At 57.4% G+C, this 115343-nt stretch carries 84 protein-coding genes, 3 tRNA genes, 2 rRNA genes, 1 other RNA gene and 10 pseudogenes (2 of these 100 running past the window's edge); 35 read left to right on the top strand and 65 right to left on the bottom strand.

Translation table 11 applies throughout. The features are described from left to right. On the bottom strand, positions 1 to 242 hold the 5' end (the start) of the coding sequence (gene ptsP, locus QMK58_RS04380; RefSeq protein WP_320395920.1) for a phosphoenolpyruvate--protein phosphotransferase. Its footprint begins 2620 nt before the window's first position; the window shows 242 of its 2862 coding nt (coding positions 1-242); the start codon lies at positions 240 to 242; its stop codon lies off the left edge, out of view. 289 nt (positions 243 to 531) lie between these two features. Here ptsP and cra point away from each other — a divergent pair, with 289 nt between their 5' ends. Both cra and QMK58_RS04370 read left to right on the top strand, forming a co-directional pair. Further along, positions 532 to 1527 carry a catabolite repressor/activator gene (cra, locus tag QMK58_RS04375; protein ID WP_053154424.1) on the top strand — a complete coding sequence of 332 codons (996 nt, stop codon included), beginning with the start codon at positions 532 to 534 and terminating at the stop codon, positions 1525 to 1527. A 3-nt stretch (positions 1528 to 1530) separates the two neighbouring features. Continuing rightward, entirely contained in the window at positions 1531 to 2307 is a 777-nt protein-coding gene (locus QMK58_RS04370) for a TatD family hydrolase (protein WP_320395919.1), read from the top strand. Here the strand turns inward: QMK58_RS04370 and QMK58_RS04365 are convergent, their stop codons facing one another. The 4 genes from QMK58_RS04365 to ampD all read right to left on the bottom strand — a co-directional run bounded on the left by QMK58_RS04365 (position 2308) and on the right by ampD (position 6540). Then, positions 2308 to 2697 carry a hypothetical protein gene (locus QMK58_RS04365; protein WP_320395918.1) on the bottom strand — a complete coding sequence of 130 codons (390 nt, stop codon included), beginning with the start codon at positions 2695 to 2697 and terminating at the stop codon, positions 2308 to 2310. It abuts the gene before it with no gap. 229 nt (positions 2698 to 2926) lie between these two features. Continuing rightward, entirely contained in the window at positions 2927 to 3631 is a 705-nt protein-coding gene (locus QMK58_RS28890; protein WP_371259752.1) for a methyl-accepting chemotaxis protein, read from the bottom strand. Positions 3632 to 5143: 1512 nt separating this feature from the next. Then, a complete protein-coding gene (gene ampE, locus QMK58_RS04355) occupies positions 5144 to 5983 on the bottom strand; it encodes a regulatory signaling modulator protein AmpE (protein WP_053154411.1) in 840 nt (279 codons plus the stop codon). After that, positions 5980 to 6540 carry a 1,6-anhydro-N-acetylmuramyl-L-alanine amidase AmpD gene (ampD, locus tag QMK58_RS04350; RefSeq protein ID WP_053154408.1) on the bottom strand — a complete coding sequence of 187 codons (561 nt, stop codon included), beginning with the start codon at positions 6538 to 6540 and terminating at the stop codon, positions 5980 to 5982. The genes ampE and ampD overlap by 4 nt, the downstream gene beginning before the upstream one ends. Positions 6541 to 6753: 213 nt before the next feature. Here ampD and nadC point away from each other — a divergent pair, with 213 nt between their 5' ends. Then, entirely contained in the window at positions 6754 to 7602 is an 849-nt protein-coding gene (gene nadC / locus QMK58_RS04345) for a carboxylating nicotinate-nucleotide diphosphorylase (RefSeq protein WP_053154405.1), read from the top strand. Between the two features lie 82 nt (positions 7603 to 7684). Here nadC and QMK58_RS04340 read toward each other — a convergent pair whose 3' ends face one another. The 17 genes from QMK58_RS04340 to rlmE form a co-directional block, all read right to left on the bottom strand. After that, a complete protein-coding gene (locus QMK58_RS04340) occupies positions 7685 to 7990 on the bottom strand; it encodes a DUF6388 family protein (protein ID WP_053154402.1) in 306 nt (101 codons plus the stop codon). Between the two features lie 132 nt (positions 7991 to 8122). After that, positions 8123 to 8198, bottom strand: a tRNA-Thr gene (locus QMK58_RS04335). Positions 8199 to 8347: 149 nt separating this feature from the next. Then, positions 8348 to 10453, bottom strand: a complete 2106-nt coding sequence (gene pnp / locus QMK58_RS04330; RefSeq protein ID WP_007915263.1) for a polyribonucleotide nucleotidyltransferase — start codon at positions 10451 to 10453, stop codon at positions 8348 to 8350. A 206-nt stretch (positions 10454 to 10659) separates the two neighbouring features. Then, complete coding sequence (rpsO, locus tag QMK58_RS04325; protein WP_011332409.1) at positions 10660 to 10929, bottom strand: 30S ribosomal protein S15; 270 nt, start codon at positions 10927 to 10929, stop codon at positions 10660 to 10662. A 142-nt stretch (positions 10930 to 11071) separates the two neighbouring features. Beyond that, positions 11072 to 11989, bottom strand: a complete 918-nt coding sequence (truB, locus tag QMK58_RS04320) for a tRNA pseudouridine(55) synthase TruB (protein WP_053154398.1) — start codon at positions 11987 to 11989, stop codon at positions 11072 to 11074. Positions 11990 to 11992: 3 nt separating this feature from the next. Beyond that, positions 11993 to 12394, bottom strand: coding sequence for a 30S ribosome-binding factor RbfA (rbfA, locus tag QMK58_RS04315; RefSeq protein ID WP_053154395.1), 402 nt, complete (start codon positions 12392 to 12394; stop codon positions 11993 to 11995). Positions 12395 to 12553: 159 nt separating this feature from the next. Continuing rightward, entirely contained in the window at positions 12554 to 15079 is a 2526-nt protein-coding gene (infB, locus tag QMK58_RS04310) for a translation initiation factor IF-2 (protein WP_053154392.1), read from the bottom strand. Positions 15080 to 15106: 27 nt separating this feature from the next. After that, entirely contained in the window at positions 15107 to 16588 is a 1482-nt protein-coding gene (gene nusA, locus QMK58_RS04305) for a transcription termination factor NusA (RefSeq protein WP_020796534.1), read from the bottom strand. A gap of 59 nt (positions 16589 to 16647) precedes the next feature. Next, positions 16648 to 17106 (bottom strand): ribosome maturation factor RimP, encoded by a 459-nt coding sequence (gene rimP, locus QMK58_RS04300; RefSeq protein WP_038843818.1) that lies wholly within the window; start codon positions 17104 to 17106, stop codon positions 16648 to 16650. Between the two features lie 138 nt (positions 17107 to 17244). Then, a tRNA-Met gene (locus tag QMK58_RS04295) sits at positions 17245 to 17321 on the bottom strand. 97 nt (positions 17322 to 17418) lie between these two features. After that, a tRNA-Leu gene (locus QMK58_RS04290) sits at positions 17419 to 17504 on the bottom strand. Positions 17505 to 17526: 22 nt separating this feature from the next. Further along, positions 17527 to 17910, bottom strand: a complete 384-nt coding sequence (secG, locus tag QMK58_RS04285; protein ID WP_017336473.1) for a preprotein translocase subunit SecG — start codon at positions 17908 to 17910, stop codon at positions 17527 to 17529. A 4-nt stretch (positions 17911 to 17914) separates the two neighbouring features. Further along, the gene (gene tpiA / locus QMK58_RS04280) at positions 17915 to 18670 is read right to left on the bottom strand and encodes a triose-phosphate isomerase (protein ID WP_320395917.1); all 756 of its coding nucleotides are present in this window, start codon (positions 18668 to 18670) and stop codon (positions 17915 to 17917) included. A gap of 66 nt (positions 18671 to 18736) precedes the next feature. Next, positions 18737 to 20074 carry a phosphoglucosamine mutase gene (glmM, locus tag QMK58_RS04275; protein ID WP_320395916.1) on the bottom strand — a complete coding sequence of 446 codons (1338 nt, stop codon included), beginning with the start codon at positions 20072 to 20074 and terminating at the stop codon, positions 18737 to 18739. 16 nt (positions 20075 to 20090) lie between these two features. Next, positions 20091 to 20942 (bottom strand): dihydropteroate synthase, encoded by an 852-nt coding sequence (gene folP / locus QMK58_RS04270; RefSeq protein WP_320395915.1) that lies wholly within the window; start codon positions 20940 to 20942, stop codon positions 20091 to 20093. Between the two features lie 8 nt (positions 20943 to 20950). After that, positions 20951 to 22861, bottom strand: coding sequence for an ATP-dependent zinc metalloprotease FtsH (gene ftsH, locus QMK58_RS04265; RefSeq protein ID WP_053154380.1), 1911 nt, complete (start codon positions 22859 to 22861; stop codon positions 20951 to 20953). 202 nt (positions 22862 to 23063) lie between these two features. Next, the gene (gene rlmE, locus QMK58_RS04260) at positions 23064 to 23693 is read right to left on the bottom strand and encodes a 23S rRNA (uridine(2552)-2'-O)-methyltransferase RlmE (protein WP_320395914.1); all 630 of its coding nucleotides are present in this window, start codon (positions 23691 to 23693) and stop codon (positions 23064 to 23066) included. Positions 23694 to 23794: 101 nt separating this feature from the next. On the opposite strand from rlmE, the gene QMK58_RS04255 reads away from it, so the two are divergent. Beyond that, positions 23795 to 24103, top strand: a complete 309-nt coding sequence (locus QMK58_RS04255; RefSeq protein ID WP_007942889.1) for a YhbY family RNA-binding protein — start codon at positions 23795 to 23797, stop codon at positions 24101 to 24103. A 42-nt stretch (positions 24104 to 24145) separates the two neighbouring features. On the opposite strand, the pseudogene QMK58_RS04250 reads toward QMK58_RS04255, so the two are convergent. The 8 genes and pseudogenes from QMK58_RS04250 to grpE all read right to left on the bottom strand — a co-directional run. After that, positions 24146 to 24351 (bottom strand): annotated as a pseudogene (locus QMK58_RS04250) (MFS transporter); the annotation flags it as partial. A 48-nt stretch (positions 24352 to 24399) separates the two neighbouring features. Then, positions 24400 to 24876, bottom strand: coding sequence for a transcription elongation factor GreA (gene greA, locus QMK58_RS04245; protein WP_053154907.1), 477 nt, complete (start codon positions 24874 to 24876; stop codon positions 24400 to 24402). Between the two features lie 2 nt (positions 24877 to 24878). Continuing rightward, a complete protein-coding gene (gene carB, locus QMK58_RS04240) occupies positions 24879 to 28100 on the bottom strand; it encodes a carbamoyl-phosphate synthase large subunit (RefSeq protein ID WP_053154374.1) in 3222 nt (1073 codons plus the stop codon). Positions 28101 to 28217: 117 nt separating this feature from the next. Then, positions 28218 to 29354, bottom strand: a complete 1137-nt coding sequence (gene carA / locus QMK58_RS04235; RefSeq protein ID WP_007988689.1) for a glutamine-hydrolyzing carbamoyl-phosphate synthase small subunit — start codon at positions 29352 to 29354, stop codon at positions 28218 to 28220. A 259-nt stretch (positions 29355 to 29613) separates the two neighbouring features. Next, positions 29614 to 30417 (bottom strand): 4-hydroxy-tetrahydrodipicolinate reductase, encoded by an 804-nt coding sequence (dapB, locus tag QMK58_RS04230; protein WP_053154370.1) that lies wholly within the window; start codon positions 30415 to 30417, stop codon positions 29614 to 29616. Positions 30418 to 30427: 10 nt separating this feature from the next. Further along, positions 30428 to 31552, bottom strand: coding sequence for a molecular chaperone DnaJ (gene dnaJ, locus QMK58_RS04225; protein ID WP_053154367.1), 1125 nt, complete (start codon positions 31550 to 31552; stop codon positions 30428 to 30430). Positions 31553 to 31847: 295 nt separating this feature from the next. Beyond that, positions 31848 to 33764 carry a molecular chaperone DnaK gene (gene dnaK, locus QMK58_RS04220; protein ID WP_053154364.1) on the bottom strand — a complete coding sequence of 639 codons (1917 nt, stop codon included), beginning with the start codon at positions 33762 to 33764 and terminating at the stop codon, positions 31848 to 31850. A gap of 102 nt (positions 33765 to 33866) precedes the next feature. After that, entirely contained in the window at positions 33867 to 34433 is a 567-nt protein-coding gene (gene grpE / locus QMK58_RS04215) for a nucleotide exchange factor GrpE (RefSeq protein ID WP_053154361.1), read from the bottom strand. Between the two features lie 240 nt (positions 34434 to 34673). Between grpE and recN the strand changes: the two genes are divergently transcribed. Continuing rightward, positions 34674 to 36347 (top strand): DNA repair protein RecN, encoded by a 1674-nt coding sequence (gene recN, locus QMK58_RS04210; RefSeq protein ID WP_053154357.1) that lies wholly within the window; start codon positions 34674 to 34676, stop codon positions 36345 to 36347. Positions 36348 to 36446: 99 nt separating this feature from the next. Here the strand turns inward: recN and fur are convergent, their stop codons facing one another. Then, positions 36447 to 36851 carry a ferric iron uptake transcriptional regulator gene (fur, locus tag QMK58_RS04205; protein WP_003197684.1) on the bottom strand — a complete coding sequence of 135 codons (405 nt, stop codon included), beginning with the start codon at positions 36849 to 36851 and terminating at the stop codon, positions 36447 to 36449. Positions 36852 to 36948: 97 nt separating this feature from the next. Here fur and QMK58_RS04200 point away from each other — a divergent pair, with 97 nt between their 5' ends. Then, entirely contained in the window at positions 36949 to 37476 is a 528-nt protein-coding gene (locus QMK58_RS04200) for an outer membrane protein assembly factor BamE (protein ID WP_053154352.1), read from the top strand. 60 nt (positions 37477 to 37536) lie between these two features. Here the strand turns inward: QMK58_RS04200 and QMK58_RS04195 are convergent, their stop codons facing one another. Genes QMK58_RS04195 through QMK58_RS04185 form a run of 3 tightly spaced genes read right to left on the bottom strand, consistent with a single transcriptional unit; the run spans position 37537 to position 39689 of the window. Next, positions 37537 to 37851: an RnfH family protein gene (locus QMK58_RS04195; RefSeq protein WP_320395913.1), complete on the bottom strand. Its 315-nt coding sequence runs from the start codon at positions 37849 to 37851 to the stop codon at positions 37537 to 37539. Next, positions 37844 to 38278, bottom strand: coding sequence for a type II toxin-antitoxin system RatA family toxin (locus QMK58_RS04190; protein ID WP_053154345.1), 435 nt, complete (start codon positions 38276 to 38278; stop codon positions 37844 to 37846). Before QMK58_RS04190 ends, QMK58_RS04195 begins: the two co-directional genes overlap by 8 nt. A 7-nt stretch (positions 38279 to 38285) precedes the next feature. Next, positions 38286 to 39689, bottom strand: a complete 1404-nt coding sequence (locus QMK58_RS04185) for a sodium-dependent transporter (protein ID WP_053154342.1) — start codon at positions 39687 to 39689, stop codon at positions 38286 to 38288. Between the two features lie 118 nt (positions 39690 to 39807). Between QMK58_RS04185 and smpB the strand changes: the two genes are divergently transcribed. Further along, positions 39808 to 40290 (top strand): SsrA-binding protein SmpB, encoded by a 483-nt coding sequence (gene smpB / locus QMK58_RS04180; RefSeq protein WP_007973144.1) that lies wholly within the window; start codon positions 39808 to 39810, stop codon positions 40288 to 40290. 116 nt (positions 40291 to 40406) lie between these two features. Here the strand turns inward: smpB and QMK58_RS04175 are convergent, their stop codons facing one another. Continuing rightward, entirely contained in the window at positions 40407 to 41174 is a 768-nt protein-coding gene (locus QMK58_RS04175; RefSeq protein ID WP_320395912.1) for a GntR family transcriptional regulator, read from the bottom strand. Between the two features lie 263 nt (positions 41175 to 41437). Between QMK58_RS04175 and QMK58_RS04170 the strand changes: the two genes are divergently transcribed. The 8 genes from QMK58_RS04170 to QMK58_RS04135 all read left to right on the top strand — a co-directional run bounded on the left by QMK58_RS04170 (position 41438) and on the right by QMK58_RS04135 (position 51445). Further along, positions 41438 to 43132, top strand: coding sequence for a lactate permease LctP family transporter (locus tag QMK58_RS04170; RefSeq protein WP_053154335.1), 1695 nt, complete (start codon positions 41438 to 41440; stop codon positions 43130 to 43132). A gap of 150 nt (positions 43133 to 43282) precedes the next feature. After that, positions 43283 to 44107, top strand: coding sequence for a (Fe-S)-binding protein (locus QMK58_RS04165; RefSeq protein WP_320395911.1), 825 nt, complete (start codon positions 43283 to 43285; stop codon positions 44105 to 44107). Further along, positions 44104 to 45558, top strand: a complete 1455-nt coding sequence (locus QMK58_RS04160; protein ID WP_053154329.1) for a LutB/LldF family L-lactate oxidation iron-sulfur protein — start codon at positions 44104 to 44106, stop codon at positions 45556 to 45558. Before QMK58_RS04165 ends, QMK58_RS04160 begins: the two co-directional genes overlap by 4 nt. Then, on the top strand, positions 45558 to 46229 hold the full coding sequence (locus QMK58_RS04155) for a LutC/YkgG family protein (protein ID WP_053154326.1): 672 nt from the start codon (positions 45558 to 45560) through the stop codon (positions 46227 to 46229). Before QMK58_RS04160 ends, QMK58_RS04155 begins: the two co-directional genes overlap by 1 nt. Then, the gene (locus QMK58_RS04150) at positions 46226 to 49036 is read left to right on the top strand and encodes an FAD-binding and (Fe-S)-binding domain-containing protein (protein WP_320395910.1); all 2811 of its coding nucleotides are present in this window, start codon (positions 46226 to 46228) and stop codon (positions 49034 to 49036) included. Before QMK58_RS04155 ends, QMK58_RS04150 begins: the two co-directional genes overlap by 4 nt. 200 nt (positions 49037 to 49236) lie before the next feature. After that, entirely contained in the window at positions 49237 to 49509 is a 273-nt protein-coding gene (locus tag QMK58_RS04145; RefSeq protein ID WP_053154905.1) for a hypothetical protein, read from the top strand. 97 nt (positions 49510 to 49606) lie between these two features. After that, positions 49607 to 50000, top strand: a transfer-messenger RNA (tmRNA) gene (gene ssrA, locus QMK58_RS04140). A 188-nt stretch (positions 50001 to 50188) separates the two neighbouring features. After that, entirely contained in the window at positions 50189 to 51445 is a 1257-nt protein-coding gene (locus tag QMK58_RS04135; protein WP_320395909.1) for an integrase domain-containing protein, read from the top strand. Positions 51446 to 51601: 156 nt separating this feature from the next. Here QMK58_RS04135 and QMK58_RS04130 read toward each other — a convergent pair whose 3' ends face one another. From QMK58_RS04130 to QMK58_RS04115, 4 genes are read right to left on the bottom strand one after another with little or no spacing between them, the layout of a single operon-like run. Beyond that, positions 51602 to 55078, bottom strand: a complete 3477-nt coding sequence (locus QMK58_RS04130; protein WP_320395908.1) for a DEAD/DEAH box helicase family protein — start codon at positions 55076 to 55078, stop codon at positions 51602 to 51604. 1 nt (position 55079) lies between these two features. Next, positions 55080 to 55514 carry a nuclease-related domain-containing protein gene (locus QMK58_RS04125; RefSeq protein WP_320395907.1) on the bottom strand — a complete coding sequence of 145 codons (435 nt, stop codon included), beginning with the start codon at positions 55512 to 55514 and terminating at the stop codon, positions 55080 to 55082. Positions 55515 to 55565: 51 nt separating this feature from the next. Continuing rightward, the gene (locus QMK58_RS04120) at positions 55566 to 56720 is read right to left on the bottom strand and encodes a restriction endonuclease subunit S (RefSeq protein WP_320395906.1); all 1155 of its coding nucleotides are present in this window, start codon (positions 56718 to 56720) and stop codon (positions 55566 to 55568) included. Next, the gene (locus tag QMK58_RS04115) at positions 56717 to 58201 is read right to left on the bottom strand and encodes a type I restriction-modification system subunit M (RefSeq protein ID WP_217663981.1); all 1485 of its coding nucleotides are present in this window, start codon (positions 58199 to 58201) and stop codon (positions 56717 to 56719) included. Before QMK58_RS04115 ends, QMK58_RS04120 begins: the two co-directional genes overlap by 4 nt. Positions 58202 to 58335: 134 nt before the next feature. Between QMK58_RS04115 and QMK58_RS04110 the strand changes: the two are divergent. From QMK58_RS04110 to QMK58_RS04070, 9 genes and pseudogenes are all read left to right on the top strand, one after another. Beyond that, positions 58336 to 58476, top strand: a pseudogene (locus QMK58_RS04110) (integrase); the annotation flags it as partial. A 1024-nt stretch (positions 58477 to 59500) separates the two neighbouring features. Next, positions 59501 to 60901, top strand: coding sequence for a YfjI family protein (locus QMK58_RS04105; RefSeq protein WP_320395905.1), 1401 nt, complete (start codon positions 59501 to 59503; stop codon positions 60899 to 60901). Then, positions 60885 to 61244 (top strand): hypothetical protein, encoded by a 360-nt coding sequence (locus QMK58_RS04100; protein ID WP_320395904.1) that lies wholly within the window; start codon positions 60885 to 60887, stop codon positions 61242 to 61244. The genes QMK58_RS04105 and QMK58_RS04100 overlap by 17 nt, the downstream gene beginning before the upstream one ends. Next, positions 61222 to 62202 (top strand): integrase domain-containing protein, encoded by a 981-nt coding sequence (locus tag QMK58_RS04095; RefSeq protein ID WP_320396518.1) that lies wholly within the window; start codon positions 61222 to 61224, stop codon positions 62200 to 62202. Before QMK58_RS04100 ends, QMK58_RS04095 begins: the two co-directional genes overlap by 23 nt. Continuing rightward, positions 62199 to 62474: a hypothetical protein gene (locus QMK58_RS04090; RefSeq protein WP_320395903.1), complete on the top strand. Its 276-nt coding sequence runs from the start codon at positions 62199 to 62201 to the stop codon at positions 62472 to 62474. Before QMK58_RS04095 ends, QMK58_RS04090 begins: the two co-directional genes overlap by 4 nt. A 547-nt stretch (positions 62475 to 63021) precedes the next feature. Continuing rightward, positions 63022 to 63261 (top strand): hypothetical protein, encoded by a 240-nt coding sequence (locus QMK58_RS04085; RefSeq protein ID WP_320395902.1) that lies wholly within the window; start codon positions 63022 to 63024, stop codon positions 63259 to 63261. A gap of 11 nt (positions 63262 to 63272) precedes the next feature. Further along, positions 63273 to 64688, top strand: coding sequence for a radical SAM/SPASM domain-containing protein (locus QMK58_RS04080; protein ID WP_320395901.1), 1416 nt, complete (start codon positions 63273 to 63275; stop codon positions 64686 to 64688). A gap of 14 nt (positions 64689 to 64702) precedes the next feature. Continuing rightward, positions 64703 to 65674: a radical SAM protein gene (locus QMK58_RS04075; RefSeq protein WP_320395900.1), complete on the top strand. Its 972-nt coding sequence runs from the start codon at positions 64703 to 64705 to the stop codon at positions 65672 to 65674. Further along, positions 65671 to 66843 (top strand): hypothetical protein, encoded by a 1173-nt coding sequence (locus QMK58_RS04070; protein ID WP_320395899.1) that lies wholly within the window; start codon positions 65671 to 65673, stop codon positions 66841 to 66843. The genes QMK58_RS04075 and QMK58_RS04070 overlap by 4 nt, the downstream gene beginning before the upstream one ends. A 354-nt stretch (positions 66844 to 67197) precedes the next feature. Here the strand turns inward: QMK58_RS04070 and QMK58_RS04065 are convergent, their stop codons facing one another. Further along, positions 67198 to 68376 (bottom strand): AAA family ATPase, encoded by a 1179-nt coding sequence (locus tag QMK58_RS04065; protein ID WP_320395898.1) that lies wholly within the window; start codon positions 68374 to 68376, stop codon positions 67198 to 67200. A gap of 864 nt (positions 68377 to 69240) precedes the next feature. On the opposite strand from QMK58_RS04065, the pseudogene QMK58_RS04060 reads away from it, so the two are divergent. Further along, positions 69241 to 69501, top strand: a pseudogene (locus tag QMK58_RS04060) (transposase); the annotation flags it as partial. A gap of 872 nt (positions 69502 to 70373) precedes the next feature. Here the strand turns inward: QMK58_RS04060 and QMK58_RS04055 are convergent. The 4 genes and pseudogenes from QMK58_RS04055 to QMK58_RS28880 all read right to left on the bottom strand — a co-directional run. Next, positions 70374 to 76568: a hemagglutinin repeat-containing protein gene (locus QMK58_RS04055; RefSeq protein WP_413817397.1), complete on the bottom strand. Its 6195-nt coding sequence runs from the start codon at positions 76566 to 76568 to the stop codon at positions 70374 to 70376. Positions 76569 to 76909: 341 nt separating this feature from the next. Beyond that, positions 76910 to 79246 (bottom strand): annotated as a pseudogene (locus tag QMK58_RS28885) (filamentous hemagglutinin N-terminal domain-containing protein); the annotation flags it as partial. Between the two features lie 154 nt (positions 79247 to 79400). Then, a complete protein-coding gene (locus tag QMK58_RS04050) occupies positions 79401 to 81119 on the bottom strand; it encodes a ShlB/FhaC/HecB family hemolysin secretion/activation protein (RefSeq protein ID WP_320395897.1) in 1719 nt (572 codons plus the stop codon). A gap of 172 nt (positions 81120 to 81291) precedes the next feature. Continuing rightward, a pseudogene (locus tag QMK58_RS28880) lies at positions 81292 to 81447 on the bottom strand (hypothetical protein); the annotation flags it as partial. A 75-nt stretch (positions 81448 to 81522) separates the two neighbouring features. On the opposite strand from QMK58_RS28880, the pseudogene QMK58_RS04045 reads away from it, so the two are divergent. Next, positions 81523 to 81726: pseudogene (locus QMK58_RS04045) on the top strand (WYL domain-containing protein); the annotation flags it as partial. Positions 81727 to 81847: 121 nt separating this feature from the next. On the opposite strand, the gene QMK58_RS04040 reads toward QMK58_RS04045, so the two are convergent. Further along, positions 81848 to 82063, bottom strand: a complete 216-nt coding sequence (locus tag QMK58_RS04040) for an inovirus-type Gp2 protein (RefSeq protein ID WP_320395896.1) — start codon at positions 82061 to 82063, stop codon at positions 81848 to 81850. 213 nt (positions 82064 to 82276) lie between these two features. Between QMK58_RS04040 and QMK58_RS04035 the strand changes: the two are divergent. After that, positions 82277 to 82464: pseudogene (locus tag QMK58_RS04035) on the top strand (hydrolase or metal-binding protein); the annotation flags it as partial. On the opposite strand, the pseudogene QMK58_RS28875 reads toward QMK58_RS04035, so the two are convergent. The 4 genes and pseudogenes from QMK58_RS28875 to QMK58_RS04020 all read right to left on the bottom strand — a co-directional run. Then, a pseudogene (locus QMK58_RS28875) lies at positions 82464 to 82553 on the bottom strand (hypothetical protein); the annotation flags it as partial. The pseudogenes QMK58_RS04035 and QMK58_RS28875 overlap by 1 nt on opposite strands. A gap of 107 nt (positions 82554 to 82660) precedes the next feature. Beyond that, complete coding sequence (locus QMK58_RS04030; protein WP_053154275.1) at positions 82661 to 83302, bottom strand: glycine zipper domain-containing protein; 642 nt, start codon at positions 83300 to 83302, stop codon at positions 82661 to 82663. 32 nt (positions 83303 to 83334) lie between these two features. Next, positions 83335 to 84984 (bottom strand): hypothetical protein, encoded by a 1650-nt coding sequence (locus QMK58_RS04025; protein ID WP_053154272.1) that lies wholly within the window; start codon positions 84982 to 84984, stop codon positions 83335 to 83337. After that, complete coding sequence (locus QMK58_RS04020) at positions 84981 to 85781, bottom strand: hypothetical protein (RefSeq protein WP_320395895.1); 801 nt, start codon at positions 85779 to 85781, stop codon at positions 84981 to 84983. The genes QMK58_RS04025 and QMK58_RS04020 overlap by 4 nt, the downstream gene beginning before the upstream one ends. Before the next feature lie 238 nt (positions 85782 to 86019). Here QMK58_RS04020 and QMK58_RS04015 point away from each other — a divergent pair, with 238 nt between their 5' ends. Further along, positions 86020 to 87426: a DUF2252 domain-containing protein gene (locus QMK58_RS04015; protein ID WP_053154267.1), complete on the top strand. Its 1407-nt coding sequence runs from the start codon at positions 86020 to 86022 to the stop codon at positions 87424 to 87426. Positions 87427 to 87599: 173 nt separating this feature from the next. Here QMK58_RS04015 and QMK58_RS04010 read toward each other — a convergent pair whose 3' ends face one another. Both QMK58_RS04010 and QMK58_RS04005 read right to left on the bottom strand, forming a co-directional pair. Beyond that, a complete protein-coding gene (locus QMK58_RS04010) occupies positions 87600 to 88442 on the bottom strand; it encodes a phosphatase PAP2 family protein (protein ID WP_320396517.1) in 843 nt (280 codons plus the stop codon). Positions 88443 to 88468: 26 nt separating this feature from the next. Next, complete coding sequence (locus QMK58_RS04005; protein WP_053154897.1) at positions 88469 to 89140, bottom strand: histidine phosphatase family protein; 672 nt, start codon at positions 89138 to 89140, stop codon at positions 88469 to 88471. A gap of 63 nt (positions 89141 to 89203) precedes the next feature. On the opposite strand from QMK58_RS04005, the gene QMK58_RS04000 reads away from it, so the two are divergent. The 3 genes and pseudogenes from QMK58_RS04000 to QMK58_RS28865 all read left to right on the top strand — a co-directional run bounded on the left by QMK58_RS04000 (position 89204) and on the right by QMK58_RS28865 (position 91320). Continuing rightward, the gene (locus QMK58_RS04000; protein WP_156322300.1) at positions 89204 to 89401 is read left to right on the top strand and encodes a hypothetical protein; all 198 of its coding nucleotides are present in this window, start codon (positions 89204 to 89206) and stop codon (positions 89399 to 89401) included. Beyond that, a pseudogene (locus tag QMK58_RS28870) lies at positions 89401 to 90462 on the top strand (methyl-accepting chemotaxis protein); the annotation flags it as partial. The gene QMK58_RS04000 and the pseudogene QMK58_RS28870, both read left to right, overlap by 1 nt. Then, positions 90457 to 91320, top strand: coding sequence for a methyl-accepting chemotaxis protein (locus tag QMK58_RS28865; protein WP_413817422.1), 864 nt, complete (start codon positions 90457 to 90459; stop codon positions 91318 to 91320). The pseudogene QMK58_RS28870 and the gene QMK58_RS28865, both read left to right, overlap by 6 nt. 137 nt (positions 91321 to 91457) lie before the next feature. On the opposite strand, the gene QMK58_RS03990 is transcribed toward QMK58_RS28865, so the two are convergent. From QMK58_RS03990 to QMK58_RS03965, 6 genes and pseudogenes are all read right to left on the bottom strand, one after another. After that, positions 91458 to 91826 (bottom strand): glyoxalase superfamily protein, encoded by a 369-nt coding sequence (locus QMK58_RS03990; protein WP_053154258.1) that lies wholly within the window; start codon positions 91824 to 91826, stop codon positions 91458 to 91460. A 164-nt stretch (positions 91827 to 91990) separates the two neighbouring features. Then, on the bottom strand, positions 91991 to 93448 hold the full coding sequence (locus tag QMK58_RS03985; protein ID WP_320395894.1) for a D-aminoacylase: 1458 nt from the start codon (positions 93446 to 93448) through the stop codon (positions 91991 to 91993). A 1-nt stretch (position 93449) separates the two neighbouring features. Continuing rightward, positions 93450 to 93692, bottom strand: a pseudogene (locus tag QMK58_RS03980) (MurR/RpiR family transcriptional regulator); the annotation flags it as partial. Between the two features lie 289 nt (positions 93693 to 93981). Next, on the bottom strand, positions 93982 to 95427 hold the full coding sequence (locus QMK58_RS03975) for a SulP family inorganic anion transporter (protein WP_320395893.1): 1446 nt from the start codon (positions 95425 to 95427) through the stop codon (positions 93982 to 93984). Between the two features lie 187 nt (positions 95428 to 95614). Continuing rightward, positions 95615 to 96526 carry a LysR family transcriptional regulator gene (locus tag QMK58_RS03970; protein WP_320395892.1) on the bottom strand — a complete coding sequence of 304 codons (912 nt, stop codon included), beginning with the start codon at positions 96524 to 96526 and terminating at the stop codon, positions 95615 to 95617. A gap of 121 nt (positions 96527 to 96647) precedes the next feature. Next, on the bottom strand, positions 96648 to 97238 hold the full coding sequence (locus tag QMK58_RS03965) for an NAD(P)H-dependent oxidoreductase (RefSeq protein WP_053154246.1): 591 nt from the start codon (positions 97236 to 97238) through the stop codon (positions 96648 to 96650). 162 nt (positions 97239 to 97400) lie between these two features. On the opposite strand from QMK58_RS03965, the gene QMK58_RS03960 reads away from it, so the two are divergent. Next, positions 97401 to 97715, top strand: a complete 315-nt coding sequence (locus tag QMK58_RS03960) for a putative quinol monooxygenase (RefSeq protein WP_053154243.1) — start codon at positions 97401 to 97403, stop codon at positions 97713 to 97715. On the opposite strand, the gene QMK58_RS03955 is transcribed toward QMK58_RS03960, so the two are convergent. Continuing rightward, positions 97705 to 98469: a sulfite exporter TauE/SafE family protein gene (locus QMK58_RS03955; RefSeq protein WP_053154240.1), complete on the bottom strand. Its 765-nt coding sequence runs from the start codon at positions 98467 to 98469 to the stop codon at positions 97705 to 97707. The genes QMK58_RS03960 and QMK58_RS03955 overlap by 11 nt on opposite strands. 197 nt (positions 98470 to 98666) lie before the next feature. Here QMK58_RS03955 and QMK58_RS03950 point away from each other — a divergent pair, with 197 nt between their 5' ends. After that, complete coding sequence (locus tag QMK58_RS03950) at positions 98667 to 99578, top strand: LysR family transcriptional regulator (RefSeq protein ID WP_053154237.1); 912 nt, start codon at positions 98667 to 98669, stop codon at positions 99576 to 99578. Between the two features lie 85 nt (positions 99579 to 99663). Further along, a complete protein-coding gene (locus tag QMK58_RS03945) occupies positions 99664 to 100008 on the top strand; it encodes a cupin domain-containing protein (protein WP_007900627.1) in 345 nt (114 codons plus the stop codon). A gap of 140 nt (positions 100009 to 100148) precedes the next feature. Here QMK58_RS03945 and mmsB read toward each other — a convergent pair whose 3' ends face one another. Both mmsB and QMK58_RS03935 read right to left on the bottom strand, forming a co-directional pair. Beyond that, entirely contained in the window at positions 100149 to 101036 is an 888-nt protein-coding gene (gene mmsB, locus QMK58_RS03940) for a 3-hydroxyisobutyrate dehydrogenase (RefSeq protein ID WP_053154234.1), read from the bottom strand. Positions 101037 to 101046: 10 nt separating this feature from the next. Then, entirely contained in the window at positions 101047 to 102573 is a 1527-nt protein-coding gene (locus tag QMK58_RS03935) for a CoA-acylating methylmalonate-semialdehyde dehydrogenase (RefSeq protein WP_053154231.1), read from the bottom strand. A 150-nt stretch (positions 102574 to 102723) separates the two neighbouring features. Here QMK58_RS03935 and QMK58_RS03930 point away from each other — a divergent pair, with 150 nt between their 5' ends. Further along, the gene (locus tag QMK58_RS03930; protein WP_053154228.1) at positions 102724 to 103671 is read left to right on the top strand and encodes a LysR family transcriptional regulator; all 948 of its coding nucleotides are present in this window, start codon (positions 102724 to 102726) and stop codon (positions 103669 to 103671) included. A 20-nt stretch (positions 103672 to 103691) separates the two neighbouring features. Here QMK58_RS03930 and recD read toward each other — a convergent pair whose 3' ends face one another. From recD to QMK58_RS03905, 5 genes are all read right to left on the bottom strand, one after another. Continuing rightward, entirely contained in the window at positions 103692 to 105782 is a 2091-nt protein-coding gene (gene recD / locus QMK58_RS03925) for an exodeoxyribonuclease V subunit alpha (protein WP_320395891.1), read from the bottom strand. Then, positions 105779 to 109468, bottom strand: coding sequence for an exodeoxyribonuclease V subunit beta (gene recB / locus QMK58_RS03920; protein WP_320395890.1), 3690 nt, complete (start codon positions 109466 to 109468; stop codon positions 105779 to 105781). The genes recD and recB overlap by 4 nt, the downstream gene beginning before the upstream one ends. Beyond that, a complete protein-coding gene (gene recC, locus QMK58_RS03915; protein ID WP_053154218.1) occupies positions 109465 to 112917 on the bottom strand; it encodes an exodeoxyribonuclease V subunit gamma in 3453 nt (1150 codons plus the stop codon). Before recC ends, recB begins: the two co-directional genes overlap by 4 nt. Positions 112918 to 113134: 217 nt before the next feature. Then, positions 113135 to 113250, bottom strand: a 5S ribosomal RNA gene (gene rrf, locus QMK58_RS03910). 156 nt (positions 113251 to 113406) lie between these two features. Beyond that, positions 113407 to 115343: ribosomal RNA gene (locus tag QMK58_RS03905) — 23S ribosomal RNA — on the bottom strand; it runs 955 nt beyond the window's last position.

The raw sequence follows: 115343 nt of genomic DNA, 5'->3' as shown, positions 1-115343 counted from the left end.
AACTGCATCAACCGTACACCGGTGGTGAACACCTGATCGCGGGTTTGTGGCGTCCCGTGGGGGATGGCAATGCCTTGACCGAGAAAGGTCGAGCCCTGGGCTTCCCGTGCCTGCAATCCGGCGAGATACCCCTCTGCAACCAGCCCGTCGTTGACCAGATGCCCGGCCAACAACTGCAACGCTGCGGATTTATCCACAGCCGACTGGCCCATGGATATCTGCTCAATGGTCAGCTCGAGCATGCTTTCTCCTTTTTGGCGCCTCGGGGAGCCAGGTATTGTTTTGAATGGTTCAGTTTAGGCGCTGGGTCGTTACATTTGGCGGTTTACGGCAGAACCTGCAAAAGCCGCCTACAACGCAGAAAATACGCCTGCTGAAACGTTTAATCTAGAATGAATGGCACGTTACTCGATAATGACCCATCCTTGAAGCTCAACTTGTCGGATGCGTTGCGACCATGGTCGCCTGCCTGAATCGGTTAGGATTGACGAAAATCTCGGGGCTAACTCGAAAAAACAAGGAAACAGCGGGTTGAAACTCAGTGATATTGCCCAGCTGGCCGGTGTGTCCGTTACCACTGCCAGCTACGTCATCAATGGCAAGGCCGAACAGCAGCGCATCAGCCGCGCCACCGTCGAACGCGTGCGGGCGGTCGTCGAACAACATGGCTTCACGCCTAATCCACAGGCCGCCGGTTTGCGCAGCCGGCACACCCGAACGCTTGGGTTCATTCTGCCGGATCTGGAAAACCCCAGTTACGCCCGTATCGCCAAATTGCTGGAACAAGGTGCGCGAGCTCGTGGCTATCAGTTGCTGATCGCCAGTTCCGACGATGCACCGGACAGCGAGCGGCAGTTGTTGCAACTATTCCGCGCCCGACGCTGCGACGCTTTGATCGTTGCCAGTTGCCTGCCGGCCGGTGACGACAGCTATCGCCAGTTGCAGGCCAAAGGCATTCCGATCATCGCCATCGACCGAGTCATGGACCCTGAGCACTTTTGCTCGGTGATCAGCGACGACCGCGAGGCTAGCCTGCATCTGACCCGCAGCCTGCTCGATCCTTTGCCCAAACAGATCGCGCTGATCGGCGCCCGTCCGGAGCTGAGTATCAGCCAAGAGCGCGCCGGCGGATTCAAAGAGGCCCTGGCCGGATTCAACGGTGAAATTCTCATCGAAGAAGGCGAGTCCTTCAGCCGCGAGTGCGGCAAGCAACTGATGGAAGATCTGCTGCAGCGCCTGGGGCACTTGCCCGATGCGTTGGTGACGACTTCCTACGTGCTGCTCCAGGGTGTGTTCGACGCCTTGCACGACTTCCCGCTGAAAAACCGTCCGCTACGCCTCGGCACGTTCGGTGACACGCAACTGCTGGACTTCCTGCCGCTGCCGGTCAACGCCATGTCCCAACAACATCAGCTGATTGCCGACAAGGCCCTCGCGCTGGCCCTGGCCGCCATCGAACAGTCCGATTACCAGCCTGGCGTGCAGGCCATCGGGCGGACGTTCAAGCAGCGGATTCGTCAGGACTGAGCCGTGGAACTGATCGACACCCACACCCATCTGGATTTTCCGGATTTTGACGCTGATCGTCAGGCGTTGATGGACGAAAGCCGCGCACTCGGCGTGCGGCGCATGGTGGTGCTGGGGGTTTATCAAGGCAATTGGCAGCGGGTCTGGGAGCTGGTGCAAAGCGATCCCGACCTGTATGCGGCGTTCGGTTTGCATCCGGTGTATCTGGACGATCATCGCCCTGAACATTTGAGCGAACTTGGCGACTGGCTGACGCGCCTGGCTGGCCATCGGCAACTGTGCGCCGTCGGTGAAATCGGTCTGGATTACTTTATCGAATCCCTTGACCGCGCACGCCAGCAGACATTATTCGACGCACAGCTGCAGCTGGCGGCGGACTTCAATCTTCCAGCGCTGATCCATGTACGGCGCAGCCATGCCGCAGTGATCGCCACGCTCAAGCGCTTCAAACTCAAGCGCGCCGGCATCATCCACGCTTTCGCTGGCAGCAGCGAAGAAGCCCGGGAATACATCAGGCTGGGTTTCAAACTCGGCCTGGGCGGCGCCGCGACCTGGCCTCAAGCGCTACGCATGCACCGCGTGCTCGCCGAGCTGCCGCTGGATGCTGTGGTACTGGAAACCGACTCCCCGGACATGGCGCCCGCCATGTTCCCCGGTCAACGCAACAGCCCGGCGCATCTGCTGGCGATCTGCGCGGCACTGGCAGGGATTATGGCGATCAGTCCCGAGCAATTGGCCGCGGCCAGTACCGCTAACGCCTGTGAACTGTTCGACTGGTGATCAGTCGATGTGAGCCCTTGCGGCCTCAAGCAACAACGTCATGTGCTGGCGCTGGCGGGCAAACCGCAGGGCGATGAAGTACACGAAAATCGCCAACAGAGAAAAATTCAGTTGTTCCACCACGCTGAGTATTCCGACCCACTCCAGCACTAACGCCACCAATAATGCTGTACAAATCGTGACCAACAGGCTTGCCTTCAACATGGCCACCGAGTCCAGTGAATTGAAGCGTTTGATCTGTTTCGGATCGCTCAGCTGCAAAAATTTCTGGCAGTGGGAACAGGTGAATGCTTCGTTGATTGCAATGGCATTGAGTTGCCAGGCCTTGAGTAACAGGGTGCGCTGGCAATGGGCGCAGCGGCCCTGGATTCCTGTTTTTGCAAAAGACATAACCCTGCCTCCTCCATGTGGTTGGCCGTGTAATCTCCCTTGATTGAAGCTCAATTTCCAGCTCAGGGAGATAATCAGGAAGACTCCTACCCTAAAAGGGAAAAAGCACTACGAAACCACCCAGTAACACACCCAACCTGCTCGCGAGACGGCGGCACAGCCAATATTGATGTCACTGACAAACCGCGTTCGAGCAGGGCTCGCTCCCAGATGGATTATCAGGCGACCGCTATACCCGAAACGCACTGATCAACTGCTTCAACTCCACCACCTGCATCGACAACGCACGGCTGGCATCTTCGGTCTGGTGGGCCCCCTCGGCGGTACGCTCGCCGGCGCGGTTGATCTCGACGATGTTCTGGTCGATGTCGTGAGCCACAGCGGTTTGCTGCTCCACCGCCGCCGCGATTTGCTGGTTCTGGTCGACGATCATGCCGACCGCACCGAGAATGTTCTCAAGCGCCTGCTGGACCTTCTCCGATTGGCTCACCGTGCCATTGGCCATCTGATGGCTGATGCCCATGGCCTTGACCGCTGCGCCGACGCCACCGTGGAGCTTGGTGATCATCTGCTCGATTTCTTCGGTCGACTGCTGAGTGCGTTTGGCCAGGGTCCGGACTTCGTCCGCCACCACCGCAAAACCACGACCCTGCTCACCGGCCCGTGCGGCTTCAATCGCCGCGTTGAGCGCCAACAGGTTGGTCTGCTCGGCGATGCTCTTGATCACTTCCAGCACGCGGCTGATCGACTGGCTGTCACTGGCCAGTTGATTGATCACCACCACGGATTGATCGATTTCATTGGCGAGCGCCGTAATGCTGCCCTGCTGGGATTCGACCAGACCGCGCCCGCTGATGGTCTCGTCGTTGACACTGTGCGCACTGCTCACCGCCGCCGCCGCGCTGCGTGCAACTTCCTGAGAAGTCGCCGACATCTGATTCATCGCCGTAGCCACTTGCTCGATCTGCGTGCGCTGGCCGGCGACAGCCTGGTTGCTCTGCGCCGAAACGTTTTCCACCTGCCCGGCTTGACGCTCGACTTCGCTAACGGTGTGCCCGACCCGTTCGATCAGGTCATGGATTTTTTTCACTGTGCCGTTAAACACTTCGCCCAACTCGCCCAGTTCATCGCGGCTATTGGCGCTGAAAGTCACGGTCATGTCACCCGATGCCACTTTGTCCATCATCGCACCCAAGCGCTTGAGCGTGGTGCGGGTCGAGGCGTAGAAAGCGCCGTAGAGATAAAAAATCAGCACGAACACCACCGACAGCGCCACGGCCTGCAAGATCATGTGAGTGCGGTTCTGCTCCAGTCGTTGTTGCAACTGAGGGCCGAGAAACTTCAGGGTCGCTTCGTTGAGCTGGTAGGTCTGATCCATCAGGGCAGTCGCCTGATCGTAAAAGCCCTGCCACGGCGCATCGAGGGTATCGGCCATGACCACCTGCTCCTCGAACAGCTCGCTGGCCTTCTTCAAAGACACCCGGCTGCTATCGGCTTGCGCGGCCAAGGAATCGCGTGCGGCCTTGCTGGAGCTCAAGGCGTCCTGCAATTTCAAGGCATATTCGGCCTGGAGCTTTTCAATTTGCGCCAGCAATTCATCGAAACGGGTACTGGAAGCCGAGTTGATAAAACCCTGCCCCAACGAATAGGAACCCATCGCCCGACCTTCGCCAAGGATCTGGGTTACGCGGGGAGTTACTAGGGTGACGAGTTCGCTGAGTTGACGAATGTCGCTCTGGTTGTCGCGACTCAGTCCGGCCTGAGTGGTGATGACCTGGCTGAAGACCTGTGCATTGCCCACCAGCTTGCCGATCAGCGCACTTTTGCTTTGCAGGGAGTTTTCCGCCTGCTGGGCCTTGAATGCGGCAATCATTTCATCGCGTTTACCGTCGAACACCGCGACCTGCTCGGGTTCGGTGGTCATCGCCGTCAGCCCTTGAAGGCGATTCAGGATAGTTTGTTCGAGCGCGTTGATTTTTGATTCGACATTGCCGGCCTTGCCGGACTGGCCGAGGGTGACATTGATCTGCACCAGGTTGTTCAGCGTTTCCAGATCACGCCGCAATGTCAGGCTGCTGCCCAACAGTTCAAGGCTTTGCAGCTCGACCTGCGTACCCTGAAACTCGCGATAGGAGTCGCGCACCAGATAAAAGTTGGTCACCAGCATCGGCACCAGGAACAGTACGCTGATCAGGCTGAACTTCATGCCGAAGCTCAAGCGATTCATCAGCGCGACAGCGGGATAGAGCAAGCTCTTCACTGGATGTCTCCCTTCGATTTCTTATTTTTTTTATGAGCAGCCGCAGACCGACAGCAGATAGCCACTATGCGGTGCTATCTCTGTATAACTTAAATCGGCGGAAGGCTTTGTAACTTAAGGTAAACGGCAAAGATCGCAGGCACCGGCAGCGCCCAATGAATGCGACCTTTTATTTCCAGGCAGAAATCAGGGCCGAAAAACAGTCCACAGCGCAAATCCGGCATACCACAGCACCGCGGCACGCAGCAGCAGCTCCCAGATCCGGTCCAAGTTGTTGATGCCTTCAGGTCCCACCACCGGAGCGGGAATTTCACCCGCCACCAGCCCGACTTTCTCGATGAGTTGGGCGGCGCTGATGTTCCAGTTCAGCAACTCATGCAGCATCACTCGACTGACCGCAACGAAATTGCCGACCAGGGCAACGCTGGCTGCCAGCAGGCGCACCGGCACCCAATCGAACGCGTGACGCAGTTGGGCCGCCCGTTCGACGACGGCCGGGTTCTGGCTATGTTCCTGCGCCAGAGCCAGCAGTCGATAACTCAGCGCCGCAACCGGACCGAGCAGGAAGTACCAGAAAATCACCGCAAAAAAACTCTGGTACGCCTCCCACAACAAATAACCTTCCACCCTTTCCAGCAGCTGTTCACCACTGTCGGCGCAGATTCCGAGATCGCGATTCGCCACATGGGCCGCGGCTTGCAGATCCTCCCGGCGCCAGGCATCGCGGAACGGCCCGAGACCCGCCAGCAAATCACCGCGCCCCAGGCTGTAAATCACCACCAGCAAGTGAATCGGCAGCGTCAGCAATCCGTAGGCCACCGGCTCCAACACAATCAGCAGCAACCCCAGCAGAGCGACTGGCAACAACACCAGAACCGTCAATATCAGCCACGGACGGCTCTCCAGTCGCGGGCTGGCCTCAAGCTTGTGCAGCTCGCTTACCCAGCCACCATCGTGCTGAACCCGGTGACGAAGGGCCGAGAATTTCTCGATCCAGACCGCCAACAGCAACACCAGAAAACTCATTGTCCTTCCTCTTGTGCCAGGGCGGCACGATAGCGTGCCCAGTCGAATGCCGGCCCTGGATCGGTTTTGCGCCCGGGTGCAATGTCGCTATGCCCGCAGATGCGCTGTGTCGTTATCGCAGTGAAGGCGTGTTGCAATTGCCGGGTCAGCGCCGTCAATGCGCGGTATTGTGCATCGGTGAATGGCAGATCATCCGTGCCTTCGAGCTCGATGCCCACCGAAAAATCGTTACAGGTTTCCCGTCCCTCGAAACACGAAACGCCCGCGTGCCATGCGCGCTCAAGGCACGAAACAAACTGGGTAACGGTTCCATCTCGTTCAATCATAAAATGTGCTGACACCCGCAGGTCAGCGATCCCTGCAAAATAGGGGTGCTCCGTGACATCCAGGCGATTCTGGAAAAACTCCTGCACTTTGCCAGTGGCAAACTGCGCCGGTGGCAGGCTGATGTTATGGATCACCAGCAGGGAAACTTCGCCCTCGGGGCGCGCATTGAAGTTGGGTGAGGGGCATATTTGCACGCCCTGAAACCATCCGCTCGCGGGGTCCAACTGCATATCGGTTCCTTCAATGACGACTGTGTTGGCGACAGTATGCCGCGATAGCCCCTCCGGGCGCGATCACTTGCCGCGATTGAGGGGTTGGGGATATCGCGTTCTCACAAGCGATTGGTCGGGGATTCAACCAAATACAGGACGGCGGCGTTTCGCATCTTGGGTTGGCCCGCGCCATGCCCCTATAATCGGAACACTTTGTTTGTGGAGCCCGTTATGCCGAATCTACGACTCGCCGATCTGAACGCTGAAATTGAAGCCAACGTACGCCGTGCGTTGCGCGAAGACATCGGCAGCGGCGACATCACTGCGCAGCTGATACCGGCCGAACGCCTGGCCACAGCCACCATCATTACCCGGGACGCGGCAGTCATCAGTGGCACAGCCTGGGTGGATGCCGTTTTTCGGCAACTGGACCCCCGCGTCGCGGTGCACTGGCAAGTCGCTGATGGCGAACGAGTGGTGCCCAACCAGGTGCTTTTCCACCTAGAAGGTCCGGCACGCTCACTGCTGACGGGCGAACGCAGCGCCCTGAACTTCCTGCAAATGCTCTCGGGCGTAGCCACCCGCGCACAATACCTGGCAGATTTCGTTGCCGAAACTCAGGTCAAATTGCTCGACACCCGCAAAACCCTGCCGGGGCTGCGGCTGGCGCAAAAGTATGCCGTCACCTGCGGCGGATGCCACAACCACCGCATCGGCCTTTACGACGCCTTCCTGATCAAGGAAAACCATATTGCTGCCAGCGGCGGCATCCCCGAGGCCATCGCCGCCGCGCACAAGATCGCTCCGGGCAAGCCGGTCGAAATCGAAGTCGAAAGTCTGGATGAATTGAAGGAAGCACTGGCGGCTGGTGCCGACATCATCATGCTCGACGAACTGAGCCTGGATGACATGCGCGAAGCCGTACGGCTGAACGCCGGCAAGGCAAAACTGGAGGCCAGCGGCGGGATCAATGAAAGCACGCTGCTGCCGATTGCGCAGACCGGGGTGGATTACATCTCGATTGGTGCGATGACCAAGGATGTAAAGGCAGTCGACCTGTCGATGCGTCTGAGTATCTGAGGGCGGTTACAAGCGACAAGCTGCAAGCCTCAAGCGAATTTGCTTTGACTTGCAGCTTGCCTCTTGAAGCTCGATGCTGCTGTCAAACCACCAGATTGTTCATCTCGCAGTACTCCTCCCACTCGACGCCCAAGACTTCGGCTGCTTCCTTGTGCAGTTCAAGTCGTTTGGCCTCGAACTCTTCAGGGGTTGAGGTGTACTTGAGTGTCAGCTCCCACGGCTGCAAGCCTTGAGCGTCGGCTTCATCCTCGAACGCCCACTGGATCTGATCTTTCTGATCGTCGGCAGGCAAGTCCTTGATCTCTTCGGCCAGCTGCGGCGACTCCAGCAAGTACTTCTTCAGCGCTTCTTCGTGACGGGCTTCTTGGGTCAATTCTTTAACAGTCATGGCGTTCTCGCTGATCTGGGGAATGGAAGATGGATCTGGATCATCAAGGATCTCTCTGACGCAAAAAACCTTATAAAGCGCGGTTTTCTGGCCTTCAGAACCATTCGGGGATCATCTGAAAACAATTGTTGCTGGTGCCCGAGACAGGAATCGAACCTGCGACCTTCGCGTTACGAGTGCGCTGCTCTACCGGCTGAGCTACACGGGCGGTGGGCTAAACCTAGCACCGACTATGGGACCAGGCAACTGACTACACCACAAAAGCAAAAGATCTTCCCGCACACATAAAAAAATGCCCCGCAGCTTTCACTGCGGGGCATTTTCTACAACGTTGAAGCGGTCAGGCTGGGGGGTCGATTAAACGCCCGAAGCCTTGGCTGCTGCCACGTCTTTGATGGACAGTTTGATACGGCCGCGGTTGTCCACGTCCAGTACCAGCACTTCCACTTCCTGGCCTTCTTTAAGGATGTCGGTCACTTTCTCAACGCGAGCGTCGCTCAGCATGGAGATGTGAACCAGACCGTCCTTGCCCGGCAGGATGTTGACGAATGCGCCGAAATCGACGATGCGCTCAACCTTACCGACGTAGATCTTGCCGATCTCGGCCTCGGCGGTAATGCCCAGAACGCGCTGACGAGCAGCTTCTGCCGCTTCCTTGGTTTCGCCGAAGATCTTGATCGAACCGTCGTCTTCGATGTCGATCGAAGCCTTGGTTTCTTCACAGATCGCACGAATGGTCGCGCCGCCTTTACCGATGACATCACGAATTTTGTCGGTATCGATCTTCATCGCGATCATGGTCGGTGCGTTGGCCGACAGTTCGGTACGCGACTGGCCAATAATCTGGTTCATCTGACCGAGGATGTTCAGGCGCGCTTCCAGGGCTTGGCCCAGAGCGATCTCCATGATTTCTTCGGTGATGCCCTTGATCTTGATGTCCATCTGCAGCGCGGTAACACCTTTGGCGGTACCGGCTACCTTGAAGTCCATGTCGCCCAGGTGATCTTCGTCACCCAGGATGTCGGTCAGGACAGCGAATTTCTCGCCTTCTTTAACCAGACCCATGGCGATACCGGCAACCGGCGCCTTCATCGGCACACCAGCGTCCATCAGGGCCAGGGAAGCGCCGCAAACGGAAGCCATCGAGCTCGAACCGTTGGATTCGGTGATTTCCGAAACAACGCGGATGGTGTACGGGAACACGTCGGCGGCAGGCAGCATGGCCGAAACCGAACGACGGGCCAGACGGCCGTGACCGATTTCACGACGACCAGCACCACCCATGCGACCACACTCGCCTACCGAGAACGGAGGGAAGTTGTAGTGCAGCATGAACGGGTCTTTTTTCTCGCCTTCCAGGGTGTCCAGCAGTTGTGCGTCACGGGCGGTGCCCAGTGTTGCAACGACCAGCGCCTGGGTTTCGCCACGGGTGAACAGAGCCGAACCGTGGGTCTTCGGCAGAACGCCGACTTCGATGTTCAACGGACGGACAGTCTTGGTGTCGCGACCGTCGATACGTGGCTTGCCGTTTACGATGTTTTCGCGAACGGTGCGGTATTCGATTTCGCCGAAAGCCGCTTTGACTTCGCTGGAAGAAGGCTGGCCTTCTTCACCGGACAACTTGGCAACGACCTGGTCCTTCAACTCGCCCAGGCGAGCATAACGGTCGGCCTTGACAGTGATGGTGTAGGCCTGGGAGATCGCTTCGCCGAATTCGGCACGGATAGCGCCCAGCAGCTCGGTGGCTTCTGGCGCAGGAGCCCAGGTCCAGGTTGGCTTGGCAGCTTCGGCGGCCAGTTCTTTAACAGCGTTGATCACAACCTGGAACTCGTCGTGAGCAAACAGTACCGCGCCCAGCATCTGGTCTTCGGTCAGCTCTTTGGCTTCCGATTCAACCATCAGCACAGCGTCCGAAGTACCGGCAACGACCATGTCCAGGCTCGAAGCTGCTTGTTGCTCGTAAGTCGGGTTCAGCAGGTAACCGGTGCTTTCGTGGAACGCAACGCGGGCAGCGCCGATCGGGCCATCGAAAGGAATGCCGGAGATGGCCAGGGCAGCCGAGGTACCGATCATCGCAGCGATGTCCGGATCGGTCTTTTTGCTGGTCGAAACGACGGTGCAGACTACCTGCACTTCGTTCATGAAGCCTTCCGGGAACAGCGGACGGATCGGACGGTCGATCAGTCGGGAAGTCAGGGTTTCTTTTTCGGAAGGACGGCCTTCACGCTTGAAGAAACCGCCAGGGATCTTACCGGCAGCGTAAGTCTTTTCCTGGTAGTGAACAGACAGAGGGAAGAAGCCCTTGCCTGGATCCGCTTGTTTTGCACCGACTACAGTCACCAACACGCTGACGTCGTCGTCAACGGTGACCAATACTGCGCCGGAGGCCTGACGGGCGATACGGCCAGTCTCGAGGGTAACGGTCGACTGACCGAACTGGAATTTTTTGATTACCGGGTTCACGGTGTCCTACCTTCTTTGTGGCTCTTGGGGGAACTGGTTTCTTGCGAAATTCTTGGGCAACGCCGGGAATCGGCCCGACTGGATTGTCCAGGTGTCACTCAGGTAAAGCAGGTATCCAGATAAAACTTGAGGCTGGGAGCCTGCCATGCGCCAGCGGGAAACCCACTGGAGCACGACAGACAACCAACCTCTAGCGCAATCGCTTATTAGCGACGCAGACCCAGGCGAGCGATCAGAGCGCTGTAACGGCTCACGTCCTTGCCTTTCAGGTAGTCCAGCAGCTTACGACGCTGGTTTACCATGCGGATCAGACCACGACGGGAGTGGTGATCTTTACCGTTGGCCTTGAAGTGACCTTGCAGTTTGTTGATGTTGGCGGTCAGCAGTGCAACTTGCACTTCTGGCGAACCAGTGTCACCAACAGCTTGCTGGTAGTCAGCTACGATTTGAGCTTTTTCTTGAACGTCGAGAGCCATGAGGCAATCCTTTTATCAGGAAACTGTTTCAGAAAAACAGTTTCAACAGGCCAGGGACAAATCCCTGTATCTAAAAATGAGTAGTGACCGTGCCTGTTAACAGCCACCCTCGCCAGCCCGCTGTTACACGGGCTGGTTCCGGTCATTCTGACCGAATCAGTCGACGTGGCGCGATGCGCCCGTCTTCGCTCACTTCACCGATACCGATGAAGCGACCATTGTGATCCTGTACCCGTACCATGCCGAACTTCGGAGCATCCGGGGCACGTACTGGCTGGCCGTTTAGCCAGTAGAACGCGCTCGCTTCCGAGAACTGCAGCAGCGGCCAATCCAGCAGGCCGCTGTCCGATGGCATCAGGAAGCGATCGACCGCTTCATTACCGCCTTCGGCATGTACCGCTTCCAGCTCTTCGAGAGTGACCGTCTGCGCCAGGGTGAATGGCCCGGCCTGGGTACGTCGCAGTTCTGCAACGTAAGCGCCACAACCGAGTTGCTCACCGATATCCTCCACCAGGGTGCGGATATAGGTGCCTTTAGTGCAATCCACCGACAGCCGCGCAGTATCACCTTCGAAGGCCAGCAATTCCAAGCGCGTAATAGTAACAGAACGCGGTTCGCGCTCCACTACTTCGCCTGCACGAGCCAGCTTGTACAGCGGCTGACCGTCACGCTTGAGCGCCGAGTACATCGGCGGTATCTGACTGATTTGCCCACGAAATTTCGGCAATACAGCTTCGATATCGGTGCGACCAACGGTCACCGGGCGCTCCTGCAAAACTTCGCCCTCGGCATCCGCCGTGGTCGTGGTCTTGCCCAGTTGCGCCAGGGTTTCGTACCCCTTGTCGGAATCAAGCAGGTACTGCGAGAACTTGGTGGCCTCGCCGAAGCACAATGGCAGCACGCCGGTGGCCAAGGGGTCGAGACTGCCGGTGTGCCCGGCCTTCTCGGCATTGAGCAGCCAGCGAACCTTCTGCAAGGCCGCGTTGGAGGTAAACCCCAGCGGCTTGTCGAGCAGGATGATGCCGCTGACGTTACGACGGATACGTTTGACCTGAGCCACCGATTACTCCTTGGTGTCTTCGGGTTCTGCGGCAACCAGGTTCTGGTTGTCTTCAGCCACTGCGCGCTCGATCAACGCCGACAGATGCGCACCACGCACGACGCTTTCGTCGTAGTGGAAGTGCAACTGTGGAACGCTTCGCAGCTTCATCTCACGGGCCAACTGCATGCGCAGGAAACCGGCGGCGGAGTTGAGCACCTTGATGCTTTGAGCGATCTCTTCGGCGCTGTCCTGCCCCATCACGGTGATGAAAATCTTGGCGTGACCGACGTCACGGCTGACTTCAACAGCGGTAATGGTGACCAGGCCGACGCGCGGGTCTTTGACTTCACGACGGATCAGTTGTGCCAGCTCGCGCTGCATCTGATCGCCGATACGTTGGGTACGGCTATATTCTTTTGCCATGTCTTGTTACCTGTTACTGCCCCACGGTGAAACCCGTGTGGTCTGAAAGCGGCAAACGCCCGGCCTGACAGAAGCCAGACCGGGCGTTGCGTTTAGAGTCCGGGTGACGAACTGCGCATTTGCATGCGGCAGCCCATCACGGCTCTTGAAGTGCGCGAGTTAGAGGCTGCGAGCAACCTGCACCTTCTCGAAGACTTCGATCTTGTCACCGACTTTGACGTCGTTGTAGCTCTTCACGCCGATACCGCATTCCATGCCGGCACGTACTTCGGAAGCGTCATCCTTGAAGCGGCGCAGGGATTCCAGCTCGCCTTCGAAGATAACGATGTCTTCACGCAGTACACGGATTGGACGGTTACGGTGCACAACACCTTCGATAACCATGCAACCGGCGATCGCGCCAAACTTCGGCGAACGGAACACGTCACGCACTTCGGCGATACCCAGGATGTTCTCGCGAACATCGCTGCCGAGCATACCGGTCAGGGCTTTCTTGACGTCTTCGATGATGTCGTAGATCACGTTGTAGTAACGCATATCCAGACCTTCCTGCTCGACGATCTTGCGCGCACCGGCATCGGCACGCACGTTGAAGCCGAACAGTACAGCGTTGGAGGCCAGTGCCAGGTTGGCGTCGGATTCGGTGATACCACCGACACCGCCACCGACCACACGCACTTGCACTTCGTCGTTACCCAGGCCGTTCAAGGCACCGTTCAACGCTTCCAACGAACCACGGACGTCGGATTTGAGGACGATGTTGAGCGTCTTCTTCTCTTCCTGACCCATGTTTTCGAAGATGTTTTCCAGCTTGCCTGCGTGAGCACGGGCCAGCTTGACTTCGCGGAACTTGCCTTGACGGAACAGAGCCACTTCACGGGCTTTCTTCTCGTCGGCAACCACGCTCATCTCGTCGCCAGCATCCGGAGTACCGTCCAGGCCGAGAATCTCGACAGGGATGGCCGGACCGGCTTCCTTGATTGGCTTGCCGTTCTCGTCGAGCATGGCACGTACACGGCCATAGTTCGAACCGACCAGGACCATGTCACCCTGGCGCAGGGTACCGTCTTGAACCAGAACGGTAGCCACCGGGCCACGGCCCTTGTCCAGACGGGATTCAACCACGACACCACGGCCAGGAGCCGATGGAGTTGCAGTCAGTTCCAGTACTTCGGCTTGCAGCAATACAGCTTCGAGCAGTTCGTCGACGCCAGTACCCATCTTCGCCGAAACCGGTACGAACGGCGTGTCACCACCCCATTCTTCCGATGTCACGCCGTGAACCGACAGTTCGCTACGGATGCGATCGAGATCGGCGCCCGGCTTGTCGATCTTGTTCACTGCAACAACCAGTGGAACACCAGCCGCTACGGCGTGCTGGACAGCTTCAATGGTCTGCGGCATCACGCCGTCGTCCGCTGCAACCACCAGGATCACGATGTCGGTCGCCTTGGCACCACGGGCACGCATTGCGGTAAACGCGGCGTGACCCGGGGTGTCGAGGAACGTCACCATGCCACGGTCGGTTTCAACGTGGTATGCACCGATGTGCTGGGTGATGCCACCGGCTTCGCCAGCAGCAACCTTGGCACGACGGATGTAGTCGAGCAGGGAAGTCTTACCATGGTCAACGTGGCCCATTACGGTCACGACTGGCGCACGGGAAACGGCCTCGCCTTCAAACTTCAGGGACTCAGCCAGGGAATCTTCCAGGGCGGTGTCGCTGACCAGGGTCACTTTGTGGCCCAGTTCCTCAGCCACAAGCTGGGCAGTTTCCTGATCCAGTACCTGGTTGATGGTCGCTGGAGTACCCAGTTTGAACATGAACTTGATGATTTCAGCAGCCTTGACCGACATCTGCTGAGCGAGGTCGCCCACAGTGATGGTCTCGCCGATCTTCACTTCGCGCACGACAGGGCCGGTTGGGCTCTGGAAACCGTGGGCGTTGCGCTTCTTCAGCTTGGCCTTGCCGCGACCACCACGACGGAAGCCATCGCTTTCTTCGTCGGTAGTACGTGGGGCAACGCGTGGAGCCGGGGCCTTTTCCTTGACCGAAGCACGATGCGGAGCGTTTTTGCGCTCGCCATCGCCGCTACCGCGACGACTGTTGTCGTCAGCACGTGGCTTGTCTGGACGACGCTGTTCGTCACGCTTGCGGGTATCGGCCGCAGGTGCCGGAGCGGCTGCCACAACCGGAGCGCTTTCACGCACGGGTTCGGCGACCGCAGCTGGCGCTGCAACAGGTTCGGCTTGAGCGGTAGACGCAGCAGCAGGCTGGCGACGCGCTTCTTCTTCGGCGCGACGCTTGGCTTCTTCTTCAGCCTTCTGACGTGCAGCATTTTCTACTGCGCGACGTTCGTCCAGTTCACGCTTGCGCTCGGCTTCGATTTCTTCCGGGCTGCGCTGTACGAAGACTTTCTTCTTGCGTACTTCAACGCTGATGCTCTTGCTTCCAGCAACACGCAGGGTGCTGGTGGTTTTACGCTGCAGCGTAATCTTGCGTGGTTCTTCCACTTTCGCCTTGTGGCTGCTTTTCAAGTGAGTCAGCAACGATTGCTTCTCACTGTCAGTCACATTTTCTTCGGCGGCGGTGTGCGGCAGACCTGCCTCACGCATCTGCTGCAACAGGCGCTCTACCGGTGTTTTGACCTCATCGGCCAGTTGTTTCACCGTGACTTGCGTCATGCACTTCTCTCCTCAGGCCGCGCCTAATTACTCGAACCAGTGGGCTCGGGCGGCCATGATCAACTTGCCGGCACGATCATCGTCAATGCCGTCGATGTCGAGCAGGTCGTCAATAGACTGCTCGGCCAGGTCTTCGCGGGTAATTACGCCGCGCACCGCCAGTTCCATCGCCAAATCCTTGTCCATACCCTCAAGCGAGAGCAGGTCTTCGGCCGGATGGGCGTCTGCCAGCTTTTCCTCAGTAGCGATGGCTTTAGTCAACAAGCGATCCTTGGCCCGAGCGCGAAGCTCGTTGACGGTGTCTTCGTCAAAGCCGTCGATGTTGAGCATTTCTTCCAACGGTACGTAGGCAATCTCTTCCAGGCTGGTAAAGCCTTCGTCCACCAGCACCTGTGCCAGATCTTCGTCGACTTCCAGCTCGTCGATGAAGTTGCGCAGGATGTCGCCGGTTTCCGCCTGCTGTTTAGCCTGGATGTCCGATTCGGTCATCACGTTCAGGGTCCAGCCAGTCAACTGGCTGGCCAGACGCACGTTCTGACCACCGCGACCGATGGCCTGAGCCAGATTGTCTGCGCCAACGGCGATGTCCATTGCATGGGCATCTTCGTCAACGATAATTGCCGCAACCTCGGCCGGGGACATGGCGTTGATTACGAACTGAGCCGGGTTGTCGTCCCACAGAACGATGTCAACACGCTCACCGCCCAACTCGCCCGACACTGCCTGGACGCGCGAACCGCGCATACCGATGCAAGCGCCTTGCGGGTCGATGCGTTTGTCCTTGGAACGAACGGCGATCTTGGCACGCGAACCCGGATCACGGGAGGCGGCCATTACTTCGATCAGGCCTTCAGCAATTTCCGGCACTTCGATGCGGAACAACTCGATCAGCATTTCCGGCGCGGTGCGCGACAGGATCAACTGCGGGCCGCGGTTCTCGGTGCGGATTTCCTTGAGCAGCGCACGCAGACGCACGCCAACCCGGAAAGTTTCGCGAGAAATGATGTCTTCACGGGCCAGCAACGCTTCAGCGTTGTTGCCCAGATCAACGATCACGTTGTCGCGGGTGACTTTTTTCACGGTGCCGGAGATGATTTCACCCAGGCGCTCGCGGTAAGCATCAACAACCTGAGCGCGCTCGGCTTCGCGAACTTTCTGCACAATGACTTGCTTTGCAGTCTGCGCAGCGATGCGACCGAATTCAATAGACTCGATTTTCTCTTCGACTACATCACCCACCTTGGCGCCAGGGTGCGTTTCAGCAACCTTGCTCGGCCAGGTTTCGATGGCCGGATCGTCCAGGTCGTCTTCTTCGACGACTGTCCAGCGACGAAAAGTCTCATAAGCACCGGTGTGGCGATTGATTTCCACACGCAGATCGACTTCGTCCTCAAAACGTTTTTTGGTCGCAGTGGCCAGAGCCAGCTCCAGCGCTTCAAAAATCACGTTTGCCGGTACACCCTTTTCGTTGGATACCGACTCAACAACCAGCAGTACTTCTTTGCTCATCGTACGCCTCGCCTTTCGCAAGCCATTGGATCCGCGGGATCCGCAGTATCTGGCACGCCTCAGTCAAAACTGGGAATAATGTTGGCCTTGTCGATCATATCGATCGGCAACAGGAACTCATGGTCTTCCACCTGCACCACAACATCCTGCTCTTCTACGCCGCGCAGAAGGCCCTGAAAGTTGCGTCGTCCTTCAAAAGGCGAGCGCAGCTTGATCTTCACTTGTTCACCGGCAAATTTTGCAAACTGCTCAATAGTGAACAGAGGGCGTTCCATGCCAGGCGAGGAAACTTCAAGGGTGTACTCAACGGAGATTGGATCTTCCACATCCAGCACACCGCTGATCTGACGGCTGACAATGGCGCAATCGTCCACCAGCACACCGCCTTCTTTATCGATATAAACGCGCAACATCGAGTGACGACCCTGAGCCGAAAACTCGATACCCCAGCATTCATAGCCTAGGGCCACGACCACCGGGGCCAGCAAGGCCTGCAACTCTTCTAGCTTGCTCGACACCTGAACCCCCTAGTGCATGTATGTGCATGCTATGCAAAATAAAAAAATGGGCGAAACGCCCATCCTTGAAACGCCGTCGAACAGCGGCGTTGAAAGTGTCCAGCTAACAAAAAGCCCCTTAAAAGGGGCTCCTTAAACTGGTTGCGGGGGCCGGATTTGAACCGACGACCTTCGGGTTATGAGCCCGACGAGCTACCAGACTGCTCCACCCCGCGACAAAGCTGGGGCGGAAGTATACGACCGATCCCCTACAGGGTCAATGTAACCTTCCACCTGCAAGAAAGCCCGCAACAGCGGGCTCTCCTGACTAATTGGTACCGAGAAGGGGACTCGAACCCCTACACCCTATGGGCACAACCACCTCAAGGTTGCGTGTCTACCAATTCCACCACCTCGGCAAAACTACATTTGAAGCTCTTCTTACTTTTGCTCTTGAGCTGGAGGTACGTCAGTCGCTGGAGTAGCCGACTTTTGCTCTTGAAGCACCGGGACATCATCAGAAGCCGGTTGTTGCTTTGGAACTTCCAGTACCGCTGGATTTGGGAGACCTACTTGAGTCAGCTGGTGAGCCTTCTCTTTAGCAAAGTAACCTAACCCTAAGCTGGTTATGAAAAAACCTGCGGCAAGTATAGCAGTAAACTTACTAAGAAAGGTAGAGGAACCTTGGCTTCCGAACACAGTATTTGAAGCACCTGCTCCGAAAGACGCGCCAGCGTCCGCACCTTTACCCTGCTGCAGCAAAACCAGAGCAACTACGCCCAATGCACCCAGCAGATGAAAAACGACTACGACTGTTTCCAGCATTTTTTCAGTTTCCCGCGGCGCGACAGATCGCACCGAACTCATCTGCATTCAGGGAAGCCCCACCAATGAGACCCCCATCGATATCCGGCATGCCGAACAGTTCGACCGCATTGGCCGCCTTCACGCTGCCGCCGTATAGAAGCCGCACACCTTGCGCGACTTCAGAATTCTCTGCCGCCAACTGAGCGCGGATGGCTGCATGCACATCCTGCGCCTGTTGCGGCGAAGCAGTCAGCCCGGTACCAATGGCCCAGACCGGCTCGTAAGCAATTACCGCCTTTGCAAATACACCGACACCCAGCTCCTCGATGATACTGCCAAGCTGACGCGAGACAACCTCAAGAGTTTTACCGGCTTCGCGCTGCTCCAGGGTCTCCCCTATGCACAACACCGGAATCAAGCCACTTGCCTGTGCCGCTGCGAACTTGCGAATCAGCATTGCGTCCTGCTCGCCCATAATCTGGCGGCGCTCGGAATGCCCAACAAGCACCAGGGAACAACCTGCATCCACCAACTGACTCGGCGCAACTTCACCGGTCAACGCACCTTGCCCGGATTCCACCGCAGAATTCTGCGCGCCGACCGAAATCGACTTCCCTTCCAGACCATCAATCACTTGATTGATATGCAGCAAAGGTGGGAATACCACGACATCAACACCGCTCGGCAAGGCCAACTCACGAAGGCCGTTGATCAGCTCAGCGACGCTGGCGCGGGTACCGTGCATCTTCCAGTTACCAGCTACCATAGGGCGACGCATGCTGTACCTCGTCGGTCAAAGTGGGCGCAGATGTTACCCAACACAATCGAGGCTGGCAAGCCGAATTCAGGCAGAAACTTCAGTTACCAGTTTAGCCAGCTCTTCGGCGTATCCACGAACCACTGCTTCGTCTTCACCTTCAACCATGACACGCACCAACGGCTCGGTCCCGGACTTACGCAACAGCACTCGTCCGCGCCCCGCCATCGACTTCGTAACGCGCTCGCTAGCCTCTTTCACGGACGGGTGCTCAATGGGATTTGCGCCGCCGCCGAAGCGCACGTTGATCAGTACCTGAGGGCACTTGCGTAGCGTCTGACGCGATTGCGCCAAGCTTTCATTACGCATCTTCAATGCCATCAATACCTGCAGAGCCGCAATGATCGCATCACCGGTAGTGGTATGACTGAAGCACACAACATGCCCCGAATTTTCACCACCCACGATCCAGTCACGCTCAAGCAGCTCGGCAATCACATATCGGTCACCGACATTCGCACGCACGAACGGAATACCCAGATCCGCCAGGGCCAGTTCCAACCCCAGATTACTCATCAGGGTTCCGACCACACCGCCTTGCAGCTTGTCACGCTCATGCAGATCCCGGGCAATGATGAACAGCAGCTCATCACCATCCACTACTGCGCCCGTGTGATCAACCATCTGAACCCGGTCGCCATCACCATCGAAGGCGATTCCCAGATCAGCATGCTCAGCCACCACAGCGGCCTGTAACTGACCCATATGGGTCGACCCGCAGTTGTCATTGATGTTCAGGCCATTCGGTTGTGCGGACAGCACGACAACGTCGGCCCCCAGCTCACGAAACACACTCGGCGCCACTTTGTAAGTGGCACCGTGCGCGCAATCGATCACGATTTTCAGGCCGGTGAAATTGGTACCGGTCGGCACGCTGCTCTTGCAGAACTCGATGTATCGGCCCGATGCGTCGTTGATTCGCGATACCTTGCCGATCTTGCTCGACTCAACCACGGTCATCGGGGTATCGAGCAATTCCTCGATCATGAGCTCGACTTCGTCTGGCAGCTTGGTGCCCTTGCCGGAGAAAAACTTGATGCCGTTGTCATCATGGGGATTGTGCGATGCACTGATCACGATGCCGGCTTCGGCATGAAAGGTGCGCGTCAGATACGCAATTGCAGGCGTCGGCATCGGACCCAGCAACATTACATCAGCACCGGCCGAAGTGAGACCCGCTTCAAGCGCCGACTCGAACATGTAGCCGGAGATCCGGGTGTCTTTACCCACCAGCACTTTGCAGGCACCCATTTTTCGGAATGCCATGCCCGCCGCCCAGCCGAGCTTAAGCATAAAATCAGGAGTAATCGGATACTCTCCGACACGGCCACGAATACCATCGGTGCCAAAGTATTTTTTGCTCATAAGTACTCCACAATTCTTATTCGGCTGATCCCACCGCGGCTATCATCCGCACCACATCCACTGTTTCGGCGACATCATGGACGCGCAATATACACGCCCCTTTCACCGAAGCCAGAGCTGCGAGCGCCAGGCCACCAAACAGTCGCTCACCAACCGGACGACCCAAAGCCTGCCCAATCATGCTCTTGCGCGAAACCCCAACCAAAAGGGGTCGCCCCAAGGCATGCAGCGCTTCCATATGCTTGAACAAGCTTAGATTGTGCTGCAAGGTTTTGGCGAAGCCAAAGCCAGGATCGAGGATGACCCGCTCAGGAGGAATACCCGCCAGAGAACACTGAACCATGCGCTCAGCGAGAAACTCGCCGACTTCTTTCGTAACGTCCTGATACTGAGGATTGTCCTGCATATCGCCGGGCTCGCCGAGCATATGCATAAGGCAAACTGGCAGTCCGGTGGCGGCGGCCGCATCCAGGGCGCCATCACGGCGCAACGAGCGCACATCGTTGATCAAACCAGCGCCTAGACGCGCAGTTTCGCGCATCACCGATGGCGTAGACGTATCGACCGAGATGATCACGTCCAACTCGCGACTGATGCGCTCCACTATAGGCGCTACGCGCTCCAACTCCTCCAGCGGCGATACAGCCCTTGCACCGGGGCGCGTGGACTCGCCACCGACATCAATGAGGGTTGCGCCGGCCGCGACCATGGCTTCGGCGTGGCGCATGGCCGCGTCAAGCTGGCTGTACTGGCCACCATCAGAGAAAGAATCAGGAGTGACATTGAGAATGCCCATGACATGCGTCTGGGCCAAATCAAGAACCCGGCTGCCGCAAGGCAACCGGGTCGAGGACAGAACAGAAGTCATTTCAAACCTTAAACGTCAGCAGCCGGACCACCAATGGGTGTTTCCGGACGCTCGTCCTGCACAACCGGAGGGGTTCCGGAAGTGCCAGTGCCACCCGACCAGTCGCGCGGCTCGCGGGGCGGTCGACCTGCCATGATGTCGTTGATCTGTTCGGCGTCGATCGTCTCGTACTTCATCAGGGCATCAGCCATGGCGTCGAGCTTGTCACGGTTGTCCGTGAGGATCTGCTTGGCCGTGCCATAGCACTGATCGATGATGCTGCGCACTTCGGAGTCGATCAGTTTGGCTGTCTCCCCGGAGAAACTCGCGCTCTGACCACCACCGCCGCGACCCAGGAACACCTCGCCTTCTTCTTCGGCGTACATCAATGGGCCGAGTTTTTCCGAAAGACCCCACTTGGTCACCATGTTCCGCGCAATCTGGCTGGCACGCATGATGTCGTTGGAAGCGCCGGTGGTCACACCATCGACACCCAAGGTCATTTCTTCAGCAATACGACCACCGTACAGCGAACAGATCTGGCTGATCAATGCGCGCTTGGACAGGCTGTAGCGATCTTCTTCCGGCAGGAACATGGTCACACCCAGAGCGCGACCGCGCGGGATGATCGAGACCTTGTAAACCGGATCATGCTCGGGAACGACGCGACCCACGATAGCGTGGCCCGCCTCGTGATAAGCGGTGTTCTGCTTTTCTTTCTCGGACATGACCATGGACTTGCGCTCGGCACCCATCATGATCTTGTCTTTGGCCAACTCGAATTCTTTCATTTCGACGATGCGCTTGCCGGCACGGGCAGCAAACAACGAGGCTTCGTTGACCAGGTTGGCCAGATCGGCACCAGAGAACCCAGGCGTACCACGAGCGATCACTGCCGGAGCAACGTCGTCGCCCATTGGCACTTTGCGCATGTGGACCTTGAGAATCTGTTCACGACCACGAATATCCGGCAGACCAACCACGACCTGGCGGTCGAAACGGCCCGGACGCAGCAACGCCGGGTCCAGTACGTCAGGTCGGTTGGTCGCTGCAATCACGATGATGCCGTCATTCATTTCGAAGCCGTCCATCTCCACCAGCAACTGGTTGAGAGTCTGCTCACGTTCGTCGTGACCACCACCCATGCCAGCGCCACGATGGCGACCAACAGCATCGATTTCGTCGATGAAGATGATGCATGGAGCGTGTTTCTTCGCCTGTTCGAACATGTCGCGAACACGACTGGCGCCGACACCGACGAACATTTCGACGAAGTCAGAACCGGAAATGGTAAAGAACGGCACCTTGGCTTCACCGGCAATCGCCTTGGCGAGCAAGGTTTTACCGGTACCAGGAGGACCGACCATCAGCACACCGCGAGGAATCCGGCCGCCCAGACGCTGGAACTTGCCCGGATCACGGAGAAACTCGACCAGCTCGCCAACTTCTTCCTTGGCTTCGTCGCAACCGGCAACGTCAGCCAGGGTGGTCTTCACCTGATCTTCGGAGAGCAGGCGCGCCTTGCTCTTGCCGAAGCTCATCGGTCCTCCCTTGCCGCCAGCGCCACCCTGCATCTGGCGCATGAAGAACATGAACACGGCGATGATCACCAGGATCGGAAAGCTTGCGACCAGGAGCTGAGTCCAGATGCTTTGCTGCTCAGGCTGTTTGCCTTCGACCACGACGTGGTTATCCACCAGATCGCCGATCAGGCCATTGTCCTGGATCGCCGGACGAATGGTCTTGAAGCTGTCGCCATCGTTGCGCTTGCCGGTAATCACGTAGCCATCAACCGCTACGCGCTCGACCTTGCCATCCTTGACCTGCTGGATGAAGTCGGAATAGTTGAGGGTCTGCGGCTCATTAGGGCTGGAGAAGTTGTTCATCACTGTCACCAGGACAGCCGCGATGATCAACCACAGGATCAGATTCTTTGCCATATCGTTCAATTAACTACCCTCTGAAGCAAGCGCCGCTGGTGGCGCGCGCTTCGCATGATATTCACCGGCCTAACTTACTACATTACCTACAACTTGGCAGGCGCCGTCTGTAACCCTTTGTGAAACACTTCCTACACAATATTCGCTAATTCTTACAAGGCGAAATACGAAAATCCTATCGCCCCGGTCGAAAAACCTCGTTCTACTCGCTACGACCGCGGTAACCCCAAGCCAGCATGTATTGCTCGCGGGAGCTGCCACGGGAAGAGTCCGGCTTGATCATCTGGACCTTGTCGAATTTCTGACGAGCGTCCTTCACGTAAGCATCAAACCCTTCACCCTGAAAAACCTTGATCACGAAATTACCACCCGGCTTGAGTATCCTCTCCGCCAGATCAAGCGCCAGCTCGCAAAGGAACATGGCTTTTGGCATGTCTACGGCAGGCGTACCACTCATATTGGGGGCCATATCGGAAATCACAAGGTCCACCTGCGAATTACCCACGGCCTCCAGGATCCGGGCGAGCACTTCGTCCTGGGTGAAGTCACCCTGGATGAAAGTCACGTCCGGAATGCTGTCCATTTCCAGTATGTCCGAGGCGATCAAGCGCCCCTGCCCACCAATCAGCCGGCTAGTGACCTGCGACCAGCCACCAGGGGCCGCACCCAGGTCGACAACGCTCATGCCTGGACGGATCAGCTTGTATTTCTCCTGGACCTCCAGGAGCTTGTAACTCGCACGCGAGCGGTAGCCATCCTTCTGCGCCTGCTTCACATAAGGATCATTGACATGTCTTTTCAGCCAACCAAGGCTTGTCTTGGAACGCGCCATTGGGCACCTCGATGATAAGGGTCGTGATTAATTGGGCGGATCCACGAGCCCTCGGGTAAAATGGCCGCCATTTTACAGAATCCAGACGAAAGGGTCAGATTATGCCGCTCACTCAAGAGCAGAAGAAACAGTACAAATCCATTGGCCACCATCTGAAACCAGTTTTGATTGTGGCTGACAACGGTTTGACTGAAGGTGTTTTAGCCGAACTTGAACGCGCATTGGCGGATCACGAGCTGATTAAAATCAAGCTCAACATCCTCGATCGTGAATCGCGTCTGGCGTCCATTGCAGAACTGTGCAAGGTCGGCAAAGCGGATCTGGTTCAAGTCATCGGCAAGATGGCACTGATTTACCGCAAGAACTTCAGCGTCAACAAGCAGCTGTCAAACGTCCATCGCTTCAAGTGATGACAAGGGTCAAGGGTGTGCTTCGCGCACCCTGCCGCTCCACCCACGAAAATCCCGCCATAGACTGACAAGGCCCTCGGCCTCAATCAGCACCAAAGCCTGAAAATCACGCACGCTGCGACTAACCTCAGCATCAGCGCCTTCAGCATGCCGTAAAATCGTCGATCAGCACCGGCGCCAGGCCAATTCGGCCCAGCACCGGCAGCAAACCAAAAGTGTAACAACCACAACCAGCCGACCCACAACATCAGGATCAGCCTCAAAGCAGGGCACCCGCACGAAACGGATGCCGGCCTTCAGATGTGGCGAACTTCTACAATCTCGTACTCGATAACGCCACCAGGCGTCTTGACCGCCACGACATCGCCCTCTTCCTTGGCAATCAAGGCGCGGGCCAATGGCGAACCGACCGAAATCTTGCCGAGTTTGAAGTCAGCCTCGTCCTCACCCACGATGTGGTAAGTGACGCGCTCATCAGTCTCGACGTTGGCGATCTCGACGGTTGTGCCGAAAATCACTTTGCCGGTGTGAGGAATGGTCGTGACATCGATTACCACCTGATTCTGAATCCGGCCTTCGATATCACGGATCCGCGCCTCGACCATACCCTGCTGCTCGCGAGCAGCGTGGTATTCGGCGTTTTCCTTCAAGTCACCCAACTCGCGGGCCGTACCGATGTCCTGGCTAAGCTTGGGACGAACGACCTTGGTCAGGTGAGCATGCTCTTCTTCCAGGGCGCGAGCGCCCTGAACTGTCATCGGGTACTTGGTTATGCTCATGCCTTCAATCCTGCGTGTAGATCCTGCAAGCGACGCACGGTCTTCTCTGGACCGAACTTGAGCGCTTCACAGATGGCTTCGCCAGCAGCAATGGTGGTGGTGCAGTAAATCTTGTGCTGCAGGGCATTTCGACGAATGGAGTACGAATCCGCGATCGACTGTCGACCTTCGGTGGTGTTGATGATCAGCGTGACTTCGTCATTCTTGATCATGTCGACCACGTGCGGACGGCCTTCGGTCACTTTGTTCACGCGACGCACTTTCAGGCCCGCGGCTTCGATCAGCTTGGCAGTTCCGGCAGTGGCGACCACTTCAAAGCCCAAGTTGATCAGATCACGGGCCACGCCTGCAACCAGCGGCTTGTCGTCATCGCGCACGCTGATGAACGCAGTACCGCCGGTTGGCAATACTTCGCTGGCACCCATCTGGGCCTTGGCGAACGCTTCACCGAAGGTGTCGCCGACCCCCATCACTTCACCGGTCGACTTCATCTCTGGGCCGAGGATCGGGTCAACGCCAGGGAATTTGGCGAATGGGAATACCGCCTCTTTCACGCTGTAGAAGTTCGGAATGATTTCCTTGGTGAAGCCGATTTCCTTCAGGGTCTTACCGGCCATGACACGAGCGGCGATCATTGCCAGGGAAACACCGATGCACTTGGATACGAACGGCACGGTACGGGAAGCACGCGGGTTGACTTCGATGACGTAGATGTCGTCGCCTTGCAGCGCCAACTGTACGTTCATCAGGCCGATCACACCCAGTTCCAGGGCCATTTTCTTGACCTGCTCACGCATCTCGTCCTGGATGTGCGCCGGCAGCGAGTACGGCGGCAGCGAGCACGCGGAGTCACCGGAGTGAACGCCGGCCTGCTCGATGTGCTGCATGATCGCGCCGATCACCACGTCGGTGCCGTCGCAGACCGCATCCACGTCCATTTCGATGGCGCAGTTGAGGAAGTGGTCGAGCAGCACCGGGCTGTCGTTGGACACTTTCACCGCATCACGCAGGTAGCGCTTGAGTTCCTCTTCTTCGTAGACGATTTCCATCGCACGACCGCCCAGTACGTAGGACGGACGCACCACCAGCGGGTAACCGATCTTGGCGGCGGCACGAATCGCTTCGTCTTCGCTGCGCACCGTGGCGTTAGGCGGCTGACGCAGATTCAGGCGCTCGACCATCTGCTGGAAGCGCTCACGGTCTTCAGCGCGGTCGATGGCGTCAGGGCTGGTGCCGATGATCGGTACGCCGGCCTCTTCAAGGGCACGCGCCAGTTTCAGCGGGGTCTGGCCGCCGTACTGGACGATCACGCCTTTAGGCTTCTCGACGCGGACGATTTCCAGCACGTCTTCCAGGGTCACTGGCTCGAAGTACAGGCGATCGGAAGTGTCGTAGTCAGTGGAAACGGTTTCCGGGTTGCAGTTGACCATGATGGTCTCGTACCCGTCGTCGCGCAGTGCCAGTGCCGCGTGAACGCAGCAGTAGTCGAACTCGATGCCCTGGCCGATACGGTTTGGACCGCCGCCCAGGATCATGATCTTGTCGCGACCCGATGGCGCAGCCTCGCACTCCTCCTCGTAGGTCGAGTACAGGTAGGCGGTGTCGGTGGCGAACTCGGCCGCGCAGGTGTCGACGCGCTTGTAGACCGGGTACACCTCGAGCTTGTGACGGTGACGGCGCAGGGCCTTCTCGGTCACACCCAGCAGCTTGGCCAGGCGCATGTCAGAGAAGCCTTTGCGCTTGAGACGGAACATCAGGTCGCGGTCGATGCTGGTCAGACCCAGGGTCTTGACCTTCTCTTCGTCCTTGATCAGGTCTTCCATCTGCACCAGGAACCAACGATCGATCATGGTCATGCTGAAGATGTCATCAACACTCATGCCGGCGCGCATTGCATCCGCCACGTACCAGATACGCTCGGCGCCCGGCACGGTCAGCTCGCGCTTGAGCACGCTCATGCTTTCCGGGTTGTTCAGGTCAACCTTCTCGTCCAGGCCGCAAACGCCCACTTCCAGACCCCGCAGGGCTTTCTGCAGGGATTCCTGAAAGGTACGGCCGATGGCCATGACTTCGCCCACAGACTTCATCTGAGTGGTCAGGCGCGCGTCAGCCTTGGGGAACTTCTCGAAAGCGAAGCGTGGCAGCTTGGTGACGACGTAGTCGATGGACGGCTCGAAGGACGCCGGGGTCTTGCCGCCGGTGATGTCGTTCGACAGTTCGTCGAGGGTGTAGCCAACTGCCAGCTTGGCCGCGACCTTGGCGATCGGGAACCCGGTCGCCTTGGAGGCCAGTGCCGAGGAACGGGACACCCGCGGGTTCATCTCGATGACGACCATGCGGCCCGTGTCCGGGCAGATGCCGAACTGCACGTTGGAACCGCCGGTTTCCACGCCGATCTCGCGCAATACCGCCAGGGAGGCGTTACGCAGGATCTGGTATTCCTTGTCGGTCAGGGTCTGTGCAGGAGCCACGGTGATCGAGTCACCGGTGTGCACGCCCATCGGGTCGAAGTTTTCGATGGAGCAGACGATGATGCAGTTGTCCTTCTTATCGCGGACAACCTCCATTTCGTATTCTTTCCAGCCGATCAGCGATTCGTCGATCAGCAGCTCTTTGGTCGGCGACAGGTCCAGACCACGGGCGCAGATTTCTTCGAACTCTTCACGGTTGTAAGCGATACCGCCGCCGGTGCCACCCATGGTGAAGGACGGACGGATGATGCACGGGAAGCCGAGCTTCTCGAGGACCGCATTGGCCTCTTCCATGCTGTGGGCGATACCGGAACGCGGGCACGCCAGGCCGATGGATTTCATCGCCTTGTCAAAACGCGAACGGTCTTCCGCCTTGTCGATGGTGTCGGCATTGGCACCGATCATCTCTACGCCGAACTTCTCCAGAACGCCTTCACGCTCCAGATCCAGCGCACAGTTCAGCGCTGTCTGGCCACCCATGGTCGGCAGCAGCGCGTCCGGACGCTCTTTCTCGATGATCTTGGCAACGGTCTGCCACTTGATCGGCTCGATGTAGGTCGCGTCGGCCATGGCCGGGTCGGTCATGATGGTGGCCGGGTTGGAGTTCACCAGGATGACGCGGTAGCCCTCTTCGCGCAGGGCTTTGCAGGCCTGGGCGCCGGAGTAGTCGAATTCGCAAGCCTGGCCGATCACGATCGGGCCAGCGCCAAGAATCAGGATGCTTTTAATGTCTGTACGTTTTGGCATGGGTTTGTCACTCAAATCCGCAGGTCAGTCGGCAAGCCGTCTTGTTCAATCTCTGAAGCCTTGAGGGGGCCGCCAGTGCGGGGCCACCCTCAAGCTTTGCTACATCAGGGCGAGGGATCAGCGCCGCTTGGCCATCTCGTTGATGAAGCGATCAAACAATGGCGCTACGTCGTTCGGGCCAGGGCTGGCTTCCGGGTGACCCTGGAAGCTGAAGGCGCTCTTGTCGGTACGCTCGATCCCTTGCAGGGTGCCGTCGAACAGCGATTTGTGGATCGCGCGAACGTTGGCCGGCAGGGTCGCTTCGTCCACGGCAAAACCGTGGTTCTGGCTGGTGATCATCACCACGCCGCTGTCCAGGTCCTGGACGGGGTGGTTGGCACCGTGGTGGCCGTGACCCATTTTCAGGGTCTTGGCGCCGGAGGCCAAGGCCAGCAGCTGGTGACCGAGGCAGATACCGAAGACCGGAATCTCGGTTTCCAGCACGTCCTTGATCGCCTGGATCGCGTAGTCGCAAGGCTCCGGATCGCCAGGGCCGTTGGACAGGAACACGCCGTCCGGCTTCAGCGCCAGCACATCGGCGGCAGGGGTTTGCGCCGGCACGACGGTCACGCGGCAACCGCGCTCGACCAGCATGCGCAGGATGTTCACCTTGACACCGTAGTCGTAGGCCACCACGTGGTACGGCAGCTCGGAGGCTTCGATGGTCGCGTGGCTGTCGGTTTTCAGATCCCAGACAGTCGAGCGCCACTCGTAGCTTTCCTTGGTGCTGACCACTTTCGCCAGGTCCATGCCTTTGAGACCAGGGAAACCTTGGGCGGCCGCAATAGCAGCTTCTTCGGAAATGTTGTCACCGGCCATGATGCAGCCGTTCTGCGCGCCTTTTTCACGCAGAATGCGCGTCAGGCGGCGAGTGTCGATACCGGCGATGGCCACAACGTTGTTGGCCTTCAGGTAGTCGGACAGAGACATCGTGTTACGCCAGTTGCTCGCAACCAGTGGCAGGTCGCGAATGACCAGGCCGGCAGACCAGACGCGGTTGGACTCAGCGTCTTCCGGCGTGGTGCCGGTGTTGCCGATGTGCGGGTAAGTCAGGGTAACGATCTGTTGGGCGTAGGAAGGATCGGTAAGGATTTCCTGATAGCCGGTCATTGCGGTGTTGAACACCACCTCACCAACGGTTTGACCGTCGGCTCCAATGGCTTCGCCGCGAAAAATGCTGCCATCAGCAAGGGCGAGTATGGCTGGCTTAGTCAAGAAGACCTCCCGTAAATAAAGCCTGAAAGGGCGATCGCAGGTTGTAAAAAAGCGGAGTGACGTATGGACACGTCACCCCGCTTCTTCACTGAATTATTCTGCGCGCTTTTAGTGGACACACTAAAGCTGTAGCTTACAGAAAAAGGCCTTTTTGGTCTACCGCCAATGAGCCTTAAAGGCTGGAGAATGCGACAGGACGTCGCTTGGCGAAATAAAACCGGGCTCAAACGCTGTGCGCGAGCCCGATTTCGGGTGCATCTTAACGCAGATCGAGCACGTCTTGCATGTCGTAAAGGCCAGGCTCGCGCCCGTCCAGCCACAATGCAGCACGTACCGCACCCTTGGCGAAAGTCATGCGACTGGACGCCTTGTGCGTGATTTCGACGCGCTCACCGTCAGCGGCGAACAGCACGGTGTGATCACCGACGATGTCGCCGGCACGTACCGTAGCGAAACCAATGGTCTCGCGCTCGCGAGCGCCGGTCTGCCCTTCGCGACCATAGACGGCCACTTTCTTCAGATCACGACCCAACGCATCGGCAATCACTTCACCCATACGCACGGCAGTGCCGGACGGTGCATCGACCTTGTGACGATGGTGAGCTTCGGTGATTTCGATATCAACATCGTCGCCCAAAACGCGAGCAGCCGTGTCGAGCAACTTCAGACAAAGGTTCACACCCACGCTGAAGTTGGCTGCAAAAACAATCGGAATGTCCTTGCCTGCTTCTGCCAGCAGTTGCTTCTCTTCAACACTGAAACCCGTGGTGCCGATGATCATCGCCTTGCCATGCTTGCGGCAGAATGCGAGGTTCTTCAGGGTGACCGTCGGGTGAGTGAAGTCGATCAGCACGTCGAACTCGTCGACCACCCGATCCAGATCACCAGACAACGGCACGCCGATGCGACCGATAGCCGCCAGCTCACCAGCATCCGCACCAACCAGCGTGCTGTCAGGGCGATCTACCGCCGCTGTCAGACCCGCACCTGCGGCTTGCTGCACAGCTTCAATCAGGGTCTTGCCCATGCGCCCGGCGGCGCCCATCACTGCAATACGTCGCATGCCTGCCTCCTTACAAATCGCCGAAGAAGCGCTTCACGCCTTCGAACCAACCGGTGGTTTTTGGCGAATGGCTGTTGTCATCCGCCAGCGAACTACGGAACTCCTCGAGCATTTCACGCTGGCGACGACTCAGATTGACTGGAGTCTCGACCGCCACGCGACACATCAAGTCGCCAGCTCCACCGCCACGCACAGGCGCGACACCCTTGCCACGTACGCGAAACTGCTTGCCGGTCTGAGTCCCCTCGGGGATCTTCAACTTGACCCGACCATCAAGGGTCGGAATCTCCAACTCGCCACCCAGCGCCGCATCGACGAAGCTGATCGGCACTTCGCAGAACAGGTGCTTGCCATCACGCTGGAAGATCGAGTGCTCACGCACGTTGATCACCACGTACAGGTCGCCCGTCGGGCCACCTTGAGCGCCCGCTTCACCTTCGCCGGACAGGCGAATGCGATCACCGGTATCGACACCGGCCGGCACTTTCACCGACAGGGTTTTGTACTCTTCGACACGACCTTCGCCGTGGCAGGAATCGCACGGATCGGAAATGATCTTGCCCTGGCCATGGCAGCGCGGACAGGTTTGCTGCACCGAGAAGAAACCTTGCTGCATGCGCACCTGGCCAATACCGCCGCAAGTCGGGCAGGTTACCGGCGCGGAACCCTTCTTGGCACCCGAACCATCGCAAGGCTTGCAATTGGTAAGCGTCGGAACCCGGATGTTCACGGTCGTACCGCGCACCGCCTCTTCCAAGTCCAGTTCCAGGGTGTAGCGCAAGTCACTGCCGCGCTGAGCGCCGCCACGGGAACCGCCGCGACCGCCACCGAAGAAGTCACTGAACACATCACCAAAGATGTCGGAGAAGTTCTGACCGCCGAAACCGGCACCGCCGCCACCCATGCTCGGGTCGACACCGGCATGGCCATACTGGTCGTACGCCGCACGCTTGCCGGAATCGGACAGCACTTCGTAGGCCTCGTTGGCCTCCTTGAACATTTCTTCCGACGCTTTGTCATCGGGATTACGGTCCGGGTGATGCTTCATCGCCAGGCGACGGTAGGCCTTCTTCAGGTCCGCTTCGCTTGAGCCGCGCTCAACACCCAACACTTCGTAATAGTCACGCTTTGCCATAAGTCTTTGCACTCTTGAGGACGTCCGACAAAACCCTCCTGAGTTTGCCGAACTCGTTGAGCCCCAATACAGGCCCGGACCCAACTCACGTCAATTCAACGATCCTGGTCTTAGATTCTTGCGGTACTTGCGACTCGAAAAGCAGGAGCATTCCCGGCCATACCGCCAACACGCGAACGCTGTCGCATGCTGTAAAAATTCGCGTATTCCAGATACGCCAACGCGGGAGCAAGCTCCCGCGCGGCGACATCCTACCAGTCACCGCCCAAAGGCAGTCAACCGGCCGACCAACAACTTACTTGTGGTCTTTGACTTCTTCGAACTCGGCATCGACAACGTCGTCAGCCTTTTCAGCCGATTCGCCCTGCGGTGCAGCGCCTTCAGCAGGCTGAGCCTGTTCGGCGTACATCTTCTGCGCCACTGGAGCGGAGACTTTCGAGAGTTCTTCAACCTTGGCGTCGATGGCAGCCTTGTCGTCGCCTTTGACGGCGGCTTCCAGGGCAACTACAGCCGCTTCGATTGCAGTCTTCTCTTCGGCAGTTACTTTATCGCCCGCATCGGCAACCATTTTGCGCGTCGAGTGAACCAGTGCATCACCCTGGTTACGGGCAGCGGCCAGTTCTTCGAACTTGCGGTCTTCCTCGGCGTTCGCCTCGGCATCACGCACCATGCGCTCGATTTCTTCGTCGGACAGACCGGAGTTGGCCTTGATCACGATCGACTGGGTCTTGCCGGTGGCCTTGTCTTTGGCGCCTACGTGCAGAATGCCGTTGGCGTCGATGTCGAAGGTCACTTCGATTTGTGGCACGCCACGTGGTGCTGGTGGAATCTCGGCCAGGTCGAACTTGCCCAGGGACTTGTTCTGCGCCGCTTGCTTACGCTCACCTTGCAGCACGTGAATGGTCACGGCGCCCTGGTTGTCGTCGGCAGTCGAGAACACTTGCGATTTCTTGGTAGGAATCGTGGTGTTTTTCTCGATCAGCGCGGTCATCACGCCACCCATGGTTTCGATACCCAGGGTCAGCGGGCTAACGTCCAGCAGCAGAACGTCTTTCACGTCGCCAGCCAGTACGGCGCCCTGGATAGCAGCACCCATGGCAACGGCTTCGTCCGGGTTAACGTCTTTACGAGCTTCTTTGCCGAAGAACTCGGTTACCAGCTTCTGAACCAGTGGCATACGGGTCTGACCGCCTACCAGGATCACGTCGTTGATTGCGCCAACGTCGATACCGGAATCTTTCAGAGCGATGCGGCAAGGTTCGATGGTGCGCTGAACCAGGTCTTCAACCAGTGCTTCGAGCTTGGCACGCGAGATTTTCACGTTCAAGTGCTTAGGACCGGTGGCGTCTGCAGTGATGTACGGCAGATTCACGTCGGTCGACTGAGCGGAAGACAGCTCGATCTTGGCTTTTTCAGCGGCTTCTTTCAGGCGCTGCATGGCCAGCGGATCACCTTTGAGGTTCATGCCGCTTTCTTTCTTGAATTCGTCGACGAGGTAGTCGATCAGACGAATGTCAAAGTCTTCACCGCCCAGGAACGTGTCACCGTTGGTGGCCAGTACTTCGAACTGGTGCTCGCCATCGACTTCAGCGATCTCGATCACGGAAACGTCGAACGTACCACCGCCCAGGTCGTAAACGATCACGGTGTGATCGCCCTTGGCCTTGTCCATACCGTAAGCCAGAGCGGCTGCGGTTGGTTCGTTGATGATACGTTTTACGTCCAGACCGGCGATGCGGCCGGCGTCTTTGGTCGCCTGACGCTGACTGTCGTTGAAGTAGGCCGGAACGGTGATCACCGCTTCAGTCACGGTCTCGCCGAGGTAGTCTTCGGCGGTCTTCTTCATTTTCTTCAGGATTTCAGCCGAGATTTGTGGCGGAGCCATTTTCTGACCGTTCACTTCAACCCAGGCGTCGCTGTTGTCAGCCTTGACGATCTTGTAAGGGACCATCTGAATGTCTTTCTGTACGACTTCTTCGTCGAAACGACGACCGATCAGACGCTTCACCGCGTACAGGGTGTTATGCGGATTGGTCACAGCCTGACGCTTGGCCGACTGGCCAACCAGAATTTCGCCATCGTTGGCGTAAGCGATGATCGACGGCGTGGTACGCGCGCCTTCAGCGTTTTCAATAACTTTTGCCTTGCCATTTTCCAGCACGGAGACGCAGGAGTTGGTAGTCCCCAGGTCGATACCGATAATTTTGCCCATGTTCACTCTCCCGAAACTTTGGATTTGGTTGCCGCAGCAGTGGTGGCTAACTGCGGTAGCACTTAAACGCTTGACTTATAAATGGGGGCCTTGCGGCGGATTTCAAGCCTGCTCGTCAATCGAAGGCGAAACCGGCGCAGGCGCCTTGCTGACCACGACCATCGCCGGGCGTAGCAGGCGACCATTGAGCTGATAGCCCTTCTGGAACACCTTCAGAACACTGTTCGGCTCGACGTCAGCGCTTTCCTGCATGGCCATTGCCTGATGGTGAACGGCATTGAACGGTTCGCCATGCGGATCGATCGCTTCAAGCTGATAACGCTTGAGGGTGTCGTGGAACATTTTCAGGGTCAGCTCGATACCTTCGCGCATCGGACGGATGCTTTCGTCGTCCGGGCTGGACAATTCCAGGCCACGCTCCAGGCTGTCGACGATCGGCAGCAGGTCGCTGGCGAATTTTTCCAGCGCGAACTTGTGAGCCTTCTCAACATCCTGCTCGGCGCGACGGCGGACGTTCTGCAGATCGGCGGCTACACGCAAAGCCTGATCCTGAGCGCCTGCCAGTTGCTCTTCGAGCACTTGTACACGAGCCGCCAGGTCATCACCCGAAGTCTCGGGCGCCTGGTTGGCGTCTGGGTTTTGCGTATCCACTGTCTGTTCGTCAGCCATAGATTTCTCCTTTCAATTTCGTCCGCGAGCTCAACTCGCGCTTCTGCCCAGCTATATGGGGCCGCAAAAACCGGCTTCAAGGGGTACCTATCATTAACCCCACAAAAAATAACTGCATTGTCATTCCCTGGCGCACCAAGGCTTTCGTCGGATCAATCAAATAGAGCTGACGAGGGGCATTGTCAGCCAGAAACAAAACACTGTATAAATAACCAGACCTAACACCTGGGAGCGGCCCACATGCTGGTGCACCTGTCCGTACACAACTACGCCATCGTTGAACATCTCGACCTCGAACTCGATCGCGGAATGAGCGTGATTACCGGGGAAACCGGCGCGGGCAAGTCGATCATGCTCGATGCATTGGGCCTGACCCTGGGTGATCGTGCCGACAGCGGCGTGGTGCGTCCCGGCGCCGACAAGGCCGACATCCTGGCCACGTTCGATCTGGCCGACATTCCGGAAGCCAGCGCCTGGCTGGCCGAGCGCGATCTCGAGAACGACGGCCCGTGCATCCTGCGCCGGGTCATCACCTCCGAAGGGCGCTCTCGCGGCTACATCAATGGCACGCCCTGCCCCCTGGGCGACCTCAAGGCGCTGGGCGAGCTGCTGATCGACATCCACAGCCAGCACGAACACCAATCCCTGCTCAAGACCGACACCCACCGTCGCCTGCTCGACGAGTACGCCGGCGCTACGGACCTTGCACGACAGGTTCAGCTCGCAGCCCAACGCTGGCGCCAAACCCGCCAGGAACTGGAGCGCCTCTCCAATTCCGGTGACGAACAGCGCGCCCGCCATCAACTCTTGAGTTATCAGCTCGAAGAGCTGGAAAACCTTGGCCTAGGCGACAATGAACTGGAGAACCTGGAACAGGAACACAAGAACCTGACCAATGCGGAAACCCTGCTGGGAATCTGCCGCCAAGTTGTCGAGCAATGCAGCGAAAGTGATTCAGGAAATGTGCTGAACGCCCTTACTGCCAGCCTCAATCGACTGTCGAGCGTGAACAATTCAATCGGCGCACTGGGCGAAGCCAGTAGCTTGCTGACCAGCGCGCAAATCCAGGTAGAAGAGGCCGTTGGGGAACTGAACCGCTTCCTGGACAATTTCGACGCCGATCCGTCGCGCCTTCAGTACCTCGAGGAGCGGCTCGACGCGATCTATACCCTGGCCCGCAAGCATCGTATCCAGCCGACCGAACTCGCCGAAATGCAGCAGAAACTGCTGGATGAAATCGAAACCCTGAATGCCAATGACGAATCCATCGAGCGACTGAGCGACGAACTGTCCTCCTATGCCCGTCATTATCAGGAGAAGGCTCGGGAACTGAGCGATCTGCGCCATCACGCCTCAAGCAGCCTGGCCAGTGCCGTGGAGCAGGAAATCCAAAGACTGGGCATGCCAGGTGGTCGCTTCACCATCGAGCTTCGCCCCAACACCAGCGATGAGCTGCTTCCGAACGGTCTTGAGCAGGTAGAACTACTGGTCAGCGCCAACCCTGGCCAGCCACTGAAGGCCTTGGCGAAAGTGGCATCCGGCGGCGAACTGTCGCGGATCAGCCTGGCAATTCAGGTGATCACGGCTCAAACGTCCCGTGTACCAACCCTGGTGTTCGACGAAGTGGACGTCGGTATTGGCGGCCCGACGGCGGAGATCGTCGGTCAATTGCTGCGTCGGCTCGGCGAGCGCGGACAGGTGCTGACCGTAACCCACTTGCCGCAAGTGGCGGCGCAGGGCCATCAACATTTGTTTGTGCACAAGGTTCGCGGCGAGGATGCCACCCGCACGGCTGTTTCCAAGTTGAGCAAGAACGATCGCATCGAAGAAGTCGCGCGGATGCTGGGAGGCATCGACCTCACCAAGGAATCCCTGGCTCACGCGAAAAAGATGGTCGTTACCGCAAAAGCATAATGCGGACCATATGCAAATCCGTGCATGCCGCAGAAAGCACGAAGGCGACCCTGGGGTCGCCTTCGTTCGTTTCGCGAACCTCAAGCTCGCGCGACATGCTTACTTTTTCTTGCGTACGTACAGCACCAAATTGTGATCAACCATCTCGAAGCCATACTTGTCGACGATTGCTTTCTGCAGCCGCTCGATTTCTTCGTCGAAGAATTCGATCACTTCGCTGGTTTCGACGTTGACCATATGGTCGTGATGCTTGCCGTCATCCAGTTCGAAGACCGCATGGCCTCCGTCGAAGTTGTGCCGCACCACAAGGCCAGCTGCCTCGAACTGGGTCAGCACACGGTAAACCGTGGCCAGACCGACGTCCTCACCAGCCTCCATAAGGGCCTTGTAAACATCCTCGGCACTCATGTGGCGTTGCTCGGCGGAATCGAGCATTTGCAGAATTTTGACCCGTGGCAGGGTCACTTTGAGGCCGGCTTTGCGTAGTTCGCTATTTTCAACCATGGTCAGCTTTCTCGCGATGCTGCTTCGCAGCTTCTCTTAATGCGGGTATGATCGGCGTTTACGTTGTCCCAGCCAAGATAGTGGAAGTCGCCCACCGATGCAAAACACCAAGCTCTTGCTAACCAGTTTCACCCTTGTGGGACTGCTCGCACTCGCCGGTTGTTCATTCCCCGGGGTTTACAAAATCGACATCCAGCAGGGCAATGTCGTCACACAGGACATGATAGACCAGTTACGCCCGGGAATGACCCGCAAGCAAGTACGGTTTATCATGGGTAACCCTCTGCTGACTGACACGTTCCATGCCGATCGCTGGGATTATCTGTACAGCCTGCAACCGGGTGGCGGTGAACGCCAACAGGAACGCATCAGCGTTATTTTCAACCCAAATGATCAGCTTGTCAGCCTTTCTGGCGACTTCATGCCGGGCATGAGCCGCGACGAGGCCATTCTCGGCAAGGACACTGGCACCACGGTCGCTGCGCCAGCAGAAAACGTCGAGAAGCCGAAGCCGGAAAAACCGGTCAAGCCAGGTTCGTTGCTGGATCAGATTCAGAAGGACGTCGACGGTGTAGAAACCGTTCCAGTCCCGTCGCCAGAACCGCTGGACACCACACCGCAATAATTTGCAACGCAATAAAAAACCCGGTTTATCCGGGTTTTTTATTGCCTGCTACTCAGCCAATCACTGATTCCGGGCTTTGGCCTCGGCAGCCTTGGCAGCGCGCAGCCGACGAACTTCCTTGGGATCAGCCAATAACGGCCGATAGATCTCGATGCGATCCCCCGCTTGAACGACACGATTATCCGGGTCTGAAACCACTTTGCCAAAAATCCCTATAGGGCAATCGGTCAGATCCAGCTCTGGAAACTCGTCACCTACTCCGGACTTGAGCAATGCCGCCCGCAGCGTCGTTCCAGCCGGCACTTCCACGGTAATAAGTGCCTGCCGGTCAACAGCGGCATACACCACCTCGACCTCGACCATGGAATCAACCATGAATCTGTTTGGCTCGCTGGCAGAACGCATCCACCAGGGTATTGGCCGCCTGATTGAACAACGGCCCCAAAGTGGCGCGAACCAACGGCCCCGCGTAGTCGAACGATAGATCCAGGCTGATCTTGCAGGCCTTTTCACCTAAAGGCTTGAACACCCACACACCATGCAACTGGGTAAACGGACCTTCCTCAAGATTCATTTCTATCGACTGCCCCGGCACCAGCGTGTTGCGGGTAACAAAATGCTGGCTAAGCCCGCCTTTCGCTACACCGACACTGGCGCGCATGTGTTCGGGAGTGCTTTCCAAAACCTCTGAAGTCGAGCACCACGGTAGAAACTCCGGATAGCGCGCCACGTCGTTGACCAGGTCATACAGCGCTTGCGCCGGGTACGGCAGCAAGGCCGAACGCGAAATATGTGTCGTCATGTCAGCGTCATTTCCACAGCTGGGCGGCAAACACTACGAGAATGCCGATGGGCGCCACATAGCGCATCAAGAACAAGGACAGGGCAAACAGTGCAGGGTTGCGAATCGACAGCTCATCGCGCACCGCTTCACGCCCCATGATCCAGCCCGCAAACACCACGAAACACAGGCCACCGAGTGGCAACATGAGTCGCGAAGTGAAGAAATCGATCACACCAAAGAAATCCAGACCACCGGCCGCTCCCCATTGGTAGAGATGAAACATCCCGCCTTCGTTCACGAAAAACTTGGCTTCCTTCCAGATATTGAAGGAGAACACCGTGCCCAAACCCACAAACCAGCAACTGAACGCCAGCCAGAACGTCACCCAGGCACGACTGACTTTCGTGCGCTCAACCAGGTAAGCCACCATGGGTTCGAGCAGGGAAATCGCCGAACTCCAGGCCGCCACCGCCACCAGTACGAAGAACACCACGCCCATCAACTGGCCGAACGCGACGTTGCCGAAGGCAAAAGGCAGGCTGACAAACATCAGGCCCGGCCCTTCACTCGGGTTCAGGCCGGCAGCGAACACAATCGGAAACAATGCCAGGCCAGCGACCAAAGAAACAAAGGTATCGAGTAACGCCACACCGACGACAGTACCGGAAATTGAAGAGTTCTTCGGCATGTAAGCGCCATAGATCATGATCGAGCCAACACCCACGCTCAGGGAGAAGAAGGCGTGCCCCATCGCGGGCAGCAAGCCGTCCATGACCTTTTCCGGATGGAAGTCGAACATGAAGTGCACGCCCGCCATGAAGTGTCCGGTAGTCATGCTGTAGCCCAGCAAGACAAGAATCATCACGAACAATAGCGGCATCATGATGCGCAAGCTTCGTTCAAGTCCGGCGACCACACCCTTGGCAATCACCACGGCCGAAAGCAGCATGAAAATCGTATGCCAAAGTGTCAGGCGCCACGGATCGGCGATGACATTACCGAAATAGGCTCCCACCTGATCAGGCGTCGCACCCTGAAAGTCGCCCCGCCCCATGTCGATGATGTAGTCCAGCGACCAGCCGCCAACCACACTATAAAAAGACAGGATCAGCAACGCCGTGATCATCCCGGCAAAAGCCCCCCACGACCACTTCGCGCAATGCCCAGCCTCGGTCGCCAGGATCTTCAAGGCGTTGGCCGGGCTCTGCCGGGCACGCCGGCCGATCAGGGTTTCTGCCAGCATGACCGGCACGCCGATCAACGCAATGCAGACCAGGAACATCAGCACAAAAGCGCCGCCGCCATAGACACCGACCATGTAGGGGAATTTCCAGATACTACCCAGCCCCACGGCCGAACCGGTCGCGGCGAGTATGAAGACCCAGCGGCTAGCCCAACTGCCGTGGACAGAAACCTTGTCTGTCGACATCGTTATCACGCCCAAGCGTTCAAAAAAGAGGCCGCATTGTCCGGGATTCAATCAACCTGCTCAAGCACGTAGCGATACCGTAGCCGACTGGCGTGCAACTCCCTATAATGCCGCCCCTATGGCTAAACAGAAGAAACACCCAACAGGGACCATCGCGCAAAATAAAAAGGCGCGACACGATTACTTCATCGAGCATAAGTTCGAGGCTGGTCTGGTCCTGGCCGGCTGGGAAGTAAAAAGTCTGCGGGCAAGCAAGCTACAGCTGGTTGACAGTTATGTACTGCTCAAGGATGGCGAAGCCTGGCTGCTCGGCAGTCACATCACGCCTCTGACGACGGCCAGCACCCACGTCATCGCTGATCCGGTGCGTAGCCGCAAGTTGCTGCTCAACCGACGGGAGCTGGACAAGCTGTCCGCTGCTGTACAGCAAAAGGGTTACGCCTGCGTATGCCTGTCCTGGTACTGGAGCAAGCACATGGTCAAGTGTGAGATTGCTTTGGGCAAGGGCAAGAAGGAATACGACAAGCGCGATACCGAGCGCGAACGTGATGCCGGTCGCGAGCTGCAACGCGCGGTTCGCAACAAGGGCAAGGAAGACTGATTCTTCTGCCTGCGATTTGTGGCGCGAATAAAAAGATCGCAGCCTTCGGCAGCTCCTACAGGGAACGCATCCCAATGTAGGAGCTGCCGAAGGCTGCGATCTTTTGCGTTAAACGGTCACATCCCCTTGCGCCGCTCCGCCCGGGCCACGCGCTGCACTTCCTGACGCACTTCTTCCAGCACCTCCTGCACATACAAAATATGCCGACTGGAAACTTCCCGCGCCTGCTCCGCCCGCCCTTCGATAATCGCCTGATACAACTCCCGATGCTGCGCGATCAGCATGTCGCGGGTTTCGGTGCGCTGCTTGTACATGCCGCCGATGTTGGTGACCACGTTGCGTTTGAGCAGGTCGAACAGCCCGCGAATCGTGTGCAGGAGCACCGCATTGTGGCTGGCCTCGGCGATTGCCAGATGGAATTTCGCGTCCGCTGCACCCTCTTCCGCCCGATTCACCTCATCGTGGCGCGAATAGCAGTCCTGCAATTCGTTGAACGCTGCAGTCAGCCGCTCGCGATCGACATCCGTGGCACGCAACGCTGCGTAATAGGCGCATGACGCTTCCAGCGTGTGGCGAAACTCCAGCAAATCGCGCTGAGCTTCCGGATTGCTTTCCAGCAGATGCAGCAGCGGATCACTGAAGGTCGTGCCCAACGATTCCACCACGTAATTACCGCCGCCCTGGCGACTGATCAGCAAGCCTTTGGCCGTCAGCTTTTGAATGGCTTCACGCAGCGAAGGGCGCGACACCCCGAATTGCTCGGCCAGAGCACGCTCCGCCGGCAAACGCTCACCCGCCTTCAGCGTGCCCTCGAGGATCATGCCCTCAAGCCGCTCGACAATATCGTCAGACAAACGGCGCTGACGAATCTGATCAAACCCCATAACTCGACTTCTCCACGATCCGACGGCTCGCCGGCGCTCTATTTTGGCCTATCGGCGGTGCGTCAGCACCTGCCAGGCACCATTTGATCGAACACGATGAAAGGCCCGGCAGTCACTCGCATTCGACAAAAGTTTTAGGGCGGCAAATTGACACACCGCCTACTAGGCTTTTACCCTAGCGAACAGCGATTGTAAATTGGTATTACCAATTATCCAAGAACGCTGATCAGCGCCTGACCAACAACAATTAGGGGCCACCCCATATGCAAACCTGGCAACAGCTCTATAGCCCGCTCGGCAGCCTTGGCTTGTCCGCACTCGCGGCTGTTATCCCCATCGTATTTTTCTTTCTGGCTTTGGCGGTGTTCCGCCTGAAAGGTCACGTGGCCGGCAGTATCACGCTGGCCCTGTCGATCCTGGTGGCGATCTTTGCCTTCCAGATGCCGGTCGACATGGCGTTCGCCGCTGCCGGATATGGCTTCGCCTATGGCCTGTGGCCGATTGCGTGGATCATCGTGGCAGCAGTGTTCCTCTACAAATTGACGGTCAAGAGCGGTCAATTCGAGGTCATCCGCAGCTCGGTACTGTCGATCACCGACGACCAGCGCCTGCAAGTGCTGTTGATCGGCTTCTGCTTTGGTGCCTTCCTTGAAGGTGCGGCCGGCTTCGGCGCACCGGTAGCGATTACCGCCGCTTTGCTTGTCGGGCTGGGCTTCAATCCACTGTACGCTGCCGGTCTGTGCCTGATTGCGAACACCGCGCCAGTAGCCTTCGGCGCCTTGGGCATTCCGATCATTGTTGCCGGACAAGTCACTGGCATCGACGCGTTCAAGATTGGCGCCATGACTGGCCGCCAACTTCCGCTGCTGTCATTGTTCGTACCGTTCTGGCTGGTGTTCATGATGGATGGCCTGCGCGGAGTGCGTGAAACCTGGCCGGCGGCTCTGGTCGCGGGCTTGAGCTTTGCCGTCACTCAATACTTCACCTCGAACTTCATCGGCCCGGAACTGCCGGACATCACCTCGGCCCTGGCCAGCCTGATATCCCTGACCCTGTTCCTGAAAGTCTGGCAACCGAAGCGCGCCGCCGGCCAGCACATCGCCGGTGCCGTCTCCGCCTCTGTGGTAACCGCCAGCGTCGGCGGTTTCGGTCAGAAGCGCACCACCGTGGCTTCGCCTTACAGCCTCGGGGAAATTTTCAAGGCCTGGTCGCCGTTCCTGATTCTCACCGTGCTGGTCACCATCTGGACCCTGAAACCGTTCAAGGCCATGTTTGCCGCCGGCGGTTCGATGTACAGCTGGGTGTTCAACTTCGCCATCCCGCACCTGGATCAGATGGTGATCAAGGTGGCGCCGATCGTAGCTGCACCGACTGCCATTCCCGCTGTGTTCAAGCTTGACCCGATTTCCGCGACCGGCACGGCGATTTTCTTCTCGGCGCTGATCTCGATGCTGGTACTGAAGATCAATGTAAAAACTGGTCTGACCACTTTGAAAGAGACCTTCTACGAACTGCGTTGGCCGATCCTTTCCATCGGCATGGTGCTGGCCTTCGCCTTCGTTACCAACTACTCGGGCATGTCCTCGACCATGGCGCTGGTACTGGCAGGCACGGGGGCGGCGTTCCCGTTCTTCTCGCCATTCCTTGGCTGGCTGGGTGTGTTCCTCACCGGTTCCGACACCTCGTCCAACGCGCTGTTCAGCTCCCTGCAAGCGACCACTGCACACCAGATCGGCGTCAACGACACCTTGCTGGTAGCGGCCAACACCAGTGGCGGCGTGACCGGCAAGATGATTTCGCCACAGTCGATCGCCGTCGCCTGCGCCGCGACTGGCCTTGTGGGCAAAGAATCGGACCTGTTCCGCTTCACCCTCAAGCACAGCCTATTCTTTGCAACGATCGTCGGCCTGATCACGCTGGCCCAGGCCTATTGGTTCACCGGCATGCTGGTGCACTAAGGACTACAAGAAACACAGAAAAAACCGACGCCGGGCCACGACCCCGGCGTCAGCTATTCACACCCCGGTCTGTAAGGCTGCTGAAAGCTTCCGGCTTTATATTCAGCAGCCTCGACAGACGAATAACCGGGACCACCCGGAGACCGCCTGATGAGCGAGCTTTTTTACAACGCCGTGCCGAATGCGACCCGTGTCGCCCCGCCACTGCCCGAGCCTCGGCAATACCCCAGCGAAAAACCGTCCCGGGTCTACCTCTTCGGGACCTGCGTGGTCGATCTGTTCTACCCGCAAGCCGGGATGGACGCGATCCACTTGCTGGAGCGCGAAGGCATTCGTGTCGAGTACCCGCAAGGGCAAAGCTGCTGCGGCCAACCGGCTTACACCTCGGGTTACACCGAGCAGGCAAGGACCGTGGCGCGCTCGCAATTGGCGCTGTTTGCCGGGGACTATCCGGTGGTGGTGCCGTCAGGTTCTTGCGCTGGCATGCTCCGCGAGCATTACGCCGACTTGTTCAAGGACGAGCCGGACACGTTGAAACAGGTTCAGTCCCTCGCGGCCAGAACCTTCGAATTGGCCGAGTTCCTGCTGTTCGTCTGCAAGGTGCAGCTCAAGGACGGAGGCGAACCGGTAAAAGTGGCGCTGCACACGTCGTGCTCGGCACGCCGCGAAATGAACACCCACCTGCACGGTCGCGAGTTGTTGTCGCAGTTGAGCAACGTGGAACGCGTCGACCACAGTCACGAAAGTGAATGCTGTGGCTTCGGTGGGACTTTCAGCGTCCGTATGCCAGACATTTCCGGCGCGATGGTGGCTGACAAGACAAGGTCGTTGAAGGAATCGGGCGCGCACAAGGTACTGAGTGCCGACTGTGGCTGCCTGATGAACATCAACGGCTCGCTGGAAAAGCAAAATGAAGCGTTGCGCGGTCAGCACCTGGCCAGTTTCCTCTGGCAGCGAACCGGAGGTGCCCAATGAGCACTTCCGAGATTATTCCTACGGTCGCCGTAGAAGAAGACTTCCGCACCCGCGCCCACAACGCGCTGGGTGATGCGCAATTGCGAGGCAACTTTCGCAAGGCCATGGATTCACTGATGAGCAAACGGGCAGCCGCTTTCAGCGATGCCCATGAAAGAGAACACTTACGCGCACTGGGCAATGCTGTCCGCGCCCGTGCGTTATCGAAGTTGCCCGAGCTGCTCGAACAACTGGAACAGAACCTGACCCGCAACGGTGTGACAGTGCACTGGGCGGAAACGGTGGACGAAGCCAATGGCATCGTCCTCTCGATCATCCGCGCTCACGAGGGGCGGCAAGTGATCAAGGGTAAATCGATGGTCAGCGAAGAAATGGAGATGAACCATGTCCTCGCTGAACAGGGCATTGAATGCCTGGAATCGGACATGGGCGAGTACATCGTCCAGCTCGACCACGAAAAGCCTTCACACATAATCATGCCGGCAATCCACAAGAACGCCGGTCAGGTCGCGTCCTTGTTCCACGACAAACTTGGCGTGGAATACACCAAGGACGTAGACCAACTCATTCAGATCGGCCGCAGAGTCCTGCGGCAGAAATTCTTTGAAGCAGACATCGGCGTCTCCGGTGTCAACTTCGCCGTGGCCGAAACGGGCACCCTGCTGCTGGTGGAAAACGAAGGCAACGGTCGCATGACCACCACCGTACCGCCGGTGCACATCGCCGTTACGGGCATCGAAAAAGTCGTGGAAAACCTGCGCGACGTGGTGCCATTGCTGTCATTGCTGACCCGCTCCGCCCTGGGCATTCCAATCACCACCTACGTCAACATGATCTCCGGCCCACGCAAGGAGCATGAACTCGACGGCCCGCAGGAAGTGCACCTCGTACTGCTCGATAACGGCCGCAGCCAGGCCTTTGCCGACAGCGAACTGCGCCAGACCCTGAACTGCATTCGCTGCGGCGCCTGTATGAATCATTGCCCGGTGTACACCCGAATCGGCGGTCACGCCTATGGGGAGGTTTACCCTGGGCCTATCGGAAAAATCATCACCCCGCACATGGTCGGCCTGGCGAAAGTGCCTGATCATCCAAGTGCATCGTCGCTGTGCGGTGCCTGCGGTGAAGTTTGCCCGGTGAAAATCCCGATCCCTGCTCTGTTGCGGCGCCTGCGCGAAGAAAACGTCAAAGCCCCGGACAGCCCCCATCAAGTGATGCGAGGCCAAGGCAGCAAGTACTCGCGCAAGGAGCGCTTCATCTGGAATGCCTGGGCGAAACTCAACAGCTCGCCGATGCTCTATCGCCTGTTCGGATTCTTCGCCACGCGCCTGCGTGCGCTCACGCCAAGCAATGTCGGCCCGTGGACGCAAAACCACAGTGCACCGAAACCCGCTGCCCGCTCACTGCATGACATGGCCCGCGAACATTTGGCCGAACAGGGAGACCGTTGATGAGCGCCAAGCAAAATATCCTCACCAAATTGCGCAAAAGTCTGACAGGCACCACACCGGTGGCGGACAACTTCGATGTCGAACTGGTGACCCAGCCTTACACCTACACGCCAGAACAACGTATCCCGCAGTTGCGCAAGTTGATGGAAGCCGTGCACACGGAAATCCATCTGACGTCGGGCGAAGGCTGGCCAGCGTTGCTCGCGCAATTGCTGCGGGACCGCCAGTTGCCAAGCCTGCTGATCGCACCGACAACGCACCACGGTCAACGGATCACGCAGCACTGGGCGAATAATCCCGGCCTGCCAATGTTAAAAGCCTACGACCGTCCGGTTGAAGAATGGAAAGCCGAGTTGTTCGGCGACACTCCGGCGAGCCTGACCGGCACGCTCGGTGCCATCGCTGCCACGGGCAGCCTGATTCTCTGGCCGACCCGGGAAGAACCCCGCTTGATGAGTCTGGTGCCACCGGTGCATTTCGCCCTGCTCAAGGCCAGTGAAATCCGCGACAATTTCTATCAGGTGCAGCAAGAATTCGAATGGGCCCAGGGCATGCCGACCAACGCGTTGCTGGTGTCCGGCCCGTCGAAGACCGCCGATATCGAGCAGGTTCTCGCTTATGGTGCCCACGGCCCCAAAGACCTGGTGGTGTTGATCCTGGAGGACCAATGAATCTACCGGCCGCTTTCCTTCGAGATGTGCAGCAGCTGATCCCCCAGGCGCGACGTTTTGACGATCCGTTGTCGACACTGGCCTTCGGCACCGACGCGAGTTTCTACCGGCTGATTCCAAAGCTGGTCATTCGCGTCGAATCTGAAAATGAAGTGGCAGCCCTGCTGAAACTCGCCCAGCGCGATCAGGTTCCGGTGACCTTTCGCGCGGCCGGCACCAGCCTGTCCGGCCAGGCCATCAGCGACTCGGTGCTGATCGTGCTGGGGGATAACTGGAACGGTCGCGAGATCCGCGGCCATGGCACGCAAATCCGTCTGCAACCGGGCGTGATCGGCGCGCAAGCCAATGCGTGGCTGGCACCCTTCGGGCGCAAGATAGGCCCGGATCCGGCATCGATCAACGCCTGCAAAATCGGCGGAATCGTTGCCAACAATGCCAGCGGCATGTGCTGCGGCACAGCGCAAAACACCTATCACACCCTGGCCGGAATTCGCTTGGTCCTGGCTGACGGCAGCCGTCTCGATACAGAGGACGCCGATAGTGTTGCAGCGTTTCGCCAAAGCCATGCCACGTTGCTGGAGCGTCTGGCAACTTTGGGGCGCGAGACCCGCGCAAACGCCGAACTGGCTGCAAAAATTCGCCACAAATACCGCCTGAAAAATACCACCGGACTGTCGCTCAATGCCTTGGTGGATTTCCACGAGCCTGTGGATATCTTGAGCCATCTGCTGGTCGGTTCCGAAGGTACGCTCGGCTTCATCAGCGCGGTGACCTACGACACCGTGATCGACCACCCGAACAAAGCCTCGGCGCTGATCGTATTCCCGGACGTGGAATCCTGTTGCAACGCGGTCACTGTGTTGAAGGGCCAGCCGGTGTCGGCCGTTGAGCTGCTGGACCGCCGCAGCTTGCGCTCGGTGCAGCACAAACCCGGCATGCCTGCTTTCGTACAGCATCTATCGGAAAATGCCTGCGCGTTGCTGATCGAATCCCGCGCCGCGACGTCCACATTGCTACACGAACAGCTGGCGCAGATCATGGCATCACTGGCGTCGTTCACCGTGGAGAAGCAAGTCGACTTCACAGAGGATCCGCAGGAAAACGCCCGTCTCTGGGCGATCCGAAAGGACACCTTCCCCGCCGTTGGTGCAGTGCGAAAAACCGGCACCACGGTGATCATTGAAGACGTAACCTTTCCAGTCGAGCAACTGGCCATTGGTGTGAATCGACTGATCGAGTTGTTCGACAAACATCACTACGACGAAGCGATCCTTTTCGGACACGCTTTGGAAGGCAATCTGCACTTTGTCTTTACCCAAGGCTTCAACAACCCGCAAGAAGTCGCACGCTATCAGGCGTTCATGGACGACGTGGCGCAACTGGTGGCAGTGGAGTTCGGCGGTTCGCTGAAGGCCGAACACGGCACCGGGCGAAACATGGCGCCCTTCGTTGAGCTGGAATGGGGCAGCGACGCCTACCAACTGATGTGGCAGCTCAAACGCCTGCTCGACCCCAACGGTATTCTCAATCCTGATGTGGTGCTCAGTGAAGACCCGCAGATCCATCTCAAGCACCTAAAGCCCCTGCCGGCCGCCGACGAGATTGTGGATAAATGCATCGAATGCGGTTTCTGCGAACCGGTATGCCCGTCGAAGGGCCTGACCCTGAGCCCACGCCAGCGCATCGTGATCTGGCGTGACATCCAGGCGAAGAAACACGCTGGGGTCGATACCCGCGAACTTGAAGCGGCCTACGAATACCAGGGCATCGACACCTGCGCCGCGACCGGCCTCTGCGCACAACGTTGCCCCGTAGGGATCAATACCGGCGAGCTGGTGAAAAAGCTCCGCAGCCGCAAAGCAACGCATACGAAAACCGCCAATTGGCTGGAAGGCAATTTCGCCGCGGCACTGCAAGGTGCACGTTTCACCCTGCACGTGGCCAACGGTGCGCGGATGTTGCTGGGCGCACCCAGACTGACGAAGTTGTCGGCAACGTTGACGCGCCTTTCAAAAGGCCAGGTCCCGCAGTGGACCAACGCGATGCCGCAACCGGAAAAAGCCATTCGCTTCAGTCCGCCAGTGACCGACGCACGCCCCCGCGTGGTCTATCTGGCCGCCTGCGTATCCCGCGCCATGGGCCCGGCGGCGGGAGACACAGAGCAAATGTCGCTGCACGACAAAACCCGTGGCCTGCTGGAAAAGGCCGGTTACCAAGTGGTGTTCCCGGACAACCTGGACAGCCTTTGCTGCGGCCAGCCATTTGCCTCCAAAGGCTATGCCGAACAAGCCGAGCACAAACGACAGGAATTGATCGGCGCCCTGCTTCACGCCAGCCGTGGCGGGCTCGACCCGATCTACTGCGACACCAGCCCCTGCACCTTACGCCTGGTCCAGGACCTGGGTGAAGCCCGCCTGGACCTGTACGACCCGGTGCGCTTCATCCGTACTCACCTGATGGATCGCCTGACGTTCACACCGCAGGACGCCCCGATCGCCGTGCACGTGACGTGCAGTACACAGCACCTCGGCGAAAGCCAGGCGCTGATCGATCTGGCGCGCAAGTGCAGTAAAAACGTGGTCATTCCCGAAGGCATCCACTGCTGCGGCTTTGCCGGCGACAAGGGTTTCACCACGCCGGAGTTGAACGCCCACTCGCTGCGCACGCTCAAGGATGCGGTACAACAATGCAGCGAGGGGATCTCTACCAGCCGCACCTGTGAGATCGGTCTGACCCAACATGGCGGCATTGACTACCACGGACTAGTCTATCTGGTGGACCGCGTTACCCAGGCTAGGGTGCCCTGATAGCAGGATCTCAAGGAAGACGCATTAAGGCACCTCCCTTAATGCGTCTTGCCGGAATCGACAGTTTTACAGCAGACAAACAGAACCCTGACGTGCCGCCGCAGTCCACTGATCAAGTCCTGCAAACGTGGGACCTCCAAAACCCGGCAGCCCGTCCTGACGGCCAGCGACGCCTGGTCTTTCAGCTCAAGGAGAAATACATGAATCGTTCTGTTCTGTTAGGTCTGTTCGTTACTGCTTCCATCATGGCTTCCCCTTCGTTCGCCGCAGAAGACCTTTGCGCGGTCAACATCAAAACCATTGAAAACGGCAAGGCACAGATTCCTCCGGATGTAGCCAAGCAGGTAGACGCTTCCCTTGAGAAAGCCAGAGCCGACCAGGCAAAGGGCACCAAAGAAGGTACTGATGATTGCATCGCCGAGACCACTCAAACCATCCAGGACATCACGAACGCGAAAAAAGGCGGTAAGTAACCTGGCTCAAGGTCAACCTTCGGGTTGGCCTTCTGGGTCCCGTTGGCGTACACTGCGCAGGCCTGTTGCTCACTTTGATTCACAGAGCACCAGGCTCGGGGCCGTTTAGGATTCGACGCCGGTTGCGAAACTTTAGGTGCATGCCGAGTTGGTAACAGAACTCGTAAATCCACTGTTGCAACTTCTTATAGTTGCCAATGACGAAACCTACGGGGAATACGCTCTCGCTGCGTAAGCAGCCTTAGCCCTTCCCTTCTGGTACCTTCGGGTCCAGCAATCACCAGGGGATGTCTGTAAACCCAAAGTGATTGTCATATAGAACAGAATCGCCGTGCAGTACGTTGTGGACGAAGCGGCTAAAACTTACACAACTCGCCCAATGCACCCTGCCCGTCGGGTCGCTGAGGGTTAACTTAATAGACACGGCTACGCATGTAGTACCGACAGCGGAGTACTGGCGGACGGGGGTTCAAATCCCCCCGGCTCCACCACTTCATCATCTAAAGACGTCCACGGACGTCTTTTTTTGTGCCTGAAATCCAGCAAAATCAAGGGTTTAAGCACCATTGGGCTCCGTAGAGGTTTTCTGAGTTCCAGCCGTTTGGGTATTCCAAATGGTATTCCAAGCCATCCGGTGCTATTTTTTGGAATACCAAAACGGTGTCAGAGGTAAGCTCTCATGCCTGCTCTAGCCCTCCGCCTCTCCGACCGCCAGCTCAAGGCAGTCAAGGCAAAAGACAAAGATTACGTCCTCAGCGATGGTGACGGCCTCCAGCTCCGAGTCAGGAGCAACGGCTCGATGCTGTGGAACTTCAACTACCGCGAGCCGGTAACCAAAAATCGTATCAATATGGGGCTGGGCACATACCCAGAGCTCTCACTAGCGAACGCCAGGAAAAAAGTGGTGGAAGCGCGCGAGCTGCTTGCACAAGGCATTGATCCCAAGGTGCAACGCAATGCACAGGACGAAGCCAAACGAGCGGAGACGGAACACACGTTCGAGAACGTGGCCACCGCCTGGTTCGAGCTGAAGAAGGACTCCGTCACACCGGCGTACGCCGAAGACATTTGGCGATCGCTCACGCTGCATGTATTTCCAGACCTGAAAACAACGCCGCTCTCGAAAATTACCGCACCGATGGTCATCGAACTGCTTCGCCCAATCGAGGCCAAAGGCAGCCTTGAGACGGTGAAGCGACTGAGCCAACGGCTCAACGAGATCATGACCTACGGGGTGAACTCCGGGCTGATCTTTGCGAACCCCCTCAGTGGTATCCGGGCCGTGTTCAAGAAACCCAAAAAACAGAACATGGCTGCGCTACGACCTAGTGAACTGTCAGAGCTCATGATGGAAATCGCGAACGCCAGCATCAAGCGGACGACACGCTGCCTGATCGAATGGCAACTGCACACCATGACACGTCCTGCCGAGGCTGCCACCACTCGATGGGCAGACATCGACTTCGACAAACGCATTTGGACCATCCCACCGGAGCGCATGAAAAAGCGTCGTCCACACACAATCCCGCTGACCGAACAGGCACTCGCATTACTGGAGACGCTCAAGCACCACAGCGGCCACAGGGAATACGTGTTCCCGGCAGATAGAAACCCGCGTACCCACGCCAATAGCCAGACTGCCAACATGGCGCTGAAACGGATGGGCTTCCAGGACCGTTTGGTAAGCCACGGCATGCGCTCCATGGCCAGCACCATCCTGAACGAGCATGGGTGGGATCCTGAGCTGATCGAAGTCGCGCTGGCGCATGTCGACAAAGACGAAGTTCGGAGCGCCTACAACCGGGCAGATTACATCGAGCGCCGGCGTCCGATGATGGCCTGGTGGAGTGAACATATCCAGAAGGCGGCCACCGGTAGCTTGTCGGCATCTGCGATCAATCAAACCAGGGACCGCAACGTCGTACCGATACGCTAAGCGCTCATAGGTTGGCGACAGTGGCGACAATTCGCGTAATCCGGGGGTGCAGCATGGCGACAGAAGTGGCGAGTGTCGCCAAGCGCTTAGCCAACAACGCTACAACCCCCGACGCCAGCGCAAACCGGGCAGCGCCCATGATTGAGTCAGTCGCCATCAGGCTGCCGCACTGCGCTTGATTGAGGCGATCACCGAAATGATCGCGTTGGCATCCGCGTCGCCAAACGCACCGTCTAATCCCTCGTGGTGCAGCGCGGTAAAAGGCGGTTCATATAGTTGACCCGCTTCCATCACGCCCTGCCGGGTTAGACGCTCGATGATCATTTCAACAAAACGAATCTGCTGACTGCTGTAGCGGTTCTCGTCGAGGAATTGACCGAAAGCCTCTTTTGCGGCATTGCGATCCAAGCCTACCAATGATCGGATCAACAGTGTCAGCGGTTGGTCAGTGCCGTAGCACTGTTCGAACTGCTCGCGACTCTGAACCGGTTCCGACTCGTAGACAAAATGCTCCAGCTCGCTCAGATCGCTCGGCGTCAGCGGCCGGTTAAACTTGAGCTTGGCGATGGCCACATGGTTCTCATTGCCACGGATATAGGCTTCGACCTTTTTCTTGTACTGCTCCAGGTTGATGCCGGTATTGAAATCTTTCAGGTTTACTACAGTCGCTTCGCCAATCTCGTCGCTCAGCACGCTATAAACGGGGTTGCTCGGGCGGCGTTCGATAAACTTGATCAGCTCACGCATCTTGCGCCGCAGTTGCTCAAGCATTGGCAAGCGGATGTCCTGCCAGTACTCGTCGGTTTGCACGTCCTGAAGCAACGCAAGTTCAGCATGCACTGCCGGAATGCTGTCCATCACTTCTAACTGGCTGGCCAGCTCGACCACCTTGTCACGATACGCCACGAAGTCGCTGGTCGAGCGAAGTAACGCCAGCTGCAAATTCATGCACAGGAGATCGAACAACTTGGCGGTGATGTGCTCAGGAGCGCGCTCACTCGGCAAGCCGGCGACGTGACTGCGCAGATCACCCAGCGCTGCATCATCCAGCGCATTCCAAACTTCACGCTCGGCAAAGCGGATTACGTGCTCAAGTTCGGTACGCACGATGAAGTTGTCCTTATTCATCGCCGCGACTTCGTCGTGCAGCTCGTCGGTCAACTCCGTGCGCAGCTCGACAAAGGCATCGTACCGGCCTCTGGTTTCTGCCAGATCTACAGGTTCGCGAACGTCCTTCGGCGCTAACAACGACAGCAGATCCAGCCTCGCTTTGAACAACCGCTTGCCTAGCGGTTCGGCCGTACCGCCCAAAGCGCCTTTGGGGTTTTCGTTGAAGTATTCGAAGTTGGCGCAGAAATCGAAGATAGCGAACTCGCGCTTATGCACACCCGGCGCAAACAGGTCCGAGCATAGGCGCGTGCCGCGGCCAATCATCTGCAAGAACTTCACCTTTGAGCGGACGGCCTTGAAGAACACTAAATTCAACACCTGTGGCACGTCGATGCCGGTATCGAGCATATCCACGGAAATGGCGATCTGCGGCTGCTTGTTCAGCTTGCTGCTGAAGTCATCGATCAGGGTCTGCGCATAACTCACCGCATGGGTGATAACCCGGGCAAACTCACCCTTAAAGTGCGGGTAATGATGATTGAAGCGCCGGGCGATAAAATCGGCGTGCTTTTGGTTCACTGCAAAAATAATGGTCTTGCCGAGCTTGTCGCCACCCTCCACTGTCAGGCCATTTTGCATCAAGTGCTTTAGCATCAGGTCAACGGTTGGCTCGTTGAATAGCTGCTTGTTGACCTCAGACGCTAGCACCTCGGTAGGTGCATCACCTTCGGCACTGTAATCGCCCCAATCCAGCGACTCCCAGTGCTCTTTCTCATCATCGCTGAGCTGGTCGTAACGGATGCCTTCGCGAACAAACTTGATCGGCACCGAATAAGCCTTGGGCGGCACCAGATAACCATCATCCACCGCTTCACTCAGGCCGTAGGCATCGGTCGGTACACCGGTTTCCAGACCGAACAGGTGATAGGTATCGCGATCCACTTCGTCACGCGGGGTAGCGGTCAGGCCCACTAGATAACTGTCGAAGTAACGGAAAATCGCGCCGTACTTCTGGTAAACACTGCGGTGCGCCTCGTCGATCACGATCAGGTCGAAATGGCCAACGCCGTACTTGCGACGGTCGCCCTCCATCTGGTCGATCAACCCCATCATGGTCGGATAGGTGCACAGATACACCCGGCCTTGGCCATTTTTGTCGGTAACAAGATTGACTGGACTGGAGTCCGGCAGAAACTCCTTGAAGGCATTTGCGGCTTGTTTTACCAGGGCTACCCGGTCAGCCAGAAACAGCACGCGTTTGACCCAGTTGCCGCGCATCAACAGCTCGATCAGGGCAATCGACATCCGCGTCTTGCCAGTGCCGGTGGCCATGGTTAGCAAACCAGCGCGGCGGCCCTGACTCAGTGATTCGGTCATCGCTCGAATCGCCCGGTGTTGATACGCCCGCTCAACAATCTCGCTATTGATCGGCAGTTCGCGCAAGTCGGTTTGCAGGCTACGCCGCTGAATCGCCAACTCCAGCTCATCGCGGGTGTAAAAACCCTGCACTTCGCGTGGCGGCGCACGGCGGTCGTCCCACAGCCAGGTGTGGTTACCGTTGCTGTAGAAAATCAGCGGGCGCTGGCCCTTCTCGGCTTCCAGGCAATCGGCGTACAACTTGGCTTGCTGCTGCCCCATGTCCGGGTCTTTCAGGCTGCGCTTGGCCTCCACCACCGCCAACGGTTTGCCGTTGGCCCCCCACAGCACGTAATCGACAAAACCCTCGCCTTGCCCATTGGGCATGCCGCTGACTGGCACTTCGGCGTCAGCGTTTTTGCCCAATTCCCAACCAGCCTCCCGCAGCAGCACATCGATAAACAAACGGCGGGTGTCGGCCTCGTCGTAATCATGGTTATCCGGCACTGCGATATTGGTCGCCTTGGCCTGGGCCAGCGCTGCACGGGTGGCAACCAGCTCGGCATCCAGTCGCGCCAGCAACGACTCGCGTTCACTTAGGCTTGCGGCTTGCTCGGCAATCGCCGCCTCTCGGGCTTCGAGGGTGCCGTGCTGGGCTGCAATCTGTTGCTGGAATTTGGCTTCCTGCTTTTTCAGCTCAGCACGAGTAAAGGCTGCCGCCTCGCTAACGCTGACCAACTGCGGCACGCGTTTTTCGTCAAACGCGGCGTCGATGCTTTTTGGTTCGCTGGCGCGGGTATAGGTGCGCGCCAGCCAGAACAGCACATGAAACAGCTCGCGCACCAACTTCATCGCATCGCTGTAGCCAATCGGTTGATTGGAGTGCACCGCCTGATTGCCGAACTTCTGAATCAAGCGCGCCTTCTGATGGATTTGCGGCGGCAACAGGCGCACAAACTCAACCTGAGTCAACAGCAAATTAAGGCCGTTGTCGTAAGGCATGCGCAGGTCGCGGTCATGCTCGTACAGCCAATGCACCGTCTGCTCCAGAGCATGCCGGGTACGCATGCAACAGGCACGAGGGTCGGAATACACCAGTTGTTCCGCACCCTTGGCCGGATCAAACAGCGCTTTAAATTCGGGGATGAGAAATTCAAAGTTGCTCATATCAACCGGCTGCCTTCTGTGAGTCCATCTCGTCCAGGTGCTGGCGCACGCTGCCTATTGAATCCGCATGCGGCGAACCGGCGGGCTGTTTTAGCGCTGGATCCCTCTGCAACATCATCACCACTTCCATGGCATACGCCCGCGCCTGCAGCATGGGGTTCTTCAGAGTTTTCAGTAGCCCGTCGGCATAAATTTTCGCCTGGTCGCGATCCATACTCTGGATGGTGTCGAGCTTCCAGTCCTTGACCTCCAGCACCAGCAGCCCGCGTAACGGATACAGCAGCACAAAATCCGGCTGCAAAGCTTTTGGCCCCACCGGGACATTGAACCAGCACAGGTAGTCGTCTTCGAGCTTCTTTTCCAAGCGCTCCGCCAAGCGGCGTTCGCCGGGCGTTTCGAAGCGGCAGGTGGTGCGGGCGGGGAAAAATTGAGCCATATGGGGTTGCCTGTTCCTTGGCGTGCTGGGAAACACCTGTTGACGACGGGGTTATAGTTTTCCTTCGAATACGTGTTGCTGCAGACCTGCGAACAAAGCTTCCTGTTTTGCTAATGCCGCATCCGCCAATAAACGATGCGTGTGCATTTCAAGAAAAATGCGAGAAAACTCTTTTTGCAGCTCGATTGGTGGTGCGGGCAGCTGAATCCCGCTGAACTTCGATTTGTTCACCATACCTTTCATCCCATTAGTAGATGCGCCTTGTATCAATGGTTTAGAAGTTTTCAGCAAGAAGTAAAGAAACTCCGACGGCGTACTATGCGGTGTGATTGCGTTAATTTGTTGATTGAAGGCAACGCGGCGATCAGCAATGGCAAGGTTACCAATACAGCTTAAGCTTCCAGCAATGCAGGTCACGAGTATGCTGCCGGACGAGACGACTCTTGCAGTCCTCTCCCCTGCATGACTGAGCTGCTCATCTGCTTGGGTGACGTAATCATGCCGCGTATTAAGATTGTCGGATTTGATCCACTCGATGCCGGGACCGTAATTCTCAGGCAAAGACCGAGGAGGGGTATTCCCAGTAGCAACGGTGCCATACGTGGATAAAGCGACTATTGGCCAGCCCTTCGGATTTGTCACCGAGTCGCCGAACATTTCTAAAAATACGGATTGCAGCAGTTGATCGAGCTTGGTAATGGTTTCGCGACGCTTGGCGCGCAACGCGTCAGCTTTGTCCAGAATCGCCGCGATGCGACGTTGTTCGGGAAGTGGGGGGAGCGGGACAGGTAGCTCGGCAAGCCTGCCAAATGAAATTGCAGCGCGCCGGTGTACTGAACCTTTAGAAAGTGTTGGGTAAGCTGAGAGAGCCTTTGGTGACTTCAGAAAGCGCTCAAGGTAAGTAGCGTCTGCTTTGGTTTCATCGACGCTAAAGACCGTATACATCGGACTTATTAGTGAGAGTTCAGGGCAAACCCCGATAGAACCTTCGTCCAGATGGATGGTTGCATAGGCCAGCTCACCCGCAGCAACCATCTTGTACCCTTTGGTGTCTCGACTGAAAACCTGCTTCTTGAAGTACTCCAGACTTGGAACAAACCCTTGATGCTTAGTGACTGAGTAAACGGGAAGGTTCGCCTCTGAAGGAGCCCTGCGACTTATTTCTTTGGCGAAATCGCCCAGCCGGGTGAAATAGGTTGAGGTCACAGCAACATCCCCTCCAATTCATCCATCCCCCGCATAATCTCCGCCTCCAGCGCCTTCAACTCGGCCAGAATTTTATGCGGCGCTTCGTGCTGCACCTGTTCGTACACTACCTCCTTGTAGCGGTTGATTGACAGGTCGTAGTCGTTGCCGACGATTTCCGCCTTGGGTACCAGAAAGCTCTGCTCGGTACGCGCGTGGCCGGTTTCGTCGGCACGGTTATGCCAGCGGGCGATGATGTCGGGTATGTTGTTGCTGTCGTGTTTACTCGTATCCAGCTCGCTGCGTTTATCGTCCAGCGAGTAGCCGTCGGCCTGCATGTTGTAGAACCAGACGTTATCGGTGCCGCCGGAGTTGGTTTTAGTAAATAGCAGAATCGCCGTGGACACTGCGGCATAGGGGCGGAACACGCCGGAGGGCATGGAGACAATACCGTCCAGCTTGTGCTCTTCCACCAGCATCTGGCGCAGGGTTTTGTGCGCCTTGCTGGAGCCGAACAACACGCCGTCCGGGACGATCACCGCTGCGCGGCCTCCGGCTTTCATCAGGCGCAGGAACAGCGCGAGAAACAACAGCTCGGTCTTTTTGGTTTTAACGATCTGCTGCAGATCCTTGGCGCAGCTCTCGTAATCCAGGCTGCCGGCAAACGGCGGGTTAGCCAGAATTAGGCTGAACTGCCCTTCAACACCGGCGTGGCCTTCGCTGAGCGAGTCACGATTTTCAATCGCCGGGTTTTCCACGCCGTGCAACAGCATGTTCATGGAACCGATGCGAAGCATGGTGCTGTCGAAGTCGAAACCGTGGAAGGTGTCATGGTTAAAGCGTTTGGCGCTGGCTTCGTCTTGGTACAGCTCGTGGCTGTAGTGGATATTGAGGTACTCGGCAGCGGAGACAAGAAAGCCGGCGGTGCCGCAGGCCGGATCACAGATGGTGTCCGACGGTTTTGGCGCCATCATCTCGACCATCATTTTGATGATGTGCCGGGGCGTGCGGAACTGACCGTTCTTCCCAGCACTGGCGATTTTACCGAGCATATATTCGTAGAGGTCGCCCTTGGTGTCGCGATCTTCCATGGGGATGGCATCGAGCATGTCCACCACCTTGACCAGCAGCGCCGGGTTGGGAATGGTGAAACGCGCATCCTTCATATGCCCGGCATAGGTGGACTCGCCATCCTCACCGCCCAGCGACTTGATAAAAGGGAATACCTTGTCGGCAATCAGCGCGTACAAACTGGCGGGATCACCCAGCGCCTTGAACGCAGCCCAACGCAAATGCGCCTGGTAGGGACTGAAAATCGGATTATCAATCGGTTGCCCGGTGCGCGCAGCCTTGCGCTCTTTAACCGTCTGCAACTCGTCGAGGCGTTTGATAAACAGCAGGTAGGTCATCTGCTCGATGACTTCCATAGGGTTGGAAATACCGCCGCTCCAGAACGCATTCCAGATCTGGTCAACTTGGGATTTGATAGCGCCTGTGATCACTGCTTATGACTGCCTGAATTGAATAATAGGTTTACTGCCCAGCGCAGCAACACTGCGTGCTATAGGCCAAGCCGGGAAAACGCCGGCCTGACAAGGTGCACGCAGTGTAACGATTAGCGGGTGAGGCTGTCAGGTACAACCGCGCGGACGACATAGAACGCCGCCGCCCGATGATGGCTTGGTAAAGTGAGCATATCCAGCAGGCTGCCACTGGCAGCCTGCTGGCATCTGCGATCAATCAAACGCAGGACCGCAACGCCGTGCCGATACGCTAAGCACTCAACGGATGGCACCGGTAGACGTAACGCCTCAAACGCAGTGACAGTTCTGTTGGCGACAGCGGCGACACCGGCGACAACCCACGTAATCCGTGGCGCGCAGCATGGCGACAGAAGTGGCGACTGTCGCCAAACCTCCTGCATGTCTGCGCTCCTCCGGCCAAGCCCCAGCGCATAGGAAGGCTCCGCATTCCTATGCGCTGGGGCTCACATTTAAAAGACGACGAACGGCTCATCGTCCATCCAACGCCACTCACGACCAAGGCATTCCAGCACCGCTGGTTGGCCCAATCGGTTGCGCGCAATCCGGTTGACCCAACCATACGCGGACGATAGAAAGAAGACTCAAAGCGCTGCCGTTGGCAGCTCCCAGGTAGCCAGAACCTTTGAGGCTACGCCGCATCGTGGTGGTTCTCCCCGAAGTGCGATTAGCGTCCGGCGGCTCGCACGGTCACAGCGATGTGATGGATGCCCACTTTTCCAGAATGCCCACTGCGGCAACTCATGCCCCCTCCTGGCTGCTCTGCAGCAACTTATCCGCTTGGCCATTTCTTGCGCCAACCTGTTGCCCGTCTCTTTGCCCCCTAAAGAGACGGGCGCATCTCACATTGCTGCAGCCCTGCTCGCATGGGCCTTTGCGGCTTTCCTCCTCGTGACAATCGGCGTGACAAACACCGAAAAGTCACCAGCAACAGCGATGCCGATGACAGTGCCGCAGCCCAAGGAATGGACTGCACCTGACTGACAGTCAGGCATGCCCCAGTCATCGCATTACTGCCTTCACCCGACTCAGGATCTCGCGGCACCGGTCTCGTCAGCCAGTGCAGCCTCCACCCGCCCACTTCTACGGAAGTATTCAGGAGGCCAGATCATGAGATGCCCAAGCTCTCGGTCGTAAGGAGCCGCCAGTCCCGCGTGAGTGGACAAACCTCACAGGTCGCAGGGGCCTTGATCCCTGATAACACTCAACAACCGTGGCGGGATGAGTGAGGACGAAGTCGATAATCTCAGGAGAATTGCGATGCAACTGTGCGAAGCGTTCGAGCCACCACAACCATTGCTGGAATACCAGCAGACGCCACTGTCCTACCCGGTCGAAGCACTCGGGGAACTATTGGGCCCTGCGGTCGAACGACTGGCCGAGGTGATCGGCGTACCTTGCGCCATGGCGGCGCAATCGGTGCTGGCCAGCGCTGCCCTGGTGAGCCAGGCTCATGCCAATGTCCAACTCGACGGCCGAACCTATCCGCTGTCCCTCTACCTACTGACGGTGGCGTCCTCGGGTGATCGCAAAAGCGCGGTGGATCACCTGGCACTGAAGGCGGCGCGCGACTGGGAACGACAGCAGTGGACCCTGTATGCGGAAAAGATTAAAGCCTACCGCGCCGCTACTCGCATCATGGCCAAACCCACAACCTCAAAGAAACACGCGGAGGCGGAACGCGGTGAGCTGTCCGAGCCGGTACCGCCGAGACTGATCATTGCCGAGCCCACTATTGAGGCCCTGGTCAAAAGCCTGTGCCATGGCTTGCCCAGCATGGGCTTGTTCAATGATGAAGGTGGCCAGTTCTTAGGCAGCAGCACCATGAGCAAAGAGAACCTGCTCAAGGCGATCACCACCTTATCGACCCTATGGGATGGCAGCCCGATCGACCGGGCGCGCTCCATGGCCGGAGAAAGCCTGCGTGCCTATGACCGCCGCCTCAGCCTGCATCTGATGCTACAGCCCTACCTGGCCAACCAGTTGTTCAAAGACCCGGTAATCAATGATCAAGGCATCCTCGGCCGTTGCCTGATCAGTTGGCCCGAGCGCCTGGCCGGCCAGCGGCTCTACAAAGCGATCGACCTGACCCGAGATGCCAAGGTCCAGCGCTACCAACAGCGGATCACCGCCCTGCTGCAAAAGCCCTGGTCACTTCACCAGGATGGCTCACTCAATCCCGCCACGCTGGAGCTGACTGCCCGTGCCCGGCGTGCCTGGATTGATATTCACGACACTATCGAGTGCCAGTCTGGCGAGTTCGGTGAGCTAGCCGGCGTCCAGCCTGTCGCAGGCAAAGCCGCGGCGAATGTACTGCGCATCGCAGGTGTGCTGGCCATGGTGGAAGAGGCCAGTGCGTTGGACGAAGCACACATACAGCGCGCCTCCACGCTGATGGATTACTACCTGGCCGAGATCCAGCGCCTGACCGAACAGGAGCCGGTCAATAGCCGATGCGAAGAGGCGGATCGACTGCTGCGCTGGCTGGTACAGAAAGGCTGGACTCACTTCACCATTCGCGACGTCAATCGCAACGGCCCTCGCTTTGCCCGCAAGAGCGCTGACCATACCGCCTCTCTATTGGTCGTGCTGATCACTCATCGCTGGCTGAGCAGCCGCGACGGAAAAACGTTCGAGGTCCGCCATGTTTCGCCTCAATGACGCGGTGCGCCGCTACCAGGCGCAACTTCAACCGCAACCAGAATCGCGGCGTGTCGCCACCGCTGTCGCCACCCTGTCGCCACGCGCCAGGCCAGAAACGACGCGGGTTGTCGCCACTGTCGCCGCTGTCGCCACACCACCCTTTGAGCCTGCCAACCTCGCCCGGCTGATCAAGCAACTGCGCGAGGAAGGGGCACTGCTGCAACACCAGGAGAACGCCCTCCTGATCCGCCCGACACACTGGCAGCAGCTGGACAGGCTCAGCCCCTACTGGAAAGCCTTGCTGCTCTTTCTGCAAACAAACGAAAACGGTGAAGATGATGACTCTGGTCGGTCGGCGTGAGGGTCGCAACTTTGGCTACGGACGCCAGCTAAGCTACGCCGGCCCACAAGCGCTCAAGGATCTGTTTGCCGGCGGCCACTTTGCCACGGTCAAAGCGCATAGCGATCGCTGGCAAGCGTTCGTGCGTTGGTGTCGGTCAGAGGACGGCCCCGGTTACAACGATGCGCGTCAGATCGATCGACAGACGCTGCAAGATTACGCCGCGTACCTGCGCCAGCAGATCCAGCAAGGTGAACTCTGCATCGCAACCGCGCAGAACCGCCTGAGCAGCGTCAACCGTACCCTCGCGGCGCTGCGCGGTGATCAGGACGTGAGGATCGCCAGTCCGAGCCAGGCGTTGGGACAGCAGCGCTCGAGCGTACGCACCCGCGCGCCCGATGGCCAAGACCACCAACAGGTGCGGCGAGTACTCGAGGCGCTGGGCGAACTGCAACACGTGCGGGTGGCCGCGATTGTCCTGTTGGCCCGAACAACCGGTATGCGCCTGCGCGAAGCGATCCTGGCTGACCTGCCACGCTTGCACCGCGAAGCCGAACACTTAGGCCGCATCAACATTCAGGACGGCACCAAAGGTGGCCGCTCAGGGGCTTCAGCGCCGCGATGGGTCGTGGCAAATGAAGAGGTGAAAGCGGCCCTGCAGTTGGCTCTTCATGCATCGCCGCCCCGCAGCCGCAACTTGTTGGCCCGAGACGAAAGCTACTCCGTGTTCCTACAAAAGACCGTGCTCCCTGCCCGCGAAACGCTACATGAACAAGGGTTGAAAGGTTTTCATGAACTGCGCGCGGCCTACGCCTGCGAGCGTTACGAACAGCTCACTGGCCACGCCGCACCAGTCAATGGTGGCCACTGCTATCGCATTGACCGCGAACTGGATCGACAGGCGCGGCAACAGATCAGCGCTGAGCTCGGGCATAACCGGATCGATGTGGTTTCGGCCTACATTGGAGGTCGAGCGTGACCAAGCAGTTCGATATGGCGCTGTTCCTGTGCGGCGTACTGATTGGCTCAAAGGTCACGCAGCAACGCCACCTACGCCAAGCCCGAATCATGCAAGCGGCCATTCAACAGCGATGGCAACGCGATAATCCCTGGACCTGGCAGCTCAAGCATGTGCGCTGGTTTCTCACTCAGCACCTGAAAGACCATTCCGACGCCACCCGGTATTACTATCGGCTCACCGCCCTACTGATCTGGAAGAGATTAGGGAATGACCGAGAAATGCTGATCTAACGCTCAAATCGTGGATAGGCAACCCTTCAGGCTCGCTTTCCCGCCTTCATCTATATCAGCGTGAATATTATCTTGCGGATAAACCTGCTTGAGAAACACCGCCGCAATGGCAAAAAGCAACCCAAAATGGTTCGTCGTGACAGGCCGAAAAAGCCAAAAGCGGACGTTACCGGAACACTGAATAAATACGGACTACTTCCGTACCTTCTTCAAGAACTGGGTCGAAAGGTTGTCCTCGACGTTGTGGGAGGACAAGGGTTGATCATGCACAGAGCTTAAAGGTAGCGATCCGACCGAAGCGGCGGATCATCAAACTCGAATCGCGGTCTTTCATAAACTTGGGGATCGTTGGCTGCCACGTTCCGAATCAACTATCGCGATAAATTCAGAATCGTTAATAGCTAAATTTTCTTAGTATTTTTTTTCACTGGCAAAAATGACGTCTACCCTTTGGAAGCTAGCGTAGGGCTTTACTTACACTATTCCCGCTGTTAAACGCTGAATATACTTCAAGATTAATAATCTATTACAACAAGAGGATATGGACATGCCAGAATCTTTAACCAAAGAAAAAATCATAGAGCTATTAAAAGAAATATCCGATTTGCAAATTCACGCAGACCCGCTAAATTCCAGCGACTTAGCAGGTATAGGTACTACTAAGAAATCGGGAACTCTCCTAACAAGAAAAGAGCTAGAAGAGCTTGTTGAAAAACAGGACAACATAAATATTTATTCGTTTCATTCAAGCGGAATAAACAACGTTGGTAATCACTCGAGCAATTAGGAGCAGGGACTATGACGAACATTATAACCATGAGTAAAAATTACGAAAAATGGAAAACTTTAGAAGGGGGTAGTCAAGTATACCTAAATAAATACAGCGGTGAATGGTTCGTATCTGCGCAATTGACAGAGAGACTCTTCGGTAGGCTTCGTTATGGAATTGCAACAGAAGAGCTAAAGGAATTATCTCCGGCGGAAGCAAGTAATCTGGCAAAGTTGATCGATGCGGGAATAGTCGATGTAGGAAGTAACAATAGCGATCGTAGGCCTTCGATAGAGAGGGGGCAGGTGACGTTAGTTATAATAGAAGCGTTAAACTACTGCAATCTTGCGTGCACTTATTGTTTTGAGGATGTACCTACTAAAGGCAGGAAGATGACTTTTGAAACTGCGGATACAATCGTAAGCTCAATAGAGAAACTTAATCTTGCTAAGAATTTTGTAATAGAATTTAATGGCGGCGAGTCATTCTCGAATATAAAAACACTATACCATATAGTATCAAATGTAGAGAATTCAAAAATAAAAACCAATCACAACGTGAGTTACGGGGTGACGAGCAATTTAACCTATCTAAATGAGCAAATAGTTTGTCTTCTGAAGAAATATAACTTTAGTGTATCTGTCAGTCTTGATGGCGAAAAGCTGGACCATGATAAAAATAGGATATTCTCTACCGGCAAGGGCTCGCACGACAAGATAATGAATAACATTAAGATTCTAAATGAGAACAACATAAGTTTTAGTACTATATCTGTAATTTCCGACCCAGGCCAACTGACGCGCAGTTATAATTTCTTAAAATCCATTAAAATACCATACGTTTCGTTCGCTATTAGAAGACACTCAAGCAGAAAACCGCTAGAAGATATTGATTATTCATTTATCGCAAACGAATTATTTGAAGCGTTTCAGGATAGTTTTCTGCACTTTCAGAAAAAAACGTTTTCCCCGAAATTATTAGACGCTGTTATTTTAATAAAAAACCTCGTCTCTCCTCATGATCCGCAGTACATGTGCCTTCGTACACCCTGCGGGGCAGGAACTAATATGATTACATATGACACTGGAGGGGATATCTACATTTGTCAGGATTTGATAAAGGAGCCAGCGTTTAAAGTCTGCAATGCTAGCGATCCTGAACCACAAGATCTGATTGATAACAACGATATCGTAAAAAAATTGAGGAGTAGAAAGCCGGGTGGAAACATAGGTTGCGAAGAGTGTGATTTTCAAATGTTTTGTCAGGGTGGATGTTACTCCACATCATACTACGCCTCAAATAAAGATGTGCCAGCGTCATTCACAAAAAAGACTCCGCATTGTGAGTTTTACTATCAATCATTTAGCACGATGCTAGGATATGTTGCATCTGATCCGAGTGGGCTTGCAGAGTACATTAATTCAACTCCCTATATTTACGATTAAAAAGGTCACAAAATATGTTTCATATTTATGATAAGACTGAGGATGTCACCCACGAAATAAAAATCAATACGCACGATAGCTATTGCGAATTAAAGTCAGCAATCATAAAAAAGGCATCTTTGGCTGATTACAAGCACCGACAGTTGTATGTACATATACCATACTGTTTCTTTCATTGTAATTTTTGCGTCTATCGGGGGGATTTGCTAAAAAGCAAGAAACAAATTTCGGAGTATTGCGAGCTTTTCAAACGAGAAATTTTACATCTGAAGCCATTATTTAATGGCACAACCTTCCAATCAGTATTTATTGGTGGCGGGACAGTTACGGTTTTAGGAGAGGATCAATTAGAAGAACTAATCGCGAGCCTCCGCGAAAGCTTTAATTTTGATATGTCGAAGAGTGAGTTTACAGTTGAACTGGCTCCTCATGGGCTTTCGGATCGCAAAATCGAAGTTCTTAGGCCGTCGGGTGTGAATCGGGTGAGTCTCGGGATCCAATCTCTGGATGTTGATTTGTTGAAGTCCATGAATCGACCTGCAATCACCGAGGCTAAAATTAAAAAAATCATCAGTTCTATCAACGGGCACTCCTTCAGCGACTTCAATGTGGACTTGATGGTAGGCGTTAATGGGAGGAGCTTGGAGAATCTATATAGCGACTTTAGAAAATTATCGGATTGGGGTGTTGAATCAATAATGGTTTATATAAATATGGAAGACTATCGAGGGTCATATACAATAAATAAAAACCTTAAAAATATCGAACTTTTAGAACAACTATATGAAAGGGTTTCTGGTGAATACAACCTTAATAACGGCGAAGGAGTGAATGAGTACAATCGTTTTCGCTTAAGGAAAAAAGAATCTGCCCCGATTTTCGACAATAGGTATTCGACCAATTTTAAGGGCGACGATACTTTCTGCTTAGGTCTAGGACGACAAGCAAAAAGCTGGACAAACGAAATGGTATTTTATTACTCATGATAAAAATAACTCACGCTCCTGAGTGGAGACGGCTTGTTGATGTTACTTCCGGATTACAGGAAGCAGCTTTAATTAAAAATTTTTTTGATATGCCCCCTATTAAAGAAAATGAAATTTTAGAAATATTTAATCGTATTTCAACTATGCACAATGGTAGATTAATGACTACTCTACGCGCATACAGTTCGGGGCGATCAGAAGAACATGAGTACAAAATACTTACAAGTCCACCGCGACCAGCCGAATCTCTTGTTTCCTGGTATAAAACTATTTTCAAAGAGGACTCTTCAGCGATAATCCTCAACAGAGCGGAGCGGTGGTCTGTCCAAATTGCAGATTTTGCTGCTCAAACTGTATCTGAAATTACAAATCATCGTCCAACCCCTGATCTTAATGTTGAGACTGTACTTTTCATTGGGAATTATGGTTTCTCTCCATTTGGTATTCATAAAGATTACGACTCGATCAAGTCCATACATATCCCTCTATTAGATACAAAAAAAAGTATGTATCTGTGGTCAGAGGATGATTACGAGAAATTGACCGGATGTCGGCGCAACTGTTATGATCCGCCTAGTCTTATTCATACCGGAATTAGATATGAGTATGCCTTGGGTGATTTGTTTTTCCTTCCTCCCAATTGTTACCATGTCGGGTATAGCCCAAATTTTTCTGTCTCTCTCGCAATAGTTTTAAGTAGCTCGGATATTAGCGATACAAGGGACTTCACTCCTGCATTAAACGCGTATTATGGTAAAGGTTGGAGTGGCAATCCGGTCGCACTTAACTTGCCCTTAGTAAAGATTATAGAGCTTACAGAGAATTTTCATAAGAGGAGAAAGCTAAGCAATTTAAATCTTGCTGGAACTATTGATTATCTAGATGATTCTACCTTGATAGAACCCAATAAAGAATTTTCAATAGTCAGCCCATTCAAAATCGATTATGTGGCGAGGGACGACTTGGTATTATATGCAAGGGGGAAAACTATAAGGTTTGAGGGGGTACCAAATTCATTGTATATTAAAGAACTTGCACTGCTGTTTGATGCGCTTAATGCAAGATTTTCGGTGAGTATAGAGTCCGCGAGCACCATTATTAGAAGTGTCTCGATTGATGCGATAGTCTATATATTTGAGCTATTGGTGCGATGCCATATAATAAGATAGTTAGATTGATTTATAATGGTTGTGATTCTATTTTCCGCTTTAGCTATCCAAGGTCTTTGTATAAAATAAGCGAATCGAATGATTTAAGTTGCAGGCCGCAAGTATTCCTAGCATTAATGCTGCTCATCCCAAAGAAAAGCCGAAACGCATTGAGTTGACGAGTACGCACTATACCCAGCATGTTAGCGGTAGTCATAGTTGACTGTTATAAATTATGGGCCGGTTAGAGTTTTATGGTTTTTTCGGAAGTTTTATGGTATTTACAAATATAAAAAAGCAAACTCTAGGCAGACAAAAAGTTTTTCAAGCCTCGAAATAATTCACTCGATATCGATTTTCACTTTCTTCATTTTGCTATGATGGCCAATTCCACACCGGTCCAGACAGAAGCCCACTTTGCCCTATTACACGTGTCCTGCCTAGGTGCTTTTCTAGTTCAATGCTCGTGCAGTCGGATGATTGCTCCAAAGCAGAGACGAGACGGCTAGAATGGGAAACAATCCATACTTGGCTATGAATAGCAACTTTAGCTATTAATCGAGCCAATGCGGGTAACAAATCAGGATGTAGGCTGTTCTCCGGTTCGTTGAGTACCATTAGAGACGGAGGGCGTGGAGTGAGTAATGCTGCGACTAGCAGCAGATATCTCAGGGTACCATCGGAGAGTTCGCTCGCCAGCAATGGACGCAGCATGCCAGGTTGGCGCAATGACAGGACAAACAACCCGTCCCGGACTATGACCTGCATTATCGCCCCCTTGAAAGCATCGTCTATTGCCTCGTCTAGTCTCACTGGATCACCGATTTCGCGGATTGTCTGCAAAGCAGCAGCGAGATCTCGACCGCTGCCGTGCAGTATAGGAGTACGGGTTCCAAGCTGCGGCTGTCGTGCTGGTGCGTCGATGTCGGTGCGGAAATAATCATAAAAACGCCAACTCCTCACCGTTTGGCGTAACGTTTCGACTTCAGGACAGTCAATAGAACCGCATGTGTCGAACAAGCTATAAAACTCGGGAAGTTGGGTTGTCAACGTCCGCCAACCCCTTTGCTCACGCATGCGCACAGCGGGTCCTTTGCGTTCTACAAGCACGGCTGCGGGACGGAAAATTGGACCTGACCAAATCACCTCCCGTTTTATCTGGGGATCGCGCCCAAACAGGGTACGCAGATTTTCCGCTTCTCCCGCATCTGGTTCCGGCAGACCCAAGCTCATCGCATAGCTAAAATCCGTGCCGGCAAAACCCATACGTATACGTTTTGCATTATGGCTACGCAGAGCCTCTACAGAGGACTCGCCGCGTAGAACGCTTGCTGAAGACTGTTCTGGCCCTGCCCAAAAACAGGAATCAAGGCCTCCTTCACGTGCAATACCATGAACCACACCTTCCTGGACCGTTTCAGATAGTAAGCGTAATGCTCGGTAAAGGTTGGATTTGCCACTGCCATTAGCGCCGGTCACTACGGTCAGCCTTCCGAGAGAAAGCTGCAAATTATGCAGCGAGCGGTAGTTTTCGATAGCCAATGTGCGCAACACAAGCGACCTCCAGCAGAACAGGTTCGAAAATATCGAATCGAAAGTTTAGCTGCTGTGCGGAAAATCGCCACTTGCAGATGCTCAGTGTTATATTTGATATCCGTGTAAGTTATGTAAGGAACGTTTCTGACACGACTGAGCATTCTAAGATAATTCACACGATGGTGCACTTTTCGGAATGGATATATATTTTACCTAGAAGATTGGCCTGTCCATTAATGATAGAACTCACCTACTAATTCTGGTGTAGAAGTTCGGATGAGGAATCACGTTACAAAGCGTGATGGGTATAATAAAGTTAAAACCAAAGTGAACAGCGTACGGTTTTTTCTCCTTTTTATTATACGGCTAACACGGACATTGTAAGTGAATACCTTTGACCGCTTGCTGTCGGTTGAGAAGGGCCGCAATCAACCGATTTTTGCCTGTCGTCACTGTCGGCTCCAGGTCGGATAGCGACCACCACGTACTGTACCTAATCCACCCTTGTCCTTGCCAGCTTGAGGTTCGGCTGCTTCATTGGCAGGATAGCCAGCCTCCAATCCTCAGGTCAAAGCACACTCCTCCGTAAAATCCGCACCCGAAAACCTCTGCCCAAGGTATGGATTTCAATCTCAGGCGCGTACTTTTCTGACGTGGGGACCAAGGCCGACTTTTTCAACAGAATCGGCCGATTTCCGCCTGTCGCCACCGGCAGCTATGGGCATTTCACTGCCAATCATGGTTACGAAGCGTGCTGGTCAGATCGAATGCAAACGAGTAGTCAAATGGAGTGCAGTATTCCAATTGGTATTCCAACCAAAAATAAAAATCGATATTAATTTTATAAATCAATAGCTTACTTAACAAATTCAGATTACCCCGGCACGCCGCAGTACTTACAAGAAGCTGGGTAAGCGTAGCGCTCTATACAAAGCCAAGCGCAAGATCGAGAAGGCCAAGGCCCAGGCACGCGCCAAAGTCGAGCACCCGTTTCGGGTGGTCAAGCGCCAGTTCGGTTTTGTGAAAACGCGCTTCCGTGGTCTGGCCAAAAACACCGCGCAACTGGTGACGCTATTCGCGCTGTCGAATCTGTGGATGGCACGCCGACATTTACTGACCAGTACAGGAGAGGTGTGCCTGTAATGTGGGAAATAGCCGTTTCGAGGTGCTCGCGGCGGCTAAAAGCTCAGAAATAAGCGGATGATTTATCGTTTTGGTCGATTCGCCGTTTTCAAAATCAGCGGAGGCTGAAGTCAGCCAGAAAAGCGTGACTACTTCAGACCATCCCTAAGGCCGTCAAAAGCAAGATTTGCCTCCAGCATGCCTAGGCAGAGTATGAGTATCACCAGTTTATCAATGGTAAAGGCCCCTACACGGCGTACCAGCAACGATGTCCTTGATATTTCCATATGCAACTCCAAATGTATATTTCTTGCAACGTTTTCATTCACAGAAATAGTGAAGTCATTGACCTCTCAAAACCTGGAACCTTCTGAGTGAATTTTGCATTATCAAATTGTGACTCTGTGTGCGGATATTACGATTGGTGAGCTAGGCGCTCCGGGAATGTTGATCACCGCCACTGGTGATTCGACTGCCGATGCTCTTCACTTCGGTGACTTCGTCGCGTTGGGTCATGCTACCTCCGCCGAAGCTGCCCTTTTTCTTCAGGACCCGCCCCACTGATTTAGAAAATATAGCAACTTTTTGTATTGTCGGTCTCATATCGCCACGAAACGATTACCCCTTTCGGTGACACGAGAACGGAGTATCGACAATCCCTGATCCAAGTAATGTAATAACGCCTTCCACCGGCCTCCTCGAGAACACGATCAAATGTTCTATTGTTATTTACAGGAGACCAAAATGAGTCCTTACATGCACCTGGAGTCCGAGAGCATACTTCATACACATGAGAGTCAAAACTTGCTCCGGGCCAAGTATCTCTACTAGAAGTCCATGCAGAGTGAGACGGTGCACACCCAGCTAGAAAAATAGAAGCTAAGAATATGCCACTATTTTTTCTCACGATTTTTCTCCACTTCAATCAGTGGGAGATACTTGTCATACAGAGCGCCGTAGTTAACGAGCAATGCAGGAGGCATACTGCCTAGGTTTTCGAAAACCGACATTCCTGTGCCTTTATGGGCCTCTAAATCCATCATCCATCCATCATGCAAAGTAGCGAATGCGTTAAAGCCAGGAACCTTATTCAACAAATTACTAATTGGCGTGCCATGACAAACAGCGTAAAAACTAGCGCAATCATCAATTCTGTTTAGACCAATGTTGTTTCCTTCTCGCATAACACCATCCACCAATTCCATCGGGACGAACTTATCTAATCCTGCAGCATACTGAGCGCCTCCTTGTCTATCTACGCCCGACTGGACATCAGGAGCCCGCCCGGCCGAATACTGATATATCTCCATCAACGCCCCAGTTCCGGCAATGGCCATCCAGGAATCCTTATCTTCCCCACTGAGCACCCCTTTCAGTGCGGTATTCGCGGTGTAGGCGTTGACACGCTCGGCGTAACTCACCGTTTTGTAGTTACCTTCAGTCGTCAACTCTCGCCCCCAACCATCGGTAAAGGCCGCGCCAAAGCCCGCGATCAAGGAGGCGGTTGCATACCCCTTCAGGCTATCTTCGTTGGTTACGTCATCGAGCACCTGACCGAGGTTGCCTTTGTTATTGATGGTACTCTCAGCCGCTGTCCCTGCCATTGAGGACAAAGCCGTGGTGAGCATCACGTTCCCCCATCCAGCCGCCGCCGTCCCGACCGCAGTACCTGCTGTAACCATCGCAGAACTACCCGCCGCAGCCATTGCGGTGCCAGACCCGGCACCCGCCCCTGCCGCCGCACCTAACGCTCCACTGGCAGCGCCCGCTGTCAGTGCAGTGGCCACAATAATGATCGCCAACATCGCTCCCTGACCAAGACTGGAGTGGCTGTACTTAAAGGAGTCATGCATTTCCTGCACTTCCCGCCAGTCCACATCGCCGCGAGCCTCGGCCTCTTTCAGCCAAGCCAGTTGCGGATCGGATTTGACCATGACGTCGATGGTCTCGCTGACAGAGTGCTGGTCGATTTTCTTGATATCGATCTTCAGCCCATCCACTGCCTGAATGGCCAGTTTCCCCTGCGCCACTATTACCGTTTGGCGCAGCGTCTCATCCGTATTTCCCTTACCCTTCGCACTGGTCCACGCCAGGTCACTGCTGCTCTTCTCGTGACTCTCCTGGTGCAGGTCCTTCACCGCTTCGAAGGTGATGCTGCCACCGCTGTCGAGGGTCAGGTCGTTGCCGCTGTTGAGCTTGGCGCCCTGGTAACGTTGATCGCCGCCGCTGACCAGGGTCAGGTCACCCCCTGTTTTGATTTCGCTGCCAATGTTTTTCACATCGGTCACTTCGTCGCGCTGGGTCTTCTTGCTGCCGAAGCTGCCCTTTTTCTTCATGTGGTACAGCGAGTAATCGCTGTCTTGCGCAGCCAGCAACTCAAGATTGCCACCGGCCACCAGGTAGGCTTCATCACCGGCACTGACCTTGCTGGAGATCAGCGTCAGATTCTTGCCGGCGGTCAGTGCGACGTTGCCGCCAGCATTGACGCTGCTACCGACCTGGCTGATGTGGTCTTCCTGACTGGTGACTTTCTTGGTCTTGTTGTAGCTGTGCTCCTCCTCCGCGGCCGAGGCCAGAGTGAGGTTGTTGCCGGCGGTCAAGGCGATGTCACGCTGAACATCGACCTGACTGGCAATTACGTTGAGGTCACGCCCGGCGCTGATCGACAGGTCGCGACCCGCTTCCAGGCTGGAGCCATTCTGGCTGATGGTCAGGTCACGGCTGTTCTTGCCATGGCTGTTGCTGTTGACCTGAGTCGCCGACCCCAGCATGACGTCGCGACCGGCACTGATGCGGGTGTCGCGGCCGCTCTGCACTACACCACCGATGTAGCTGGCATCTCGCCCGGCCTGGATGGTCAGATCGTTGGCCGCTTCAATGCGCGCGGTGTTGTCGACGAAGTCGCGGTGCTGGCTGTTGTAGCCGTTGCTGCTGTCATAACCGGTGACCGTGCGTTCGTTGATCACATCGCCGGTGAGGCTGGTCAGGCTTACGTCACGCCCGCTGATGGTGCCTCCAGCCTTGTTGCTCAGTTCGTTACCCGCCAGCAGGTCGAGGCGGTTGCCGGCCTGGAGCAGTCGGCTGTTGAGCAGATTGTTGCCGGCCATCGCGGCCAGGTTGTGGCTGGTCTTGAGCGTACCGGCGTTACTTAGGTTGTTCCCGGCGATCAGGGTCACGTCCTTGCCCTGAATCAGCGCGCCGTTGGCGGCCAGGCGGTTGTTGGCGTTGGCCAGGTACAACACCGGCACCATCACTGCCTGGCCGTCGACCAGCACCGTTTCCATCCAGACAATGTCATGGGTCAGCGCCGCCACTTGTTCGGCGGTGAGGCTGACGCCCAGCGACAGGTGCAGGGCGTCTTTGCTGGCGATGGCGTTGTCCATCAGGAAGCGGAACATGTCCTCGTCTGAGGTCAGGCCGTCGAGAAAGCGCTGGCCAGTGCGGGCGACCACCGCTTGCTGGATCAGGGACTGCTCGTAAAAACCATCACCTAGGCGCTTGGCACTGTTGTCGGGGTCATAACCGAGGTTACCCAACAGGTAGTCCGAGCTCATGAACTGCTTGAGGTCGGTGAGCACCGGGTTGGTTTCGATCAGGTATTTGTGCGGACTGGATCTGCCACCACTGCTCGGCAGGCCCTGGACCTTGTTGACGCTCACCATGCCAGCCATATTCAGGTTGCCAAGATTTTGGGGGCCAATGTCTCGGCCTTGAGTACCCGGCACCTCTTGTTGACGCTGGGCACTCCCCACGCTTGCGTCGCCCAGGTTCCAGCTGTGTGGACCGGTATCGCCCTTGGTGCTGCCTTGGCCACTGAGACGAAACAGGCCGTTCTGCCCGGTGGGCAGTTCAAAACCTGGCAGGGCCAACGGGTTGACCTGCTGTTGGGCCAGATCCGGCGGCAGTTGCTGATTCAGGGTGACGCGGGTGGAGAACTCGCTGCCCGGCGCCGCGGTGTTGGTGTTCGGCCCGTTGCCGACGTACTCGAAGTCGCCGTGTACCACGCTGTTGTCGAAGTTGTTCTGAGTGGTGATGTTGACGTTGCCCGCTGCCTGAATAATCGCGGCGTAGGTCTGGTCACCCATGGTCAGTTGCGTGGTCCGGCCAAACTGCGGCAACTCGGCTTCGGTGGTGCCGATAAAGTTGGCCATCGCTTGTTCGAGGCCGCCGAGGTTATTGGCGTCGTAGCCGCTGCTTTCAAACCAGTAATGATCGGTAAAATCTTGTGCCGGACCGGACCAGCTATCGCCACGGGAGCGCTGCGTACGAAACACGCGCACGGTTTCGGTATCAGAGGTTTCCACACCGGTGTTGGTCAGGTTGTTCAACGTGGCGGTGAAGTTGCCGCTGGTGGCGATTGTGCTGCTCTGGTTAAGCAGGTCACCACCGTTGATGTTCAGGTTACCGCCAGCGGTGATGCTGGACGCGGCACTGGCAGCGGTCACTTCCAGTTTGTCGCGCTGCACGATCTCCCAGACGCGGTTGCGCTTAGCGCTGCAGTCACCGGAATTCACGCCCTCGATACATTGGATCTGTTCAATCTTGGCGGTGTAGATACCGCCATTGCTGATGGTCAACAGCGCACGAACATTGTGAATGGTGCTGGCCGCCAGGCTCAGGCTACCGTCGCTCTGGATCAGGCCGGAGCTGTTGACGATGCTCGTGGCCCAGCCGCCGTAGCCGTCACGGTCGATGTTGAGGTCGCCCAGGCTGTAGATACTGGCGTAGCTGTTAAGCAACGAGCCGACCCGCAGCCCCATGTCCCGACCACTGAAGATCAGCCCGTGCTCGTTGAGCAGTTCCGAGGTAGTGAGCGTGAGGTCTTGGCCGCTGCCCAGGGCCCCGTAGTTGTTTAGGGTGCCGGTGTTCAGGGTCAGGTCATTCGTTGAGGTCAGTCGACCGAAGTTGGTCAACCGACCGCCCACCGTGATCAGGCTGTCGCCACCACCAGCGATGCTCGCAACCTCCGGCAGATTCAACTGCCCGGCATACAGGGTCAAATCACCCAGGCTGCTCAGTCGACCATTACCGCTGTACAATCCGGTCAGCCTCAGATCGAGGCTACCGTCACTGGCGATCAGGCCGTCGTTGCTCCAGTTCACACCGCTGCCGATCAGGCTGTTGGCCGCCAGCAGTTGACCGCTGCCGGTCTGGGTGAAGTGGTTGACGTTGACGCTCAAACGCCCGGCCTGAATGACGCTGCTGTTGGTCCAGCGGTCGGCACTGAGGGTCAGGCCACCCCGGGTGACCAGGTTGCCACCGGCGTCGATGACGTTAGCGGTGGCGATATCGAACGTGCCATTACCGACGTGCAGCACGGTACCGCCAGCGTTCAAGAAACCACCCATGAGCAGGCTCAAGTCGGTGTTGGCGCTTTCGAGGGTGCCGTTATGGTTGTCGAACAGCCCGCCGATATGGAATACCGTGGCACCGCTCGTGCCGAGCGCGCGCATTTGCCCGTTCTGGTTGTCCAGGCTGGCCGCAGCGACGCTGAGTGTGCTGTCGCTTTCGACTATGCCCTGGCCGTTACTCAGGGCGCCTGTCAGGCTCAGATCGATCTGCTGGCCGGCGATCTGTCCGCCACGGTTATCCAGGTTGCTGCCGGTAACGCCGATACGCTGCCCGGCATACAGACCACCATCACGGTTATCGAAATGAGTGGTGTTGACGGTCACGTTGCCCGACTGCGCGGCAATGCGGCCACCCTGATTGTCGATCCCGGCCAGTGCCGTCAGGTTCAGGTGTTCCGCTTGGGTGATGCCGCCCAATTCGTTTTTCAGCCAACCACTGAGGGTGGCGGTCAATGCCGCGCGCAGGCTGGCCAATACACCGCCACGGTTGTCGAGGTTGACGGCGGAGAGGATCAGCTCGCCGTCCTGAGCGAGGATGCGACCGTGGTGGTTGTCGACATCCCCGGTCACTTCAAGGGCGAGCGCGCCCTGGCTTTGCAACGTGCCCTGGTCGTTGGCTAGACTCGCGGCTTGCAGTTTCAGGTCGCCGTACTGGCTATAGATCAGGCCATCAGCGCCGTTCTGCACAAGACCGCTGGCCGTCAGGCTCAGCCGATCATTGGCCGCGACGGTGCCCCGATTACGGTTGTCCAGTCCACTCGTGAGCAGGGTCAACAGCCCTTGGCTGACCAGTTGACCACCCTGGTTATTGATCTGGTTGGCGCTCAGACGCAACGGCCCGGCGCTAGCGAGTTTGCCGTTGCTGTTGATCAACGCACCGAGCAGGTTCAGGGTGATGCCGGCATTGCCGATCAGGTTGCCAGCGCTGTTATCCAGCGCAGTGCCGGTGAACTCGAGCGCTTGCTGGGCACTGATCGCGCCGCGACTATTGTCGAGCGTCGTGGCCTGGACGGTCAGGGCCGTAGCGCTGTCGATCTGGCCGCCCTGGCTGTTGTTCAGCAGGCCGTCGACGGTCAGGGTCTGGTGACCGGCACTGGAGAAAATCCCACCGTTGCTGTTGTCGAGGTTGGCGGTTTTTACTGTCAGGCTTTTCTGACTGACCAGCGCCCCGGCGCCGCTGTTGAGCAAGGTGCCTGCGACATCAACCGTCAGATCACCACGGCGGCTTGAGAGCGTGCCGTTGTTGCGGTTGTCCAGGCTGTTGGCGCTTACCGTGAGACCTTCCCAGCCCGAGATCAGCCCGTTCTGGTTGAACACGCCAGCGCCATGGAGCGCCAGTTGCTGGCTGCTGATCAGCTTGCCGGAGTGGTTATCGAGGTGGCGGCCGCTCAATGAGAAACTTTGGCTGCTGGAGATTTCACCGCCCTGGTTGTTCAGGTCACGCAGGTGGTTAATGCTCAGCGGGCCAGCGTTGGTGATCAGTCCACCGGCGTTTTTCAGGTCACCACCAGCCGTGCCGAAATCGAGGCCAATGGCATCGCCCAACAGCGAACCACCGCTTTGGTTGTTCAGCGTCGCGCTAGTGATGTTGAGTCGATTCGTGGCGTTGACCAGCCCCTGATTCTGGTTGTCGAGGAGCCCCGTGACCTTTAAATCAAGGCTGTCGCGACTGGTTAGGGTGCCGCCCTGGTTGTTGAGGCTGGCGGCACGCACGTCGAGAGATGCGGCGGCGATCAAGCCCTTGAGGTTGTGGATTTCCTGATCGATACGCAGGGTCAGTGCCTGATTGCTCAGCAGTTTGCCGTTGCTGTTATCCAGGTTACTGGCCGCGAGGGTGAACGCCTGGGCACTGGAGATTTCACCGTCCTGGTTGTCACTCCATTGAGGTTGCTGAGCATCAACAAGGGTGCGGTGATCAGGCCAGTTTGGTTGTTCAGTTGGCCGTGATTGAGGTTCAGGGTCAGCGCGCTGTTGCTGAACAACACTCCGCCTTGTTGGTCCAGGCCGGTGATGTTGGCGGTCAAGGCCTGCTCACTGGCGATGCGACCATTGTCCTGGTTGGTCACTTGCGTCGCGGTCAGATCGAGGCTGTCACTGCTGGTCAGGCGACCGCCGTGGCTGTTATCCAGTGCACCGGTGTGGATCTGTACCGGGCCCTTGCCACTGAGGCTGCCGAGCTGGCGGTTATCCAGGCTGGCGCTTTGCAGGTTGAAGCCGGCGTCGGTCACCAGTTGACCGCCCTGGTTGTCGATCGCGCCGCTGCTGGTAAGGCTGAGTGGACCGGCACTGGACAGGTTGCCTTGGCGGTTGTACAGGCTGGCGGCACTGACGGTGAGTGCGCCTTCGCTACTGACCAGGCCGCTGAGGTTATTCAGAGCTCCGTCGAGGCGCAGATCCTGTGCCGACAACGCTCTCAATGTACCGCCGCTGTTATTCAGGGTCTGGCCAATGATTGTGGTGCGACCTTGGCCGAGCAGTAGTCCCTGGGCCTGGTTGATCACGTGCGCAACCATCAGCCCAAGATCCATCCCGGCGAGTACCTTGCCGCCGTTACTGTTATTCAGCTGCTGGCCGACCAGATTGAGTGCAGCCGAGCTGGAGAGCTCACCGCCACGGTTATCAACGGTGTCAACCTGGACTGTCAGCGCTTTGCCGGCCCCAACCAGGCCGCCTTTGCGGTTGTGAAGGGTGGTTCCGGTCAGGCTCAGGTTGCCTTGGGCGATCAACTCACCGCCTTGCTGAGTGAGGCTGCCGAAAGTGGCGACAAGGTCTGCCTTGGTCGCGATCCGTCCACCGCTGTTCTCCACGGTACCGGCATGCAGACGGGCCGCACCCGCATTCACCAGACCGCCGTGGTTATCCAGATGCGTGAGACTGAGGTTAAAGTCATGTGCTGCGGTGATGAGACCGTTCTGGCTGTTATCCAGCGTGGTGCCCGAGAGGTTCACGGCGTGGTTCGCGCCCAGCCGACCGTTACGATTGTTCACTGCGCCGCTGACGGCAAGGCTCAGGTTCTGCCCGGCCATGATCAGGCCGGCGACGTTATCCAGGGCGGCCACATTGAGATAGGTCGCAGCGTGGCTGGAGAACTCACCACCACTGTTATCCAGGTAACCCAGTTGCGCACCGAGCGTCCCACGGCTGTTGATGAAGCCTTGGTGGTTGAGCACCCGCTCGGCGCTCAAATCCAGACTGTCATTGCTGAGCACGCGACCCTGCTGACGGTTGTCCAGGGTTGAAGTAATGACCTGAGTCCAGTTCTGCGCACTCAACGTACCGCCACGGTTGTCGAGGGACTGACTCGCGCGCACATCAAGTTTGCGGTTGGCCGTTACACTGCCGGCGTTGCGCAGGTTCTGCACGTTCAGCGTAACGTCACCGACGGTATTACGGCTGTTATCGGCATTTACGCCGGCCTCGATGATGCCGCTGTTGCTCAACGGACCACCACTGCTCAGGCTGATGCGATCACGGGCAGCCAGGCTGTGCTGGGTGCTCAATGTACCGCTGGTATGTACATCCAGGGTGGTGCCGGCAAAGACAGGGCCGTGCGCATCGAGGCTCGCCGCCTTGACGTTGATGGCGTTAGAAGACGCCGCCTGGGCCAGGCTCAAATGACCATTGGCATCGATCTGAATGTCCCCACCACTGGCCGCCAGGTTACCGGCCAAGCGCACGCCGACCCCGGCTTCGGTACTCACCAATTTGATCACGCCGGCATACATGCCGCCCAGCGCCGAACTGTCGATCGCCAGTTCCGGCTTGGCACTACCGTCATTCGCCCGCGCCGTGGTATTCAGGCTGCGCGCATCGACATCGTTGCGCCCGGTGATAAGGGTCAGGTTTCGCGCCTGGATCTCGGCGTTGATCCTGGCGCTGCGAGTGATGATCTCGAAGCGGTCGACGTTGCTGGCGTTGAGCCCTGCCCCCTCAACGGCCACACTGCCACCTTCGACCTGGAAATGATCGAGACGGCCATTGTTCAGAATGGGCTTACCGGTACTCAGGGTGACGCGCGGGGTGTTGATAAAACCACAGCCATTGCAGCTGATGCCGTAGGGGTTGGCGACGATCACCCGCGCCGATTGCCCCGCCACTTCAGTATAGCCGCGTAGCTGACTCGGGTTGCCGCCGTTGACTTCATTGAGGATGGTGCTGGCCGCCGTGCCATGCAGGTTCGGGTTACCGAGGATGATCCCACCCAGCTGGGTCGTCTGTGTACGGCCCGTGGCGTTGTTGAGGATCACGCCTTCGCTACCGACGTTGTAATCCCGAAACTGGTTATGCGACATCCCACTGGCATTAGGCGCGGCAATGTTCACAACCGGTACGCCATTGCCCGCATGATCCAGCGTAGTTCCCGGAGCACTGACGGCAATTCCGTTGGCCTGCACCCACAACGGCTGCCAGAGCATGACGTTGGCCAGCAGGAATGCCACCCCACGTTTGGGCATGCCCCGGAATCGCTCACGACTCAACAGCGCGGCGTAAGGTTGGCGAACCTGGAAGGCAAATTGGCGGACGTCCATGTTGGTACTCTCTAAAAACGCAGCAGGTAGCCGCTGATGGCTACAGGAAGACACTCAGGCTGAAATAGATCGGCGCTTCGCGATCGGTCAGCGCATCGGGGCGCTCCAGTGAATGGGCGAAGGTCACGCTGCTGGCCAGGTAGGCGCCTCGGGCGAACAGCTCCAGCGAATTGCTGGACATTCGCCCATGCTGATCACCGTTGTAGCTATCACCTCGGATCACGCCCTGGTCATAACCCAGGCTGACACCGTATTGGCTCAGTACCGGGCGCAACCCGGACCAACTCACCTGACGGCTCCAACGCAGGTCATTGCGCCAGTACCCCCCACTGTCGCCGGACAACAAATGATCCTTGTAGCCGCGTACCGAACCCAGCCCACCCAGGCTCATGCGCTGCGAGCTAAACAACACGTCTTCGCTGCGTTGGCCGGTGGCCAGGCTGCTGACGCTGAAAGACTCGCCCCACAGGCTGAATGGCTGCAAATAGCTCAGCGTGGCGGTGTACTTGCGGTAGCGAGAAGTGGGTTGACCGGGGCCAGGGTCATGATCGCCTTGGGCATCGAAGGCACCGATGCCGTTCTGCAGGCCGAGATCGAGGTTGACGAATGCGTTGCCGATACGCCGGCCATGGTTGACCCCAAACTGCGCTTCGCTGATCCGGTTACTGCTCAATGCCAGCTTGCTGTCTTCGATGAAGTTGTTGGTGCGCAGGTAGGACAGGCCGGTATTGAGCGTCGTCTTGCTCATCGCATCGCGGTAAATCGCCCACTCGGCGCGCAATTGGTGGTTCTGGCTATTGCCAGTCTGTTTGAAGTCAAAACCGTTGGCGTGCGCTTGCGAGCGGTAGTCGCTCTGGCTATAGCTGTAGTTGAAGTTCCACCAACCCCACGGCAGGTTGTAATTCAAAAATGCGTTGCTGGAGGTACGCTGATGATCACTGACTGCGTCGTGACCGCTACGCAACATCAACTGATCAGACAGCCCCAGCGGGCTGTCCCATTCCAGCGAGGTGCCCCATTGCTGTTCGCCGGTACTGTCCTGGCCGTCGTTGCTGCGTGCCAACGATGCACGCCAAGACTTTTGCGCAGTGTTGGTGACCCATACATCACTGCCGCCCAGCGCTTGGCCAGGGCTTAACTCCATCTGCACTTGATTGGACGGGAGCCGGTTGAGCTGATCGACCATCTGCTCGATTTCGCGCAGGCTCAACAGTTCACCTTCACGACCAGGAAAACTCATGGCTAGTTCGAGTACCGAGAGTCCACTGTCTGGTGTGGTTTGAATCTTTTCCAGATGCCCTTCGACCACCAGCACCGTCAACTGTCCGCCGGACAGGTCCTGCTGTGGCAGATAGGCACGACTGGTCACCAACCCCTTGTCGATGTAGCGGTTGGTGATGACTTTCAGCAGCTCATTGAGCTGGGAGGTACCCAGACATTGATCCTGGTAGGGCCGTATCAGCTGCTCGCGATCGGCCCCAGAGAGGTGATCCGCGCCGTTGATCAAGATCTGCCGGACTGGAAAACAACGACCGTCGGCCGGGGCGCTGGGCGCAGAGGGAACGGTCTCTTTACCCGGTAACTCCTTGAGCTCCTGGAGCCGACGTCGCTGCTCTTCCAGCAACCGGTCCTGTCGCTCACGGATCAGGCCTTGATCACCGGGCGTCAGAATGGGAGCGGCCCAGGCAGAACCCAGGCAACCCAGGCAACCCAACAAAACAAAAGAACATGACCTCTTCCGGAGGCGCAATACCGACATGTTGATTCCATCCATGCAACGTTGACTGTGCCGAGTCGGCCAACAGTCTTTTGAAGGAACCCACGACGCCTTTTTCGAGCCACTGATCCCTTGATGGATACGAGTATTCAACGTTGTCAAAAAATTAGATTTAAGAAGCGTCTGAAAACGATGCTGGAAATTTCCTAAGACCTCATCGATATTCCTCCACCGGCACACAGGCGCAGAACAGATTGCGATCGCCGCAGACGTTGTCCACCCGGTTCGCCATCGACCAATACCTGTGGGCCCTGATGTGCGCATCCGGGGGCACTGCCTGTTCGATACTGCAAAGCCGATTCCAGACACCGAGAGATCCGCCAGGGAACCATTCTGAGTACCCCCGTAAGCAGGACGGCGATGGAACAGCCTGATCCACGTCATCATCCAGTCGGGCTCACGCCTAAAAGCCGAGCAGGCAGCAATCATCGAAATTGATGTTGGCATGAGTGACGATCAGCTTGTGATTGATACTCGTGGTGCTTTGGTGCAGTACGTGCTGCAACGCTACCAAATCGATTCGGCCAAGATGCACGCAAAAGCTACAGCGCAGCAGATCGTCGTAGCGAACCTAGATGAACTGCAGCCTTTGCCAGTGGCTTATTTGCCCCATCCGCAAACATCGAGCCCTCAAGGGCTTCAACCGCAGCTGCTGAGCATCCTTGACCAGGTAACGCATCGCGTAATGGACATGCGCACGGATGTTCCGATCACTCTGAAGTGATGATGCCTATACCCAGCTCGTCCTCGTACTTTTCCCCGTGCACCTCGTTACCGTTAAAGCAGAAGGCTGCATGGATGTGGCAGCCACGATCCTCCCCCTGCTCAACTGCGCAGATATAGCCAATGAGGTGGTCAAATATCGGGTTACGCTCGCGCTCAGCACGCAACCGGTCAAGATCATCGAATACTTGCTCGACTCGCAACCTGACCTGGATCTGCTGGAAGTAATACAGGTTGACCCGAATGATCAGAGTCCGCGATTAACGAGCAAGCATCGCGTCTGAGTAGTCGCAGACACGCACCGCATGCCCCTGGCTTGCTGACGTCGGTCTCCCTTCGGACGGCGATACCATTGCTCACGTGTGAGCTGACGGATGCGCTCGATCAGTACGTTCATGCTGCGGTGATGGCCAGATAACCGCCTGGCCTGCTTACCACTGGAACTACGCCTGCGTGGAAAATCCACTCGGCAGAGTCATGGCTCCCAATTTCCTACGCCGACATCACCGTGCGTAGCGGGATGAGTCTGCTCGCCGGGAAAGCCTTGGATAAAACACGCCAAACAGCAAGCTTCCTCCAGTCCGCTCTAGATACAGCCGCTCAGACCAGCGTTTGCCCGACACGCCTACTGATGGGCGCCGTGACGCGAGTGAAACCCTGGTCCAGTAGCGCCGCATCCAGCACAGCCTTGGAAGGTCGGCGTTTTTATGCGTCGAACGGGCGAAAAAAAGGCACTGGATGTTACTCGTCAGTGCCTTTTTTCCGCCTGGAGGCGGATGAGTCCCGCTTGCCTGGCGTCCTTATACCTGGGCGCTCGGCATCACCTGGATCGCCGATTGGGTGCCACGCGTCAGCTCGCGATACTCGTAGGTCACCTTGTCAGGCGTGACCTTGCCGGTGTAACCCTTCTTGATGTTGGCGACGATGTAGTTGAAGTCGCTTTTGCTGTGGGTGGTGACGACAATGTTGGCCTTGCTGCTGGCGCTGGACACGTAGTTGCCCACTTGCGACAGCGGCTGCTTGAGGCGTTTGTCGCGCTTTTTCACCAGGGTCTGCGGCACGTTGACCTGCATCGAGTCCATGCTTTCGACACTCGCGGCCCCGACGTCGTTGCGCTTATCCGCCGGTACCGCTTCCTGGCGGGTCGTCAGTTGCACCACCGCGACATCACTCGACTGGCGCTCGATGGCCGCCTTGGCCTGCCGGGCGTTTTCAAGGTCCTTCTGACGACCCACGTAGTAACCCGTCGGCGCGCCCAGGGCTGCGCCAATGGCGCAACCGGTGCCAGGGTGGCCGCCCGTCCCCGCCGCAATCGCCGCACCGCCAATGCAACCGAGCACACCACCGACCGCTGTGCTGCCCACCGGCGAGTTCTGGCAACCACTCAACAACAAACCGGTGCAGGCGAGCAACACGGTCGATACAACAAGTGCGCGCGACAAGGGCGACTCCTTTCGAGACTGAACATGAGCATTCATTGAGGCTGATAACCGTAGGTCAGGCCACCGAGCAGGCCCAGGCGCACCCGTTCGTTGAGCGGGTAAAACACCGGCTGGACCTGCGCCGTCCATTGCACGCCATGGGCAATGATCCAGCCCATGAGCCCAAGCGAGGAGCCGCTTTGCTGCTTGAGGCTGAGAAACAGCGGCTGCTCTGTCACCTTGTTGGTCCAGAACATCGGCACCGTCAGCACCACCAGCGCATAGCCGACGAAGGCGGCCACGTAGAGCCTCGGCGGGACATAACACAGCGCCCGGGTGAAAAAGCCCAGGCACTTGAAGATATGGGTAAAGGCGCCGAGCAGGGAAAACATCAGGGCAATCATCGGCACAATCAGCGCTCGATAACTGTCACGACCGATCTGCGCCTTTTCGCCTCTGTCGCGGTAGTTCTGCGGGTCGACCATGCGATCTTCGATCAACTGCTTGGCATCGAAACTGATGGTCGGCCGGTACACGGTTTGCTCGAAGCCGCTGGCCGACAGGTCGGGTTGCAAGGTGATCAAGTAGGGCAAGTGCAACGCGTCGCGCCACTTGTTCTGGATCGGCAGCTGCGCAAAAAACTGCCCACGCGGCAAGCCCGGATCGATCCACCGCCCAACCGACTGTAACCCCGAGGCATAGGCGTTGCGGGCATCCAGTTGCACGCGCCGGGCCACGGCTCGATTGAAAGCCGCACGGTCGTTGGGGCGCCAATCGTCGGCCACCGCGATGCCCTTCTCGCGTAGCGACTGACGCACCGTATTGGCATGGCGGTTCGGCACATTGTTGGGGGTCAGGCGGCGATTGCGTTGTTTGAGGTTCTGCACGTAATCGTTCCAGGCCTGCTGCTGGTGCCGGGCGATGGAAGCCGCGCTGATCGCCTCCAGGTAGCGAATGCTGCCCTGTTGATACTGGCGATAACTGTCATCCAGCTCGGCGAGGGAGTCCTGGTAGTGGCGATAATTAGCCTCGGCATCGCCGCGCACGGTTTCGGCGAACAACTCGAAGAACGCCTGCGCCTGTTGCTTGATGCGATCCGTCAGGCGATCCACCGACAACAGCATGATGGGAAACGTCGCCAGCAGGGTCTTGCCCTCGGGGCGCTGCAAATCCTCTGCCGTGAGGTCCAGGCCAGTCAAGCCGAAATCGTGGTGCACCATCAAGTACGTCATCGGCACGCCCAAGGCCGCGCGTGCGCGCTCATCGGGCGTCGAGCGATCCACCAGGTGATTGACCAGCGCCAACTGTGCAAAGTACGTAGTACCCACGCAGCCGACGATCACCAGGACCGCCCAGATCGTCGTGCGAAGACGGCTCCAGCCCAGGCGCAAACTTTTCTTCAGCACCGAGCCCAACCCCAGCAGGGCCACCGCCGTGCCGGCGATCAAGCGTCCGTAGACCTCGATGGACTCTACTTGATGCTGACTGGCCAGGCCGCCGACCACGTCCAGCAAACGGGCGTTGAAGCCCATTTCGACAATCAGGTACAGCAGCGTCAGAGTCAGCATCACCAGGACCAGCACACGTTCCTGGCGCCGTGGCAGAGGGTTCTTGTCTTCCCGTAGCCAGTGCATCAACGCACTGGCCGGCGAGCGGCGCTGCGCACGGGGACCAAATCGCTGGAGCGGTGTCAGGCTGGTCACGACTCGGTCTCCATCTTGGAGATCAGGTTGATTTCTACTCGGCGCCTGGGGGGCGTAGTGGCCTGGGCATGTTCGACGACCGCGTTGGCCACCGGCTGCGGCAGCGCGGAAGAAATCGACACTTTGGCCAGCGGTTTGGCCGCGGGCTTGGGAGGGGTAGGCACGCTCGCCACGTGCTTGGGCGCCGGCGGCGCGGAAGGCGCGGCGCGCGTAGAGGCCACGGGGGCCGCTGCGGTCTTGGGCACCGGTGCGGCGGCAACCGCCGGCCGGGCCTTGGACAGGCCTTGCAGCAGCCCCGGCAGGTCGACCTTCATCGGCCCACGGAAATTCTTATCCTGCGAGGAATAGGTCCAGGCCTCGGAGCGTGGGCCATTCATCTGCATGGCGACGAAACTCTTGCCGTCTTCACTGCGCTGGAAGGCCAGCATGTCGCCACAGCCCCCCAGTCGATAAGGACCCCAGACTGTCTTCCCGGAGATCACCACCAGGGCGGTTTGCGAGTCGCACTGGGCAGTGCGATAGCTCATGACCACCGCCGTGTCGCCGTCCAGCTCCATCGTGGTTTCAACGGTGCTTTCACGCCAGTCGTCCGGCAGTTGCACCTGCATCTTGCGCTCATGCAGGCTCAAGTATGCTCTGCCAGCCGGAGTTTCCATGTGACTGAAAGGCCCGGCCACCGAATTGAAGCGACCGATCACCTGGTCGGCCTGCACCCCGAACGCGCTGCACAGCAGTACAAGCAACAAACCGCGAGTAACCAGGCTGGCCAGTACTCGCAGTGCTCTGATGGGTCTCAACGTGGTCTTCCTTAAACCGGGTATCTGGGCGAACCGACATTCCTCTACGCGCCCAGATGCTAGCATAAAGCCACAAAGCCGCCATAACCGGCTTACCGTTGAACGGCCCAGAGCCCTTTGTGTCCTTCATCTTGAAACCTGAAGTACGGTTTTTCAGTTCACAACACTTCAGTTAAACCCCCAAAGCCCTTCTACACTCAACTCGCACATGCCCGACACCTCCCGTAGAAGAGGCCTCATGACCACCCTCACAGACCGTTTCAAGCAAGGCAAAGATGCTCGCAAGCACTGTCCACGCAGTTCGCATTCGGCCTTGGGCAACATCGATCGCGATCCACTGGCATTGATCAAGGCGTCGAGTGAAGGGCGCGTCAGGTCGCTGGTGGAATTGCGCTACGGCCGCATGCTGGTGTCGCCATTTACCTTCTATCGCGGCAATGCGCTGCTGCAGGCCCACGACCTGTCAGGCACCTCGGACATGGGGATGGTTTCGCCGATCTGTGGTGATTGTCACTTGATGAATTTCGGTGGATTCGCCACGCCGGAACGTAACCTGCTATTTAGCGTCAATGATTTTGACGAAGCCCATTCAGGCCCCTGGGAGTGGGATTTGAAGCGTCTGGTGGCCAGTTGCATGGTGGCCGCCCGAGACCTGCGTCACGGCCAATCGGTTGAAGAAACCTTGTGCCATGAAGTTGTCGGTGCCTACCAGGAGACGATGCTGGAGTGCGCCCTGCAAAGCGCCATGGAAACCTGGTACGAATCGATCAGCTACGACGACATGCTGGAAAAGGCTCGCAAAACCGCCATCGACCATGTGCAACGCGCCATCGAAAAGGCCGGACGTCGCACCCATGCCGAGCTGCTGCCGAAAATCAGCGAACGTCATGCCGACGGCCATATGGTCATTCGCGATGACTTGCCGGAAATATTTCACCTGCACAAAAACACCACACTGCTGGATCCCGATGACGACTGGTTGCGCCTCGCGGACTGGCGATCGCTTTATGACACCTTCGTGCGCGACTACAAAGGCACGCTGCAAGCCGACCGACGTGACTTGCTGTCACGTTTTCATGTGCATGACATGGCGTTCAAAGTAGTGGGTGTCGGCAGTGTCGGCACCCGTTGCCTGGTGGCCCTGCTGACCGACGATCAGGAATTTCCGCTGTTCCTGCAATTCAAGGAGGCGCGTCGCTCGGTGTTGGCGAACTATGTGAAGACCAAGTCACGGATACGCCATGAGGGCCAGCGGGTGGTCGACGGCCAGCGACTCATGCAATCGGCCAGTGATCTGTTCCTCGGCTGGACCACCGGTCCGAGCGGGAGGCACTTCTATGTGCGGCAATTGCGCGACATGAAAGTCTCGGCTGAACTCGAAACCTTCGACGGCGACACCTTCACAGCCTATGGGCGGGTCTGTGGCCGGGCCCTGGCACGCGCCCATGCCAAGTCTTCCGGACATGCGGCGGTAATCAGCGGCTACATCGGCAAGGGCGAAGCACTGGCCGATGCGCTGTACCAATACGCTCTTGGCTACACCGAACAGAACGAGCGCGATTTCGAACGATTCCAGCAAGCCTGTCGCAAAGGGAGTTTCCGTGCGCGGTCCGAGGCCGATTTTGCCGCCGATCATTTGCCTTGATGCTGCGGCGTGCCTGGCCCGGGGGTCTCATCGAAATGAATTTTTCTTCACCCCGGTGCCCGGCGCCAGCCTGTACATTTCACTCGCTCATTCAAGAAACTACGGTTTGCCCGCCCTCCCGCGGGCTTTTTTTTTGCCTGAAAATCCGCAGGATCCGGCTCGCCGTAACCGGTTCAGGAAGGTTCGGAGCAGCGCGGCTGCGCGAACCCTTTTGTGAGGCCGGGAGCCTCTTGCAGCACCGGCAGCTCCAGCTGTGCGCGCCCATAAAACGCCAGTGCTGTCAGCAAACAGGCGAGCCACACGAAGATCCCGGCCCAGAAGGTGTGGGACATGTAGTGCCAGCCCTGTAGCACCCGTGTCGTGCCAAAGACAAACCCCAGCGACAGCGAGCCGTACATGAGCGCCTTGCAATAGCGCCAGCGATAACGACGCGCCACGAAATACAACGCGAGCATGGTGAAGCCACCCGAGGCATGCCCGCCCGGCCAGCAACGACCGTCTCCGGCGACCTTCAGCAGGTCGAAATTCTCATACCATTCCTTGTGCTCGATCTTGCCACCGTACTGTGTGGTTTCAATTGGGCAATACACGCTGGTGTGCCCCTTCAGGTAATGGATCACACCGGTGCTGATGGAAAACGCGAAGACCACGTAGAGAAAATCCCGGCGATGCTTGTTGGCAAAGCGCAGCACGGGCGCGACTCTGATTTTTTCCAGAAAGGCGATGAGTTTCGAGTGTTTTTCCGCTTTCAGGCGTGGCCAGAGAAACGACAGCAAGGCGCCAATGATCGCTATCTCGCCAGTCCAGTTCGGAATGATCCGCGCCCATTTATGGGTAATCTTTTCGAACCAATGCACATGGTCCAGCGGGAATGTCCGGGTGAGCGGATCGTAAAACAGATCGTTGAAGGCGATATCGATTCTGGTCAGGTCGAACATCAGAAACACCACGACCGCGCAGGCCAGCGGAATGCCGAAGTTCATCCAGTAAAAACGGGGGCGGGAAGCTGTCTGCATGGTGGTGGTTGATCCAGAAGGGGAATTCATTTCGTGGTAAGCGAGCGCCAATCCGAAGCTTCGATGACCCCCAGCATGTGCGGTGCCTGCGGGTTTGCGGCGGAGATAAACAATGAGGCTCCGTAACCCGGTGTCGAAGACGCCCACTTGAGGTCTTTTTGCAATTGCGCCATGCATTCGCTGTGTGTCACCAGAATCAGGTTGCGCCCGGCCACCTTGTGCGCCAATGCGTCCCGCAACATCGTGCCCTTGCAATTGATCAACCAATCCTCGCCAACGTCGACCTTGTTGAACATGAAGCCCGCCGTTTGCGCCGTACGCAGGATCGGACTGTTGTAGATATCGGCACGTGCCAGGCCCAGCCGTTCGAACCGCGCTCCGACACTCACTGCAATGCTGCGGGAGCGATCGGTAATGCCATCGTTTCCGCTCAAACAGGCGGCTTTGGAGTGATCGCAACGTTCGACGTGGCGCACCAGCACGATCATGTCGCCCTTGGCCCATCCCGCCATCAGCGCTTGAGCACCCGCCACGTTACCGTGGGCCAAGTCCGGCACAGCGGCGGGTCGCAGTAAAAACAGGGTCAATGGAATCACCAGCACAGCTGACGCCAGCACCACCGCTGCATTGCGATAGCGGGCAAAACGGCTCAGATCGATTGAGCGGGAAACCCCGAAAAAACTCAGTCTCAATTCCACATCAAGCCGCCTCACCGGCATACAACGCTGTCTTTTGATGACGCGAGATTAGAGAGGCCTGCATTGGCTGAGGGTGAAAGCCATGTGAAAAAAAGCTTAAAAGCCCAGCAAAAACCTTGTTACAGAATCCGTCCTGCAAAAACCTTTCAGCTCCGGGGAATGCTGCCGATACAAGCTGCTACACACCTTGCTGGCTTTCAAAAAAAACAATCTTCCAGCCAACCGACGATAAAGAAGCACCACGTTCCTGGAGGAATTTGATGAATAGCTGGTTTGGCAACATCAGCGTGAACATGAAACTGGGCCTGGGATTCGGCCTGGTCCTGGCACTGACCTGCGTCCTCGCCCTTACCGGCTGGACCAGCCTGGGCGGTCTGATTGACCGCAGCAACTGGATGAGCGACATCACCCAGCTCAACGCCGGCCTGACCAAATTGCGCGTGGTTCGTCTGCAATACATGCTGACCAATGGCGACGAAACCGCCGCACAAAACGTGCAGACCACTCTCGAAGCCTTTTCCGCCCAGCAACAAGCGCTGTTGGAGAAATTCAAGAGCCCGGAAAACCTCAAGCGACTGAAAGAGCAAGGCACGGTCATCGACGCCTACAAGACGTCCCTGGCCAAGATGCGCAACGCCTACCGCAGCGGCAACAGCGCTCGCGACGCCATGGCCGCCAATGCCGAAGCCGCCAACAGTCTGATCAACGACATCAACACCCGCGTGCAACAGATGCCGCCGAGTGACCAGCGCTTCGAACAATTCCAGGCTATTACCGCCGCCAGGGAAGCGTTCCTGCTCGCGCGCTACGAAGTGCGAGGCTACACCGCGACCACCAACACCGAGACTGAGCAAAAAGCCGTTGGCCAACTGAATGCGGCCATCGCCAGTCTGAGCCCCCTCAACGTGCATTTCGCCGACACCCAGCGAGACGCCCTGCGTCAACTGGAAGCTGCGCTCGGTAACTACCGCAGCGCCTTGCAGGCGTACAAAGCCGCCAACACCGATGCGGTACAGGCTCGCCAGGAAATGACCGATCAGGGCGCTGCCATCGTGTCCCTGAGCGATCAGCTATACCAGATCCAGGTCGACCGCCGTGACATCGAAAGCGCCCAGGCACGCACCCTGCAAGTGATCAGCACGTTGCTGGCGTTGCTCGTGGGCATCATAGCCGCCGTGTTGATCACCCGTCAGATCACCCGCCCGTTGCGCGAAACCCTGGCCGTGGTCGACCGCATCGCCAGCGGCGACCTGTCCCAGAACATCCAGGTCACCCGTCGCGACGAACTGGGTGTATTGCAGCAAGGCATCGCACGCATGGGCGTGACCCTGCGCGACCTGATCAGCGGTATCCGCGACGGCGTCACCCAGATCGCCAGCGCCGCCGAAGAGCTTTCCGCCGTGACCGAGCAGACCAGCGCCGGAGTCAACAGCCAAAAGGTCGAGACAGATCAGGTCGCCACTGCCATGCACGAGATGACGGCCACTGTGCAGGAAGTCGCGCGCAACGCCGAAGAAGCCTCGCAAGCCGCCGCGGCAGCCGATGGCGAAGCCCGCGAGGGTGACAAAGTGGTGAACGAAGCCATCGCCCAGATCGAGCGGCTGGCCAGCGAAGTGGTGCGTTCCACCGATGCCATGAGCGTGCTGCAACAGGAAAGCGACAAGATCGGCAGCGTCATGGACGTGATCAAGGCCGTGGCCGAACAGACCAATTTGCTGGCACTCAACGCCGCGATTGAAGCGGCCCGCGCCGGTGAGGCCGGTCGTGGTTTTGCGGTGGTGGCCGACGAGGTCCGGGGCCTTGCCCAGCGCACGCAAAAATCCACCGAGGAAATCGAAGGCCTGGTGGCTGCCCTGCAAAACGGCACTCAACAGGTGTCGGCGGTGATGAACAACAGCCGCACCCTCACCGACAGCAGCGTGGCCCTGACCCGCAAGGCCGGCGTGTCACTGGAAAACATTACCCGCACGGTGTCCAACATCCAGTCGATGAACCAGCAGATCGCCGCCGCCGCGGAGCAGCAAAGCGCCGTCGCCGAAGAGATCAGCCGCAGCATCATCAACGTACGCGACGTGTCGGAACAGACCGCCGCCGCCAGCGATGAAACGGCTGCGTCCAGTGTTGAACTGGCACGGTTGGGGAATCAGTTGCAGATGATGGTGAGTCATTTCCGGGTTTGACGTCAGCTCAACGCTGAATCATAAAACCAATCGCGGGCAAGCTCGCACAGGGTTGCGCTGAACCTGTAGGAGCGGGATTGCCCGCGATTGCGATCGGATAGAAGACAAGATCACGAGACGCAGTTTTTACTGCACTCTCAAACACTGATCGCATTGGTAAACACCAACCGGTTACCAAATGGATCGCTGATGGTCATGTCCTGGCTGCCCCACGGCATGGCCTGAATCTGTGGGTGGGCAAATTTGTATGCTTTGGCCAGCAGTTGCTGCTGGAAGGCTTCCAGTTCATCGGTTTCGATGCGCAGTGCCGAACCCGGCGAGCAGTCGCCATGGTGTTCTGACAGATGCAGCACGCAATCACCACGGGAAACCTGTAAATACAGCGGGAAGTTGGCTTCGAAGCGGTGCTGCCAGTCGATCTTGAAACCCAGGAAATCGACGTAGAACTCCACAGCCTTGGCTTCGTCGAAAATACGCAGGATCGGAGTGGTTTTACCGAAGCTCATCGAGTTGCTCCCAGACAATGAAAGACCTGCAGGAGCGAGCAGGCCCGCTCCTGCAAAACATGTAAACGATCAGCAATGGTAGTCGGGTTTGATAACACTCCTTCGGCCCGAACATGCCATTCTTTAGTCTCAAAATGCCACCACTGTGACACACCACTCAAACGTCACAGGAAGCCTTCGCGCAAATCCCCTTCCCGTGCCAGGAACCGCCCTTCCCTGCGACCATTGGCCTGACCGTCGCGGTAACTCAGGACACCGTTTACCCACACCCCTTCGATACCTTGCGCCGCCCGTTGCGGATCATTGAAATCCGCGACATCACGAACGGTCGCCGGGTCGAACAATACCAGGTCAGCCCAAAAACCTTCGCGGATCTCGCCTCTGTGCTTCAAACCGAATCGCGCCGCCGACAAACCGGTCATCTTGTGGACGGCGGTGTGCAGCGGGAACAGCCCTACATCGCGGCTGAAATGTCCAAGCACCCGAGGGAATGCACCCCACAACCGAGGATGCGGAAACGGGTCTTCCGGCAAACCGTCGGAACCGACCATCGACAACGGATGCGCGAGGATTCTTCGCACATCCGCCTCGTCCATCCCGTAGTACACCGCGCCAGCCGGTTGCAGTTGGCGGGCGCTATCGAGCAGTGACCGGTTCCATTGCGCAGCGATGTCCATCAGGTCTCGACCGCCCATCTCCGGGTGCGGCGTGGACCATGTGATGGTGATGCGGTGGGCATCGGTGACTTGTTTGAGATCCAGCGTCGAAGAACTCGCCGCATAGGGATAACAGTCACAGCCCACTGGATGGGTTTTCGCCGCCTCCTCCAGGAACGCCAGCAGTTGCGGACTTCGGCCCCAGTTACCGGCGCCGGCGCATTTGAGGTGGGAAATGATCACCGGGGATTTGGCGTGACGGCCGATCTGGAACGCTTCGTCCATGGCTTCCAGCACCGGTTCGAACTCACTGCGCAGGTGCGTGGTGTACACCGCGCCGAACGCCGTCAGCTCTTCGGTCAGTTGCATCACTTCATCGGTGGAGGCCGAGAAGGCACTGGCGTAGGCAAGGCCGGTGGACAGGCCCAACGCACCCGCTTCCAGACTCGCGCGCAGCTGTTCGCGCATCGCCGTGATCTCATCGGCGGTGGCGGTGCGGAACAAGTCGTCGAGGTGATTGCTGCGCAACGCGGTATGACCGACCAGCGCGGCGACGTTCAGCGTGGTGTTCGCTGCTTCGACCGCCGCACGGTAGTCTCGAAATGTCGGGTAAACAAACGCCGCGGCCGTGCCGAGCAGGTTCATCGGGTCCGGCGGATCGCCGCGCAGACTGACCGGCGAAGCGCTGATCCCGCAATTGCCGACAATCACCGTGGTCACACCCTGACTGAGCTTGGGCAGCATCTGCGGTTGGCGAATCACCACCGTATCGTCGTGGGTGTGCACGTCGATGAAACCCGGCGCCAGCACCTGGCCGCCAGCATCAATTTCTTGCGCCGCATGGGCATTGTGCAACTCGCCAATGCGCTCGATTCGCCCGTTCAGAATGGCTACGTCGGCGCGATAGCCGGGACTGTTGCTGCCGTCGATGATCAGGGCATTGCGAATCAGCGTGTCGTACTGCATGTCAGTCTCCCAGCGGCAAGTGATCGTCGCCGCCGCGGTAATCGTCGAGGGCGAGTTTGATCCGCCGCAAACGTTCTTGATTGTCTTCAGGATTGGCCAGTGCCAGCTCGGTGGCAAGCACGTCGATGGCCAGCAGTATGCCGTAGCGTGCGGCGGTCGGTTTGTAGATGAACGAGGTCTCGGCAGTTTGCAGGGGCAGGACAGTGTCGGCCAATTGCGTCAGCGGGGAATCGGTACCGGTGATGACAATGAACGGATTGAGCCGGTAACGGGCGATCAGAACGATCAGCGCGATGATGGCAACGGCGGCATACACCAGCAGCCAATAGCCTAAGGACGGGCTCATGCGGTACTCCTCGAAAGGATCACGTCGAATGGTTTGTGAAACTCTAAAAACATGTCGAGGCGCGACTTTCAAACGAGGTGAAAGTAATTTTCGTGCAGAGATATGCGAGGTCGCTCAGCGGTATGGCGTGTCGCGAATAATGAAAATCCGGCAGGCGGATTTTCATCGCGCCTGCCCCTGATCTGTTTCAGTCGTGATGGACCCGGGCGCGCTTCAACAGCTTCTTGCAGCGCTCGGACAACCCCAACACCCGCAGGTGTTTGCCAGCCTTGGTGTAGCGCTCGCGCAAGGTGTCCAGCGCGGCGATGGCCGAGTAGTCGACGAAGCTCAGGTGACGGCAATCGAGCGTCACTTGTGCCGGGTCGTTGGCCGGGTCGAACTGGTTGAGGAAGGGGGTTGTCGAGGCAAAGAACAGCGTGCCATGGAGGCGGTAAAGCTTGCTGCCGTCGTTTTCCAGATGGCTGTCGGCGTACAACTGCCGCGCCTGCTGCCAGGCAAAGTTCAGCGCCGCGATGATGATCCCGCAGAGCACGGCAGTCGCCAGATCGGTGAATACTGTAATCACCGTCACCGCGATGATCACCAGTACATCGTTCACCGGAACTTTGTTCAGCACGCGCAACGACGCCCAGGCAAATGTCTGCTGCGACACCACGAACATCACCCCGACCAGCGCAGCGAGGGGAATGCGCTCGATCAAAGGCGACAGAAACAGGATGAACAACAGAATCGACACCCCGGCCACCACGCCGGACACCCGCCCGCGACCACCGGAACTGAGGTTGATCACGGTCTGGCCGATCATGGCGCAACCGCCCATGCCGCCGAACGCACCGGACACCATGTTTGCGGCGCCCAGCGCCACGCATTCGCGATCCGGATAGCCGCGGCTCTCGGTGATTTCATCGGTGAGGTTCAGGGTCAGCAGGGTTTCCAGCAAGCCGACCAGCGCCATCAGGATCGCGTAGGGTGCGATGATGTGCAGGGTCTCCAGGTTCCACGGAATATCCGGCAGCGCCAGGGTCGGCAAGCCACCGGCAATGTGCGCCATGTCGCCCAGGGTTCGGGTCGGCAAGCCGAGCAGATACACCGCCAGCCCCACGCCGAGAATTGCCACCAGCGCCGGTGGCACCGCGCGGGTCAGGCGCGGTAGCACGTAGACAATGGCCATGGTCACGGCAACCAGGCCGATCATCATGTAAAGCGGTGTTCCGCTGAGCCAGGCTTCACCGTCCTTGAAGTGCTCCAGTTGCGCCAGCGCAATAATGATCGCCAGGCCGTTGACGAAACCGAGCATCACCGGGTGCGGCACCATCCGCACCAGCTTGCCGAGCTTGAGCAGCCCGAACGCCATCATGATCACCCCACCCAACAACACCGTCGCCAGCAGATACTCCACACCGTGCTGCACCACCAGCGCGACGATTACCACCGCCATTGATCCGGCAGCACCGGACACCATGCCCGGTCGGCCACCGAACAGCGCGGTCAGCGTGCAGATGATGAATGCCCCGTAAAGCCCCATCAGCGGATTGAGATGAGCCACCAGCGCGAAGGCGATGCATTCGGGCAATAGGGCGAAAGACGTGGTGAGCCCGGCCAGGACATCGGCGCGTAGACGTTTTGGTTTCATGGAAGACCGCATGCAGGAAGTCGCGAAAAGAGTGTGCGGATGTTACGGAATCGTGGGCGACCCGGCCAGTTGTTGAGACCCTGGAAACGCCATCGCGAGCAAGCTCGCTCCTACAAAGAACGCGAGTTCCTGTGGGAGCGTGGCTTGCCCGCGATGAACGATGACGCGGTCTCAAGCGAAATTAAAATCAACCACTGAAATCTGCCGACGCATACGCCGCCAATTTTCCCTGGATAAAGTCCAGGAAACATTGAATCCGCAGCGCCAATTGCGAGTTGCGGTAATACACCGCGTTAATTGGCTGGCGATAACCGCTGTTGAATTCCGCCAGCAGCACTTTCAGTCGTCCGGCACGAATGTCTTCGATAGTCATGTAATGCGACAGGCAGGCAATGCCCTGCCCCTCCAACGCCAAATGGCGAATGGTCTCACCGCTGGAAGCGCTGAGCGAAGCCTGGATCGGCCAGCGGTCGCCATGGACATAACGCAGCGGCCATTGGTTCAGGCCTTCGTTCTGGGTGAAGCCCAGCAAAGTATGTTCGGCAAGATCCGCCACCGCCGTTGGGTTACCGTGTTTTTCCAGATAGGCCGGGCTGGCGACAATGTGCAGCGGGCTGCAGCCCAGAGATCTGGCGTGCAACGTGGAATCGGTCAGGGTGCCAATGCGGATGGCGATGTCGGTGCTTTGCTCCAGCAGATCGATGATCAGGTCGTTGCTGTTGAGTTCGAGCTGGATGTCCGGGTAGAGCCGGCGGAATTCAGCGACGTAGGGCACGATGGCGTGCAGCATGAACGGTGACGCGGCGTTGATCCGCAAGCGTCCGGACGGCGTTTGCTGGCGTGAGGTCAGGCGCTCTTCGAGCTCATCCATCTGATCGAGAATCAGCTTGGCGTGCTCGAAGAAATACTTGCCCTCCTCGGTCAGGTCCATGCGTCGCGTGGTGCGGTTGATCAGCGTGGTATCGAGTTTGGCTTCCAGCCGCGACAGCGTACGGCTGACCGCCGAGGGTGTTTGCCCGACCTGTTCGGCCGCTGCAGAAATCGATCCGCACTCAATCACGCAGACGAAAATCTGCAACTCATCGGATCTGGCTTTCACGTGTGTCCTCTTTCCCGGATCGGCAAGATCGCAGCCTTCGGCAGTCACAACGGATCGACACCTGCAGGAGTTGCCGAAGGCTGCGATCTTTTCAGCCGTTGCACCGGATAGTAGCCGAGTGTCAGGCCTTGAGACCAAACACCTCGGTCAAATGCTGCTCGTAACGGACCACATCGGCGTCAATGTTCGGGCGTTTCATCACATCGACACACAGGAATGTCGGCAAACGGGTCATGCCGAGGAATTCGTTGGCCTTGTGGAACGGAAAGTACACCGCGTCTACACCCTTGGCTTCGAAGAAGTCAGCCGGGTCGTCGAAGGCTTGCTGCGGTGCGTTCCAGGTCAGCGACAGCATGTATTGCTTGCCGTGGATCAGGCCCCCGCTGCCGTACTTCTGCGAAGCATCCGAACGTGTGCGGCCGTCGCTGGCGTAAAGGCTGCCATGACCTTCGGTGAAGACTTCATCGATGTACTTCTTCACGGTCCACGGCGCGCCCATCCACCATCCGGGCATCTGGTAAATGATCACATCGGCCCAGAGGAACTTGGCCACTTCTTCGGCGATGTCATAGCCTTCGTCGATAAAGGTGGTTTTGATATCAACACCGCCACGATCCAGAACGCTCAAAGCGGCTTCATGCAGGGTGGTGTTGTAGCGGCCATCGGAGTGGGCGAATTTTTTGCCGCCGTTGAGTAACAGGACTTTTTTCATGGGGGATCTCGGGAAGAGTTGAATTCGATGGCGGCAGAATATCGATCCGACTCACGCGGAGTAAGCGGCGAAGCGGCAAAACTCATTTGACCAATACGCACGAATCAACTGTTTATTATTGACTTAGAATTTGGTCAATTCTGAGTTCAAGGTGATTTTTTGATGAGTGAAATCCAAGGCTTTATCCTGCACGCCAAGACCCGCCCGGAAAAATCCGACGCTTTTGAAACGTTTTTCAGTCGTTATGTAGAAGCGAGTCGCGCCGAGCCCGGCTGCATCGAATACCACATGCTGCGGGACAAACAGGACCCGTCGCTGTTCATCTTTTATGAGATCTGGCAATCCCAGGCCCATCTCGATGTGCACTCGAATCTGCCGCACATGAAACAGTTTCTGGATCAGCGCGATGAGTACCTGGAACGGGACTTCGAGATCCGCGCCATCGAAATGATCAGCCCGTCGTCCGCTAGCCGCTGACAAGCAAATGGCCACCAAGCAAGGCCAGGCCTAGAAAAAATACGCGCTTGAACAACACGGCGCTGATTCGCTGGCGCAGCGATTGTCCCAGCCACATGCCCAGCATGGCCGGGATCAGCGCCAGCATTGATGCACTCAACTCGCCCCCACCGAGTTCGCCGCGCCATAACAGCCCACCCGCGAGCGCCAGGGTCGAGACGGTGAACGAGAGGCCGAGGGCCTGCACCTGCTCATCCTTGCTCAAACCCAGGGCTTGCAGATACGGCACCGCCGGAATCACGAACACACCCGTGGCCGAGGTGATGACGCCGGTCAGCACGCCGCACAACGGCCCGAGCCATCCTTCATTGCGTTCACTGACACGCAGTAAAGGCAGGAACAATCCGCTCAACGCATAGAGCAACAACGCCGCGCCCAATCCCCGCACCATCCAATGTCCATCGGCCATGCCGATCCACAAGGTGCCTGCCGCGGTGCCGATGAAGATCGCCAGCAACATCGGCCACAACCGTTTGAGCAGCCCCGGCAGATGCCCACCGAAAGCCAGTTGCCAGAGGTTGGTCAAGGTCGCGGGAATGATCAACAACGCCGCAGCCTGCGACGGAGCCATAGCCAGACCAAGCAGCCCCATGGCGATGGTCGGCAGGCCAAGGCCGATCACACCTTTGACCATGCCGGCCAGGAGGAAAGTCACGATCACCAGCAGTGACAGGGCCAGACCGAGGTTTTGGTAGAAGGATGCGAGTGTATTCATGGGACTATGGTGAGCCCGGCCGGGACGGTTGAAAATCTGCCATATACTGAGGCTGCCTCTTGTTTATACAGAGACTGAAATAGTATCGCGGCTAATGACGTCTTCGCTGGCAAGCCAGTTCCTGGATTTGATCGCCTGCAGGTACTGGCTTGCCAGCGAAGTTGCCGGTCCGTCCAACAACGAACTTGAGGCTGCCGATGCACTTCGACCTGACCGACCTTCGCCTCTATCTGAACATCCTCGAGACCGGCAACATCACCGCCGGCGCCGCCCGCAGTCATTTATCCCTGGCGGCGGCCAGCGCGCGGATCCGTGCAATGGAAGCATCCTTGGGTATCGCGCTTCTCGAGCGCAATCGGCGCGGTGTCAGTCCGACTTCAGCGGGTAATGCCCTGACACAACATGCGCGAGTGCTGTTGCAACAGGCCGATCGCATGCAACAAGAGCTGGCCGAATACGCCAAGGGTGTCAAAGGCCAGGTTCGATTGCTGTGCAACACCACAGCGATCACCGAGTACCTCCCGGAGCTGCTCGCGGATTTCCTGCGCGACCATCCCAACCTCGACATCGACCTGCAAGAGCTACCCAGCACGCGCATCACTCATGCCTTGCGCCAGGGTGCGGCGGAGCTCGGCATTGTCTCGGACGCGGTAGACACCCATGACTTGCAAACCCGCCCGTTTCGCGCCGATCCGCTGGTACTGATCATGCCCCGGGATCACCCACTCGCAAACACCGCGCCCCTGAGCTTCACCGACACCCTGCATCACGACTACATCGGCCTGAACGCCAACAGTGCACTGGCCGTGTACCTGGAGGAACAGGCACTGCACGCCGGGTTGCGCCTGCAGATCCGTATCCGTGCCGATGGGTTCGAAGGGGTCATGCGCATGGTGGCCCGGGGAGCCGGGCTTGGGATCGTGCCGGTTGCAGCCATCGAACGTTGGCTCGGTGAATCTGCGCTGAAGCAAATAACCCTGCAAGAGCCTTGGGCGCAGCGAAAACTTTTACTCTGCGCACGAGACTTCACGACGCTTGCCCCTTACGCCAAGGCATTGCTGGATGTCCTGACACTGCCCGCAACCCCGGCTCACTGCGTTTCTGGATAGCTCAGTGTCGAGCACAGACAACTGCTGAGCAGACCCGCGCTATAGGGTGCGACTTCAGTTCCAGCACCCACTGCCCGGAGTCATCATGACCGCACCGATCACCGTTCTTCGCGACACTCACCCGCTGCCCGTTCTCGATGCCTGCAAATGGGAAAAGCTCGAAGGCGACCCGCACACCGTCAACCTCAACGCCTATACCAGCGAAGACGGCAGCAAGATCATGGGCACCTGGATCTGCACGCCGGGCAAGTGGTACGTGGAATACGTGAAGTGGGAGTACTGCCACTTCCAGGAAGGCTACTGCATCATCACACCCGAAGGCATGGCCCCGATCCACCTGCGCGCCGGGGATATTTTTGTCATCGAGCCGGGAATGAAAGGTACGTGGGAAGTGGTGGAGACCGTGCGCAAATATTTCGTGTTTGCCTGATAAAGCAAAAGATCGCAGCCTTCGGCAGCTCCTACAGGGGAATGTATGCACCCCGTAGGAGCTGCCGAAGGCTGCGATCTTTTCTTTCTGCCAGATAAAAAACCGGAAACCCGCCCGACGCGGATTCCCGAAAATATCCTTTACTGCGGCTTACGATAGCCGTTGATGATCGCCGAGAAATCCTGACCTCCCTCCCCGCGCAAGCTCATCGCCTGATACAACTGCTGAGCCACCGCACCCAGCACCACCGGCTGGTGTGCCTGGCGCGCCGCTTCGGTCGCCAGCCCCAGATCCTTGAGCATCAGCTCGGCACCGAAACCACCGGTGTAACCGCGCGAGGCGGGCGCCGTTTCGACGATGCCCGGCCACGGGTTGTACATTTCCGAACTCCAGCAACGCCCGGTGGAGCTGTTGATGATCCCCGCCAGCACCTTGGTGTCGATGCCCAATGCATCGCCAAGTGCCATGGCTTCGCTGACGCCGACCATGGAAATCCCCAGCAGCAGGTTGTTGCAGATTTTAGCGATTTGCCCGGTGCCGACCTCCCCGCAATGGACGATGTTGCGGCCCATTTGTGCGAGTACCGGTTGCAGCGTGGCGAACAGTTCCGGGGAAGCGCCGACCATGAAGGTCAACGTCCCGGCCGCCGCACCACCCGTGCCACCGGAAACCGGTGCATCGGCCATGGCCACACCCTGTTTGGCAGCGGCAGCCGCCACATCGCGTGCAGTCTGCGGATCGATAGTGCTGCAATCCACGGCCGGCACGCCTTTTCCGATACCCGCGAGCACACCGTCCTCACCCAACCAGACGCTGCGCACGTGAACGGCGGCGGGCAGCATGGTGATCACCAGTTCCGCGCCCTCTGCCGCTTCCCGGGCCGACGCGCTGATGCTGCCGCCCAGTTGTTCAAGCTCTGCCAGCACGGTTTTGTTCAGGTCGACCAGGCGCAAGGAATGGCCGGCCTTGATCAGGTTGCGCGCCATCGGCGCGCCCATGTTGCCGAGACCGATAAAAGCGATTTTCATGTCCGGCTCCTTATCGCAGGTTGATGGTGGTATTCACACCGTCATTGACGCTGTCGTCATCGAACCAGCGGCTGGTGACAGTCTTGGTCTGAGTGTAGAACTGCACCACTTGCTTGCCATACGGACCGAGGTCGCCAAGCTTGGAACCACGGGAACCGGTGAAGCTGAAGAACGGCACCGGCACCGGAATCGGGATGTTGATACCGACCTGGCCGACGTCGATTTCACTCTGGAATTTACGCGCTGCCGCACCGCTCTGGGTGAACAGGCCCGTGCCGTTGCCGAACGGGTTGGCGTTGACCATGGCAATCGCCTCATCGAGCGTCGCGACTTCCAGCACCACCAGCACCGGGCCGAAGATTTCCTGGGTGTAGATCTGCATATCGGTGGTCACGCCGGAGAACAGGGTCGGGCCGACAAAGTTACCCTTCTCGTAGCCGGGAACCGAAATCTCACGACCGTCCAGTTCCAGTTTGGCGCCTTCCTTGATGCCGCTTTCGATCAGATCAAGAATCCGCGCCTTGGCTTTTTTCGAGATCACCGGACCGACGTCGGTACCCGCCTCGCTGCCCGCATTCACTTTGAGTTTCTGTGCCAGCGCTTTCAGATCAGGCAGCCATTGCTTGGCCGCGCCGACCAACACCACTACCGAAGTAGCCATGCAACGTTGACCGGCAGCACCAAAACCGGCACCCACCAATGCATTCAGCGCTTGTTCGCGATTGGCGTCCGGCAGCACCACGGCGTGGTTCTTGGCGCCCATCATCGATTGCACGCGCTTGCCGTGCTTACCGGCCAGGTCGTAAACGTGCGTACCGACCGCAGTCGAGCCGACGAAGGACACAGCCTTGATGTCCTTGTGGGTGCAGAGTGCGTCCACCACGTCCTTGCCGCCGTGCACGACGTTGAGCACACCGGCCGGAACGCCGGCCTCGATGGCCAGTTCCACCAGCAGCATGGTCGACATCGGGTCCTGTTCGGACGGCTTGAGTACGAAGGTATTACCGCAGGCGATGGCCATCGGGAACATCCACAGCGGAATCATCGCCGGGAAGTTGAACGGTGTGATGCCGGCGCATACGCCGATGGGCTGGCGCAGGGTGTAGGTGTCGACGCCGCCAGCGACGTTTTCGGCGAACTCGCCCATTTGCAGGCTGCCGATGGAGCAAGCGTGCTCGACCACTTCCAGCCCACGGAAAATGTCGCCTTCCGCGTCGGCAATGGTTTTGCCCTGTTCGGCGCTCAGCACCACGGCGATGCGCTTGGAGTGCTCGCGAATCAGCGCCTGGAGCTTGAGCATGATGCGCATCCGCGCACCGATGGGCGTGAGTTTCCAGGTCTGGAAGGCGCGATGGGCGGCGCTGATGGCCGCGTCGACTTCGTCGGCGGTTGCAAACGGCACTTTGGCCAGCACTTGCTGGGTCGCCGGGTTGATGATGTCGTGCCACTCGGTGGATCTGGACTCGACCCACTCGCCGTCGATCAACAATTTGACCTTTTGTACGGTAGTGTCGTTGGGCGTAAGCGATGCGTTCATGTGGGTCACCTGGACGTTGTTGTTATCAGGGGAGCCAAGGCGAGAAAGTCGCCTTGAGATGAGGCGTGTGCCGCGAATTGGTTAACGGACTGTTTTTGGAGTATAGATGTGCAAACTTCTAATAAGAACGCACATAAAAACCGGTCCAACATGCAAAAAAACATCACCTCCCTCGGTTCACTGAACTGGGATGACCTCAAGTTTTTTCTGGAAGTCGCCCGCACCCGCAAGGCCAGCACTGCCGCCAAGCGCCTGGCGGTCGACTACACCACCGTGTCTCGGCGCATCAGTTCGCTGGAGGCCGCACTGGGCACTTTGCTGTTCGAGAAGTCCCGGACCAGCGGCTTCGTCCTGACCGCCGAAGGCCAACGGTTGATGGGTTACGCGGAGTCGATTGAAAGCACCCTGCACATGGCGTGCGAGCAGGTGTCCGGCTCCGGCGTGGCGCTATCGGGCCACGTGCGCATGGGCTGCACCGAAGGCTTCGGCACGTTTTTCATCACGCCGCAGCTGAGCCACTTCATCGACACCTACCCGGCGATCTCGGTGGATATCCTGCCGCTGCCGCACTTCATCAGCCTGTCCAAGCGCGAGGCCGACATCGTCATCGCCCTGGAGCGCCCGGAGCATGGTCCATACGTCTGCTGCAAACTGTGCGACTACCGATTGCAGCTGTACGCGACCCAGGACTATCTCGACAACCACCCACCGATCAGCCGATCCACCGACTTGGCCAAACATTCGTTTATCAGCTACGTCGACGATCTGGCGTTCAGCTCGGAGCTGCTGTATCTGGCAAACGTCTTGCCCGGTGCCAGCGCCAACTTGCGCAGTACCAGCGTGATCGCGCAGTTCGTGGCGGCGCAGCAGGGCCGCTCACTGGCGATCCTGCCCTGCTTCCTCGCCGCCCAGGATCCGCGTTTGCTGCCGGTATTGCCGCAGGAGATCAACATCACCCGGCAGTTCTGGATGTACTGTCGCGAGGACCTGAGGAAGCTCAAGCGGATCACCCTGCTGTGGGATTACATCCGGGAGGTGACCGAGCGTAATCAGGCACTGTTGATGGGTGAGAGCCGGGAGATTCGGTTCGCCGACTGATCTGGCCAGCACAAGGGCTGTCAGCCGTCCCCTTCCTTCAACTCCAGCATCAAGCCGCTCAAACGCTTGACCTTGCGCCGCACCGCCTCTTCAAAAACCCCGGAGCGCGGTTCAATCAAGGTGAACCAGTCCTTGGCCCGGGTGATCCCGGTGTAGATCAGTTCCTTGGTGAGCACCGGGTTCAGGGCATCCGGCAGGATCAACGCGGTGTGGGCAAATTCCGATCCCTGGGATTTGTGCACGGTCATGGCATACACGGTTTCAACATCGTTGAGCCGACTTGGCAGAACAAAACGAACACCGCCCTGCCCATCGTTACGCGCAAAGGCCACCCGCAAGACAGGCTTGCCTGCTTGGGAACCCTCGCGCTCAGGCAGTTTGAGCGCAATGCCGATGTCGCCGTTCATCAAACCCAGACCATAATCATTACGCGTCATCAGCACGGGACGACCCTCATACCACTGCTGGTCACTGTCAATCAGCCGCGCCTTGAGCAATGCTCCGGCCACTCGCTGGTTCAAGCCCTCCACGCCCCATGGCCCTTTGCGCACGGCACACACCAACTGAAATGCGTCGAAGGCCTGCAGGACTTGGCGCGCCCACTCGGTCCAGCACGAATCTTCCAGCGGGCTATCGAGTGCTGGCCGCTGATTGCGCAGCACGTTCAAATAATGGCGATAACCTTGCGGCCCTTCACCATGGCCGTCGAGCAACAAGCGCTCCAGCGCGCGATCCTGCTCATTCTTCAGGGACAGGCAAAACACGTCCTCGTGGCTGCGTGCCGCCAACAATCTGCGGGCCTCTTCGGGCTGCTGCTGGTTGACCCATCGTGCCAACTGACCAATTCCGCTGCCTTCGCCGAATCGCCGCGAGTGACGCAGCATTACCACTTGCTGGGCCAGCGGATGAACATTGAGGGTATCTTCGTGCAACCCGCTGGCCTCGAGGTTTTCGCCGCTGACGGCCTCCAGCCACTGACGCGTCTGCGGACTGTACCAACCGCCCTCGGCATCGCGACACAGATCCCCGAGCACGGCACCGGCCTCCACCGACGCCAACTGATCCTTGTCACCCAACAACACCAGACGGGCGTGAGGCGGCAGCGCATCGAGCAAATTGGCCATCATTTCCAGGTCGATCATCGAGGCTTCGTCCACCACCAATACATCCAGTGGCAAACGATTGGCGGCGTGATGGCGAAAATGCCGCGTCCCGGGACGGCTGCCGAGCAAACGGTGAACGGTGGTAACGTCCGACGGGATTTTATCGCGTATGGCTTGCGTGACCTTCAGCGTTCTGACCTGCTGGCTGATCGACTCGGTGAGGCGCGCCGCCGCTTTTCCGGTCGGTGCAGCGAGGCGAATACGCAGCGGCTTGCCAGCTTCCACGGCAGGTGCCTGAAGTAGAGCCAGCAAGCGCACGACCGTCGTGGTCTTGCCGGTCCCCGGACCGCCGGTCACGATGCTGAAAGCACCTCGGGTCGCCAGTGCGCAAGCCAGTTTCTGCCAGTCGATGACCTCACCGGTCCTGGCCGGACCGAACAGCTCGGTGAGGCGCTGCAAGAGATCACTCGGCGTCGCTTCGTGCGCGGCCAGGCGCTCACGCAGCAAGTTGTCGATGCGTCGCTCGTAGGTCCAATAGCGGCGCAAATACAGGCGTTTTCCTGACAAGACCAACGGCCGCTGCTGCACCGCTTCACGCGGGTCTGCCGCCAATGCAACCAGACTGCTGGATGCCAGCACCTTGCACCAATGCCCGCCGTCCACGGCCTCCAGCAACTGCGACGGAAGCAACATCACGCCACTCTGCTGATCACCTTCCGGAGGCAACGACAACGCGAAGTCCGGCTCTTTGAGTGTTTCGAACAGATCCAGGCAGACATGGCCGTGACCCAATTGGTGACTGGTCAACGCTGCCGCCAGCAACACCAACGGGTCATCATCGGGAGCCAGCTCATGGAGAAAGGCAACGAAAGCTTTGTCCAGCGACCGCAGCCAGCCTCGCTCGACCCAGCGTGTGAGCAATCTCAGCAAATCGTCGGCGCGATCCAAAGGTTTGATATCTACAAGGCTGTCGGCAACCGTCAGCACGTCGGCGAAAGTGCGGCTCATAGCAATACTCCCTGTTCCCAGGCGGGTTCGGCCCTGGGTTGCGGTTTACCCTGGAACAGCCGGTCCAGTTGTTCGATCAACTCCCTTGGCGGTCGGGCGAAATACGCACCCTGGCTCGGCGCCCGCGACCCCCGCAGGAACAGGTACAACGCACCTCCGACATGTCGGTCGTAGTCGTAATCGGCAAGCCGGGCCTTGAGTTGGCGATGCAAAGCCAGAAGGTACAGCACGTATTGCAGGTCATATCGGTTGTCGAGAACAGACTGCTCCATCGCCTGCGCGGTATAGGCTCCGTCATCGACGCCGAGCCAATTGGACTTGTAGTCGGCGACATAATAGCGGCCGTCGTGCTCGAAGGTCAGATCGATAAAACCCTTGAACATCCCATTGAGCATCACCGGTTCGGCCGCCACACGGACCACGCCGTCATGGGTGTATTGGCAGACCAATGCATCGAGCTTGAGCACGTCGACTTTGTGGCTGGCAAACCAGAACTCCATCTCGACCTGGTACTGACTCAACTCTTCAAGAACCACGGGAGCCTGCCCGCTACCAACAGGCAGTGCGGACTTGAGCAGATGCTGCAACCAGTCACTGAGCGTGGTAATCCAGCCTTCCCAGCCACGGCGATTACAGCGGCGGGCGATAGCGTCTTCCACGGCTTTGGGCGTGGCGCAAAAACCTTCGTTACCCGCCCACTCGAGCAAACCATGGAGAAAAGTACCGGGATTCGGACCACGCGGGAATCGATGGATATCGGCACCGCCAGCGATCATCTCCCGGGGAGCCTGTGGATCGAGACGTTCGTCGTCAAAGAGTTTCTGGGCCTGCGGGCTCTCGGGCGCCTCATCGCTGCCGATGCTCAGACTGTCACCTATGCGCAAGGCACTGTAGGAGGCGATCCACCAGTTTTCACTGGCCTTGCGCTTGGGAATCAACGGGGCCAGCAACGCCGCCGTGTTCTGCGGCGGATGGTAAAGCTCGGCACTGGCTTCTGGCAGGTCACTGCAACCTATCGCCGGACAGTCCTGTTGCAGGTCTCGCAACCAGATACTCAGCCCCGCCGATTCGCCCAGTGAAGCGCCGCCGCCCAACAGATAACCCAATGCCGACAGGTGCAGCACCGAGTTGTGGTTATTGCCGCGCTTGAGATCGGTCACCCCCAACCAGCACGCATGCTGCGCCCGGGTCAGTGCCACATAGAGCAAGCGCAGATCTTCGGCCAGACGTTCGTCGTCGGCCAGGGCGATCAACTCGGGCGTCGGGCTCAACGTCACTTGAGCCTTGCCCGTGGCGTCGTGGTAATGCAACGGCAGGCGACTGCCATCCACCGGTTTCGCCGAACAAATGAACGGCAGGAACACCAGGGGATACTCAAGTCCTTTGGACTTGTGAATGGTCACCACCTTGACCAGTTGCTCATCGCTTTCCAGCCGCAGGATCTGCTCTTCGCCGGCCTGACCGGACAACGCCAGATGCTCGCAGAGATGCCGTATCAACGCCTGCTCTCCATCCAGTTCAGCGGCAGCCTGCTGCAGCAACTCGGACAGGTGCAAAAGGTTGGTCAACACCCGCTCGCCATCGTTGCGGGCGATCAATGACTGGGGCAACCGAAAGTCGTGCAGCAGGCGGCGCAGCATCGGCAAGACACCCTGCTTGCGCCACAGCTCACGATATCCGCGAAACTGCATGACCCGCGCTTCCCAGGCCAGTTCGTCCTGGTTCAACTGCTCCAACTCTGCCAGCGACAGGTTCAACGTGAGGCTGGCCAATGCGGCGCGCAGCGGTCGCTCGACATCCGGCTCGGCACAGGCCTTCAACCACGTGAGAACGTCGTGAGCTTCCTGCGCGGCGAACACTGAATCCTTGTCCGACAGATAAACACTGCGCACGCCTCGGGCAGCCAGCTCTGCGCGCACGGCCTGCGCCTCCTTGCCATCACGGACAAGGATCGCGATGTCCGCGGGCATCAGGCCTTTGAATTCGTTGTCACGCAGGAAGCCCGCTCGACCTTGTTGTCCACCGTTGAGCAATGCCGTGATTTCACTGGCACACGCCGCGGCAAGTTGCTTTCGATACACCGCACCGGACAACGGTTGCTCGGCGGGCAAGTGCCAGATATTCAGCGCGGGGACGCACTGATGGTTGATCTGCAGAACTTCTTTGCGCCCCTGCGAATCGACCGGCAGGAACGGGACAGGGTTATCACCGTCTTTCTCGCGAAACAGGAAAGCTCCGCGTCCGGACTCGCGACACTCGGCATACTCAAACACATGGTTCACGGCATCGACCATGCCGTGGCTGGAGCGGAAGTTGGTGCCCAATGTATGCAGGCGCCCGGTGGTTGCCTGACGGGCGCGAAGGTAGGTGTAGATGTCGGCACCGCGGAAGGCGTAGATCGCCTGTTTCGGGTCGCCGATCAGGAACAGACCGCTTTCTGGATTGTTGTCCTCAACGCGGTAGATGCTTTCGAAGATTCGGTATTGCACCGGGTCGGTGTCCTGGAACTCATCGATCAGCGCGACCGGGAACTGTTCGCGGATCAAGGTCGCCAGTCGCTCACCACCGTCGGACTGCAATGCCGCGTCGAGGCGCAGCAGCATGTCGTCAAAACCCATTTCGGCACGGCGACGCTTTTCCTCCTCGAACCGCGCACCAACCCAATGGGCAGCGTGTTGCAATACGGCGGCATCGGGCGTCGGCAAACTGTCGAGACTGGCTTTCAGACCGGACATGGCATCCAGACCAGGATGGCTGGGCACTTCACCCTTCTTCCAGGCCTCGGCCATACCGTCGGGTGTAAGACGCGTGAAGCCGGTACCGATATCCAGTTGCTCGATGGTTTCGTCTTCAGCCCAGGCTTTGATTTTTTCAAACCATGATTCGAAGTAACGGACCTGCATCTTGCGTCCGTCGACACTTTTGCTGGCGACACCTTCGTGACAGATCGCCAACAACTCGTCGGCCCATCGACACCAGGGCTGCTTGAGCTCAAGCAATGCGGCTCGTCGTTCCTGCAAACATTCGCTGATCAACGTTGCGGGCTCTTTACCGGCTAAGGTGTCCCGCTCACTGGAAAACAGTCCTCGAATTCGCGGCAGCAAAGCAGCCGGCCCGCCCCAGTTGCCGCGCACCCAGCTCAGGGCATCGCCTTGCATGGGGTAGCAAAACAATCGCCAATAGTCGCGCAGCACTTCGCCGAGCAGATCGCTGTGATCGGTTTCCAGTGTCTGGGTGAACAGACTTCCACTGTCGAACGCGTGTTCGCGCAACATGCGCTGACACCAACTGTGAATGGTCGACACGGCTGCTTCGTCCATCCATTGCGCGGCGATGTCGAGGCGATTTGCACAGCCTGGCCAGAGCTCGGCCGGATATTGATCACGCAGTTCGCCTATCAGTGCATCCGGAGCGGGGGTTTCATCGCGAAAGAATCGTGCGGCTTCAGCCAGTCGCGTGCGAATGCGCTCGCGCAGTTCTTTGGTGGCAGCGTCGGTAAACGTCACAACGAGGATTTGCGGAGGTAACAGCTCACGTCCGAAACCATTGGACTCCCCGCCATGGCCGAGGACCAGGCGCAGGTAGAGCGCAGAGATCGTGAAAGTCTTGCCGGTACCGGCGCTGGCTTCGATCAACTGGCTGCCGCGCAGCGGAAATGCCAGGGCCAGCGGTGTCTTGGTGGTCATGGGCGGGCCTCGTCGCTGGACAATGAACGCCAAGAGGCTTCGAGCAACGGTCGATACAGAGCGTCGCACCAGTCGAAAAACGTCTCGTCGGCGGTCAACGCGTCGTAATCGGCAAACTGTCGAGCAAGCGCGAGGCTTTCACGTCGCTCTCCATTGGTAGTCAATCCATCACCTTCATAGGCTTTTCGAGCGGCTGCTTCGGCTTTGACCCTATCGGTCTGACCCAACCAGGCAAAAGCGGTTTTGATCGCGATCGGAAGTGGCTGACGCATGCCCGATTGCCAAGCGAGCAACAGGTCTTCCAGTATTCGTTGTGCTGACTCCACCTGCATTGGAGCGAGTACCAGACTGTCATCACTGGCCACCAACGCGGTGGTCATCGACAGACCGCTGGCGCAAGCAACCAGATGATTGACCCACGGCCGAGTCAGACGATGCCATTTGCGGGACTTGATCGAACCGATGCTGTTGGGGATTGTGGTCACAGACAGCAAACCACCGTCTGCCCGTTGATGCAGACCACTGAGCCACCCCTCAATGCGCAAGGCATGCGACGACAGACTTACCGGTAATGCGCTGGTCAGCGGAGTTGGCCATAGCGCCAGGAGTTGTTGGTAGCGTTGCAGCAAATCCGGCAACGGCTCAATCAACTCTCGCTGGAGGCATTCACCAAAGCCCGCCATTGGCAGCAATCCACTGTTCTGAAGACGCCGGGCCTGCAGATGCAACGCCTGATCGGTGTCATCCAGGTCTGCCATTGCGGCTTCAAGCAAACGGTCACTCAGGCTGTAGCGTTGCAAGGCATCAAGGACAAAGGGCTCCTCATCGGCGAGAGGCGCTTCGGCAGCCTCGAAAAACACTTTCAGCCGCTGACTGAAGAAGTGTCGCACGGGGTTGCGCAGAAAATCCTGCAACTGACCGAGCGTAAGCGGCTCATCCTGAACGTGGGCGCCAAGCAACTCGATGTCGACCGTTGGCTCCGTCAATCGATGAAGCACTTGCCACTCGTTGGCGTAGCTGAACAGGTCATCGCCTTCGTGAAAATAACGGGCACTGAATGGTTGCAGGGGATGTTCCCGGGTAATCGCGTCAAGCAGGTCTCCCGCGGAATTGGCAAGCTGCCAGCCGCTGGCCAGGTGGTCCCGTAGCTGGCCAATCAGCACCGATGCGGGTCTTTCACTGTTGTCGCGAATACTTCGGCCAACCCAACTGATATAGAGCTGCTCACGTGCGGATAAAAGCGCTTCGAGCAGCAAGTAGCGGTCGTCTTCGCGCCGCGAGCGATCACCGGGGCGGTAATCACTGCCCATGAGATCGAAGTCCAGCGGTGGCTGTGCCCGCGGGTAGTCGCCGTCATTCATGCCTAGCAGGCAAACCAATTTGAACGGGATCGCACGCATGGGCATCAAGGTGCAAAAATTGACCGCTCCCGCCAAGAAGCGTTGGGACAAGCGCCCCTGATCAAGACCGGCAAGCCAGGCTTCGCGGACAACGGTCAGCGGCAGTTCGTCTAGCAGTCCTACTGATTCACAACTCTCAAGCCAGGCTTCGCGCAACGTTTCCAGCTGGCTCAGCAAATAGTCGTCGTGTTCATTACTGGCCTGAAAGAACAGCGCTACCAATGCCTGCAAGCGCAGGCTCCATTGCTGGGGAGATGCTGGTTGTGCCAGTTCGTGGTGAGCGATCTCAAGTGCATCCAGCAATGCAACCAACGGACCTATGAGCGCAGCATCAAGACCACCGATCTCGTCGTATGGCTCGATTTCTCCACAGGCACTGCCGTTGCCAACCGCGTAACCGAGCAACATTCGCCGCAGCCCGAAACGCCAACTGTTTTGCTCCAGCGCTTGCGGCAGGCCAAGACCTGCACGCTGCTGCGCGTTTATGCCCCAACGAATACCCGCGCCTTCGATCCAGCGGTGCAGGGTCGGCAGGTCACGCTCCTCTACGCCAAAGCGGGCACGTAATGCAGGAACGTCCAATAGATCAAGAATCTCGCTAACAGGGAAACGACTGTCCGGCAGCTTGAGCAAATGTTCGACGGCAATCAGCAACGGATCACGACCACGCTGCCCCTGATCGGCCAGTGTGAAGGGGATGAATCGCGGATCATGTCGCTCAAGCTGACCGAACACTGCACGGATATGCGGTGCATAGCTGTCGATGTCGGGGACCATCACGATCACGTCACGAGGACGTAACAGGGGATTTTCGCTGAAGCGCGCGAGCAGTTGATCGTGCAGGATCTCTACTTCGCGCTGAGCGCTATGAGCGATGTGGAAACGGATCGACTCGTCCTCGTCCAGGCTCACAGATGGCCATAACTCGCGAGTCTCATTCAGGGGACGTAGTTCCAGGATGTCATCCTGCAACTGGTTGAGCATATTCAGTGGTTGGCTTTCGCTGAACAGGTCGATGCGACCGTCGCGAAATGCCGAGCGATAACTGTTGGGATCGTCGTAGCTGTCCAGCAGATTGATGTAGTCCCGTCCCTGCTTGCCCCAGGCAGCCAGTAGCGGATGGGCATGCTGATGAAGCGTTGTGGAATCGAGTACAACCGGCATGCCACTCTTGCGAGCCTGACGCTTGTATTGATGCCGCAAGAGGTCTTTATCGGCGACGATGTCTGCCCAATGGTGACGACATGGGTTATGTACGCACAGCAGAACCTGGCTGAAGCGAGCCAGCCCCGCCAGAGCTTCAAGGGCTTGAGCGGGCAGTGAGGAAATGCCGAAAACGATAACCCGTGAAGGCAACCCTGGTGGAGCATCATTGAGGTTGTTGATGCGCTCGATAAACCGCTGATGGACGCCGGCACGGCTTTGCGCCATGCCCTCTTCACCAACATCCAATAGAAGTGCACGCCACAGCTCAGCCTGCCAGCAATTGGCTGCAGTCAGTGGCTTGGTTTCTCCTCTGCCGCTGCGCAATTGGTGCCTACCTTCTGCCCAGTCTTCGAGCCAATCGGCGCGGTACACCTGATACTGGTCGAACAGGTCCGCTAGCCGCTCAGACAACTGATAGCGCTTGCGCAGATCGGAGTCATTGGTCAAGAAGCGCTGTAACGGCTCGAAGTGTGGTTCATTGATCAATTGCGGCAGCAGGCGCATCAGACGCCAGGTCAGCGGCGCTTTATCAAGCAAGGACTTGACCGGGATTTCGTCTCGACCCAGGACCATACGATAGAGCTGCCACATGAAACTGCCGGGCAACTGCACATCGATGGCTGCGGCAATTCCACAGCCTCCCATGTCGTCATCTTCAGCGTCTTCAGCCAGTGCTAATTTCAGCCATTGGGCGATGCCGTTGCTCTGCACCAGGGCGATTTCATTTTCCAGGGGGGCCAGCGGGTAACGCCGCATCCAGCTCACCACTAGGCTGCGTAACTCGTCCAGGCGGTTACCGTGAACCACCATAAAACCAGCACTGAGGGACGTTGCGTCCGGCATAAAGGCCTCCTTGGAAAGCGCAAATCGAGGGACGACTTTAGCATTGAAGGCGACTTGCTTCATGTGTAGGAGCGAGCGATGGTCGTTAACGGTAACGCGTACTTACTGACTAAACGCAGCCCTCCTGAGTCCATCGCGAGCAAGCTCGCTCGCGCAGGAAAAAAAGGCGCAAAAACAAAACCCCAACTGCTTTCGCAATTGGGGTTTCGGAATTTAATCTTGACGATGACCTACTCTCACATGGGGAAACCCCACACTACCATCGGCGATGCATCGTTTCACTGCTGAGTTCGGGATGGGATCAGGTGGTTCCAATGCTCTATGGTCGTCAAGAAATTCGGGTACCGAATCGTGACCAGATGGCCGCGCTTCAGCAAATTGGGGATGTGATAGCTTGGTGTTTTGTGAGTATTTCGAACTTTCGGTTCATTGCGTCTTCACACACCGCAATCTGATGCTCTTTCGAGAAGCAAATTGCTTGGGTGTTATATGGTCAAGCCTCACGGGCAATTAGTATTGGTTAGCTCAACGCCTCACAGCGCTTACACACCCAACCTATCAACGTCGTAGTCTTCGACGGCCCTTCAGGGGACTCAAGGTCCCAGTGAGATCTCATCTTGAGGCTAGTTTCCCGCTTAGATGCTTTCAGCGGTTATCTATTCCGAACATAGCTACCCGGCAATGCCACTGGCGTGACAACCGGAACACCAGAGGTTCGTCCACTCCGGTCCTCTCGTACTAGGAGCAGCCCCTCTCAAATCTCAAACGTCCACGGCAGATAGGGACCGAACTGTCTCACGACGTTCTAAACCCAGCTCGCGTACCACTTTAAATGGCGAACAGCCATACCCTTGGGACCGGCTTCAGCCCCAGGATGTGATGAGCCGACATCGAGGTGCCAAACACCGCCGTCGATATGAACTCTTGGGCGGTATCAGCCTGTTATCCCCGGAGTACCTTTTATCCGTTGAGCGATGGCCCTTCCATACAGAACCACCGGATCACTAAGACCTACTTTCGTACCTGCTCGACGTGTCTGTCTCGCAGTCAAGCGCGCTTTTGCCTTTATACTCTACGACCGATTTCCGACCGGTCTGAGCGCACCTTCGTACTCCTCCGTTACTCTTTAGGAGGAGACCGCCCCAGTCAAACTACCCACCATACACTGTCCTCGATCCGGATAACGGACCTGAGTTAGAACCTCAAAGTTGCCAGGGTGGTATTTCAAGGTTGGCTCCACGCGAACTGGCGTCCACGCTTCAAAGCCTCCCACCTATCCTACACAAGCAAATTCAAAGTCCAGTGCAAAGCTATAGTAAAGGTTCACGGGGTCTTTCCGTCTAGCCGCGGATACACTGCATCTTCACAGCGATTTCAATTTCACTGAGTCTCGGGTGGAGACAGCGCCGCCATCGTTACGCCATTCGTGCAGGTCGGAACTTACCCGACAAGGAATTTCGCTACCTTAGGACCGTTATAGTTACGGCCGCCGTTTACCGGGGCTTCGATCAAGAGCTTCGCGTTAGCTAACCCCATCAATTAACCTTCCGGCACCGGGCAGGCGTCACACCCTATACGTCCACTTTCGTGTTTGCAGAGTGCTGTGTTTTTAATAAACAGTCGCAGCGGCCTGGTATCTTCGACCGGCGTGGGCTTACGCAGTAAATGCTTCACCCTCACCGGCGCACCTTCTCCCGAAGTTACGGTGCCATTTTGCCTAGTTCCTTCACCCGAGTTCTCTCAAGCGCCTTGGTATTCTCTACCCAACCACCTGTGTCGGTTTGGGGTACGGTTCCTGGTTACCTGAAGCTTAGAAGCTTTTCTTGGAAGCATGGCATCAACCACTTCGTGTTCTAAAAGAACACTCGTCATCAGCTCTCGGCCTTAGAATCCCGGATTTACCTAAGATTCCAGCCTACCACCTTAAACTTGGACAACCAACGCCAAGCTGGCCTAGCCTTCTCCGTCCCTCCATCGCAATAACCAGAAGTACAGGAATATTAACCTGTTTTCCATCGACTACGCTTTTCAGCCTCGCCTTAGGGACCGACTAACCCTGCGTCGATTAACGTTGCGCAGGAAACCTTGGTCTTTCGGCGTGGGTGTTTTTCACACCCATTGTCGTTACTCATGTCAGCATTCGCACTTCTGATACCTCCAGCAAGCTTCTCAACTCACCTTCACAGGCTTACAGAACGCTCCTCTACCGCATCACCTAAGTGATACCCGTAGCTTCGGTGTATGGTTTGAGCCCCGTTACATCTTCCGCGCAGGCCGACTCGACTAGTGAGCTATTACGCTTTCTTTAAAGGGTGGCTGCTTCTAAGCCAACCTCCTAGCTGTCTAAGCCTTCCCACATCGTTTCCCACTTAACCATAACTTTGGGACCTTAGCTGACGGTCTGGGTTGTTTCCCTTTTCACGACG

The organism is Pseudomonas sp. P8_241 (assembly GCF_034008315.1).
Classification (GTDB): Bacteria; Pseudomonadota; Gammaproteobacteria; order Pseudomonadales; family Pseudomonadaceae; genus Aquipseudomonas.
Note: the sequence above shows the minus strand (reverse complement) of the source record. Positions and strands in the feature narration are given on the sequence as shown.

Coding starts and splice junctions, on each gene's coding strand:
- QMK58_RS04165 (WP_320395911.1), top strand. CDS start 43,283: ATGAGCGAGCTTTTTTACAACGCCGTGCCGAATGCGACCCGTGTCGCC.
- QMK58_RS28890 (WP_371259752.1), bottom strand. CDS start 3,631: ATGTCGGCGACTTCTCAGGAAGTTGCACGCAGCGCGGCGGCGGCGGTG.
- QMK58_RS04195 (WP_320395913.1), bottom strand. CDS start 37,851: ATGGTTGATTCCATGGTCGAGGTCGAGGTGGTGTATGCCGCTGTTGAC.
- dapB (WP_053154370.1), bottom strand. CDS start 30,417: ATGCGACGTATTGCAGTGATGGGCGCCGCCGGGCGCATGGGCAAGACC.
- dnaK (WP_053154364.1), bottom strand. CDS start 33,764: ATGGGCAAAATTATCGGTATCGACCTGGGGACTACCAACTCCTGCGTC.
- fur (WP_003197684.1), bottom strand. CDS start 36,851: ATGGTTGAAAATAGCGAACTACGCAAAGCCGGCCTCAAAGTGACCCTG.
- QMK58_RS04075 (WP_320395900.1), top strand. CDS start 64,703: ATGTTTCATATTTATGATAAGACTGAGGATGTCACCCACGAAATAAAA.
- carB (WP_053154374.1), bottom strand. CDS start 28,100: ATGCCAAAACGTACAGACATTAAAAGCATCCTGATTCTTGGCGCTGGC.
- QMK58_RS03960 (WP_053154243.1), top strand. CDS start 97,401: ATGAGTGAAATCCAAGGCTTTATCCTGCACGCCAAGACCCGCCCGGAA.
- QMK58_RS04160 (WP_053154329.1), top strand. CDS start 44,104: ATGAGCACTTCCGAGATTATTCCTACGGTCGCCGTAGAAGAAGACTTC.
- nadC (WP_053154405.1), top strand. CDS start 6,754: ATGCCGAATCTACGACTCGCCGATCTGAACGCTGAAATTGAAGCCAAC.
- QMK58_RS04190 (WP_053154345.1), bottom strand. CDS start 38,278: ATGACGACACATATTTCGCGTTCGGCCTTGCTGCCGTACCCGGCGCAA.
- recB (WP_320395890.1), bottom strand. CDS start 109,468: ATGACCACCAAGACACCGCTGGCCCTGGCATTTCCGCTGCGCGGCAGC.
- QMK58_RS04105 (WP_320395905.1), top strand. CDS start 59,501: ATGCAACTGTGCGAAGCGTTCGAGCCACCACAACCATTGCTGGAATAC.
- ftsH (WP_053154380.1), bottom strand. CDS start 22,861: ATGGCAAAGAATCTGATCCTGTGGTTGATCATCGCGGCTGTCCTGGTG.
- QMK58_RS28865 (WP_413817422.1), top strand. CDS start 90,457: ATGGGCGTGACCCTGCGCGACCTGATCAGCGGTATCCGCGACGGCGTC.
- QMK58_RS03930 (WP_053154228.1), top strand. CDS start 102,724: ATGCAAAAAAACATCACCTCCCTCGGTTCACTGAACTGGGATGACCTC.
- recN (WP_053154357.1), top strand. CDS start 34,674: ATGCTGGTGCACCTGTCCGTACACAACTACGCCATCGTTGAACATCTC.
- glmM (WP_320395916.1), bottom strand. CDS start 20,074: ATGAGCAAAAAATACTTTGGCACCGATGGTATTCGTGGCCGTGTCGGA.
- ampE (WP_053154411.1), bottom strand. CDS start 5,983: ATGAGTTTTCTGGTGTTGCTGTTGGCGGTCTGGATCGAGAAATTCTCG.
- QMK58_RS03955 (WP_053154240.1), bottom strand. CDS start 98,469: ATGAATACACTCGCATCCTTCTACCAAAACCTCGGTCTGGCCCTGTCA.
- recC (WP_053154218.1), bottom strand. CDS start 112,917: ATGCCGGACGCAACGTCCCTCAGTGCTGGTTTTATGGTGGTTCACGGT.
- nusA (WP_020796534.1), bottom strand. CDS start 16,588: ATGAGCAAAGAAGTACTGCTGGTTGTTGAGTCGGTATCCAACGAAAAG.
- smpB (WP_007973144.1), top strand. CDS start 39,808: ATGGCTAAACAGAAGAAACACCCAACAGGGACCATCGCGCAAAATAAA.
- QMK58_RS03990 (WP_053154258.1), bottom strand. CDS start 91,826: ATGAGCTTCGGTAAAACCACTCCGATCCTGCGTATTTTCGACGAAGCC.
- grpE (WP_053154361.1), bottom strand. CDS start 34,433: ATGGCTGACGAACAGACAGTGGATACGCAAAACCCAGACGCCAACCAG.
- QMK58_RS04070 (WP_320395899.1), top strand. CDS start 65,671: ATGATAAAAATAACTCACGCTCCTGAGTGGAGACGGCTTGTTGATGTT.
- QMK58_RS04095 (WP_320396518.1), top strand. CDS start 61,222: ATGACTCTGGTCGGTCGGCGTGAGGGTCGCAACTTTGGCTACGGACGC.
- QMK58_RS03985 (WP_320395894.1), bottom strand. CDS start 93,448: ATGCAGTACGACACGCTGATTCGCAATGCCCTGATCATCGACGGCAGC.
- QMK58_RS04185 (WP_053154342.1), bottom strand. CDS start 39,689: ATGTCGACAGACAAGGTTTCTGTCCACGGCAGTTGGGCTAGCCGCTGG.
- mmsB (WP_053154234.1), bottom strand. CDS start 101,036: ATGAAAATCGCTTTTATCGGTCTCGGCAACATGGGCGCGCCGATGGCG.
- QMK58_RS04100 (WP_320395904.1), top strand. CDS start 60,885: ATGTTTCGCCTCAATGACGCGGTGCGCCGCTACCAGGCGCAACTTCAA.
- QMK58_RS04050 (WP_320395897.1), bottom strand. CDS start 81,119: ATGTCGGTATTGCGCCTCCGGAAGAGGTCATGTTCTTTTGTTTTGTTG.
- recD (WP_320395891.1), bottom strand. CDS start 105,782: ATGAGCCGCACTTTCGCCGACGTGCTGACGGTTGCCGACAGCCTTGTA.
- rlmE (WP_320395914.1), bottom strand. CDS start 23,693: ATGGCGCGTTCCAAGACAAGCCTTGGTTGGCTGAAAAGACATGTCAAT.
- rpsO (WP_011332409.1), bottom strand. CDS start 10,929: ATGGCTCTCGACGTTCAAGAAAAAGCTCAAATCGTAGCTGACTACCAG.
- infB (WP_053154392.1), bottom strand. CDS start 15,079: ATGACGCAAGTCACGGTGAAACAACTGGCCGATGAGGTCAAAACACCG.
- ampD (WP_053154408.1), bottom strand. CDS start 6,540: ATGCAGTTGGACCCCGCGAGCGGATGGTTTCAGGGCGTGCAAATATGC.
- QMK58_RS04080 (WP_320395901.1), top strand. CDS start 63,273: ATGACGAACATTATAACCATGAGTAAAAATTACGAAAAATGGAAAACT.
- QMK58_RS03965 (WP_053154246.1), bottom strand. CDS start 97,238: ATGAAAAAAGTCCTGTTACTCAACGGCGGCAAAAAATTCGCCCACTCC.
- QMK58_RS04145 (WP_053154905.1), top strand. CDS start 49,237: ATGAATCGTTCTGTTCTGTTAGGTCTGTTCGTTACTGCTTCCATCATG.
- QMK58_RS04150 (WP_320395910.1), top strand. CDS start 46,226: ATGAATCTACCGGCCGCTTTCCTTCGAGATGTGCAGCAGCTGATCCCC.
- QMK58_RS03935 (WP_053154231.1), bottom strand. CDS start 102,573: ATGAACGCATCGCTTACGCCCAACGACACTACCGTACAAAAGGTCAAA.
- QMK58_RS04175 (WP_320395912.1), bottom strand. CDS start 41,174: ATGGGGTTTGATCAGATTCGTCAGCGCCGTTTGTCTGACGATATTGTC.
- QMK58_RS04135 (WP_320395909.1), top strand. CDS start 50,189: ATGCCTGCTCTAGCCCTCCGCCTCTCCGACCGCCAGCTCAAGGCAGTC.
- QMK58_RS04200 (WP_053154352.1), top strand. CDS start 36,949: ATGCAAAACACCAAGCTCTTGCTAACCAGTTTCACCCTTGTGGGACTG.
- QMK58_RS04170 (WP_053154335.1), top strand. CDS start 41,438: ATGCAAACCTGGCAACAGCTCTATAGCCCGCTCGGCAGCCTTGGCTTG.
- QMK58_RS04130 (WP_320395908.1), bottom strand. CDS start 55,078: ATGAGCAACTTTGAATTTCTCATCCCCGAATTTAAAGCGCTGTTTGAT.
- QMK58_RS04365 (WP_320395918.1), bottom strand. CDS start 2,697: ATGTCTTTTGCAAAAACAGGAATCCAGGGCCGCTGCGCCCATTGCCAG.
- tpiA (WP_320395917.1), bottom strand. CDS start 18,670: ATGCGTCGCCCTATGGTAGCTGGTAACTGGAAGATGCACGGTACCCGC.
- QMK58_RS04085 (WP_320395902.1), top strand. CDS start 63,022: ATGCCAGAATCTTTAACCAAAGAAAAAATCATAGAGCTATTAAAAGAA.
- QMK58_RS03950 (WP_053154237.1), top strand. CDS start 98,667: ATGCACTTCGACCTGACCGACCTTCGCCTCTATCTGAACATCCTCGAG.
- QMK58_RS04155 (WP_053154326.1), top strand. CDS start 45,558: ATGAGCGCCAAGCAAAATATCCTCACCAAATTGCGCAAAAGTCTGACA.
- QMK58_RS04340 (WP_053154402.1), bottom strand. CDS start 7,990: ATGACTGTTAAAGAATTGACCCAAGAAGCCCGTCACGAAGAAGCGCTG.
- QMK58_RS04010 (WP_320396517.1), bottom strand. CDS start 88,442: ATGCAGACAGCTTCCCGCCCCCGTTTTTACTGGATGAACTTCGGCATT.
- QMK58_RS03945 (WP_007900627.1), top strand. CDS start 99,664: ATGACCGCACCGATCACCGTTCTTCGCGACACTCACCCGCTGCCCGTT.
- QMK58_RS04255 (WP_007942889.1), top strand. CDS start 23,795: ATGCCGCTCACTCAAGAGCAGAAGAAACAGTACAAATCCATTGGCCAC.
- QMK58_RS03975 (WP_320395893.1), bottom strand. CDS start 95,427: ATGAAACCAAAACGTCTACGCGCCGATGTCCTGGCCGGGCTCACCACG.
- rbfA (WP_053154395.1), bottom strand. CDS start 12,394: ATGGCAAAAGAATATAGCCGTACCCAACGTATCGGCGATCAGATGCAG.
- folP (WP_320395915.1), bottom strand. CDS start 20,942: ATGACTTCTGTTCTGTCCTCGACCCGGTTGCCTTGCGGCAGCCGGGTT.
- secG (WP_017336473.1), bottom strand. CDS start 17,910: ATGCTGGAAACAGTCGTAGTCGTTTTTCATCTGCTGGGTGCATTGGGC.
- dnaJ (WP_053154367.1), bottom strand. CDS start 31,552: ATGGCAAAGCGTGACTATTACGAAGTGTTGGGTGTTGAGCGCGGCTCA.
- QMK58_RS04015 (WP_053154267.1), top strand. CDS start 86,020: ATGACCACCCTCACAGACCGTTTCAAGCAAGGCAAAGATGCTCGCAAG.
- QMK58_RS04125 (WP_320395907.1), bottom strand. CDS start 55,514: ATGGCTCAATTTTTCCCCGCCCGCACCACCTGCCGCTTCGAAACGCCC.